This is a genomic window from Pseudomonas sp. PNPG3 (assembly GCF_023093815.1).
In the GTDB taxonomy this organism is placed as follows: Bacteria; Pseudomonadota; Gammaproteobacteria; order Pseudomonadales; family Pseudomonadaceae; genus Aquipseudomonas; species Aquipseudomonas asiatica.
Genome location: NZ_JALLKV010000023.1, coordinates 1 through 85,991, shown reverse-complemented (window position 1 = coordinate 85,991; position 85,991 = coordinate 1). Strand labels below are relative to the sequence as shown.

The window sequence follows — 85,991 nt, the reverse complement described above, 5'->3', positions numbered from 1 at the left end:
CTCCCACAGGGTCCCTGCTAATTCAATGAGTTATGTGCAGTTCTATGAGAGCGGGTTTACCCGCGAAGAAGCCACACTGGCCTGTCAGCCATGCACCCAGCGCCGATGCAGCCCACGCGCCAGGGCATCCAGCACAAACCCCAGCACCCCGATCAGCAGTACCATCGCCATCAGCTCGGAATACGCCAGCCGGTCGCGGGTATCGAGAATGAAGTACCCCAGCCCCGCACTGACCCCGAGCATTTCGCACGGCACCAGCACGATCCACAGGATGCCGATAGCCAGGCGCACGCCGGTCAGCACATGGCCGATCACCCCCGGCACGATCACCTTGCACAAGGTTTCCCGGCGCGTGGCACTCAAACTACGGCTCAACTGCAACCAGCGCGGGTCCAGCTGCCTTACCCCGGCCGACGTGTTCAACAAGATCGGCCACAACGCGGCAAACGCCAGCAGAAAGTAGACAGGCTGGTCCCCCACGCCCATCAGCATTACCACCACCGGCATCCACGACAGCGGCGAGATCATGCGCAGAAACTGGAACGCCGGCGTGGTCGCCGCCTCCAGGTGCCGGTAGCTGCCCACCAGCAAGCCCAGCGGCACGCCGATCAGCAGCGCCAGCAGCAGCCCGATCAGGATACGTTTGAGGCTGACCCAGATATGCCCGTACACCTCGCCCTGCCCCAGCAACTCGACCAGGCTGGCCAGGGTCGCTGCCGGCGAAAAGCGCGCCGACAGGCCATCGGCCTGGCCGAACAGCGCGACACCGGCCCACCACAACAGCAACAAACCCAGCAACCCGGCCAGCCCCAGGCCGGCATGAACGACATGCGTGCGCATCAGACCGCGAACTCCTCGCTACGCTCGAAGTTATCGGCGATGCCGAACACCGACGGCCCGCCAACGGTAGCAATGGCGTTGCGCACGAAGCGGTCGTCGACCAGGTCGCGGGCGGTCTGTGCCGGGTCAAGGCCGGCCAGGAACGCGCTGTCGCCCTCGATCAGGGTGGTTTTCAGGCGCTTGACCAGTTCTTCGGTGTAGCTGGGGAACGGGTAAGGCTGGAAATCGATGCGCTTTTCGTCCCACTGCTGGTGGCGAATGGCGCCACTGGCAATGTAACCGGCACGGTCCTCGGCGGCCGGGGCCAGCACTTTGCCGAGCACCGCAGGTTCATGCGGCGTGTACTTGTTGGGGCCGGCCTTGGACAACAGTGCGGCGGCCTCGGCGCGGTGGTCACGGGTCCAGTGCTGGGCCTTGACGATGGCGTTGACCACCTTCTGCGACCACTCCGGGCGGTTGTTCAGGTCGTGCTCGTGCATGAACACCACGCAGCAGGCGTGGTTGCGCCACACATCGCCGGTAAAGCGCTGCACGCGGCCAACCTTGAGGTTCTCGGCCAGGGCGTTGAAGGGCTCGGCGACGATATAGCCAGCGATGCGTTTGCTGGCCAGCGCCGGCGGCATGTCGGACGGCGGCAATACCAGCAGGTTGACTTCGTTGCCGGCCAGTGGCGCATTGGCCGGCTTCGACACCGGGGTCAGGCCGTTGTCGTCGAGCATCTGTTGCAGCACCACGTTGTGGATCGAGTACCAGAACGGGATGGCCACGGTCTTGCCGCCCAGCTGTTTCATGTCGCTGATGTCCGGGGCCACGGTCAGGCCTGAACCGCCCACGTGGTTCCAGGCCACCACCTTGGCCGGCACCTTGCTGGCGTAGCGGGCCCACACGGTCATCGGCGACAGCAGGTGGATGACGTTGACCTGGCCGGAGATGAACGCCTCGATCACCTGCGCCCAGCTGCGCAGCAGCACCGGGCGCTCGGCCTTGATGCCTTCGGCCTCGAACAGGCCGTTGTTGTGCGCCACCAGCAGTGGCGTGGCGTCGGTGATCGGCAGGTAGCCAATACGCACCGGCGCGTCCGGCTCGGCGGCGGCCCGGGCCTGCAGGCTCGACAGCAACGGCAGTGCTCCGGCGGCCGTGAGCATGGCGCCGAGCTTGAGGAAATCGCGACGCGAAGAAGAGGAACAGCAGTCATCCATGCACATGGACAGCCTCCGAGGGCAATGGGGTTGGGGTAGGTTCGACTGTGCGGCTTGCCCGCCGAAGGGTTTTGAGGATTTCGATGCGCAAGGCGCCCAGTTCCTCGACCCGCTGCGTCCGTGGTTGCGGCAGGTCGATGTGCCACTGGCCGAGGGTGTGCGCTGGGTGGTTGCCCAGTAGCAGGACCCGGTCGGACAGCAGCAGGGCTTCGTCGATATCGTGGGTGATCAGCACCGCCGCCGTATTGTGGGTGGCGATCAGTTGCAGCAGCAGTTGCTGCATGTCGGCCCGGGTCACTTCATCCAGCGCGCCGAACGGCTCGTCGAGCAACAGTACTTCGGGCTGGCGGGCCAGGCAGCGGGCCAGCGCGGTGCGCTGGGCCATGCCGCCGGACAACTGCGCCGGGTACTGGCCACGGGCATGGGCCAGGCCCACGGCGGCAATCGCATGGTCGATGCGTGCGCGCCGTTCGGCGGCGGCAAGTTTTGGCTGGCGGGCGAAGTCCAGGCCGAAGGCGACGTTCTTCTCCAGGTTCAACCAGGGCAACAGGCTCGGGTCCTGGAAGGCCACCGCCAGGCGTGGGTGCGGGCCCTGCAGCGGCTGGCCGTGCAGGGTCACGCTGCCACCGCGGGGCTGCTGCAGGCCGGCCAGTACCCGCAGCAAGCTGGACTTGCCGACCCCGCTGGGGCCGAGGATGGTCACCACTTCGCCGGGGGCCAGCTGCAGGTCGAACTGCGCCAGCACCGCTTGCCAGCCACCCTCGCGCGGGTAGCCCAGGCTGATGTCACGGGCTTCGAGCAACATTTGGCTCATGCCGCGCCCGCCTGGCGTTGCAGTTCGGCGCGCAGTTGCACCAGGCTGGGCGTGACGATCGGCACGAAGGCCGACTCGCGCCAGCGGCGGGCAAAGCCTTCACCGTACTCGCTGAGGTAGGCCTTGCCACCACTGGCCTGCAACTCCAGCTGTACGGCGTCGGCAGCGCTTTCGGCCAAGGTGATGCGCAGCTTGAACAAGGCCGCCGGCTGCTGCTGGAAGCGGCCATCGAGCAGGCCCTGCTTGAGCTCGTTCACGGTGTTTTCCAGGCGTTCGCTGAGCACCTGACGTGCTTCGTCGAGGAATGAGGCACGGCCATGCAGGTGTGCCTGCACTTCCGCCAGCGCCCGCCGCGCCAGGCCAATGGCCATGCCGCACTGCAGCGCCAGGAACGCCGGGCGTACCCGGGGCAGGAACTCACGGGCATTTTCGTGCAGCAACCAGCCACGCTGCAATTGCACCTGGTGGAAGGCCAGTGCTGCGGTGTTGCTTGACTGCAGGCCCATCAGTTGCAGGTCGTCGGAACGCTCCAGGCCCTGTGCGTCGGACGGGATGGCCAGCACGAACGGTGCACCACCGGCTTCGTCTTCGATAGCCGCAGCCACCACGAAGCCGCTTTTGCGCAAGTTGGTCACCCAGTGCAGGCACCCTTCCAGCAGCCAGCCATCGGCTTGCGGGCGGCCACGCACCTGCAGCGCTTCGATGCCGGACAAGAACTTCATGGCGTTGGACAGCCCGGTGGCACCGGCCAGTTCGCCAGTCAGCAGGCGCGGCAGCAGGCGCTCGCGCAGGGGCTGGTTGGGGCTGTTCAACAGGTATTCGATGAAGGCGCGCTGGCCCCAGCAAACGAACGCCGCTGCCAGCGAGCGGCTGGCGATCGCGGCGATGGCCTCGACCGCGTCGGTCACCTGCCCGCCCGTGCCGCCCTGGGCGGGGTCGACACCGACGCGCAGCAGCTGCGACTCGGCGATTTGCGCCAGCACCAGCTGCGGCTCGCACTGGCCCCGGTCAATGGCCTCGGCATTGGCATCCAGCCAGCGTCGAAATGCACAATCTTGCATGGTCTTGCTCCTTTGAAAACGCCGGGGCCGCCTGGCGGCCCATTCGCGGCACAAGGCCGCTCCTGCAACGATCGCGGTACGACCGGTGTCACGCGCGGATCATGCAGAAGGTTGCCAGCGGTACTTGCCGAGCTCGTCATTGAGCGGCGTCTGGGCGAACACATTAGCAAAGTTGCACAGGGTTGCGAGGCTCACGCCCAGAATCACCTCCAGGGCGTTGCCTTCGCTGAAACCGGCTGCGCGGAAGGCCTGGTAAGTGGCCTCGCTGACATTGCCGCGGGTGGCGATCACTTCGCGGGCGAACGCGGCCAGGGTTTCATACCGGGCATCGGGCAGCTCGCCACGGGCACGCAGGGCATCGACCACTTCCTGCGGCAGCTTGGCCTTGTTCAGGGCCACGGCCGTGTGGCCAGCCACGCAGAAGTCGCAGCCATGCTGGGTGGCGGCAATCAGCTGCACCACTTCACGCTCGGCCAGGCTCAGTTCGGCTTTGCCGTTGAGTGCCGAAACGGTCACGTAGGTTTCCAGCGCAGCCGGGGCATTGGCCAGTACGCCCAGCAGGTTGGGGATGAAGCCGGAATTCTTCTGGGCGTTCTCGAGGAACGGACGGGCCGCTTCCGGGGCGCTCTGCAGCGTGTGTAAAGTAATGCGCGAGGACATGGAGTGGTCTCCTTTGATGAGTGTCACTACAGTCTGTTGGTTATAAGAACTACCCTCCATATTCATCAGTCGCCTTTCCTTGCTCTTGAGTCTTTGCATTAGATGATTTCGTCCAGCCACCTTGTCGATTGGTTATTAGAGGGCCTGGAGCTCGATGCCAGCCTGTTCCATGTGGGCCGCTACTGCCGCGGCTGGCACGCCAGCACCGAAGGCATGGGCCGGGCCAGCTTCCACTTGGTGGTGCAAGGGCATTGCTGGCTGCACATCGATGGCCAGCCCGAGGCACTGCGCCTGGAGGCGGGCGATGCGGTGTTCCTGCTGCGCGACCTCGGCTATCGCCTGGCCAGCGACCAGGACCCTGCAAGTGCCTGCGCCCAGCCACGCCAGCAGATGCAGGCCATGGACGTTGATGCGGTCGATGGCGTGGGCCTGGTATGTGGTTTCTTCCACTTCAGGCCGGGGTTGTCGGCGCTGATCGTCGACAGCCTGGCCGACTGGATATTGCTGCGCGCCGATGAACCGGCCGGGCATGCGGCGCGGGCGTTGTTCGAGCTGATCATGGAGGAGTGCCGGCGCGCCGCCGGGCCTTCCCAGACGTTGCTGGAGCGGCTGACGCACTTGCTGTTCCTGTATGTGCTACGCCAGCAGGTGCATGCCGGGCAATCGCTGGGCGGGCTGGTCGCCCTCGCCCGGCAACCGGCGTTTGCCGGTTTGCTGGAGCAGTTGATCGAGCAACCGGGGCAAGCGTGGACGCTGGAAAGCATGGCCGCCTGTACCGGGTTGTCGCGGTCGGCGTTTTTCAAGCGTTTCAATGAACTGGCCGGACAGTCGCCGGGGCAAGTACTGCTGGCGCTGCGCATGCGCCTTGCAAGCCAGTTGCTGCGGGCGGGGCATACCGTGGAGCAGGTGGGGGCACAGGTGGGGTATCAGTCAGTGGCGGCGTTTACCCGGGCGTTTGCCAAGGCGGTGGGGCTGCAGCCGGGGGCGTATCGGCGGCAGCATGAGGGGCGTTAGCCTGCACTGGCCTCTTCGCGGGTGAACCCGCTCCCACAGGGATATCACAATCTCTGGAACCTGTGGGAGCGGGTTTACCCGCGAAGAGGCCGGTGCAGGCAGCAGATTCAGACCTGACTGACCGGAATATCCCCTGCCCCTTTGCCCTCCCGCCGCTCACCCATCCAGGCATTGACCTTCTGCCCGAACTCGGCCGGCGCCTTGCGCCCGAACCGCCGCGCCAGATCAAGGATGGTCTGCTGCGCCAGGGCCTCTTCCATGCGCTTCTGCGCACCCAGCATCACCGCGTGGATCGCGCAGGTGCCCTCGGTCGCCCAACCCGGCGGCGATCCCTCGAACAGGCTGCAACGCTCGCGAACTTCGCGGCAGTCGAAGATCTTCTTCGGCCCGTCGATGGCATTGACGATATCCAGCACGGTGATTTCATCCGACGGCCGCGCCAGCCGGAAGCCGCCACGCACGCCCTCGGTGGCGGCCACCAGACCGGCACGGGCCAGCTTGGTGAATACCTTGGCCAGGTACTCCTGGGGTACACCCTGCAACTCCGCCAGGTCGCGCACGCTGGACTCGCGCGAATCGCCCCGCTCGTCCACCAGGAACAGCAGGCAATGGATACCGTATTCGACGCCAGCACTGTAGAGCGACATATCTATCTCCGACCAATCTTGTCGCAAATAATACGCCTATAGCATCCGCACCGCAAAGCGCAAAGCTGCCGTCTGTCGGCCTTGTTTATCCCTTAAGCCCAGTAAATACAGCTATTCGAGCCGTGAAATGGTCATGCGGAGTGTCGGCCTGTGAGAAAAAAGACTTGCACGCACTAACTACGATCAATACAGTCGTAGTTATTCGAGAGGCACACAACCCGCCCTCGAAGCCCCTTTCGAACCTTGCGGAGCACCTTCATGAAATCGAACATCCTCATCATCGGTGCCGGCTTTGCCGGTGTATGGAGCGCCCTGAGCGCTGCGCGCCTGCTCGATCAGGCCCAGCGCGCCGACATCAACGTCAGCGTCCTCGCTCCACAGCCTGAACTGCGCATCCGCCCGCGCTTCTACGAGGCCGACGTGCACGGCATGAAGGCCCCGCTGGGCGAGCTGTTCCAAGCGGTGGGCATTCACTTCATCCCGGGCAATGCCGACAGCATCGATACCGAAGGGCGCAGCGTCAGCTACACCAACGCCCAGGGGCACCGGCAACAGATCGCCTACGACCGCCTGATCCTCGCCGCCGGCAGCCAGGTCGCACGCCCGCCAGTGCCTGGCCTGGCCGAACATGCATTCGATGTCGACCAGATGGAATCGGCCATGCGCCTGGAACAGCACCTGGTCGGTCTGGCCGCCCAGCCCGCTTCGCCTGCACGCAACACTGTGGTGGTCTGTGGCGGTGGCTTCACAGGTATTGAAACCGCCACGGAAATGCCTGCCCGCCTGCGTACCATCCTCGGTGCCAGTGCAGCGGTGCGGGTGGTGGTGGTCGACCGCGGTGCGCAAGTTGGTGCGGCGCTGGGCGCCGGTATCACGCCGTCGATCATCGCAGCCTGCGAACAGGCCGGGGTCGAGTGGAAGGCCGGGGCCTCGGTAGTGGCTGTCGATGCCGGTGGCGTTACCCTGGACAACGGCGACCATATCGCCAGCAACACCGTGATCTGGACCGTTGGCGTGAAGGCCAGCCCGTTGACCGCACAGGTTGCCGGCGAGCGTGACCACTTCGGCCGGCTGAAAGTGGACGGCCACCTGAAGGTGCTCGGCCAGGACCATGTGTACGCCACGGGCGACACCGCCTGGGCCGCTGTGGACGAGCTGGGCAACCACGCCCTGATGACCTGCCAGCACGCCATCCCCATGGGCCGCCACTCCGGCAACAACGCCGCGGCCGACCTGCTCGGCCTGCAGCCGGTGGTGTACCGCCAGCCCAAGTACGTCACCTGCCTGGACCTGGGCGAATGGGGCGCGACGTTCAGCGAGGGTTGGGAGCGCGAACTGAAGCTGCACGGCCAGGAAGGCAAAGACCTCAAGCGCCAGATCAACTCGGTGTGGATCTACCCGCCAGCGGCTGATCGCGCCCTGGCACTGGCCGCTGCCGACCCGCTGATCGCGATCGTCTGACCGCAGCGAGGTGCGAGCTGAAACAACCGGGGCCGCGTTGCGGCCCATTCGCAGCGCAAGGCTGCTCCTACATGCAACGCGATTCCTTTGTAGGAGCAGCCTTGTGCTGCGAATGGGCTGCAACGCAGCCCCTGTTACAGCAACGCCAATCTATCAGTCATTCACACTCACAACCCGCCCCGCCTTCTCGGCAGCCTTGCCCCGGGTCGCCAGGCAGTAATACAGCGGCACCGTCACCAGCAAGCCGAACAGCCACGACAGATCAGCCCCTTCGACGATATTGGAATACGGCCCCACATACAGCGACGTGTTGGCAAACGGCAACTGCACCAGGATGCCGCACGCATAGGCAATGATCGCGTGGTGGTTGAAGCGGCCATAGATGCCGCCGTCAGCACTGAAGATCGAGGCGATGTCGTACTGGCCCCTCTTGATCAGGTAGAAGTCGATCAGGTTGATCGACGCCCACGGCACCAGCACCAGCAGCAGTGCCAGGATCAGGCCGATGAACTGGCCGATGAAGTCCGCCGAGGCATTCAGCGCTACCAGGCCGCAAACCACCAGAATCACCGAAGCCAGCACCACCCGCACCTTGATGCTCGGCGTCCACTCGGCGACGAAGGTCTGGATCGCGGTGACGATCGACAGCACCGCGCCATACAGGTTGAGGGCGTTGTGGCTGATGATGTTGAGCAGGAACAGCACCATCAGGATCGGGCCCAGCCAGCCGGTGGCCTGCTTGACCGCATCCATTGCATCGGTGCCTTCCGGCACGCAAAGCACCGCCACCGCACCAAAGCTGAAGCACAGGATGGTGCCCAGGGTAGCGCCGAAGTAGGTGGCCCAGAACGGCTTGGCAATGCCCACTTCACGCGGCAGGTAGCGCGAATAGTCGGAGGTATACGGCGAGAAGCTGATCTGCCAGATGGTGCCCAGCGACACGGTGGCGATGAAGCCCGACAGGTTGAACGCGCCACGGCTGAAGAAGTCGGCCGGCAGTTCCTGGGCGAACATCATGATGAAGCCGGCCAGCAGCGCCGAACCCATCACCCAGGTACCGATGCGGTTGAGGATGTGAATGAAACGGTAGCCGATCACGCCAATGGCGGTGGCACTCAGCGCACCGATCACGATCGCGCCGGGCATCGGCACGCTCGGGGTGATGCCGTGGATGGTCTTGCCCGCCAGGACGATGTTGGAAATGAAGAAGCCGACATAGATCAGCGCGGTGAAGAACACGATCAGCAAGGCGCCGTAGCGGCCGAACTGGCCACGGCTCTGCACCATCTGCGGAATGCCCAGCTGCGGTCCCTGCGCAGAGGCAAGGGCAATGACCACGCCCCCGACCAGATGGCCCAGCACGATGGCGACCAGCCCCCATAACAGGTTCAGATGGAACACCTGGACCACCATGGCGCCGGTGACGATGGGCAGTGGCGCGATGTTGGTACTGAACCAGAGGGTGAACAGGTCGCGCGCCTTCCCGTGGCGCTCGGCAGGTGGAACGTAATCGACCGTGTGATTCTCGACAAACTGGTGTTGCGACGACGGTTGGGACATAGGATTCAGCTCGAAAGGTCGTTTTTATCTTTGTAAGGAAACCGCTTCTAGGCGGCCTCTCAGCTGCGGACCATATTATGGTATTCCAAACTTTTGACAACACTGATCCGTAGGAAAAAACGCCCACTGATCCGCTCGCGCAACCCCTGCGGCAAACCGCCTCACCGCTCAAGCCCACGGTATACGCGGGCTTGAGCCGTTCATCGCGCAACACCCTCGCTTGAAAATTCCGCTTGCAAAATAGGTATTACGGTATACCATCAGACACATCAACGATAAAAACCGCGGACCACCGCAGCCCTATAGAGGTACACCAGATGATCGACGCAACCGTCTACAAGCATGTCCTGGGCTCCTTCCCGTCCGGCGTTACCGTCATCACCACCCTGGACGACGATGGCTCGGTCGTCGGTCTGACCGCCAGCGCCTTTTCCTCCCTGTCGATGGACCCGCCGCTGGTGCTGTTCTGCCCCAACTACACCTCCGACTCCTACCCCGTGCTGATCAGGCAGAAGCGCTTCGCCATTCATCTGTTGTCCGGTGAACAGCAGGCCGAAGCCTATGCGTTCGCCAAGAAGGGCAAGGACAAGGCCAGTGGCATCGAGTGGTCCCTGAGCGAACTGGGCAACCCGATCCTGGCCGGTGCCACCGCAGTCATCGAATGCGAACTGTGGCGCGAATACGAAGGTGGCGACCACGCCATCATGGTCGGCAAGGTGCACAACCTGATCGTCCCTGAAGAGGCGCCACGGCCGATGGTGTACTGCCGCGGCAAGATGGCCAGCCTGCCGGCCTTTGCCTGAAGCCTATTCTGAATCGAGACCGCTGGTGCCAACCCTGCCAGGCGCCAGCCCCTTTCAAGCGTTGAGGAAAGCCCCATGAAATTTTCGTTGTTCGTGCACATGGAACGTTGGGATGAACAGGTCAGCCACCGCCAGCTGTTCGAAGACCTGACCGAACTGACCCTGATGGCCGAGAACGGCGGTTTCAGCACCGTGTGGATCGGCGAACACCACGCCATGGAATACACCATTTCGCCAAGCCCGATGCCGCTGCTGGCCTACCTGGCTGCGCGCACCGACAAGATCCGCCTGGGCGCCGGCACCATCATCGCGCCGTTCTGGAACCCGATCCGCGTGGCGGGCGAATGCGCCCTGCTCGACGTGATCAGCAAGGGCCGCATGGAAGTGGGCCTGGCCCGTGGCGCCTACCAGTTCGAATTCGACCGCATGGCAGGTGGCATGCCGGCCACCGACGGCGGCAAGGCCCTGCGTGAAATGGTGCCGGTGGTGCGCAAGCTGTGGGAAGGCGACTACGCCCATGACGGCGAAGTGTACAAGTTCCCCACCTCCACCAGCGTGCCGAAGCCCTACAACGCCGTACCGCCGATGTGGATCGCCGCCCGCGACCCGGACTCGCACAACTTCGCCGTGGCCAATGGTTGCAACGTCATGGTCACCCCACTGATGAAGGGTGACGAGGAAGTGCTGGACCTGAAGAACAAGTTCCAGGCCGCCCTGGACAACAACCCGGGCGTGCCACGCCCGCAACTGATGGTGCTGCGCCACACCCACGTGCACAGCCCGGCCGAGCCGGAAGGCTGGAAAGTCGGCGCCCAGGCCATCTCGCGCTTCTACCGCACCTTCGATGCCTGGTTCGGCAACAAGACCACCCCGGTCAACGGCTTCCTCGAGCCGAGCCCGGAATCGAAGTTCGCAGAAGTGCCGGCGTTCGAGCTGGAGAACATCCGCAAGAACACCATGATCGGCACGCCGGAAGAGATCATCGCGCGTATCAAGTACTACCAGGAACTCGGCGTCGACGAGTTCAGCTTCTGGTGCGACAACAGCCTGCCCCACGCCGAGAAGAAGAAATCGCTGGAGCTGTTCATCAAGGAAGTGGTGCCGGCGTTCGCCTGATTTCCCATTACCTGAAACATTGCGGGACGCGCCCGCTCCCGTGGGCCCTGTGGCCCGCGGGAGCGGGCTTTTTTTGGGGGATTGATCCGTTGCCTGTACCGGCCTCTTCGCGGGTAAACCCGCTCCCACAGGTATGGCGCAGACCATGAACCCTGTGGGGTACCTGTGGGAGCGGGTTCACCGCGAAGAGGCCGGTACAGAACGCCACAAAAACCCCGATACACAGCGCCTTTCGTCCCCTCGCAAGAGAAATTTCCAGCCACCTCTTGCACAACAAATATTATGGTATACCATCAGACAACAAGAGCTGATAACCCTCACCAGGAGCCACCCATGAGTTTCGAAATCCGCAAGATCGTCACCTACTCCGAAGAGACCCGCATCGAAGGCGGCAAGGCCACCGACAAGCCGGTGACCATGGTCGGCCTGGCCGTCGTGATCAAGAACCCATGGGCCGGTCGCGGTTTCGTTGAAGATCTGAAGCCGGAAATCCGTGCCAACTGCTCGGACTTGGGTGCCCTGATGGTCGAGCGCCTGACTGCAGCCATCGGCGGCGCCGACAAGATCGAAGCCTACGGCAAGGCCGCAGTCGTCGGTGCCGACGGCGAAATCGAACACGCCTCGGCGGTGATCCACACCCTGCGCTTCGGCAACCACTACCGTGAAGCGGTACAGGCCAAGAGCTACCTGAGCTTCACCAACAAGCGCGGCGGCCCGGGCACCTCGATCCAGATCCCGATGATGCAGAAGGACGACGAAGGCCTGCGTTCGCACTACATCACCCTGGAAATGCAGATCGAAGATGCCCCGCGTGCCGATGAGATCGTCGTGGTCCTGGGCGCCTCCGACGGTGGCCGCCTGCACCCGCGCATCGGCAACCGCTACATCGACCTGGAAGAACTGGCTGCCGAAAAAGCCAACGCTCAATAACAACAACCAAGACGGGCCGGGGCGTGGCGTGCTTACCCGCCGCGCCCGACCTTCAAGGAGCGCCCTCCATGATTCAGCCTGTCGCTGAACGCACACCCGCCGGCACCAGCTACCTGTCCGTCGGCCAGGGCCAACCTGTGGTACTGATCCACGGCGTGGGCCTGAACAAGGAAATGTGGGGCGGTCAGTTCGTTGGCCTGGCCAACGACTACCGCGTCATCGCCTACGACATGCTCGGCCACGGCCAGAGCGCGCTGCCAGCCGCCGACATCGGCCTGGAAGGTTATGCCGCGCAACTCGCCGAACTGCTCGACCACCTGCAGATCGCGCAAGCCACCGTGATCGGCTTTTCCATGGGCGGCCTGGTCGCCCGGGCGTTCGCCCTCGAATACCCACAGCGCCTGGCTGCACTGGTAGTGCTCAACAGCGTGTTCAACCGCACCCCCGAGCAGAGTGCCGGCGTTATCGCCCGCGCCGCCCAGGCTGCGCAGCTTGGCCCCGACGCCAACGTCGACGCCGCGCTCGACCGCTGGTTCAGCCGTGAATACAAGGCTGCCAACCCGGCGCAGGTCGCCGCCATTCGCCAGGTGCTGGCGAGCAACGACCCGCAGGGCTACCACACCACTTATTCGCTGTTCGCCACCCAGGACATGTACCGCGCCGCCGACCTGGCCAGCATCCAGGTGCCGACGCTGATCGCCACCGGCGAACTCGACTCGGGCTCCACCCCGGCCATGACCCGCCAGCTCGCCGCCAGCATTCCTGGCGCACACAGCGTGGTCCTCGCCGAGCAACGGCATATGATGCCGGTGGAAGCACCGCGTGAAGTCAACAAGATGCTGCTGGACTTCCTCGCGCAAGCCCGCACCCTCACCGAATCCGCCAAGGGGATTGTTGCATGACCCTCGTTCGTTTCCAGATGTGCATCGACGGCCAATGGCGCGATGCCCAGAGCGGCAAGACCTTCGACAGCCTCAACCCGGCCACCGCCCAGGCCTGGGCGCAACTGCCCGACGCCGACGAGGCCGATGTCGAGCTGGCCGTGCAGGCCGCCCAGCGCGCCTTCGACAGCAAGGAGTGGCGCAGCATCACCGCCACCGCGCGCGGCAAGCTGCTGCGTCGCCTGGGTGACCTGATTGCCGAAAACAAGGAACACCTGGCCCAGCTGGAAAGCCGTGACAACGGCAAGCTGATCCGCGAAACCCGCGGCCAGGTCGGCTACCTGCCAGAGTTCTTCCACTACACCGCAGGCCTAGCCGACAAGCTTGAAGGCGGCACCCTGCCGCTGGACAAGCCCGACCTGTTCGCCTACACCGTGCACGAGCCGATCGGCGTGGTGGCCGGGATCATCCCGTGGAACAGCCCGCTGTACCTCACCGCCATCAAGCTGGCCCCGGCCCTGGCCGCCGGCAACACCATCGTGCTCAAGCCGTCCGAACACGCCTCGGCGACCATCCTCGAGCTGGCCCGCCTGGCCCTCGAGGCCGGCTTCCCGGCTGGTGTGGTCAACGTGGTCACCGGCTACGGCCCCAGCACCGGCGCGGCGCTGACCCGCCACCCGCTGGTGCGCAAGATCGCCTTCACCGGCGGCGCCGCCACCGCCCGCCACGTGGTGCGCAGCAGCGCCGAGAACTTCGCCAAGCTGTCGCTGGAGCTGGGCGGCAAGTCGCCGAACATCATCTTCGCCGATGCCGACCTGGACAGCGCCATCAACGGCGCCGTGGCAGGCATTTATGCTGCCTCCGGGCAAAGCTGCGTGGCCGGCTCGCGCCTGCTGGTGCAGGACGAGATCTTCGACGAGTTCGTCGAACGCCTGATCGCCCGCGCCAGGCGCATCCGCATCGGCAACCCGCAGGACGATGCCAGCGAAATGGGCCCCATGGCCACCGCGCAACAGCTGGCCGTGGTCGAAGGCCTGGTGGCCGCTGCCAAGGCCGAAGGCGCCAAGCTGCACATGGGCGGCAAGCGTGCCGAGGTCGAGGGTGATGGCTGGTTCTACGAGCCGACCCTGTTCGAGTGCGACAGCAACTCGATGACCATCATGCAGGAAGAGGTGTTCGGCCCGGTTGCCGCGGTAATCCGCTTCAAGACCGAGGAAGAGGCCCTGGCCATCGCCAACGACTCGCAGTTCGGCCTGGCCGCCGGCATCTGGACCCGCGACCTGGGCCGTGCCCACCGCCTGGCCCGCGACGTGCGTTCGGGGATCATCTGGGTCAACACCTACCGTGCCGTGTCGGCCATGGCGCCGATCGGCGGGTTCAAGAACAGCGGCTACGGCCGTGAGAGCGGCATCGATTCGGTGCTGGCCTATACCGAGCTGAAGACGGTGTGGATCAACCTGTCCACGGCGCCGATGCCCGACCCGTTTGTGATGCGCTAAGAGGTAGCACGAGATGATCGAACCAGGCATCTACAAAGACGTGATGGGCTCGTTCCCGTCCGGCGTCACCGTGGTCACCACCCTGGACGCCGACGGTGGCATCGTCGGCATCACCGCCAGCGCGTTCAGCGCGCTGTCGATCGACCCGGCGCTGGTGCTGTTCTGCCCCAACTACGCCTCCGACACCTACCCCATCCTGCGTGACAGCAAGCAGTTCGCGATTCACCTGCTGTCCGCCGACCAGACCGCCGAGGCCTATGCCTTCGCCGGCAAGGGCAAGGACAAGGCCAAAGGCATCGACTGGCACCTGAGCGAGCTGGGCAACCCGCTGCTGGCCAAGACCACGGCGATCATCGAATGCGAGCTGTGGCGCGAGTACGACGGCGGTGACCACGCGATCATCGTCGGCGCGGTGAAGAACCTGGTGCTGCCGGCCGAGCCGGTGACCCCGATGGTGTACCACAAGGGCAAGCTGGGCGCCCTGCCGCCCCTGGGCTGATGGACCTTGAGCTCGGCGTTGGCTTCTTCGCGGGTAAACCCGCTCCCACAGGGATCGCACAGATGCTGAAACCTGTGCAGTACCTGTGGGAGCGGGTTCACCCGCGAAGAAGCCAACGCAAATGACCCTGTTTAAATCCGGAGTACTGCACATGAGCAATGAAAAGTACGAAAAAGGCCTGCAGATCCGCACCCAGGTACTGGGCGAGGACTACGTCAACCGCTCGATCCAGAACGCCGACGACTTCACCAAGCCGTTGCAGGAGCTGGTCACCGAATACTGCTGGGGCCACGTCTGGGGCCGCGAAGGCTTGTCGCTCAAAGAGCGCAGCATGATAAACTTGGCCATGATTTCCGCGCTCAACCGGCCCCACGAGCTCAAGCTGCACATTCGCGGCGCCTTGCGTAATGGCCTGAGCCGTGAACAGATTCGCGAGATCCTGCTCCAGGTCGGCATTTATTGCGGCGTGCCCGCGGCGGTGGACAGTTTCCGCCTGGCCCGCGAAGCGTTCGCTGAAGCCGATGCGGAGTCAACCCGTTAACACCGGGCTGTTCGAACCCACGCAAGGAGCACCCAAGGTTCGTGGTGCTGTTGCGGTTGCGGCCGGGCAGCCTCTTTAAGAGCGCACTTGATGAAACGCCAGCCACTCGACGACAGCTTCAAGGTCAATCGCAACCCCGTTACCCTGCGCGAAATCGTGCTCGACAAGCTGCGCGCCGCGATCATGAACTTCCACCTGCTGCCAGGCGATCGCCTGGTCGAGCGCGACCTCTGCGACCGCCTCGGCGTCAGCCGCACCTCGGTGCGTGAAGCCCTGCGCCACCTGGAATCCGAAGGCCTGGTGGAATTTGCCGACGCCAAGGGCCCGCGCGTGGCCATCATCACCCTGGAAGACGCCCGCGATATCTACGAGCTGCGCTGCGTGCTCGAAGGCCTGATCGTGCAGCTGTTCACCCTGAACGCAAAGGCCAAGGACATCCGCGCCCTGGAACGCGCGCTGGAGGTCAACCGCGAAGCCCTCGAGGAAGGCGAACTGCAACAGGTGCTGGACTCGGTACAAGGGTTCTACGATGTGCTGCTGGAAGGCTCCGGCAACCAGGTGGCCGCCCAGCAGCTGCGCCAGTTGCAGGCGCGCATCAGCTACCTGCGCGCCACCTCGGTGTCGCAGGAGAACCGCCGCGGCGCCAGCAACCGCGAAATGGAAAAGATCGTCGAGGCGATCAAGAGCGGCGACCCGCTGGTTGCCCACCAGGCCTCGGTCGACCACGTCCGCGCCGCCGCCAAGGTGGCCCTGGACTACCTGCGCCAGAAGCAGGATGACAACGTCAAGGTGCGCGAGATGGTCGAGCCCCTGGCCTTGAAGGATCCCCGCATATAAGCAACCCACAGGCCACCGATCATGCCCAACGCCCCGCGCTACTGCCCGCACTGCACCACGGAACTGGCCCGGGGCGTTCCCACAGGCGACACCCACGAACGCCTGCACTGCACCGGCTGCGGCTACATCCACTACATCAACCCGAAGATCATCGCCGGCTGCATCATCGAGCGTGATGGCAAGTACCTGCTGTGCCAGCGCGCCATCCCGCCGCGCCCCGGCACCTGGACCTTGCCGGCCGGGTTCATGGAGGCCGGCGAAACCACCGAGCAGGCAGCCCTGCGCGAGGTCTGGGAAGAAAGCGGCGTACGTGCCGAAATCGTCTCGCCGTACTCGATCTTCAGCGTCCCGAAGATAAGCGAGGTCTACATCATCTTCCGCGCCATCGCCACCGAGGAAACCGGGCAGTACGGGGCGGAAACGCTGGCCTACAGGTTCTTCGAGCCGGACGAGATCCCGTGGGATGAAATCTACTATCCGGCAATCCGGCAGATTCTCGAGCGCTATATCCTCGAGCGGCAGGCTGGGGTTTATGGCATCTACATGGGCAATGACGACACTGGCAAGGTGCACTTCATTCGCTAGCCTGGGCCGGCCTCTTCGCGGGCCTGCCCGCTCCCACCTGTAAGGCGCAAAGCTTGAGCAATGTGCTATCCCTGTGGGAGCGGGCAAGCCCGCGAAGAGGCCGGTACACGTAACACAAAACCCTCGCCAAGCGTCTATTCTCGGTGCACCCTTAAGGCCTTACGCAAAAGGACCAGCAGTGCACATGGCAAAATGGCTAGACGGCGGCGGTCTGATGGCCGAGCGCATCCGCAACCACGATTGGGCCGCCACCCCGCTGGGCCCGCTGGAGCACTGGCCCGACCCGCTGAAAACCAGCCTGGCCCTGTGCCTGGCCTCGCGCTTTCCGCAAGCCGTGCTCTGGGGCCCTGACCTGCTCACCCTGCACAACGACGCCTTCTCGCAGATACTCGGGCAAAAGCCCTCGGCATTGGGCATCCCCTTCCGCGCCGTGTGGCAGGAGGCCTGGGCCGACATCGGCCACATGGCCAACCGCGCCCTGGCCGGCGAGGCGGTGTACATCGAAGACTTCCCGCTCGTCATCGACCGCAACGGCGGCCCCGAACGGGCCTATTTCACCTTCTGCTACAGCCCCATACGCGACCACGACGGCAAGGTGCTGGGCATGCTCGATACAGTCACCGAAACCACCGCCAGCGTGCTCGCCAACCAGCGCCTGAACTTCCTCGACGACCTGGGCCGCGCCGTGGCAGACGCCACCGACCCGGACCAGATCCTTGCCACTACCACGCGCATGCTGGTCGAGCACCTGCAACTGTCGAGTTGCGCCTATGCGGTGATGGAGCCCGACGAAGACGGTTTCACCATCTGCGGTGACGCCGTGGCGCCCGGCTCGCCGCATCTGTTGGGCCGCTATCGGTTGCAGGATTTTGGCAAGCTGGCGCTCGGCCGCCTGCGCAATGGCCTGCCGTTGGTCATCCAGGACAACCTGAGCGAGCTGTCCCCGGAGGAAGCTGCCACCTTCCAGGCCATCGGCATTACCGCGACCATTTGCATGCCCCTGATCAAAGGCGGCCGACTGACCGCGCTGATGGCCATACACGACAAGGTGCCACGGGAGTGGACCCACTATGAACAGACGCTGATCAGTGAAGTCACCGAGCGCTGCTGGGCGCATATCCAGCGGGTACAGGCCCACGCCGAGGTCCGCGAAGCCATGGCGGCACTGGAGGCGCTGAATGCCACCCTCGAACAGCGCGTGGATGAACGCACCAGCCAGTTGCTGCACACAGAAGCCGTGCTGCGCCAGACCCAGAAGCTCGAAGCCATTGGCCAACTTACCGGTGGCGTGGCTCATGACTTCAACAACCTGCTGACCATCATTCGCTCGTCGCTGCATTTTCTGCAGCGCCCCAACCTCGATGCACAGCGTCGCGAACGCTATCTCAAGACCATGTCCGACACTGTCGACCGCGGTTCCAAGCTGACCGGCCAATTACTGGCCTTCGCCCGCCGCCAGGCCTTGAGCCCGCAAGTGTTCGAGGCAGGGCCACGGCTGGAGGCCATGGCCGACATGCTCGACACTGCCACCGGTGCGCGGATCCAGGTCGAGCTGCAGTTGCCACAGGCGCCTTGCCATATCCGCGCCGACCTCAATCAACTGGAAACCGCGGTAATCAACCTGATGCTCAACGGCCGCGACGCCATGGCCGGCGAAGGCACCTTGCAGCTGCGCCTGCAGGCTGACCAGTCACTGCCCGCCCTGCGCGGCCAGGCGCCACAGCCGGGCCCGTTCGCGGCGATTTCGGTGAGCGACAGCGGTGTCGGCATTGCCACCGAACTGCTGGAGCGTATCTTCGACCCGTTCTTCACTACCAAGGCACCGGGTGAAGGCACCGGGCTCGGGCTGTCGCAGGTGTTCGGTTTCGCCAGGCAGTCCGGGGGCGATGTGCAGGTGAAGAGTGTGCCGGGCCAGGGCACCACTTTTACCTTGTACCTGCCCCAGGAGCCGCCGCCTGAGGCCTAGCGGTCAACGCCGCCCTTCGGCCAGCATGCGCACGGCCAGGCCCGCCAGCACCGTACCCATCAGCCAGCGCTGAACCTGCTGCCATAGCGGGCGACCGGCGAGGAATACGGCGATCGACCCGGCCATGATCGCGATCAGTGCATTGACCGAAACGCTGATGGCGATCTGCGTCGACCCCAGCACCAGCGACTGCAGCAGCACGCTGCCATGCCCCGGCTCGATGAACTGCGGCATCAACGACAGGTACATGACGGCGATCTTGGGGTTTAGCAGGCTGGTGGCAAAGCCCATGGTGAACAGCCGCCGCGGGCTGTCGGCAGGCAGGTCGCGAACCTGGAACGGCGACCGGCCACCAGGGCGCAGCGCCTGCCAGGCCAGGTACAACAGGTACAGCGCGCCACCGATGCGCAGCGCGTCATAGGCAAAAGGCACGGCCATCACCAGGGCGGTGATGCCCAGCGCGGCGCAGAACATGTAGATGACGAAGCCAAGGGCCACACCACCCAACGAAATCAGGCCGGCCTTGCGGCCCTGGCAGATCGATCGGGAGATCAGGTAGATCATGTTCGGCCCTGGGGTCAGGACCATGCCGAGGCAGATCAGGGCGAAGGTGAGCAGTTGCGTGGTTTCGGGCATGGGGCACATCCTGGTTGTGCGTTGAAGTGCTGCGAGTTTATCCAAGGCCATGCATGTCGTCTTTACCCTTGGCTCTCGCCTGCCAGGTTAACGCGGCAACCTGTAGGAGCGGCCAACGCACGCCAGTGAGTCAGCTGATCTGGCCGGCTATCAAGCCCAGGGCCACCGTGATCATCGCCACCCCCGACACCCGCCCGACCAGCTTCGCCGCCCCCGGCCGGGTGCTCAACACGGCTTTGGCGCCATAACCGACCAGCGAGTAGATCACCAACGAGCTGCACAGGTGCACCAGGCCCAGCAGCAAGATCTGCAACGGCACCGGCCAGCTCGACTGCGGGTCGGTGAACTGCGGCAACAACGCCAGGAACAGCAAAAACACTTTCGGGTTCAGGCCACTGACGCAAAACCCTTTCAATGCCCAGCGAGACCCCGACTCCCCCGCACCATCCTGCCCGGCCGCCGGCAAGGCCGGGCTCAGCAGCAGGTTGCCACCCAGCCACAGCAGGTAGCTACACCCCGCCAGGGTCAGCAAGGTCAGCGCCAGCGGGTGGCCGGCCAGCAGGCTGCCGACCCCTGCCGCCACCACCAGGGTCGCAAGGAAATGCCCCGACAACATCCCCGCCACCGCGGGCATTACCCAGCGCCCCCGCATGCCGGCCGAAATGGCATAGGCCCAGTCCGCGCCCGGCGTAATCACGAACAGCATCGACACGGCCCAGAACGCCGTCAGAACACTGAGAGCCACTTGAATCTTCCTTTTTCCACTGCTTTGGGATGACGAAAGATTACGGATTCCGCCGAGGGATTTTCTTTCGTATATTCCCCAACAGCCCTCAATTACTGGAAGATCCTTCTCGATGGACAGGACAGATCGAAAAATCCTTGCCGAACTGCAAAAAGACGGTCGGCTATCGGTGACCGAGTTGGCTGACCGAGTGGGGCTCAGCCTGTCGCCCTGCCATCGGCGCTTGAAGGCGCTGGAGGAGTCCGGGGCGATTCTTGGCTATCACGCCCGCTTGGCGCCGAGCGCCCTGGGGTTAAACTTTGCCGCGCTGGTATTCGTGACCTTGCGCGAAGTCACTCGCCAGCCGGTAGCGGACTTTGAAGCGGCGCTGGCCGAAATCCCGCAGATCGTCGAGGCGCAGCGGCTGTTTGGCGACCCGGATTACCTGCTGCATGTGGTGGCCAAGGATTTGCCGGCGTTCCAGAAGCTGTATGACGAGCAGCTGACCAGCATTCCCAATGTGAAACGGTTGAGTTCGACGCTGGTGATGAAAGAGGTGATTCAGGATCGGTTGTTGCCGATGTAGCGTTGTTGCCTGAGCCGGCCCTTTCGCGGGTGAACCCGCTCCCACAGGTAATGCGCATGACTTGAAATCAATGCGGTCAAGGTGGGAGCGGGTTTACCCGCGAAAGGGCCGACACGGGCGACATTTTTATCTGCCCTGCAAACGCGCACGGCGCCCCAGAAAAGCACACCGCTTCTTACCTCCTTATTGCCCAAACCCCTCTAGCCCAAGCCCTCCCGCACCCTGGCACCCTCCTTGCTACCGTCCCCCGCTTAACCTTTTGTCAGCCTTAGGTTTTTTAAGGTTTATGGGCACATATTTACTAATTTCTCGTTATCCCCGCGCCCCGCATCATCGCTCCAACAAGAACGCGTCGCCCTTCGCCGGCACGCCCCCGGGCAGCTCCCGATGCCCTACCTTGCCTTGGAGTCAGTCATGACCAGTGCAGCCAATTCGGCACCCCTCATAGAAAAACACACGATCGGCTACGTGCCCCCGCAAGACCGCCATGGAAAGGTAAGGGATCTGTTCACACTGTGGTTCGGTGGCAACATAGCGCCGCTACCCATCGTCACAGGCGCGCTGGGTGTGCAACTGTTCCACCTGAACCTGGTGTGGGGCATCGTCGCGATCCTGGTCGGCCACCTGGTCGGTGGCGTACTGATGGCGCTGCACTCGGCCCAGGGCCCGCAGATGGGCATCCCGCAGATGATCCAGAGCCGCGCCCAGTTCGGCTCGCTCGGCGCGCTGCTGGTGGTGGTGATCGCCGGGGTCATGTACATCGGCTTCTTCGCCTCCAACATCGTCCTCGCCGGCAAGTCGCTGCACGGCGTGGTCGATGCCGTGCCGGTACCGGTGGGCATCGTCATCGGTGCGCTGGGCTCGGGCATCATCGGCATCATCGGCTACCGCTTCATCCACGTGCTCAACCGCATCGGCACCTGGGTGCTGGGTATCGGCATCGTGGTCGGCTTCGGCTACATCTTCAGCCACGTGCAAAGCGACGACTTCCTCACCCGCGGCGGCTTCAACCTGGCCGGCTGGCTGGCCACCGTGTCACTGGCGGCGCTGTGGCAGATCGCCTTTGCACCCTACGTGTCGGACTACTCGCGCTACCTGCCGGCGGACGTGAAGGTCAGCTCGACGTTCTGGACTACCTACCTGGGCTCGGCCCTGGGTTCGAGCCTGTCGTTCATCTTCGGCGCCGTGGCGGTGCTGGCGATCCCGGCCGGCATGGACACCATGGATGCAGTCAAGCTGGCCACCGGTACCCTCGGCCCGATCATGCTGGTGCTGTTCCTGCTCAGCGTGATCAGCCACAACGCACTCAACCTGTATGGCGCAGTGCTGTCGATCATCACCCTGGTGCAAACCTTCGCCCACCGCTGGATCCCCACCGCCAAGAGCCGCGCCGTGCTGTCGCTGGTAGTACTGACGGCCTGCTGCGTGGTGGCGGTGTTCGCCTCGGCGGACTTCATCGGCCACTTCGTCGACATGGTGCTGGTGCTGCTGGTGGTGCTGGTGCCGTGGACAGCAATCAACCTGATCGACTTCTATGCCATCCACAAGGGTGACTACGATATCCAGTCGATCTTCCAGGTCGATGGCGGTATCTACGGGCGCTACAACCCGCAGGCGCTGATCGCCTATGCCGTGGGCATCGTGGTGCAGATCCCGTTCATGAACACGCCGCTGTATGTCGGGCCGATTTCCGAGCATATCAACGGAGCGGACCTGTCGTGGCTGGTGGGGCTGGCGGTTACTTCGCCGCTTTACTGGTGGCTGGCCAGCCGTGATAGCGCCTACCGTCGCCGGCAGATGAGTGCCAAGGTGGCCATGGGGCACTGATTCAAACTGTCCCGGCCTCTTCGCGGGTGAACCCGCTCCTACAGGGATAGCGCACGTCTCAGGATCTGTGCTTTCCCTGTGGGAGCGGGTTTACCCGCGAATAGGCCGGTACAGGCAACACATCAATCAGAGGTTGTAGGCCCGCTCATTGTGCTCCGCCAGGTCCAGCCCCTGTTCTTCCTCTTCCCGGCTGGCCCGAAGGCCGATGGTCAGCTTGATCGCCCCCAGAATCGCCCAACTCACCACAAAGCAATACACGAAGGTGAACGCCACCCCCTTCAACTGCACCAATGCCTGCCCGACCGGTGATGCACCCTCCACATAGCCGCCCAACGCAGGCGCGGCAAAGACCCCGGTAAGGATCGCGCCGACCATTCCGCCCACGCCATGCAGGCCGAACACATCCAGGCTGTCGTCATAACCCAGCGCCTGTTTCAACCGGGTCACGGCAAAGAAGCAGATGGCCCCGGTCAACAACCCGATCACCAGCGCGCCCAACGGCCCGACGAATGCACAGGCCGGGGTAATGCCGACCAACCCTGCCAAAGCCCCTGAAGCCGCACCCAAGGCCGTCGGCCGACCATGCGCCACCTTCTCGGTCAGCAACCAGCCGACAATCCCCGCACAGGCCGCCACCATGGTCGCCAGCATCACCACCCCTGCCGCCTGGTTGGCCGCGAGCCCCGAGCCGACGTTGAAGCCGAACCAGCCCACCCACAGCAACCCGGCGCCCACCAGGGTGAAACCGAGGTTGTGCGGCGGCATGGCCACCTGCGGGTAGCCCTTGCGCTTGCCCAGCATCAACGCCGCAGCCAGCGCTGCCACGCCGGAGTTGATATGCACGGCGGTACCGCCGGCAAAGTCCAGCACACCCCAGTTGACCATCAACGCCCCCGGCCCGCCCCAGACCATGTGCGCGATCGGCGCGTACACCAGCACGAACCAGGCGGCCATGAACAGCAACGAAGCACTGAACTTCATGCGTTCGGCAAAACCACCGGCAATCAGCGCCGGGGTAATGATGGCGAAGGTCAGCTGGAACACTGCGAACACGCCTTCGGGGATGGTGCCGACCAGGCTGTCATGGCCGATGTCCAGCATCAGCGCCTTGCCCAGCCCGCCAATGAAGCTGTTGAGGGTCAGCTGGCCCTCGACCATGCCGGTGGTGTCTACCACCAGGCTGTAGCCGAACAGCACCCAGAGAATGCCGATCACCCCGGCCACCGCGAACAACTGGGTGAATACCGAGAGGAAGTTCTTGGCCCGCACCATGCCACCGTAGAACAGTGCCAGGCCCGGGATGCACATCATCAGCACGAACATCGCGGCGCAGATCATCCAGGCGGTGTTGCCGGTGTCCAGGGTGGGGTCGGCGGCGTGGGCCCGGGTGGTCAGGGCTAACAACATTACAGCGAGGGTGAGGTGCTTCATGGAGTCACTCCTGTGTGAATGGTGGAGGTGCTCTGGGGCTGCCTTGCAGCCCATCGCGACCCAAGGCCGCTCCTGCAGGGGGGCGATACGCGGTCCCCTGTAGGAGCGGCCTTGGGTCGCGAAAGGGCCGCAAAGCGGCCCCCGACGGTCAACTCAATACTGCGCCTGCCCCGGCACCCAGGCGGTCCCCGCCAACGGCACCCGTGCCATCGCCGCAGCCTCCACGGTCAACGCCACCAGGTCCTCCGGGTCGAGGTTGTGCAAGTGCGACTTGCCACACGCCCGCGCCATGGTCTGCGCCTCCAGCACAAGCACCCGCAAGTAGTTGGCCAGCCGGCGCCCGGCCTCCTCCGGGTTCAGGCGCCTGGCCAGCTCCGGGTCCTGGGTGGTAATGCCGGCCGGGTCGCGGCCGTTCTGCCAGTCGTCATAGAAACCGGCCGCAGAACCGATTTTCTTCAGTTCGGCATCCAGCCGAGGGTGGTTGTCACCCAGCGCGATCAACGCCGCAGTACCAATGGCCACCGCATCAGCCCCGAGGGCCATGGCCTTGGCCACGTCGGCGCCATTGCGAATACCCCCGGAAACGATCAGCTGCACCTTGCGGTGCATGCCCATTTCCTGCAGCGCCTGCACTGCCTGCGGAATGGCCGGCAGGATCGGGATGCCAACGTGTTCGATGAACACTTCCTGAGTCGCGGCGGTACCGCCCTGCATGCCGTCGAGCACGATCACATCGGCACCAGCCTTCACCGCCAGCTTCACGTCGTAGTACGGGCGGCTGGCGCCGATCTTCACGTAGATGGGTTTTTCCCAGTCGGTGATCTCGCGGATCTCGGCAATCTTGATCGCCAGGTCATCCGGCCCGGTCCAGTCCGGGTGGCGACAGGCGCTACGCTGGTCGACGCCGATCGGCAAGGTGCGCATGCCGGCCACGCGCTCGGTTACCTTCATGCCCAGCAGCATGCCGCCACCGCCCGGCTTGGCACCCTGCCCGAGGACGATCTCGATGGCATCGGCCTTGCGCAGGTCGTCGGGGTTCATGCCGTAGCGCGACGGCAGGTACTGGTACACCAGGTGCTGCGACTGGCCGCGTTCCTCCGGGGTCATGCCGCCGTCGCCAGTGGTGGTGCTGGTGCCGGCGATGGTCGCACCACGGCCCAAGGCCTCTTTGGCGTTGGCCGACAGCGCGCCAAAGCTCATGCCGGCGATGGTCACCGGAATTTTCAGGTGGATCGGCTTCTTGGCGAAGCGGGTGCCCAGCAGCACATCGGTGCCGCACTTCTCGCGGTAGCCTTCCAGCGGGTAGCGCGACACGCTGGCACCGAGCAGCAGCAGGTCGTCGAAGTGCGGCACGCGGCGCTTGGTGCCGCCGCCGCGGATGTCGTAGATGCCGGTTTCGGCGGCACGCTGGATTTCCTGGATGGTCAGGCGGTCGAAGGTGGCCGACTCACGCAGTACCGGGGGGAATTGCTCGCTCATGGGGAATGCTCCTGGATCAGTACGCGCTGGCGTTGTCGACTTTGAAGTTGTACAGCTGGCGAGCCGAGCCGTAGCGTTTGAAATCGGCAGCCTTGTGGTCCAGGCCGGCCTTGTTCAGCAGTTCCTGCAGCTCTTGCAGGTGCTCGGCGCGCATCTCTTTCTCGATGCAGTCCGAACCCAGTGACTGCACCGAGCCCTTGACGTAGATGCGCACCTCGTACAGCGAATCGCCCAGCGCATCGCCGGCATCGCCACACACCACCAAACGCCCGGCCTGGCCCATGAAGCAGCTCATGTGGCCGATGCTGCCGCCGACGACAATATCCACGCCCTTCATGGAAATACCGCAGCGCGCGCCGGCATCACCCTCGATCACCAGCAGCCCGCCATGGGCTGTGGCGCCGGCGGCCTGGGAGGCGCTGCCCTTGACCCGTACCGTGCCGGACATCATGTTCTCGGCCACGCCGACACCGACGTTGCCATGCACGGTGACGCTGGCCTGCTGGTTCATGCCGGCGCAGTAGTAGCCGGCGTGGCCTTCGATATCCACGGCCACGGCGGCGTTGATGCCCACGGCCAGGTTGTGCTTGCCGTCGGGGTGGGTCACCCGCCATTCGTGGTCCTGCACCTCACCGTGCAGGGACTGGTTGAGGACACGCACCGAGGTGCTGGAAAGGTCGATCGTATTCATGTGGTTCTCCAGTGGTTCGGTGGCAGGTCAGGCGCTTTCGCGTTCCCAGACGTACAGGGTGGCCGGGGCCGGTTCCCAGACCTTGGCGTGCTCGATGCCCGGCAGGCTGGCCAGTGCCTGGTACTCCGAGGCCATGGCCACGTAGTCGTCGGTCTCGGCCAGCACGGCGGGTTTGCAGGCGATCGGGTCGCGGATCACGGCAAAGCCATTGCGGGTGCCGATGGCAAAGGTGAAGAAGCCGTCCAGGTCTTCCAGGGCGCCATCCAGGGCCTGGGCCAGGCTGTCGCCCTGCTGCAGGCGCCAGGTCAGGTAGCCGGCGGCCACTTCGGTGTCGTTGTCGGTCTCGAAGCTGATGCCTTCGCGCTTGAGCTTCTGGCGCAGGCGGAAGTGGTTGGACAGCGAGCCGTTGTGCACCAGGCACAGGTCGGCGCCGGTGGAGAACGGGTGGCTGCCCTCCATGGTCACGGCGCTTTCGGTGGCCATGCGGGTATGGCCGATGATGTGGCTGCCTTTCATGCCGGCCAGGCCGAAGCGGCTGGAGATTTCCGCCGGCAGGCCCATGCCCTTGAGGATCTCGATGCTCTGCCCGGCGCTCATGATGCGCACGTCAGGGGCCAGTTCGCTCAGGGCCTGGCGGGCCGACGCCTCGCGGGTGTGTACCTTGAGCACTGCAGCGCTGGCGTTCTGGAACCAGTCCAGCGAGCAGCCCAGGCGCCCTTCCAGCTGGCCCATCAGGGCCGCCCAGGGGTAGTTGACGTCAGTGGCCTGCAGGGTCAGCTTGACCCAGCCATCGGCCACTTCGTCGCCGTAGATGGCAAAGCCGGCGCTGTCCGGGCCACGGTCGGTCATGGCTTCGAGCATGGGTTCGAAGAGCTTGCCGAGCTGGGCTTCCAGCTCGGGTTTTTTCAGGTACAGACCTACGATTCCACACATGATGATGCTCCTTACTAGGCAGTGGGCGACCGCTTTCGTGCTGGCTGCCCAAGGGATTGGGGGCGCTCAGAAGAATTCGGTGTAACGCTGGATTTCCCAGTCGGAGACGTGGCGGCAGTACTCCACCCACTCCATGCGCTTGAGCTTGATGAACTCATCGACGATCTCGGCGCCCAGCACTTCGCGGAACAGCGGGTCGGCCTCCAGGGCGTCGGCGGCTTCCTTCAACGACTGCGGCAAGGTCTTGATGCCACGTGCGGCAATCTCTTCCAGGCTCAGGTTGTAGAGGTTCTCGTTGCACATCTCGCCCGGCTCCAGTTGGCGGTCGATGCCATCGAGGCCGGCGGCAATGATCGCGGCGGTGACCAGGTAGGGGTTGCAGCCAGCGTCCGGCAGGCGGAACTCCAGGCGGCCATAAGGGATGCGCACCATCGCCGAGCGGTTGTTGGCGCCGTAGGCGACAAACGCCGGGGCCCAGGTGGCGCCGGAAAGCGAGCGGCCGACCACCAGGCGCTTGTACGAGTTGACCGTGGGTGCGGCGAAGGCGCACAACGCCGGGCCATGGGCCAGCAGGCCTGCGGCAAAGTGGTAGGCCAGCTTCGACAGGCCCATGCCGCTGCTGTCGGACGGGTCATGGAACAGGTTCTTGTTGGTGCTGCTGGCCAGCGACAGGTGGAAGTGCATGCCATTGCCGGCGCGCTTGGGGTCGGGCTTGGGCATGAACGAACAGATCATGCCCAGGTCGTTGGCGATCTCGCCGGCGGCCATGCGGAAGAAGGTGAAGCGATCGGCTGACTCCATGGCGTCGCTGTAGGTGTAGTTGATCTCGAACTGGCCGTTGGCGTCCTCGTGGTCGATCTGGTAGATGTCGAAGCCCACCGGCTGCAACGCCTCGGTCAGGCGCTCGAGGAACAGCCGCGAACGCGACAGGCCCTTGTAGTCGTAGCACGGCTTGTCGAGGTTGTCGGAGGCATCCACCAGTTGCAGCTTGCCATCCTCGTCGCGGCGGAACAGGCTGAATTCGGGTTCCAGGCCGGTGTTCAGGGTCCAGCCCTTGTCGGCCAGGCGCTGCACCTGCTGCTGCAACACATGACGGCTGTCGTAGGGCCAGGGTTGGCCGTTCACGTGGCCTACGCACACCACCCGGCCGTAGCCGGGCTGCCACGGTACCGGGATCAAGGTGGAAAGGTCGCCGCGGGCCATGAAGTCGGGGCCGTGCGGCTCCATGCCCATGCCGCAGATGGCGAACCCGGCAAAGCCGGCGCCCTCCTCGGCCACCATCTTCAGGCCCGAGACCGGCACCGATTTGGTCTTCGCCGAGCCATGGATATCGACGAACTGTGCCAGCACGTACTTGATGCCGTGCTGATCGAGGGTGCGCTGGGTTTCTGCTGGCAACATGGGTTGAACACTCCTGGGCAAGGGGCAATGATTCCGCATGAGAAACTTACTTTCCTAGCAGGAATGCAATGCGCTTGCCAACTTTGTTCAGGGTGCAACCTTGTGCCTGTTCGGGTCTCTTCGCGCGCCTGTGGGAGCGGGTTCACCCGCGAAGAGGTCCGCACCGGCAACCCAAAACCCAAGCAGATTTCCATGCTCCATTTATGGGAAACTTGTTTTCACCCGAGGAAAGATGCAGCCACCGTAGCTGCATTTCGCACTTTCCCAGTGCGAAAACTTTATTCTTGAACTGAAACCGTGCAGGACATTCGATGCCAACCGAAACCGAAACCGAACCGCGCCTTCGCCTGGAGCAGTACCTGGGCCTGCAGATCAAGCGCCAGCGCCAGGCCCAGTCCCTCAAGCTCGCCGACGTGGCGCGCATCGCCGGCATCAGCCAAGGCATGCTCAGCAAGATCGAGAACGCCCAGGTATCAACCAGCCTCGACACCCTCAGCCGCCTGTGCGATGTGCTGGGCATGCCGATGGCCAAGCTGTTCAGCCAATATGACCAGCCCGACGGCAATGCCTTGTTGGTGAAAGCCGGTGAAGGGCTGGAGGTGGTGCGCCGCGGTACCGAGAAAGGCCACACCTACCATTTGCTCAATCACGCCAGGGGGCCGAAGAAGAACTTCGAGGCGTACATGGTGAGCATGGACGACGCCAGCGAAGAGTTCCCGACCTTCGCCCACCCCGGCACCGAGTTCCTCCACTTGCTGGAGGGTGAACTGGTGTACCGGCACGGCAACCAGCTCTATCACATGCAGGCCGGTGACAGCCTGACCTTCGACGGCGAGACCCCGCACGGCCCCGAGCAGTTGGTGCAAGTACCCATCCGCCTGTTGTCGATCATGAACTACAGCGACGAGTGACGCGGCGCGCCAGGCACCCGCGGAGAACAGGATGCCAACCGCTGCGCACACTGATGCAAGCGACTAAGCGCCCTCAGGCAGCAGACTGCGATCGAACATGAACGCCCGCTCCCCCTGTGGCGTGTACTGATATAACTGCTGCGGCCGGCCCAGCCTGGGCTGGTTCTTCTCCCCGGTGTCCCTCACCCACCCCAGCTCGCGCAAGCGCTCCAGGCGTTTGCGCAGCGAGGTGTTGTTCACCGCCTGCCCCAGGCAAGCCTGCATCGCGCCTAGCGCATCCAGCACAGTGAACTTCTCCGCCAGCAGGTACAGCGGCAGGCTGCTGTACACCGTCTTCGCCGCCAGCCGCTCACGGGCGCGCTCCACCAACAGGTTGTGATCAAAGGGCAACAGCACCTTGCGCGCCAATACGCTGTCCAAGTCGAAAAACGCCAGTTGCTCGCCCTCGACGGCCTGCCCGGGCTCGAGCAAAGCCAGGTAGTAGGTGCTGAGTGACCATCCACGCGGGTCGCGAAAGGCATTGCCCTCGGTACCTACCTGTTCCATGTAGCACGGTACAACCTGGGTTTTCTCGCGCAGTGCACGCTCGGCCGCAGCTTCCAGGCTGGTGTCGGGGGTGCGGCCATTGACGATCACCCCGGGCAAGGCCCATTGGCCGGCATGCGGTTCACGCTCACGACGGTGCAACAGCACCTGCAGATGCTGAGCTTCGGGGGCCATGCGCAGGGCGACGATATCGACGCTGGCCAGGACTTCGACTGCATTCACCGGGGGACTCCTTGTTCAAGGCCTTCATAATCCACCAGGGTGTATAAGTAAGGCAACAACAAATCCCGAACAAGATGGCACTTGACATACTTAATACACCAGGTGAACTATATAGCCATGTCAGCAAGGAGAACCGCCATGAAGATCGCCAGTTTCGATGTCGACGCCCAGAACGGCTTCACCAACAACGTGCCACAAGAACTGCCGGTTCCTGAAGGCGATGAAATCGCGGTAGATCTTAATACCATGGCGTTACGCGCCGACCTGCGCCTGGGCAGCAAGGACGCCCACCCGGCCAACGCCGCCTGGGTAGTCGCCGACCCCGCGCACATGCTGCAGCCCCTGCAGCTGGCCAACGCCGACCTGACCTGGGTCAGCCACTGCGTGCCCGGCACACCCGGCTTCGAGTTGCTGCCCGGCCTGCCGGCCCCCATCGACTATGACTATTTCGTATGGAAAGGCGTCGAGCCCGACCTGCACCCCTACGGCGCCTGCTACCACGACCTGGCCGAACGCCGCTCCACCGGGGTGATCGAGTACCTCAAGGTGCAGCAGGTGGGCGCGGTGATCGTCGGTGGCCTGGCCCTGGACTATTGCGTCAGGACCACTGCGCGCCAATTGCGCCAGGCCGGCTTCCAGGTGCTGTTGTACCTGCCGGCCTGCCGCGCCCTCACCCAGGCAGGCGCCATCGAAGCATGTGGCGCCCTGGCCGCCGAGGGCGTGATCCTCTGCGGCGACGAAGCCGCGCTCGACTACCAGCTCTCTCTGATCAAGGAAGACCGCCCATGAGCGACAGCGTTTTCGGCCCACGCATCATCCAGAACCTGCTGGACACCGATTTCTACAAGATCACCATGATGCAGGCGGTGCTGCACAACTACCCCAATGCCGAGGTGGAATGGGAGTTTCGCTGCCGTAACGGCGAGAACCTCGCACCTTACCTGGCGGAAATCCGGTATCAGGTCGAGCAACTGGCCGATGTCAGCGTCACGCATGACCAGCTCGCCTACCTGGAGAAGATCCCGTTCATCAAACCGGATTTCATCCGTTTTCTCAGCCTGTTCCGCTTCAACCTGCGCTATGTGCAGGTGGGGCTGGATGATGCCGGGCAACTGGCGATTCGCGTGCGCGGGCCGTGGTTGCACGTGATTCTCTACGAGATCCCGCTGCTGGCGATCATCAGCGAGGTGCGCAACCGCTACCGTTATCGCGAGGTGGTGATCGAGCAGGTCCGCGAGCGCCTGTATCAGAACCTCGACTGGCTGAAGGCCGAGGCCAGCGCCGAAGAACTGGCCGGTTTCCAACTGGCCGACTTCGGCACCCGGCGGCGCTTCTCCTACCGGGTGCAAGAAGAGGTGGTGCACATTCTGAAGCGTGACTTCCCGGGCCGCTTTGTCGGTACCAGCAACGTGCACCTGGCCCGCGAATACCAGCTCAAGCCGATCGGCACCATGGCGCACGAGTGGTTCATGGCTCACCAGCAACTCGGCCCGCGCCTGGTCGACAGCCAGGCTGCCGCGCTGGAATGCTGGGTGCGGGAGTACCGGGGGCTGCTGGGCATCGCCCTGACCGACTGCATTACCATGGACGCGTTCCTGGGCGACTTCGACTTGTACTTCGCCAAGCTGTTCGATGGCCTGCGGCACGATTCGGGTGATCCGCTGGCCTGGGCGGAAAAGGCCATTGCCCACTATGAGCGGCTGGGGATCGACCCCAAGAGCAAGACCCTGATCTTTTCCGACGGGCTGGACCTTGCCAAGGCGCTGGGGTTGTACCGGGCGCTGCATGAGCGGATCAATGTGAGCTTTGGCATTGGTACCAGGCTGACCTGCGATATCCCGGGCGTGGAGCCGATGAATATCGTGATCAAGATGACGGCCTGCAATGGGGCACCAGTGGCCAAGATTTCCGACAGCCCGGGCAAGACACAGTGCCGGGATGAAAACTTCGTGGCGTACCTCAAACATGTTTTCAATTGCTGAAGGGTGGCACCCTTCTTCGAGTGGAAGCGCACACGCATGTTGTAATTAAACGTTTCCACTCCTCGCCCTTTGTACTGCGATAAATCAGAGCTGGTTGCACATCACAAAAGCTCAGGGCTTACTGTACTTGGCTCGATATCTACCGTATATGGCACTACTTCCATTTGGAATAACGCGGGCGACGGATTGCATTGCCCAATCGTCCTGTACGCGCCAAATTCACTGGTCATATGGCCGGTCAGCGATCCCCCCATTGGCGGGCCGAGCAAGGAGGCGGCTCTAAAGTACCGGGCGCTACTACCGGACATACCGTCCATTCATGACCTTGCCAGTCGTGGCGTGTTCAGCGCACTAGCGTTATGCCCGACCACGACGCGAGACAATGCTTGGCAGAGGCAGATTCGGCTCCCGAATCCGGTGAACCGAATGTAGTCGCGATAATCGACGCGTATGCCTATCGCAGGGACAACTAGAGAAGCGTCCGCGCCATCCCCAAAACGTACTCAATGTACAGGGAGGCGCCATGCATACCACCCGTAACGCCCTGGTGGTGTTGGCCCAACACCAGCACGATGACCTGGCCCTGACCATTTTGGCACTTGCTGCGCCGGTGCCCGAGCCCGGTGCTGATGGTCAAGCATGCCAATCCTTGGACAGAGCGCCCCATCCTTACAGCCATTGACGCCGGCAGCGACGACCTCAAGCATCGTGTGCTGCAGGTTGGCATCCTCAGCCACGGCCACGACATCGCCCACCTCAGTCATGCCAGCCTGCACATGATGAGCGCCTACCCTTACCCGATGCTGTCGGCAGCCGACCCCATATTCCAGCTCAAGGAAAGCATCCTGACCTTCTACCATGAGCAGTGCCAGGGCTATCAGGACGAGTTCGATATCGACGACCAACACCTGCACCTTGCGGAAGGCCCTGCCGACCAGCTGATTCCGCATGTCGCCCATCAGCTAGGCGCCGCCCTCACGGTTCTCGGCAGCGTGGCGCGCAGAGGCCTGAGTGGCGTACTGCTAGGTAACACCGCCGAATTAGTACTTGATGCCATGGAAAGTGATGTGCTGGTGCTCAAACCCTGGGATGTCATCCGTGAATTGGAAGCGCTGGCCGCTCACCACTGAGCAGACGCCTGATAGCCGCTCCCGGGCATGAGCCCGGGAGCAAACGGCAGAGTCAACTTGAATGACGAAAATGCAACTATGCTCGGTCTGAATACCGAAACTGATTGAAAGGCAGGTCTGCCGGAGGTCTAAAGTTGCGAATCGCTTTTCTGGTGAACCGGGACGTAGAGAGCAACCTCACTCTCAATTTACTGTTGCCCGAGATTCACGAGAGCACAGTGGGAATATTCCTCTCGGAGAGAGTGGGATCGGCCAGGAACGTGTCACGCATGCTCGGACAACTGGCATTGATCGAGCAGGACTTCTTCAATGCCTTGGCCCCTGGATTAATCGGATCGAGCGACCAGGTCAGCAGCGGGCATCGATTCGGTTTTGCAGAACTGCAGCAACGCTTTGGGGTTCCTGTACGGGTATTGCCCAGCTTGAGTGATCCTGCGGGCCTTCAAATGCTGCAGGACGCGGGAGCAGATCTGTTCATCTCAATCCGCTTTGGTCAGATCCTGAAGAATGAAGCGCTGGCAATTCCGTCACGTGGCGTCCTCAATCTTCACTCTGGCCTCTTGCCTCAGTATCGAGGTGTTCTGGCGACCTTCCGGGCGCTGCTGAACGGGGACCCGGAGATCGGCTGTACGCTCCATTGGATCGACAGTCCCGGCATTGACGTTGGTCGCATCATTGAGACTGCCAGGGTGGCAGTCGAAAAGGAGCGCTCCTTGCTGTGGCACATCCTTTCACTTTATCAACCAGGCGCGCGTCTCATCCTGAACGCAATCAGGCGACTGGAGCGCGATGAGCCTATGACGGGAACGTCTCAAGATCGATCTGCCGGGGCCTACTACTCCTTTCCCAGCGAGGATGACCTGACGCGGTTCACGACATTGGGGTGGCGGCTCTTCGATCGCGAGGACGTATGGGATCTTTTCGAATCGTACGGATTTCCGTTACGGATAAACACGCTTTGAGAGCTGAGCGGCGGGGTACCGCACCGCATTCAAGAACCGTGAGAAACCTGTGGGAGCGGGCAAGCCCGCGAAGAAGCCAGCACAGTCACCCCACCTCTTGCAGGCCAACACACAACTCCAGAAACCGCGCCGCAGCCCGCGACGGGGTGGCTGCATGCGGCACCAGAATGGAAAACCGGCGCACCAACGCCTGCGGCATAACCTGCAACCGCTGCAACGCCCCGTCCTCATGTCGGATCGACATCGCCGACACAAAGCCAATCCCCATCCCGGCTCGCACTGCCTCCTTCACCCCTTCCACGCCAGCAATTTCCAGCGCCACGCGCATCGCCACGCCGCTGCGGGCAAATGCCCGCTCGACGATCTGCCGCACACCCGAGCCGCTCTCGCGCAGCACCAACGGGTAAGCCCCCAGCGACGCCAGCGTGTGTCGGTCACTGCCAGCCAGAGGATGACCACGCGGCACGATGGCCACGATCTCGTCTTCCCGCCACGCCGTCACCGACGTCCCCAATGGCAGCTCCTGCCCAGGCGGCCCTTCGATCAGGGCGATATCGACGCTGTCCAGCGCAGCGACGATTTCTGCCGTATTGCCGTTGGAAGTGCTCACCAGCACCTCCGGGTAGCGGGCATGGAAATCGGCAATCAGGTAAGGCAGCAGATAGCTGGCCGGCGTGGTACTGGCGCCGATGCGCAAGGTACCGCGCTCCAGCCCGCGCATGGCCTCGCGCAATGCCTGGGCCTGACGGAAGGTTTCGCGCAGGCGCTCGGCATGGGCCAGCAATTGCTCGCCAGCTGCTGTAAGCCGCACACCACGGCCGGCGCGCTGATACAGCGGCTCGCCAAAGGCCTCCTGCAGCAGTTTGAGCTGGCCAGACACCGCCGGCTGCGACAAGTGCAGGGCTTGGGCCGCATGGCTGATGTTGCCGTGCTCGGCGACGGTGGCGAAAGTTATCAGTTGTTCTGGGGTCATGAATGAAAAATATCAGCTAAACGGATATTTGCCATCCCAAATTACGATTTTTTATAAGCTTATAACCAGATTAACGTAAGCCATGTCGAAACACCTTTCCGGAGGACTCACATGGCCACGGCTCCGTCCAACCCCGCCTTTGCACCTACCCTCTCTACCCGAGGGCGGCTCAATGGCATCCTGTTCGTCGCGCTGTTCGCGCTTGCGGTCACCCAATTGGCCGCCCTGCCCGCCATCGCCAACCTGGGTATCAGCCCGCTGATCGTCGGTATTGTCGCCGGTGCGCTTTACGGCAATGCACTGCGTGACGGCGTTCCCGCCAGCTGGGCGGCGGGTATCAACTTTTCCGCCCGCGGCCTGCTGCGCATTGCCGTGGCCTTCTTCGGCCTGCGGGTAAGCCTGCAGGAAATAGCCGAAGTCGGCTGGTCCGGGCTCATCGTGTCGTTGCTGGTGGTGTCCAGCACCCTGCTGATCGGCCTGTGGTGTGGCATGAAGCTGTTCAAGCTGGACCGCGATACCGCCTTGCTGACCGCCGCAGGCAGCGCCATCTGCGGCGCCGCTGCGGTTCTGGCCTTCGAGTCGGCCCTGCGCAGCGCACCGCATAAAAGCGCCATGGCGGTTGGTAGCGTGGTGCTGTTCGGCACCCTGTCGATGTTCCTCTACCCATTGGCGATCAATGCCGGCTGGCTGCACCTGGATACCATGGGCGCCGGGCTGTTCCTGGGTGGCACCATTCACGAGGTGGCCCAGGTGGTCGGTGCGGCCAGCAACGTCAGCCCCGAGGCCACGCATATCGCCACCATCGTCAAGATGACCCGGGTGATGCTGCTGGTACCGGTGCTGCTGGTGGTGGGCCTCTGGATCAGCCGCGCGCGCCAGCCGGGCCAGGCACAGGGCAACGGGCGCATCGCCATGCCCTGGTTCGCCTTCGGCTTCCTCGCGCTGGTAATGGTGAACTCGCTGCAGGTGTTGCCGGGCAGCGTGACGCAGGCGGTCAACAGCCTGGATACCTTTGCCCTGACCATGGCCATGACCGCGCTGGGGATGGAGACACGCTTCAGCCAGATTCGTCAGGCTGGGCCGCGGGCCCTGGCCACCGGGGCGATTCTCAACCTCTGGCTGGTGTTTGGTGGCGTGGCGATTACCCTGGCCGTGCAGAGGCTGTTGGGATGATTTGAGAGCGAGTCGCCTGCTTCGCGGGTAAACCCGCTCCCACAGGTACGGCGCAGGTTCTGAAAGCAACGCGATACCTGTAGGAGCGGGTTTACCCGCGAAGCAGGCGGCTCGGTCTGATGAGGTTTTTGTTGCTCCCCCTCGTTGCCGTCCAAATTTCTCGGTATGGTGTTGTCAAAGAAGGATGTTTTACCCGCACAGGAAAGACTTAGATGCCTCAACGCCATGTCATCAATGCATCCGTCAGCCCCAAAGGCAGCCTGGAGACGCTGTCACAACGTGAAGTGCAGCAACTGAGTGAAGTCGGTACCGGTAGCCTTTACACCCTGTTCCGCCAGTGCGCCCTGGCCATCCTCAACACCGGCGCCCATGTCGACAATGCCAAGACCATCCTCGAGGCCTATCAGGACTTCGAGGTGCGTATTCATCAACAGGACCGCGGCGTGCGCCTGGAGCTGCTGAATGCCCCGGCCGATGCTTTCGTTGATGGCGAAATGATAGCCAGCACCCGTGAAATGCTGTTCAGCGCCCTGCGCGACATCGTCTACACCGAAAGCGAGCTGGCCAGCCAGCGCATCGACCTGGAAAGCTCCCAGGGCATCACTGATTACGTGTTCCACCTGCTGCGCAACGCTCGCACCCTGCGGCCGGGCGTGGAGCCGAAGATGGTGGTGTGCTGGGGTGGCCATTCGATCAGCAGCGAGGAGTACCAGTACACCAAGAAGGTCGGCCACGAGCTGGGCCTGCGCAAGCTGGACGTGTGCACTGGCTGCGGCCCGGGTGTGATGAAGGGCCCGATGAAGGGCGCCACCATTGCCCACGCCAAGCAACGCATGCACGGCAGCCGCTACCTGGGCCTGACCGAGCCCGGCATCATCGCCGCCGAAGCGCCCAACCCGATCGTCAACGAACTGGTGATCCTGCCGGACATCGAGAAGCGCCTGGAAGCCTTCGTCCGTGTCGGCCACGGCATCATCATCTTCCCGGGCGGTGCCGGCACGGCCGAGGAGTTCCTCTACCTGCTGGGTATCCTCATGCACCCGGACAACCAGGAGCTGCCGTTCCCGGTGGTACTCACCGGGCCGCGCAGCGCCGAGCCGTATCTGCAACAGTTGCACGCGTTCGTCGGCGCCACCCTGGGTGAAGCGGCGCATCGCTTGTACAAGATCATCATCGATGACCCGGCGGAAGTTGCCCGACACATGGTCGAAGGGCTCAAGGCGGTGAAGCAGTTCCGCCGCGAGCGCAACGATGCCTTCCACTTCAACTGGCTGCTGAAGATCGAGGAGAGCTTCCAGCGGCCGTTCGACCCGACCCACCAGGCCATGGCCGACCTCGACCTGCGCCGCGAGCTGCCGGCCCACGAACTGGCTGCCAACTTGCGCCGGGCGTTTTCCGGCATCGTCGCCGGCAACGTGAAGGACAAGGGCATCCGCCTGATCGAGGAACACGGGCCGTATCAGATCCGTGGCGACAGCGCCGTGCTGGACCCACTGGGACGGCTGTTGCAGGCGTTCGTCGACCAGCACCGGATGAAGCTGCCGGGCGGCGCGGCGTATGTACCGTGCTACCAGGTGGTGACCTGATTCGCCATTCTTGCTTAGGCCCCATGGACGGGGCCTGCAGCTATTTGGCTTTTTGGATGTGGGCCTTTACATCTAGTAGACATTCATTCGCGATGGTGGCGCTTAATCACCTTTCCGCCCTTACGGCGGGTCCCTTTTTGTCGTGGCAAAAAGGAACCAAAAACCGTCGGCTCCCATCATCCGGCCCCTACGCTTCGCTCCGGGGTCCCCTCGCTACGGGCCTGCTCCCGGGAGTACGCGCTGCAGGCCCCATCCATGGGGCCTCAGCGCTTGACGGGCATCCATGCCCGTCACCTCCCTCCGCAGTCCCTTCGCTCGGCCTCCTGAAGTCGCAATCGGCGGCGCCTGAACTATCGCGCGCTTAGAAGCAAAAGCAAAAAGCAAAGGCAAAAGCAAAGGCAAAACTGCTACTGGCTGAGGTCGGCCATCGGCCGTTCGACGAAGCGGATGCTGTCGCGCCCACCGCGCTTGGACTGGTACAAGGCGACATCCCCTTGCTCGATCAAGGCTGCCAGGCTCGTCGGCGGTTGGTCGAACAGGTTGGCGCCGATGCTCAAGGTGACCGGCTGCGGCGTAGGCACCGTCTTGCTTGCATACTGCTGGAACTGCTCGCGCAGCAGTCCACCCAGCTCCATGACCCGTTCGCTGCTCGCACCACACAGCAGAATGACGAACTCATCACCGCCCAGCCGCGCCGCCAGCGAGCGCTCGGGCAGCACCGTGCGAATCATCTCGCTCAGGGCAATCAGCAAGCGGTCCCCTGCAACATGCCCGTGCAGGTCGTTCACCAGCTTGAAGTTGTCGATGTCGATCAGTAGCAAGGCCCCGGGCTGCGCCGAGTCCACTGCCTTGAAGAAAGGCCCCGCCCGAACCTCCAGTGCGCGCCGGTTGTACAGCGCCGTCAACGGATCCCGGGCCGCCAGACGGGCAATCCGCTCCTCTCGGCGGTAGCGCACGGTGCCGGTCATCGACAAGGCAATCAGCATGATCGCCATCGCACCTTCGACCAACGAAACCTGAATGATCAACCCACCGAAGGTGGCCAGGTCAATCAGCGTACCCGGTGTAATTGCAATGATCGCCTTGGCCACATAGAACAACCCATGAACCAGCAACACATAGCGCAACTGCACCGCGCCGACACTCAGCGACTTGCCATGCGGCCGCAACAGCCAGCTGGCCTTGAGCGTCAACAGCGCCACCAGCAACGAGTTGACCATCAGCATCACCTTCGACCACTGCGGCCCCACAGGCAACAGCAGCAAGGCGAACCACACCAGCACCACCAATAACCAGATACGCGACAGCCGCACCTGGGTGAAGCGCAACACGCCCATCAGGAAGAACCAGTGCGCCACCACCAGCAAGCCGTTGGCGAACCATATACCGATCAGCAACAAACCGATGCCGCGCAGCAAGGCCAGGGTGGAACCAATCGTGATGGTGGCAAAGCCTGCGCTCCAGAACAGCAGCGACGGCTCGCGAACGCTGCGCCACTCGATCGCCAGGTACAACGCAGCCGCGGCAGCCAGGGCGATCGAGATAGTCAGCATCGTGGGTGGATCAAGCGCCATAAACGGATTGGCCTATCTGGTTAACGAGGAAAAGGCCCGATTGTATGCGCTCGTGATGACTTTTCAGAGGAGCCTTGCACCACCAGCCTGCAAATGATAGCCCAGCCCTGGCCAATACCCATGCGGGTGAAATGTCATATTGACATCAGCGTGTCATTTGCACCACAAAAACCGCTGTCGTTATGACAACGAACCAGCGCAACACGCCCATCTGCAGGGGCTGCCCTGCTGGCACGAAAGCTGAACCATTCTCTTTCGCCACTACCTGCCTTGCGGAAATAACCATCATGAAAAATATCCTCCTCCCTCTGGCAATGTCCCTGTCCATCGCCCTGCCCGCCTGCGCCGACGAGGTGCTCTCGGAAAGCCCCGACAACACGGTGGGCTATGGCGCCGGGGGCGTCACCGGCCTGATGGTCGGCGCCGCGCTCGGTGGCCCGTTCGGCGCCATCGCCGGTGCAGCCCTGGGTGCATTTGGCGGCGCCGCCGTGCAACAAGGCAGCGGGCACAGCGATGCAGCCTACGTGGTACGCCATGACGACGGCAGTACCCAGCGCTATCGCTCGCCCAATGCCCGCTTCAAGCCCGGTGACCAGGTGCAGGTGAGTGGTATTCGCCTGGCCCCTGCGCAGTAAGCCGTTGCCCGGACAAAAAGCTTACCAGTTGCCGCCCATGTGAGCTCAGGCGCTCCCAGTCGCGGAAACACAAACGTAGCTCCAGGGTGGCCCAGCTTTCCAACAGGGCCACCCGACGCACCGGCAGCTCCTGCTCGGCGCGCACGGCGGCTGTTCGGGCAGCATGGCCAGGTTCATCGCCAATTCCTCGATAAAGCGCTGCTAGTAGGGCTGCCTTCAGTTCAGAATAACCCTGTCTTTCTTCTGCCGCGGGTACCCCATGAACGCGTTACGCAGCCTGATCCAGCGCCAACTGCAAAGCGGCGCGCTGTACGCCGTACTGGCGGCCCTGGGTTTCAGCTTCAAGGCCATCTTCGTCAAGCTCGCCTATGCCGCAGGGGCGGTGGACGCCATCAGCCTGCTGGCATTGCGCATGGGGCTGTCGCTGCCGATGTTCGCCTGGCTGGTATGGGCCAGCCGTGGTCAGGGCAGCGCACCGCTCAACCTGGGCGATGGGCTGCGTGTCGCGTTGCTCGGGCTGCTGGGCTACTACCTGGCCAGCCTGTTCGACTTCTATGGCCTGCAGTACATCAGCGCCGGGCTGGAGCGGCTGATCCTGTTCACCTACCCGACCCTGGTGCTGGTGTTCCAGGCCATCGCCCTGCGTGAGCGGCCAAGCCTGCGCACCTTGTCGGCCATGGGCCTGTGCTACCTGGGGCTGGGCATTGCCTTTGTCCACGACGTCAGTGTGGCCGGGGCTGGCCAGCAGGTAGTGCTGGGCTCGCTGTGGGTGTTCGCCAGTGCGGTGACCTACGCGCTGTATTACTCCGGCACCGGAATGATGCTCAAGCGCATGGGCTCGATGCGCCTGGCCGGGTTGTGCGGTACTGCGTCGTCGCTGATGGTGCTGGCGCATTACCTGGTGGTGGCGCCGATCGGGCAGTTGTGGCAGTTGCCAGGCGCAGTGTGGGCCAATGCCGGGTTGATGGCGGTGTTTTCCACGGTGTTGCCGATCTACTGGGTGGCGCTGGCGATACAGCGCCTGGGGCCGACCCATACTGCCGCGGTGGGCAACCTGGGGCCGGTGCTGACGGTGATGGCATCGTGGGCGATCCTGAGCGAGGAGATTTCGCTGTATCAGGTCGTCGGGTTGGCGGTAGTGCTGTTTGCGGTGTCGCGGCTCAAGCCGCGGGGCAAACAGGAAACAAAGGTGGCTGAGGCCAGAGGTGCAGCAGCCTGACTGCGGTCACTGTGGGAGATTGCCCAGCCCTTTGGGCTGCGCTGTCGCACAGATAACTGAATTCGCAAGCGATCCTCGTACCCTGTGGGAGCGGCTTTAGCCGCGAAGAATCCAACGCGGTGCATGGCACCGGCTGCGCCGGTGTTCGCGGCTAAAGCCGCTCCCACAGGGTCCCTGCTAATTCAATAAGTTATGTGCAGTTCTATGAGAGCGGCCTTGCGTCGCGAAAGGGCTGCAGAGCAGCCCCGGCAATTTTGGTAGTGACACCAACGTCTGGGGCCGCTTTGCGGCCCTTTCGCGACACAAGGCCGCTCCCACAAAAACGCTTGAACTCCCTCAGAGCACCCGCTTGATGAGCGGCTCCAGCCGGCTGTAGCGCAGCCGCCGCAGGAACCTGCGCACATCCTTGGGGTGCTCGGCCTTGGCCCCCAACTCCTCTGCCGAGCCGATCTTCGGCGCATGCCGGCGCAGCTCGGCCAGCTCTGCTTCCCGAGGCCCCAGCCATTGCCCTTGCGGGTCATCGATCAGCAGGCCGTTCTCCAGGTCCAGATTGAAGCCGCGCGGATTCAGGTTGTTACCGGTCAGCAACGAATAGCGTTGGTCGACCCACACGCCCTTGGCATGAAAGGTATGCCCGGGGTCGTTCCAGATCCGCACCTGCAGCTGGCCGCTGGCAATCGCAGCGTGGCGACGTCGAGTGAAGGCGCGCAGGTTGTCTTCGTACAGGTAGGGCAACGCGCCGCTGGCGCTGAACGGCTCGCCGGGGGCGATATAGAAGTCGTTGGCCGTGCGATCACCAACGATCAGTTCCACCCGCACGCCACGCGCCAGGGCATGGTCGAGTTCGCGCATCAGCACCCGGGGTGGGTTGAAATACGGCGTGCTGATGATGACCTGCGTGCGTGCCGCCGCCAGCAAGGCGCACACTGCACGGTTCAGCGGGTTGCCACGGCCCACGCCCAACAGCGGGATAACCCGCAGGCCCTGCCCCGCCCCGCTGGCCGGTGCCTCATAGGCCATGCGTCGCAGCCGCGCGCGCAAGCGCCGGATGTCGCCGCGCAGGCTGCGGGTGGAGGGTGGCGCCGGCAGGTCGAGGCGCGGTGTGGCGGTGTGGTGCAGCAGGCGACGCACCAACCCGACCATGGCGTCGGCCAGCGCTGGTGACTGGAACAGGTGGTAGCGGTCCAGGCGGTAACGGTCGAAACGGTGCAGGTACACGTTGTTAAGGCTGGCGCCGGTGTAGATCACGCAGTCGTCGATGATGCTGCCCTTCAGGTGCAACACGCCAAACAGCTCGCGGGTCTGCACAGGTACGCCATGGATGACGATATCCAGCCCATGGTGCTGGCGCTGGGCCTGGTACCAGGCGGCGTTACCCGGCTGGCGCCCGGCGCCCAATAGACCGCGGCGAGCACGGAACCAGTCGACCACGATGGTGATTTCCAGCCCGGGCCGCGCGGCCTTGGCCTGGTACAAGGCATCCAGCACTTCCTGGCCAGCCTCATCTTCCTGCAGGTACAGCGCAACGATGACGATACGCCGGGTTGCGGCGCGGATGCGCTCGAGCAGGCAGGCGCGGTAGGCCTTGGCATCGGGCAGCACCTGGATCGACTCGGCCGACATGGCGTAGCCTGGCAATGCCGCCAGCATGGATTCGGGGTTCAAGAACGATCACCTTCTGTGTGCAATCACTGTCGTCCATCAGCTTGCACAGGAAGTTTGAAATGGTCCAGCCCCCGGATAGCATGGGGCTGCTTTGCAGCCCTGTCGCGACACAAGGCCGCTCCTACAAGCCAGCGCCGAATCCACATGCGGCGCCGAACCTTTGGGAGCGGCCTTGTGTCGCGATAGGGGCGCAAAGCGCCCCCATTTCTGACGAAGCTATTTCAGGTCAAAACGATCCAGCTCCATCACCTTCTCCCAGGCGGCCACGAAATCCCGCACGAACTTGTCACCACCATCATCGCTGCCATACACCTCGCTCAACGCCCGCAACTGGGCATGGGAGCCGAACACCAGGTCAACCCGACTACCGGTCCACTTCACCTGGCCGGTCTTGCGATCACGCCCTTCGAAGGTTTCGTTATCCGCCGAGGTCGGCTTCCACTCAACGCCCATGTCCAGCAAGTTGCGGAAGAAGTCGTTGCTCAGGGTACCGACCTTGTCGGTGAACACGCCCTGTTGGCTGCCGCCATGGTTGGCGCCGAGCACGCGCAGGCCGCCGATCAGCACGGTCAGTTCCGGCGCTGTCAGGGTCAGCAATTGGGCCTTGTCCAGCAGCAGTTTCTCGGCCTTGACGCTGTAGCGGGCCTTGGTGAAGTTGCGGAAGCCATCAGCCAGCGGTTCCAGCACGGCGAACGACTCGACGTCGGTCTGCGCCTGGGAGGCATCGACACGCCCAGGGCGGAACGCCACGCTGACGTTGTGCCCGGCGTCCTTGACAGCCTTTTCCACTGCGGCGCCACCGGCCAGAACGATCAGGTCGGCCAGGGAGATTGTCTTGCCACCGGCATTGAACTCGGCCTGGATTTTCTCCAGCGCCGCCAGCACCTTGCCTGTGCCCTGGTTCGCCGCCCAATCCTTCTGCGGCGCCAGGCGCAGGCGGCCACCATTGGCCCCGCCACGCTTGTCCGAACCGCGGAAGGTCGACGCCGCTGCCCAGGCAGTGGCCACCAGCTCGCCAACGCTCAGGCCCGCCGCCAGCACCTTGGCCTTGAGCGCGGCAATGTCCTGCTCGCCTACCAGCGGGTGATCCACTTTTGGCAGCGGGTCTTGCCACAGCAGCTCTTCGTTGGGCATTTCCGGGCCCAGATAGCGCGCCAATGGGCCCATGTCGCGGTGGATCAGCTTGTACCAGGCGCGGGCGAAGGCGTCCGCCAGCTGGTCAGGGTTATCCTTGAAGCGGCGGGCGATCGGCTCGTAGATCGGGTCGAAACGCAACGCCAGGTCGGAGGTGAGCATGGAAGGCGCGTGGCGCTTGGCCGGGTCATGGGCATCCGGCACGGTGCCTGCCCCCTTGCCCTCCTTCGGCCGCCACTGGTGGGCACCAGCCGGGCTCTTGGTCAGTTCCCAGTCGAAGTTGAACAGGTTGTTGAGGTATTCGTTGCTCCATCGGGTGGGGGTGGAAGTCCAGGTCACTTCCAGGCCGCTGGTGATGGTATCGCCACCCTTGCCGCTGCCGAACTTGTTGGCCCAGCCCAACCCCTGCAGCTCCAGGCCTGCTGCTTCCGGCTCGGGGCCGACGTTGTCGGCAGGGCCGGCACCGTGGGTCTTGCCAAAGGCGTGGCCACCGGCGATCAGCGCAACGGTTTCTTCATCGTTCATGGCCATGCGGCCGAAGGTTTCACGGATGTCCTTGCCCGAGGCTACCGGGTCGGGGTTGCCCTCCGGGCCTTCCGGGTTCACGTAGATCAGGCCCATCTGCACGGCGGCCAGCGGGTTTTCCAGGTTGCGCTCGCCCTCCAGGGTACGGCCCTGCTCCTCGGGGCGCTTGGCCGGCTCTGCCACCAGGTCGCCCTTGCCGGGCGGCTGGGCCTTGCCGTAGCGGGTGTCACCGCCCAGCCAGACCTTTTCCGAGCCCCAGTACACATCTTCGTCCGGCTCCCACACATCGGCACGCCCGCCGGAGAAGCCGAAGGTCTTGAAACCCATGGATTCGAGGGCGACGTTGCCGGTGAGCACGATCAGGTCGGCCCAGGAAATCTTGTTGCCGTACTTCTGCTTGATCGGCCACAGTAGCCGCCGGGCCTTGTCCAGGCTGACGTTGTCCGGCCAACTGTTGAGCGGGGCGAAGCGCTGCTGGCCAGAGCCTGCACCACCCCGGCCATCGCCAATACGGTAGGTACCGGCGCTGTGCCAGGCCATGCGAATGAACAGCGGGCCGTAGTGGCCGAAGTCGGCGGGCCACCAGTCCTGGGAGTCGGTCATCAAGGCGGTCAGGTCTTTCTTCAGCGCCTGGAAGTCGAGGCTCTTGAACGCCTTGGCATAATCGAAATCCGGGTCCATCGGGTCGGATTTGGAGGAATGTTGATGAAGAATTCTCAGGTTGAGCTGGTCAGGCCACCAGTCACGGTTGGTGGTGCCGCCACCTGCGGTTTGATGGAACGGGCATTTCGATTCGTTCGACATCTGCGGGTACCTTTGGGTCGGTTATCCAGATTTCCGGTCTATGCCAGGTGTTCTTTCAGCCGAGCGCGTGGGCTCGTGCTACCCCTCATCAGGTCTACACGGGGCTTGCGAAGCTGTCATGACGGGGTTGGCGTGGTCTTGCACACAGGTGCTGACATGCCGCCCGCTGGCAGAATTCGCGGGGCCAGGGGAAAGACTAGCCGAGCTTGGGCAGAGTTCTAATAGAGTGCCTATTGAGGGGCGATAGCTTGGCTCTGTCAGGTTCGTGCCCGCGAACAGGCCGGCACATCCATACAAGGCAACCAAGCTGTCCGCATGCTCCAATACAACGCCAACCCTTCCAACCCGGAACCCGTACCCTCATGAATCGCAACGACCTGCGCCGCGTCGACATGAACCTGCTGGTACTGTTCGAAGCCCTGATGATCGAACGCAACCTGACCCGGGTCGGCGAAAAGCTGTTCATCACCCAGTCCACCGTCAGCGCCGCCCTCGCCCGCCTGCGTGAGCTGTTCGACGACCCGCTGCTGATCCGCAACGGCCGGGCCATGGAGCCCACGCCACGGGCCATGCAGATCTTCGCCGAGCTGGGGCCGGCCATGGATGTGATTTCCGCCGCCATCAGCCGCGCCCGCGAGTTCGACCCGGTCAACAGCTGCAACGTGTTCCGCCTGGGCCTGTCGGACGATGCCGAATTCGGCCTGTTCCCGGCCCTGCTGCAGGCGCTGCGCGAAGAGGCCCCGAATATCAGTGTGGTGGTGCGCCGGGCCAACTTCCTGCTGATGCCGGGGCTGCTGGCCAGCGGCGAAATTTCGGTGGGCGTGAGCTACACCACGGACCTGCCGGCCACCGCCAAGCGCCGCAAGCTGCGCAACATCGGCGTGCGGGTGCTGCGCGCCGATGACCGCCCGGGCCCGCTGACCCTCGACGAATACTGCGCCCGCCCGCATGTGATGGTGTCGTTCTCCGGTGACATGAGTGGCAATATCGACCTTGACCTGGCACGCATCGGCCGCTGCCGCAAGGTGGTGCTGGCGGTGCCGCAGTTCGGCAGCCTGCGCGCCCTGCTGCGCAACACCGAGCTGATCGCCACGGTGCCGGACTATGCCGCCTGCGCCCTGGCCGACGACGGCAGCCTGCGCGCCGACCCGGCGCCGTTCGACATCACCGAGGCCGAACTGTCGATGGTCTGGAGCGGTGCCCAGGACAATGACCCGGCCGAGCGCTGGCTGCGCGAGCGCATCCTGCAGTTCATGGCCACGCAGTGATGCATCGACCTCATCGATAGCCACCATGAATGCCATCAAGTTCCGCTGCGGCCAGCCCGGGCGGAAGATGGCAGCATTCACCGATTGATGAGGCCTCCCATGAAAACCGGCATGATCGCTGCCCTGCTCGCCTTGCTGGCCGCCCTTGGCGGTTGTGCCAGCCCGGCAGCTACCGACACGCAGCCTTACGGGCACTTCTATTCGGCCACGGCCATTTCCAGTGTCGCCCTGGCCCCTGGCCAACGGGTGGCGGTACTGCTGGGCCGCGATGCAGAAGCGACCCTCGAATACCTCGGCAGCCATCGCACCCAGGCAGCCGCACCGGCCCATGGCCAACGTGTCCCTGTTGCGACCCTGGGCAGCGAAAGCCAGGCGTATGACTGGCTGGCGCGGTCACTGGCGCAGCAGTTTGCCGAGGTGACTTTCTATGACGACCTGGACACACTGCTGGGCGACCACCCGGACGTGATCGTGCTGCTGGACACCGAGAGCCGTTTGGCCAGTGCGGAGATCGAAAGCCGGGTGGTAGCGCGCTTTTTCGATGACCAGTTGACCTATATCGGCCGCGCTGAGGGGCGGGCCAGCAAAAGCCTGGGCGATGTGGCGAGGGTGGTCGAGGATGAGCGGGCGGTGCAGGCGGATGCCTTGCGCGACTTTGACGATTCATTGCAGGCGTTGTTGAAGGGTCGCGTTTGAGGGCCCTTTCGCGGGTGAACCCGCTCCCACAGATACAGCGCCCTGTCCGCGGACTGCGCTGTACCTGTGGGAGCGGGTTTACCCGCGAAGAGGCCACTACAGGTTGTCACTTACCCCGCTGCATCCACGCCGCCCCCAGCCCGCTGAGGCAGATCACCGAGATGCCCACCAGGCTCAGGGTGTCCGGCACCTGGCTGTAGACAACCAACCCAAGCAACCCGGCGAACACGATCTGGCAATAGCTGAATGGCGCCAGCAACGCAGGTGCCGCATGGCGGAAGGCCTGGGTCAGCAGCAGGTGCGCCGTCATGCCAAAGCCCCCCAGCGCCAGCATCAGCAGCGCATGGTCCCAACGCGGCATCTCCCAGAAGAACGGCACCAGCGCACTCATCGCCAGCGTGTTGCACAACCCCGCATAGAAGTTGCTGGTGGTCGGGCTGTCATGCGCGGCCAGGATGCGCGTCAGCAACTGATAGAAGCAGAAGCCCAGCGCCGAACCAAACGGATACAGGATGGCCGGGGTGAACATCGCCCCGCCCGGGTGCACCACCACCAGCACTCCGATGAAGCCCATCACCACCGCCACCCACTGCCCCACCGTCACCCGCTCCTTCAGCAGTGGCGCCGACAGCGCAGTGACCAGCACCGGGGCAAGGAAGTTGACCGCCGTGGCCTCGGCCAGTGGCAGGTACTGCAGGCCTGTGGTGAACAGCAGGCTGGTACTCAGCAGGCTCAGGGCGCGTAACGTCTGCAACAGAGGGCGGCGAGTGCGCAGCACGTTGAGGCCGGCCTTGGGCAGGAAGATGCCGGCCATCAGCAGCGTGTGCACCACATACCGCGCCCACACCACCATGATGATCGGGTACAGGCCGCCCAGGAATTTGGACAGGGCATCGTGACTGGCGAACAGGAACGTCGCCACCACCACCAGGGCGATGCCGCGCAGGGGTTGGTTGACTCCGGACAGCGGTGTGCTGGAACTCATGGCACTCTCGATGACGGCGCGGCTGGATGCGGCGCCCAGGGAAGGCCGCGCAGGCATAGCCTGGCGGATGCAACAGCTCGAATTTTAGAAGAGATGCCGAAGAATAAGGAAGTTCAATCGCCGCCAGCCAAGGCCGACTGCAATTTCTGTTCGCTGATCGACCACTTTCCGCCCCACGCGCATGGCCCGTGCCGTGCTGATCGCCGACCATCGAATGCGAACCCTGCACACCCTACAAGGAATTTACATGCAAAGGCTCACCACCCGTAACGGCCTGGCCCTGCCCGCGATCGGCCTGGGCACCTGGCCAATGATCGGCAGCGAGTGCACCCAGGCCGTGCGCCAGGCGCTTGAATTGGGTTACCGGCACATAGACACTGCCACTGCCTATGACAACGAAGCCGCCGTCGGCCAGGCACTGCGCGAAAGCGATGTACCGCGCGAGCAGATTCACCTGACCACCAAGGTATGGTGGGATCGCCTGACGCCCAAGGCCATGCGCCAGTCGCTGGAGGACAGCCTTCGCGCCCTGGGTACCGAGCAGGTCGACCTGTTCCACATCCACTGGCCCAGCCAGGACTGGGACCTGGCCCGCAGCATCGAAACCCTGGTGGCCCTGCGTGACGAGGGCAAGGCGCGCAGCATCGGCGTGGCCAACTTCCCGCTGGGGCTGCTGCGCCAGGTGGTGGAAACCCTGGGCGCGCCGTTGTCGGCGATCCAGGTGGAATACCACGTGCTGCTCGGCCAGCAACCGCTGCTGGACTATGCCCGCCGCCACGACCTGCTGCTCACCGCCTACACCCCGCTGGCCCGTGGGCAGGCGGCGGCGCAGCCGGTGATCCAGGCGATCGCCCGCAAGCATGGCGTACTGCCCAGCCAGGTGGCGCTGAAGTGGTTGCTGGACCAGGACGGTGTGGCGGTGATCCCCAAGGCCGGCAGCCGCGAGAACCAGCTGGCCAACCTGGCGGCGTCGAACGTGCAACTGGATGACGAGGACCGCGCGGCGATCGCCGGGTTGCCGAAGGACCAGCGGGTGGTGAGCCCGGCGTTTGCGCCAGACTGGAACAGCTAAGCCTTGATCAAGCCTTGAAAGCTTGCACGGCCCATGTGGGAGCGGGTTCACCCGCGAACACCGGCGCAGCCGGTGCCAGCCACCGTGTCGCCTGCTTCGCGGGTGAACCCGCTCCCACAGGTACTGCGCCGGGCCGATCGGCTGCGGTGATTCTGCAGGCCCGCGCAAGGGCACTATGCCGGCGTCACGACTTGCTTCAACCGCTCGTTCGCCGGTGCCGGCCGCCCGTACAGGTAACCCTGGAAGTGCGAGCAACCCTCCGCCACCAACCGGCGCATCTGCTCCTCCGACTCCACCCCCTCGGCCGTGGTCTTGATCATCAGGCTGTTGGACAGGTCGGTAATGGCGCGAATGATCGACATCGCCTCGCGGCTGTCGCACATGTCATGCACGAACGACTTGTCGATCTTGATCCGGTCGAACGGGAACGAACGCAGGTAACCCAGCGAGGAGTATCCGGTGCCGAAATCGTCCAGCGAAATGGACACGCCCAGGTCCTTCAGTGCACGCAGGGTACGCACGTTTTCCTCGCTGTTGCCCAGCAGCACCGACTCGGTGACCTCCAGTTCCAACCGCTGTGGCGGCAGGCCGGAGTCGGCCAGCGCCAGGGCCACGGTGTGCACCAGGTTGGCATTCTTGAACTGCACTGCCGACAGGTTGACCGACACCGTCTGCTCGCTGTCCCAGCTGGCCGCCTCCTGGCAGGCCAGGTTCAGCGCCCGGGTGCCCAGTTCGTGGATCAGCCCGGTTTCCTCGGCGATGGGGATGAAGTCCATGGGCATGACCATGCCACGGGTCGGGTGCTCCCAGCGCAGCAACGCCTCGTAGCCGGTAACGCTGCTGGTCTGCTGGTCGACCACCGGCTGGTAGTGCAGCTGCAACTGGCCCAGGTGCAGCGCAGTGCGCAGGTCGGTTTCCACCAGGCGGCGCTGGCGGGCGGCGACGTCCAGTTCGACGCTGAAGCACTCGTAGCGGTTGCGACCATTGCGCTTGGCCTCGTACAGCGCCATGTCGGCGTAGCCCAGCAGTTGCTCGGCCTGGTCGCTGTCTTCCGGCGCAATGGCAATGCCGATGCTCACCCCAACAGTGAACTGGTGACCCTCGATCTGGAACGGTGGGCAGATCGCGTTGATCAGGCGCTGCGCAGTGTTGCATGCGGCCTCCCGGCCTTCCAGGCCGGTCAGCACCACGGCAAACTCGTCGCCGCCCAGGCGGGCCAGGGTGTCGTGCTCGCGCAGCTCGCGGCGCAGGCGCTTGCCCAGCGCGCGCAGCAGCTTGTCGCCAAAGGCGTGGCCCAGCGAATCGTTGATGTTCTTGAAGTTGTCCAGGTCCAGGCACAGTGCGGCGGTCAGCTTGGCGTGCTCGCTGTCACGCAACAGGGCCTGGCGCAGGCGTTCGTTGAACAGGGTGCGGTTGGGCAGCCCGGTCAACGCATCGTGGTGCGCCATGTGGTGGATCTGCGCGTGGGCGGCCAGCTCTTCGGTGGCATCTTCGGCAACGAACAACACATAGTCGGCCTGGCCTTCACGGTTCTGGCTAAGCAAGGTGCGGCTGCGCAGGGTGCGTGGGCCACAGGCCGTGTCGACCCGGGTTTCGGCAGCATGCCCCTTGGTGCTGCGGGCGCCACGGGCCAGTTGCTGTTCCAGGTAAACGGCAACGCCCGGTGCCAGGCACTCGCCGGGCAACTGCCCGATCATGCTGCGCTGCGGCCCGCCGAACAGGCGTTCGGCCTGCTGGTTGGCCAGCAGGATGCGCTGGCTCTCCAGGTCCTGGACAATGACGCTGGCGGGGATGTTGGCAATCACCGAATCAAGGAACTGCGACAGCTTGGCCATTTCCTGGCTGTACTGCTCGGCCAGCTCCTTGGCCTGCAGCAGTTCCAGCTCTTGCCGGTGACGCTCGGAAATGTCGCGGGTGACCTTGGCAAAACCCACCAGTTGCCCGGCATCGTCGTACACCGCGTCGATCACCACATGGGCATGGAAGACCGTGCCGTCCTTGCGCAGGCGCGAACCGATCTCTTCGAAGCGCCCGGTGCTGCGGGCCTGCTCAAGGTTCAGCGCCGGCAGCCCGGCGGCGCGCTCGGCATCGGTGTAGAACAACGAGTAGTGCTTGCCGACGATTTCCTCGGCCAGGTAGCCCTTGGCGCGCTGGGCGCCGGGGTTCCAGTTGGCGACGATACCTTCGGGGGTGAGCAGGTAGAAGGCATAGTCCACCACACTCTGGATCAACAGCCGGTACATGATGTCGGGGCTTGCGACTAGCGACATGACTTTTACCTGGGCCTTCGAAAGGCATGAAAAGGATTGGTGGCATTATGCCTTCGATGACGACTTTGTGAAGTAGCTCACAAAAAGCCACGATCCCTTCAATTAGCGAACGAAGGCTTGCAACCCCCTCAATGGCGGGCGCCCGCGACCAGGAAATTGAGCAAGCCCGGTTCGTCATCCAGGGCTATGGGCTGCGCCGGGCGCGACAGCTCGGCCAGCACGGCATTGCAGAAGGCCACGGCTGGCATGTCCTGTGCGTAACAGCGCATCAACCAGTCGCCCTCGCCGCCCAGTAGTTGCAATGCCACCGCCCGGCCGATGCCCTGTCGGCGGTACTTTTTCAGGATGAACAGGTCAGCCAGTTCGAACGCGTCGATGCCCGGCAGCTCGCTGCGTTCGACCAGCACGAAACCGGCGATGAAACCGTCTGCCAGCACCAGGTACGCGCCCCAGCCATCGGCCCCCCAGTAACGTTGCAGGTGCTCGTCATGGATATAGAAGCGGCCGTCCACTTCGACGTCTTCCTGCTCCCAGTCCGAGGACTCGTAGGCGTAGAACTGATAGAGGTTGCGAATCAGCGGGGCCTGGTCGGCAGTGGTTGCCAACAGTTCGATGGGCAGCATGGTGAGGGGCTCGGGTAAAAAGGCGGATTCTAGATCAACCGCCCCTGTCAGCAAAAAGCCCAGGCCCTCCCCGCACGGAAAGGCCCAGGCAAAACCAACACAAATACATCACTCATTGATTTAGCAGGCCCCTGTGGGAGCGGGTTCACCCGCGAACACCGGCACAGCCGGTGCCATACACCGAGTCGCATTCTTCGCGGGTAAACCCGCTCCCACAACGACCTCTACAACCGGAGCGATAACATCACTCAGGCCCCCTGCAACGCGCGCGGGCGGTGGCTGCGCGCCTCGGCGTCTGGCGCCTTGGCCGCCTGCAGATGGAAGTCGAACGCCAGCTCGGCAAAGCGCTCACCCTCTACGCCGCGAGCACGCGCTGCCGCAGCATCCTCGACAAAGCGCAGCTCGCCGACCAGCCCGTCACGGGTGGCATAGGCAAAGTCATCCCACAAGTACTTGTCGCCGGCCAGGTTTATCTGCGTGGTCAGGTGCCGGTGCCCGGGCGCAGAGATGAAGAAGTGCACATGCGCCGGGCGCTGGCCGTGACGGCCGAGCAGGTCCAGGCATTCCTGGGTTGGTCCCTGCGGGTCGCAACCGTACCCCGACGGTACGATGGAGCGCGCGCGGTAGCGCCCTTCGGCATCGGTGATGATGCGCCGGCGCAGGTTGTACTCGGACTGGGTAGTGTCGAAGTACGAATAGGTACCCTGGGTGTTGGCATGCCACAGGTCGACGGTGGCGCCGGCCAACGGCTTGCCTTCGGCATCGAACACCTGGCCCTGGAGGAACATCACCACGCCCGGGTCGCTGCCGTCATCCATGCGCGTTTCACCGTGCGCCAGCGGCGCGCCTGCCACATACAGCGGGCCTTCGATGGTGCGCGGGGTGCCGCCAGTCAGGCCGGCCTCGGCGTCCTTGGCGTCCTGCAACAGGTCGAGGAAGTGCTCGATGCCCAGGCCCGCCGCCAGCAGGCCGGCTTCGTTACGGCCACCCAGGCGGTTGAGGTAGTCGACGGCATGCCAGAACTCGTCTTCGGTGATTTCCAGGTCCTCGACCAGGCGTGCAGTGTCCTGCAGCACACGCAGGATGATCTGCTTGAAGCGTGGGTTGCCTTCAGCATGGCCCAGGCCGGCCACTTCCTTGAAGAACGCCTGAACATCGGCAGTGTGGGAAATTTTAACGGTCATCGTGCTTGCCTCATCTTGTTCTTGTCAGGTAGACAGGTGCGACTCAGCGGTCGTCGCTGTGAATCGACGAGGGGTGCCGGCACAGACCGTCTACCTCGATATCCATGTACGGGAACAGCGGCAGCTGCATCAGGGTGTCGTGCAGCGCCTCGACGCTGGGTACATCGAACACGCTGTAGTTGGCGTAGTGCCCGGCAATGCGCCACAGGTGGCGCCAGGTGCCTTCGCGCTGCAGGCGCTGGGCCAGTTCCTTTTCGTCGGCCTTGAGCCGGGCGGCCTTGGCCGGGTCCATGTCGACCGGCAGTTTCACGGTCATCTTCACGTGGAACAGCATGCTGGTATCTCCTTTCTCTGATTTGGCGCAAACACTGTGGGAGCGGGTTTACCCGCGAACACGGGCGAAGCCCGTGCCATCCACCGCGTCGCCTGCTTCGCGGCTAAAGCCGCTCCCACAGGGTTCTGTGTGTGTTCGTTCAGCGGCGGGCGAAGCGCGCCAGGCGCTGTTCGTCCAGGGTCAGGCCCAGGCCTGGGGTACGTGGAATGTGCAGCTGGAAGTCGCGGTATTGCGGCGGCTCGTTGACGATTTCTTCGGTCAGCAGCAGCGGCCCGAACAGCTCGGTGCCCCAGGTGAGCTGGCGCAGAGTCAGGAAGGCATGAGCCGAAGCCAGGGTGCCGATCGAGCCTTCGAGCATGGTCCCGCCATACAAGGCGATGCCGGCAGCCTCGGCGATTTGCGCGGTACGCAGTACGGCCCGCGGGCCGCCGTTCTTGGCTATTTTCAGGGCGAAGATGCTGGCCGCGCCGTCGGCAGCCAGGCTGAAGGCGTCCTCGACGCTTTCGATCGACTCGTCGGCCATGATCGGTGCCGGGCTGCGCTGGTTCAGGCGTACCTGGCCGCTGCGGTTGATACGCGAAATCGGTTGCTCGATCAGGTCGATGCCGTTGTCGCCAAGCACCTGGCAGGCACGGATGGCCTGGGATTCGTCCCAGTACTGGTTGACGTCGACCCGCACGCTGGCGCTGTCGCCCAGCTCGCGCTTGATCGCCACCACGTGCTTTAGGTCCTGGGCCAACGGGTTGGCGCCAATCTTCAGCTTGAACACCCGATGCCGACGAATCTCCAGCATGTGCTGGGCTTCGGCGATGTCCCGGGCGGTATCGCCGCTGGCCAAGGTCCAGGCCACTTCCAGGCTGTCGCGCACGCGGCCACCCAGCAGTTCGCTGACCGGCAGGCCCAGGCGTTTGCCCTGGGCATCGAGCAAGGCGCTTTCGATACCCGACTTGGCAAAGGTATTGCCCTTGGCCAGCTTGTCCAGCTTGAGCATGGCGGCGTTGATGTTGTCAGCCGGCAAGCCAACCAGCGCCGGCGCCAGGTGCGCATCGATGTTGGCCTTGATGCCCTCCGGGCTTTCGTAGCCATAGGCCAGGCCGCCGATGGTGGTGGCCTCGCCGATGCCTTCCACGCCATCACTGCAGCGAACACGCAATACCACAAGGGTCTGCTGCTGCATGGTGTGCATCGCCAGCTTGTGCGGGCGAATGGTCGGCAGGTCTACGATAATTGCCTCGATACGTTCAATCAGCACACTTGTCATTGTTGCCAGGTCCCGTTGTTTCGGGCTGCCAGCCGCGGGCCCGAGTGGTGCATTTACTTGCTTGTTCAAGGATTGCGCGAGACCCTGATAGCCGTCCAATATCGAATGAATCTCCCACCATACCCTGGAGGTCTGATGGAGCTGCGCCACTTGCGTTACTTCAAGGTCCTGGCCGAAACCCTGAACTTCACTCGCGCCGCCGAGCTGCTGCACATTGCCCAGCCGCCGCTGAGCCGGCAGATCAGCCAACTCGAGGACCAGCTCGGTACCTTGCTGGTAGTGCGCGAGCGCCCGCTGCGGCTGACAGAGGCGGGTCGCTTCTTCTACGAACAGAGCTGCACCGTGCTGCAGCAGCTGCAGAACATCAGCGACAACACCCGTCGCATTGGCCAGGGCCAGCGCCAGTGGCTGGGGATCGGCTTCGCCCCGTCGACCCTGTACAAGGTGCTGCCGGAGCTGATCCGCGAGCTGCGCCAGGACAGCGAGCTGGAACTGGGCCTCAACGAGATGACCACGCTGCAGCAGGTGGAGGCGCTGAAAAGCGGGCGCATCGACATCGCCTTCGGGCGCATTCGCATCGATGACCCGGCGATTCACCAACAAGTGCTGTGCGAGGACCCGCTGGTGGCGGTATTGCCCAAGGATCACCCGCTGGCGAGCAGCCCGCTTACACTTGCCCAGCTGGCTGGCGAGGCGTTCATCCTCTACCCGGCCAACCCGCGGCCCAGCTATGCCGACCATGTGCTGGCACTGTTCGCCCACCACGGCATGAGCATCCACGTCAGCCAATGGGCCAACGAACTGCAGACCGCCATCGGCCTGGTGGCCGTCGGCGTGGGCGTGACCCTGGTGCCGGCGTCGGTGCAACAGCAGCACCGCACCGATATCGAATATGTAAGCCTGCTCGACAGCGGCGCCGTCAGCCCGATCATCCTCAGCCGGCGCAAGGGCGATGTGAGCCCGATCGTGCAGCGCTGCCTGACATTGATTGCACAACAGGCCGAATGAGGGCGCGCTCCTGGAATCAACGGTCTGGCTAAACACCTGCCCCCTGTGGGAGCGGGTTCACCCGCGAACACGGGCGAAGCCCGTGCCATGCACCGAGTTGAATTCTTCGCGGGTAAACCCGCTCCCACAGGGTCCGCGTCTGTCTGTAGGCGCACTTTTGTGTCACACCCCGGCCATCATCAACCAACAGGAATACCCAGCATGATTCACGGCAAGACACTGCAAGCATGGTGCAGCTCCCACCCCCTGATCGACGACCTGGTGGCCCTGCGCGAAACCCGTTGGTTCAACCCGCACATTGCCCCGGCCGCCCAAGCCCTGGCCGACGTCGGTTTAAGCGCCGCCGATGTCAGTGCTGCCAGTGCCCGCCTGGCACGCTTTGCCCCCTACCTGGCCAGCGTGTTCCCGGATACCGCCGCCACCGGCGGCATCATCGAGTCACCACTGCGCCCGCTGCCCAAACTGCATGCCACCTTGCTGCAGGCAGCGGGCCTGCCTGCCAGCGGTTCACTTTGGCTCAAGGCCGACAGCGAGCTGCCGATCTCTGGCTCGATCAAGGCCCGCGGCGGTATTCATGAAGTGCTCAAGCATGCCGAAGACCTTGCCCTGGCAGCCGGCCTGATCAGCCTCGACAGCGATTACCGGGAACTGGCCAGCGACCAGGCCCGGCAATTCTTCAGCCAGTACAAGGTTGCGGTCGGCTCGACCGGCAACCTCGGCCTGTCGATCGGCATCATGAGCGCCAGACTGGGCTTTCAGGCGACCGTGCACATGTCGGCCGATGCCCGCCAGTGGAAGAAGGACAAACTGCGCGCCCATGGCGTGAACGTGGTCGAGTACGAAAGCGACTACAGCGTGGCGGTGGAGCAAGGGCGCCAGCAGGCGGCGGCGGACCCGGGCTGCTACTTCGTCGACGACGAGAACTCGCCACACCTGTTCCTCGGCTATGCCGTGGCGGCCGAGCGGCTGGCCGCCCAGTTCGAAGCCGCGGGCATCAAGGTAGATGCCGAGCACCCCTTGTTCGTCTACCTGCCCTGTGGGGTCGGCGGTGGCCCCGGTGGCGTGGCGTTCGGCCTGAAGCTGATCTGGGGCGACCATGTGCACTGCATCTTCGCCGAGCCCACCCACTCACCGTGCATGTTCCTGGGGGTGTATAGCGGTTTGCATGACGCCACCAGCGTGCAGGATTTCGGCATCGACAACCTGACCGCCGCCGACGGCCTGGCGGTGGGCCGCCCTTCCGGCTTTGTCGGCAAGGCGATGCAGCGTTTGCTCGATGGCTATTACACAGTCAGCGACGAGGCGCTGTACCGGCTGTTGGTATTGGCCCATGACCAGGAGAATGCGCGGCTGGAGCCTTCGGCGCTGGCGGGGATGCCGGGCATGGTCAGGGTGCTTGAAGCGCCTGAGTACCTGGCGCGCATGGGCCTGTCGGCCGGGCGCATGGGCCGGGCTACGCATCTGGTGTGGGGGACCGGTGGCAGCATGGTGCCGGACGCGGAGTTTGCGGCCTATCTGGCTAAAGGCAGGGGCTGAGAGTTATTGGGGGGCAGCGCTATACCTGTGGGAGCGGGTTCACCCGCGAACACGGGCGAAGCCCGTGCCATCCACCGCGGTGTCTGCTTCGCGGGTGAACCCGCTCCCACAGGGATCGCGCCAGCTTTCAGATTTGAGTAAGGCAGTTGCTCCTTTGCTGCTAGACCGCCAGGCGATCACCGCGCAGCCAGTCGATAAACCGCGCAAACAACTCCGACTGCGAGTTGATCTCCAGCTTCAGGTACAGGTTCTTGCGGTGCATGCGTACGGTTTCCGGCGAGATGCCCAGCTCCAGCGCGGTGGACTTCACCGAATGCCCACGCAAGATCATGTGCGCCACCTCCCGCTCACGGTCGGTCAGCACCTGGCAGCCGAAACTGTCGAACGCCGCCTGCAGGCTGCCACGCTCCGCCGAAGCGGGGCCGGGCTCCAGATGGTGCCGGGCGTAGCGCCCCAGCAGCTCGCGTACCATCGGCTCCAGCGCACGCAGCAGGTCGATCTGCCCCGTACTCAGGCGCGTGCCGCTGCAGCCCTGGAACAGGCTCAGCGACAACTTGCGGCCAGCGCTGAGATCGACGATGTAGTAGCTGTCTTCACTGCAACCGGTACCCAGGTAGTAGGCCTTGTAGTAGTCGCTGTCGAAGAAGTTGTCCGGGGCGATTTCCTGCAGGTGGTAGAAGCCCTCGGCCAGGCCGCTCTGCACGGCCAGGCAGAACGGGTCGAGCAGGTAGCCGGCAGTGAAGTAGCGCTCCAGCACGGCGGCGCGGTGCAGGTCGGGGATGCCTTGCTGGTACAACAGTTGCGGTGCCCGCCCCTGGCACTCGAGGCTGATCATCATCGATTCCACCCGCACCAGCTGGCCGATGGCGGCTGCCACATGCGCCAGCGCCTCGGGCGTTTCGCTGTGGGCCAGTGCGCGCTGCAGCGCCGCATGCCATTGCTGCAGCGCGCCCAGTGAAAGGGTAAGCGGGGTGTCGGGAGAGGCCTGGGTCATGCCCGGCAGTCTAGCCTGCCAGGCACGCCCGCGCACAGCCCTTTGCGCCAGGTTCATCGGCCCTGGTACAGGCCAAGCGCCGTGAGTTCGCGCGCGGTTTCGATGATGCACTGGCGCAGGGTTTCGACAATCTCGTCCACTTGCGCATGGGTGACGATCAACGGCGGCGACATCACGTTCAGGTGCATGATCGGCCGCACCAGCAGCCCTTTGGCCTGGGCCTTGCTGTGGATGCGTTCGCCGATGTTCACCTCGTCGGCGAACAGCGTCTTGCTGGCCTTGTCGGCAACGAACTCGACACAGGCCATCAGCTTCATGCAGCGCACATCCCCCACCAACGGCAGCTCGCGCAGGCTTTGCAGGCGCTGCTCCAGGTAGCCGCCAACATCCTTGACGTGCTCCAGCAAATGCTCGCGTTCGATGATCTCGATGTTCTTCAGCGCCGCGGTGCAGCACACCGGGTGGCCACTGTAGGTGAAGCCGTGGGTGAAGCAGCGGCCCTTGCCCGGCTCGGCGATCACCTGCCAGATGCGCTCGGAGAAGATGCACGCCCCCAGCGGCAGGTAGGCCGAGGTCAGGCCCTTGGCGGTAGTGATGATGTCGGGGGTTACGCCGAACAGTTCCTCGCTGGCGAAGAAGGTGCCCAGGCGCCCGAACGAGGTCACCACTTCGTCGGCGACGAACAGGATGTCGTAGGTCTGGCACAGCTGCCACATGCGCTGGAAGTAGCCCGTGGGCGGAATGATCACCCCGCCCGAGCCCATGATCGGCTCGGCGAAGAACGCCGCCACGTTGTCGGCCCCCAGCGAGAGAATCTTGTCCTCGAACTCGGCCACCAGGAAGTCGAGGAACTCGGCCTCGTCCATGTCGTGCGGGGCGCGGTACGGGTTGGGGTTGGACACGTGGTGGATCAGGTCGTGCTGATAATCGAACTCCGGCACCCGGTCAGCGGCCTTGTTGCCGAGCGACATGGTCAGCGTGGTGGAGCCGTGGTAGGCGTTGTAGCGGGCGATGATGTGCTTCTTGTGCGGCTTGCCACGGCAGTTCTGGTAGTACTGGATCAGCCGGTAGGCAGTGTCGACCGCGGTCGAGCCGCCGGTGGTGAGGAACACATGGTTCAGGTCACCCGGCGCCAGCTGCGCAAGCTTCTGGCACAGCTCGATGGCCACGTCGTTGGCCATGTCGGAGAACGGGTTGGAATAGGCCAGCTGGCGTACCTGGTCGGCGATGGCCAGGGCCATTTCCTCGCGGCCCAGGCCAATGTTGGTGCACCACATGCCGCCGACGGCATCGAGGAAGCGGTTGCCGTGGGTATCGCGGATGTAGGCGCCCTCACCGGCAACGATGTTCAGCGCGCCTTGCTCGCGGTGCTCGTCGAACACGTGGTAACCGTGCATGTAGTGGGCCTTGTCGGCTTCCACCAGCGGGTCGTGGGCAATGGCGAATGCTTTGCTTGGGGTGGCCATGGGCAGCTCCTTGGCAGTGATCGTTGGGCAGTGTTCAGAAACCGGTCTTGACCGTGCTCCAGACCCGGGTGATGGCGCGCATGTCCTTCGGGCTCTGGGTTTTCTGCGCGAACAGGCGCTCGCGGGTTTGCGCGTCGGGGTAGATGGCCGGGTCCTGGCGGATCTCGTCGCGCACCAGCGCCGTGGCGGCGGCGTTGCTGTTGGCGTAGTGGATGTAGTCGGTGACCTTGGCCATGGTCTGCGGCTGCAGCAGGAACTCGATGAAGCGGTGGGCGTTGGCCGCGTGCGGCGCATCCTTGGGGATGTACAGGTTGTCGAACCAGATCAGCGAGCCTTCCTGGGGGATGAAGAACGACAGCTTGATGTCCTTCTTCGCTTCCACCGCGCGGGCCTGGGCGGTGGCGTAGTCGCCGGACCAGGTCAGGGCCAGGCAGACATCGCCGTTGGGCAGGCTGGTGAGGTAGTTGACCGAATCGAACTTGCGAATGTACGGGCGAATGCCCAACAGCAGTTGTTCGGCCGCCTTGAGGTCGGCCGGTGATGCGCTGCGTGGGTCCTTGCCCAGGTACTGCAGGGCCAGCGGGATGACTTCGGTCGGCGCGTCCATCAGGGTGACGCCACAGTCGGCGAAGCGCGAGACGATCCTGGGGTCGAACAGCATGGCCAGCGAGCCGATGGGGGCATCGGGCATGCGCGCGGTGATCTTGTCGACGTTGTAGGTTACCCCCGAGCTGCCCCAGGTATAGGGCGCCGAATATTTCAGGCCGGGGTCGTAGCCTTGCAGGTTGTTCACCACCTGCTGGTCGAGGTTGTGCCAGCTTGGCAGTTGCTGCTTGTCCAGCGCCTGGAATACCCCGGCGCTGATCAGCGGGGGGACCAGAGAAGCGTTGAGCATGACCAGGTCGTAGCCGGAGCGGCCGGTGAGCAGTTTGGTCTGCACCGTTTCGTAGCCGTCGAAGGTGTCGTAGATGACCTTGATGCCGGTGGCCTTCTCGAAGTCGGCCAGGGTGGTTTCGCCGATATAGTCGGTCCAGTTGTACAACCGCAACGTGTTACCGCTGTCCACCTCTGCCGCCTGGGCCAGGCTGGCGCCAGACGCCAGCAGCAGACCGCCAATCACCTTCAGTACCTTGCGCATGGCAACTCCATCGTGTGAATGCTCGGGATCGAGCCGATGGGGGCACTATCGAGGGATTTGCCGAAGGGGGACATACCCCGAATGTGTGGGTGGTCGCTTTTTGGCGGAATGTCGTACGCCGACAGAATTCTGGGGCTGCTTTGCAGCCCTTTCGCGACACAAGGCCGCTCCCACAGGTTCACTGCCGGCTTCGAAGGCTGCGCAGTCCTTGTGGGAGCGGCCTTGTGTCGCGAAAGGGCCGCAACGCGGCCCCAGTGGCTGGTACAGGAGAAAAGTCAGGTTAGTGGGTAAAGCGCCTCATCAAACTGCTCCAGGCGCGGGAACACCAGTGGCTGGTCGTCCGGGAGCTGCTCCAGGCGCTGCCGGTACTGCTGCAAGAACACCTGCCGCGCCTCGTCACTGATGTACGGCACATGCCAGGCCACGAACGGCGGCAGCACCTCGAACCCCACATAGGCCAGCGTGCCGCGCAAGATCGGCCGCAGCATGTCCTCCAGCGGCCCATGAATCGCCCCGTCGCCAAACATGTGCTCGCGCCCGCCCAGGGTCACGGTCACCAGCGCTTTCTTGCCCGCCAAACCGCCCTGGTCGTAGAAGCGCTTGCCGCCATAGCACACCCCCGACACCAGCACGCGGTCGATCCAGCCCTTGAGCATGGCCGGCGCCGAGAACCAGAAGATCGGGAAGTTCAGCACCAGCAAGTCGGCCCACAGCAGCTTGTCCAGCTCCTGCCGGATATCCGCGGCAATGGCGCCACGCTTGACCCCTTGGCGCTGCTCCAGGGCATACACCAGGTACTCGGAGTTCTCGCGCTGGCTGAAGTCATCGGCGCTGGCCACCGGGTTCCAGCCCATGGCGTACAGGTCGCTGACCTGCACCTGGTGGCCCTGGGCGCGGAAGGTTTCCACGGCCTGGTCACGCAGGGCAGCAGTGAACGATTGCGGCTCGGGGTGAGCGTGGACGATCAGTACATTCACAAACATTCTCCTCACACAAAACAGGTTGTCTTCCAGCTGTGCTCAGCACTGCACCGCTTTCACCTCGACGAACTCGGCCAGGCCCTCCTCGCCCCACTCGCGCCCGTTGCCCGACTGCTTGTAGCCACCAAACGGTGCCTGGTAGTTGAACCCGCCACCGTTGATGAAGCACTGCCCGGCGCGTATCTGCCGCGCCAGGGCCAGGCCGTGCTCACGGCTACCGGCCCACACCGCACTGGACAGGCCGAACGGCGAATCGTTGGCCTGGGCCAGCGCCTGGGCCTCGTCGGCATAGGGGATCAGGCACAGCACCGGGCCGAAGATTTCCTCCTGGGCGATGCGCATGCGGTTGTCGACATCGGCGAACAAGGTCGGCGCCACGTAGAAGCCGCGCTCGAAGCCGGCTGGCGTATCACCGCCGCACAGCAGGCGCGCGCCCTCTTCCTGGCCCAGGCGAATGTAGTCGAGCACGGTGCGCCGCTGGCCTGCCGAACACATCGGCCCGAGGAAGCTGGCCGGGTCACGCGGGTCGCCCATGACCAGCGCACGGGTCTCGGCCTCGGCAATCTCCAGCGCCTCGGCGTAGCGGCTGGCCGGCAGCAACATGCGGGTCAGGGCCGTGCAGGTCTGCCCCGAGTTGATCATCACGTCCTGCACGCCATGGCGCACCGCCGCGTGCAGGTCGGCGTCGGCGGTGATCAGCAGCGGCGACTTGCCGCCCAGCTCCAGGCACACCCGCTTCACCGTCGGCGCGGCCGCCTGTGCCACGCGCACCCCGGCGCCGGTGGAGCCGGTGAACGACACCATGTCCACCTGCGGGTGCCGGGCCAGGGCCTCGCCAACCTTGGCCCCCGGCCCGCTGACCAGGTTGAACACCCCGGCCGGCAGGCCGATGGCCTCGATCATCTCGGCCAGCAGGAACGCATGCAGCGGTGTTTCCTGGCTGGGCTTGACCACCACCGTGCAGCCGGCGGCCAGAGCCGGCGCCAGCTTGCCGACCATCTGGTGCAGCGGGTAGTTCCACGGGTTGATGAACGCGCACACGCCAACGGCTTCGCGGTACACCAGCGAGTTGCCGACTTCGCGCACCTCATCCATCAGCCCGGCCAGTTCGGCGTACTGCTCCAGCCCGGCAATCGGGCCCTCCACCTGTACCGCCTGGCACCACTGCACCGGCATGCCCAACTCGTCGGTGATGACCGAGGCCATTTCCGCCGCGCGGCTTTTCAGCTGTGCAGCCAGCGCCGTTATATAGCCGGCACGTACGCTGGACGGCGTGCGCGACCAGCCATCGAAGGCCCGCCGCGCGGCCATGACCGCCCGTTCGACATCGGCCTCGGCGCCCAGCGGCACCCGGCCGATGGCCTGTTCGGTGGCCGGGTCGATCACCTCGGCCATGCCCTGCCCGCTCGGTACCTGCCAGGCGCCGTCGATGTACAGCCGCGCATACTCACGCATGGCCGTAGTCCCGTTTCAGTTCGTCGGCACAGTAGGCGATGCGTCGGCAGGCATCGATCAGCGCCGCATTGCCCAGCACCAGGCCCAGGCGGATATGCCCGGCAGCGCTGGGACCGAACGCTTCGCCGGCAAGCACCGACACGCCCTGGCTGTCCAACAGGTAGTCGGCAAAGGTCTGGGCAGATACGCCGGTCTCGCGGATATCGACCATCACGAACATGCCGCCATCGGGCTTGAGCACCTTGATGCCCGGGCAGTCGGCCAACTGCTCGCACACCAGGTCGCGACGCTGGCGATAGGCTTCGCGCATAACATCCAGTTCCGGCAGCTGCTGCTCCAGTGCCACCACGGCGGCGTCCTGGATGAAGTCCGGCGAACCGTACAGCATGCACAGGGCGAGGTTTTCCAGATGGGTGGCAAGTTCGGTCGAACCGACCACCCAGCCCACCCGCCAACCGGTCATGGCATGCGACTTCGACAGGCTGTTGAGGGTGGCGGTGCGCTCGGCCATGCCCGGCAGGCTGCCAGGGCTGACATGCTCGCCGTCGTACAATAGCTCGCTATACACCTCGTCAGAGATCAACCACAGATCGTGGGCGATGCACAGCTCGGCCAGCGCCTCCCAGGTGGCGCGCGGCAGGCTCGCCCCCGAGGGGTTGTGCGGGCTGTTCAGGGCCAGGGCGCGGGTGCGCGGGGTGATGCGCGCGGCCACGTCACGCGGGCACACGCGAAAGCCGTTCTCCGGCTTGACCGGCACCGGTACCACCTTGGCGCCACAAGCCCCGAACACCGCCTCGTAGGTAACGTACATGGGCTCGGCGACAATTACCTCGTCACCCGGGTCGAGCACGCACTGGGCCACGCAGTACAGCGCGCACTGGGCCCCCGCCAGCACCGTCACCTGGTCGGCATCGACGGCCTGGCCGCTGCGCTGGCGGTGGCGGTTGGCGATGGCCTGGCGCAGCGCCAGCTTGCCGCGCACATCGGCGTAATGGGTGTGGCCCGAACGCAGGCTGTCGATGGCCGCCTCGACGATCGGCGCGGGGGTGTCGAAGTCCGGGTCACCCACCGAAAGCAGCAGGATATCCCTACCCTCGGCCTGCAGCGCCAGGGCGCGATAGTGGATGTCCCAGGCCGCAGCCCCGTCGCCGGCGATGTGTTGAGTGAGCTTGGCGTAGCGCATGGCAATCTCCCTTCATTGGCAGTTCAGTCGACGAGAATCTTCGGGTTGGAACTGCCCCATACGGTGTAGAGGTCGGCGAGCAACGCGCCGTTGATTTCTTCTATCTCGGCCTGGGTGATCTCCCCCCCGGCCTGTTTGCCGAACAGCACCACTTCGTTGCCCCCTTTCACATCGGGGAAGTCGGTGACATCGACCATCAAGGTATTCATCGACACCTTGCCCACCACTGGCACTCGGTGGCCGTTGATCAGCACATGGCCCTTGTTGGTGAACACCCGGCGGTAGCCATCGGAGTAACCCACGGTGATGTTGGCCAGGCGCGAATCACGCGCCAGGGTGAAGGTGCGGTCGTAGCCGACGGTGTTGCCTGCCGGGTAGCTGTGCACCGCCGCCACGTGCGACTTGAACTGCATGACACGTTGGTATTCGGTGCGCGTCGGCACGGTGTCGCCGAACAGCGCGCCACCGGTACGCACCATGTCCAGGTGCGCTTCCGGCACTTCCAGCGTAGCGAAGGAGTTGGCGGCATGCAGGGTGAGCTTGCTGCGATCAAGCTTCGCGTGCTTGATCAGCCAGTCGGTCTGTTCGTTGAACGCTGCCAGGCCTTTGCGCACATCGTCCTTGTCTTCCACGGCGAAGTGAGTCATCAGCGCGACCAGCTGGAGGTGCTTCTGGTCAGTGATCTGCAGCGCTTCACCCCGGCCGGACCAGGTGGTCATTTCCACGCCGTTGCGGCTCATGCCGCTGGAATTGAGCGCCATGTGAATGCGCAGGGTCTTGCCGTGGCGTTCGGCGATGGCATCGAGCTGGCGGGCGAACTCGGCGCTGCCAACCAGCTCTTCCATGTCGTACTGCAAGGCATCTTCCACTTCGCCGAGGCTGGCCAGGCGTACCCGCACCAGTTGCCCGGTGAAGCCGCTGGCGCGGACCACGCGTGCCTCCTCGTTGCTGGCCACCGCCACGCAGGGCACGCCCTGGGCGATGATCGACGGCATGACCAGGCCGATACCGTGGCCATAGGCGTCGGCCTTGAGCACGGCGCACAGCTTGGACTTGCCGCCCAGCTCGGCCTGCAAGGTACGGATGTTGTGTTGCAGTGCGCCGGCACTGATTTCGACCCAGGCGTTGCTGTTCTGCGCGGTCAGGGCGGTGGTGCCGTTGTCCATCGACAGGGGCGGTGCGGCGTACAGCGGGGCCTGGCCAGTGATCAGCAGAGCGAGGGATGCAGCCAGGAGGGTACGGCTAAATTGCATGGTGATTTCTCTTGTTGTTCGTGGTGTCTGCCGCTTAGCAGACGCAGGTGTGTTTGAGTTCGATGAAGGTGACGCCGGGGGTGGCGAAACCGCTGGCCAGATCGGCCTGCAGCGCGTCCAGGTCACGCGGCTGGCGCACCGTGCAACCAAAGGCGCGGGCCAGGCCGATGAAGTCCGGGTTGCGTGGCAGTACGCCGACCGGCTCGATGTCCAGCCCGAGCATGTCGTCGCGGATCTGGCCAAGGGCGTCATTGTTCCATAACAGCACGACCAGTGGCCGGTCCAGTTCTTCGACTGCCGTGGCCAGCTCCTGGGCGGTGTAGAGGAAGCCGCCGTCGCCCACCAGCACCAGGCCTGGGCGATGGTCGCTGGCGAACATGCCGCCGATGCCGGCCGGCAGGCCATAGCCAAGGGTGCCGTAGCCGGTGGGGTGCAGCCAGCTGCGCGGCGCCCGGCTGGCGAAGGCGTAGTTGCCGGTGTAGGCCAACTGGGTCATGTCGCTGCTGACGAAGGCATCGTCGGGCAGCACGGCGGCAATGCGGTCGAGAATCGCCTGGTGCACGGCCTGCAGTGGCGCATGCCCGCCGCGAATGGCCTGGCGCAGGTTGGCCACGGCTTCGCTGGCCTGGGCCGGGTCACGATCCAGCGCTGGCAGGTGCTCGAGCAGGCCGGCCAGGGTTTGCCGGGCATCCCCGTGCAGCGCTATGGCACAGGGGTAGAAGTCGTTGAACTTGCGCGGGTCGATGTCCACGCGTAGCAGCTCGCCGCTGATCGGCAGGCGCTCGCGCCAGAAGTCGGTGTCGGCCATTTCGGTACCTACTGCCAGCACCACGTCGGCCTGGCTGATCAGCTGCCAGCCGGGCTCGACGCACAGGCTGGCGCCGGCATTCAGTGGCGCGTCCGCTGGCAGCAGGCCCTTGCCGGCCACGCTGGTGAACAATGGCGCTGCCAGCCGAGTGCTCAGCTGCTGCAGCTGCTCGGCCGCGTGCAATGCCCCTCCGCCGGCAATGATCATCGGGCGCTTGGCGGCGGCCAGTTTCATGGCGGCCTGGTCGAGGATGTCGCGGCAAGGCTGGCCGCGCCCGGGACGGCGCACTACCTCATTGCTCCAGTCACGGCTGACCGGTGCGGCCAGTACGTCCAGCGGCACCGAGATGTGCACCGGGCGCGGCCGTTCGCTGTCGAACACAGCCCATGCGCGGGCGATCAGTTCGGGCAGGTCGTCGCCGCGCAGGGCCACGGCGGAGAACGCGGTAATCGGCGCGGTCATGGCGCGCTGGTCCTGGGTTTCGTGCAGGCAGCCCCAGCCCTTGCCCAGGCTGGCAGTGTGGTTGACGCTGGAAATCACCAGCATCGGGATGGAGTCGGCGTAGGCCTGGCCGATGGCGGTGGCGGCATTGGTCACGCCCGGGCCGGTGATGACGAAGCACACCCCCGGTTTGCCGCTTACCCGTGCATAGCCGTCGGCCATGAAGCCGGCGCCCTGCTCGTGGCGGGTCAGCACATGGCGGATGCCGCTGCCCGGCAGGCCGCGGTACAGCTCCAGGGTGTGCACGCCGGGGATGCCGAAAACCGTCTCCACGCCGTAGTTGGCCAGCAGGCGCACCAACGCCTGGCCGGCGGTCGGGGTGTGCTTATTCATTTCGTTCTCCTTGCGCCTGGCCGAGGCGGATCAGCGCGTCGACCGCGGTGGTGCCGTGGGCACCGACCATCAATGGGTTCACATCCAGCTCCAGCAGTTGCCCGGCGTTCTCGCAGGCGTAGTCGGCCACCGCGCGGATAGCCGCAACCAGTGCGTCGAGGTCGGCGGCCGGGCGGCCACGGAAGCCTTGCAGCAGGCTGGCACTGCGTAGGCCGAGCAGCGCGCTGCGGATGGCATCGTCGGTGGTCGGCAGCAACAGGCTGACGCTGTCCTTGAGCAGCTCGACCAGCACGCCACCGGCACCGATCACCAGGGCCAGGGCGAAGTCGTGCTCGCGCTTGATGCCGACGATCAGTTCGGCCAGCGGCGGCTCGGCCATCGGTTCGAGCAGCACCTGGTCGAACGCTACCTGCGGGGCGTAGGCGGCGATGCGCTGGCGCATCTGCACCAGCGCACCCTCGAGGGCGGCGGCATCGCGCAGGTTCAGCGCCACCGCACCGGCTTCGGTCTTGTGCGGCAGTTGCGCGCTGACCGCCTTCAGTACCAGCGGGTAGCCGACGCGGGCGGCATCTGCCACGGCGCGCTCGGGTGTGCTCAGCACCCCTGCCGGTACCGGCAGGCCGAAGGCACGCAGGGCTTGCTTGGATTGCCATTCGTCCAGCAGCTGGCCCTCGCCCGCGATGGCCTTCGGGCACAGCGGCACCCGCGCGGCCTCACCCTGTTCCAGTAGCCGCTGGCGGTTGCGCTGGTAGGTGACGATGCGGCCCCAGGCTGCCAGGCCATCCTCCACGCCCTGCAGGGCGGCGATGCCACGCGCGTGCAAACGCTCGCGCGCGCAGGCGGGCAACAGCTCCGGGAATGCCGAGGTGACGAAGCCGATCTTGCCGTGGCGCTCCAGTGCATCGCAGTACAGCGCCAGCAGCAGGTCGCATTCCTTGCGTTCGCCGGTGAACGCCGCCGGGTAGTCCAGCACCAGCATGGCCGCGTCGGCTGCGCCGCTCAGGGTGCTGTCGAGCATGCGTTGCAGAGCCGCTGCATCACCCCAGATGGCCGTGGTGAAGTCCAGCGGGTTGACCAGGTTGGCATAGGCCGGCAGCACCTCGGCCAACTGCGCCACCTGCCCTTGTTCGAGCTTCGGCAGGACCAGCTGGTTGCGCTCGGCATAGTCGGCGATCAAGCCGGCATCGCCACCCGAGCAGGCCAGGGCGATCAGCTCGCCATTCACCGGAAGGCGCCCACAGGCGGCGGCCTTGAGGGTTTCAACGAAGCTCACCGGGCCACTGACGCGGATCACGCCCAGGCGCTGGAACAGGCTGTCGTACAAGGCATCGGAGCCGGACAGCGAGCTGGTGTGGCTGAGCGCCAGTTCGGCGCCAATCTGCGAAACGCCGGTCTTCAGCGCAATGATCGGCGTGCCCTGCTGCAATGCCTTGCAGGCAGCACGGGCGAAGCCCGGCACGTTCTTCAGGCCTTCCAGGTGCAGGCCGATGGCGGTTACCCGTGGGTCGTCGAGCAGCACGTCCATCAGCTCGGCCACGCCCAGTTGTGCCTGGTTGCCGACCGAGGCCATGTAGGCCACCGGCAGCGATCGGTCGCTCATCGACAGGTTGTAGGCGAAGTTGCCGCTCTGGGTGAGGATCGCCACGCCCTTCTCCACCTGCTGGCCACCATGGGCCACCGGCCACAGGGCAGCGCCGTGCAGGTAGTCGAGCAGGCCGTAGCAGTTGGGGCCGAGCAAGGCCATGTTGCCGGCGGCGGTGAGCAGGCGCTGCTGCAGCTGGCGGCCCTCTTCGCCGCTTTCGGCAAAGCCCGAGGCATAGCAGATGGCGCCACCGGCGCCGCGTGCGGCCAGCTCGGCAACACACTGCAGGGTCAGTTCGCGGTTGGTGGCGATGAACACCGCGTCCGGGGCATGGGGCAAGTCGGCCACACGTGCTACACAGGGAATGCCTTCGAGGCTGTCATGCTGCGGGTTGACCAGCCACAGCTCGCCACCAAAGCCACCTTCGGCGCAGCGCTTCAGCGCCCGCGCCATGCTGCGCCCGCCGACGAAGGCCAGGTGCCGGGGGGCCAGCAGGCGCTTGAGGTTGTCACGAATCGAATGCGACATGGGTGTTCTCCTGGCGTTCAGCGCAGCAGCGGGCGCAGCAGTTCGCGGGCGATGATGTGCCGCTGGATTTCCGAGGTGCCTTCCCAGATGCGCTCGATGCGTGCGTTGCGCCAGATGCGCTCGACCGGCCCTTCATCCATCAGGCCCATGCCGCCAAAGATCTGCACGGCTTCGTCGGCAACCTTGCCCAGCACCTCGCTGGCGAACAGCTTGGCCATGCCGGCCTCACCGTCGGTCATGCTGCCCTGGTCCATCTTCCAGGCGGTGTGCAGGGTGAGCATTTCCGCAGCGCGAATCTGCGTGGCCATGTCGGCCAGCTTGAACGACACGCCCTGGTAGCTGCCGATGGCCTGGCCGAACTGCTTGCGGTCGGCGGCCCATTGCAGCGACAGGTCGAGGGCACGCTGGGCCTGGCCCACGCAGTTGGCGGCGACCATCACCCGGCCGGCGGTGAGCCAGGCGTTGGCCACCTCCCAGCCCTTGCCGACCTCGCCCAGCACCTTGCTGGCCGGCACCTGGCAGTCGTCGAAGAACAGCTCGTAGGTGTGGTAGCCACGGTTGCTCACGCACTTGGGGCCACGGCGGATGGTCATGCCCGGCGTGCCACGGTCGACCAGGAAGGCCGTTACCGCGTTGCGCTTGCGCCCGTTGTGCTCGTAGGTGTCGGTGACGGCGAAGACGATGGCGAAATCGGCGTGGCCGGCATGGCTGATGAAGTGCTTGCTGCCGTTGATGACGAAGTCGTCACCCTGGCGCACGGCACGGGTCTTGATGGCGTTGGCATCGGAGCCGGCGCCCGGCTCGGTGAGGGCGAAGCAGTCGATCTTCTCGCCCTGCACGCAGGGCAACAGGTAGTCGTTGATCTGCTCGTCCTTGCAGGCCATGAGGATTTTCGATGGCCGCGCGACGAACACGTGCAAGGCCCAGGACACCTTGGACAGTTCGCGCTCGATAAGCGCCTGGGACAGATAGTCCAGGCCACCGCCGCCGACCTCCTCGGGCATGTTGAAGGCATAGAACCCGGCGGCGATGGCCTTGCCACGGATCTGCGCAGCCAGCTCGGGCGATACGGCATCGGCGCGGTCCACCGCCTCCTCATGGGGCAGCAGCTCCTTGGCGACAAAACTGCGTACCGCTTCCACCAACATTTCTTGTTCTTGGGTCAGTTGGAAATTCATCTGCGAAGGTCCTGGTGAGGGTCGGTTATCGGGTTACTGGCCGGTAAAACGGGGTGCGCGTCGCTCCACCGAGGCTTGCAGTGCCTCGGCACCGTCCTGGCTGCGGCCGCACAGCAGGCCGGCCTGGCGCTCGGCCTCCAGCTGCTCGGCCAGGGTGCGCCGCGCGCCATCGCGGATCAGCCGCTTGGTCTGCGCGTAGGCGAAGGTGGGGCCGTTGGCCAGGCGCCCGGCCAGCTCGGCGGCCACGGCGGGCAGTTGCTCGTCGGCACAGACTTCGCTGACCAGCCCGGCCGCCAGGGCACGTTCGGCACCCCACAGTTCATCGAGGAACAACAGGCGCTTGGCCTGCTCGCTGCCGATCAGCCGTGGCAGGTGCCAGCTGGCACCGGCATCGGGGCTGTAGCCCATGCTGGTGTAGCCGGCCTTGAAGCGCGCCGAGGCCGCGGCGATGCGCAGGTCGCAGCACAGGCTGAGGTCCATGCCACCGCCCACGGCGGTGCCGTTGATGGCAGCGATGGTGGGCTTGTCGAGGCTGTGCAGGCGCAACATCAGGGCGTGGGCGGTTTCGGTCCAGCCGTAGCTTTCCAGGGTGCCCTGGGCCTCGGCCGCGGCCCATTCGGCCAGGTCGGCACCGGCGCAGAAGCTGCGGCCGCTGCCGGTCAGCACCACCACGCGCACGGTCGGGTCGCTGTTGCAGGTTTCCAGCAGGGCGTGCAGTTGCTTGAGGGTGGGGATGTCCAGCGCATTGCGCTGCTCGGGGCGGTTGAGGGTGATCCAGGCAACGCCGGCTTCGACCTTGCTCAACAGTGACGACGACGGGGTGGTCATGGGGGGCCTCGGTGTTGTTGTGATGGTTTGAGAGGGCTTGATGAGGGAGATACTAAACGAGTGTTCAACAAGGCGGCAATTGGGCGGGGATGGGGCTGTAACAACGCTTGAAAACGATATATATCGTTGTTTTTATTAGCTTTATTTGTTGTATCAAGGTTGAGATAGGAGGTGGTTGTTACAACTTTGTACAACTGACGGATTGCTGGGGGCGCTTTGCGCCCCTTTCGCGACACAAGGCCGCTCCCACAAGTCATTCGCAGACTTCAGGTCTGCGCGGTACCTGTGGGAGCGGCCTTGCGTCGCGATGGGCTGCGTAGCAGCCCCCGAGATTGAAACCTCAGACCCCTGGCACGCTCGGCTCGAAGGCCCCCTGCCGACGGCGGTTGACGAAGAAGTACGCCGCGTAGCACAGGGCAATGAAGCCAAAGCCCCAGTACAACGACGGCCGCTGGGTTTCATCCAGCGCCAGGAACACGAACAGCGAGCTGCACAGGGTGATGCACAGCAGCGGCACCAGCGGGTACAGCGGCGCCTTGTACTTCAGGTCCTGCAGTTGCCCACCATCTCGCAGGTAGGCCTTGCGGAAGCGGTATTGCGCCAGGGCGATGACGATCCAGGTCACGGTGCCGGACATGCCACTCACCGCCATCAACACCATGAACAGAGTGTCGGCGGCAATGAAACTGGTCATCAGCGAGATCAGCGCGAAGCACAGGGTGATGCTCAGCGCACGCAACGGCACGCCACGCTTGCTCAGCGGCGACAGGCTTTTCGGCGCCATGCCGCTCTTCGACATGGCCCAGAGGATGCGCGTGGAGGCATACAGCCCGGAGTTGCCCACCGAAAGGATGGCGGTGAGGATGACGAAGTTCATCAGGTCGGCGGCAAAGGGAATACCCACCATGTCGAACACCTGCACGAACGGGCTTTCCATCAGCCCGGCCTGCTCGAACGGCACGATGGCCGAGAGCACGGCAATCGCCAGTACGTAGAAGATCAGCACGCGGAACACCACGTTGCGCACGGCCCGCGGGATGCTCTTTTCCGGGTGCTCGGTCTCGCCGGCCGCCACCCCCATGATTTCACAGCCCTGGAAGGCATAGACCACGGTCATCATCACCGCGAACACCGCCGACAGGCCATGGGGGAACAGCGACTCGCCCACCAGGTTGTCCAGCATCGGTGCTGGCGCCCCGCTGCTCAGCGGGATGGCGCCGAAGATCACCAACAGGCCGATGATGATGAAGCCGAGGATGGTCGCCACCTTGATCCCCGAGAACCAGTACTCCGCCTCGCCGAAGGCACGGGTGGCCAGGGCGTTGAGGCCGAACAGCACGACCACGAACAGCGCCGACCAATACCAGATCGGCACCTCCGGGAACCAGCGGGTCATCAGCATGCCGGCGGCGGTGAACTCCAGGCCCACGGTGGTGGCCCAGCTCATCCAGTACACCCAGCCGATCATGAAGCCGGTGGCCGGGCCGATGAACTTGGTGGCGTGGGCCTGGAACGAACCGGACACCGGCATCTGCACCGACAGCTCGCCCAGGCAGACCATCACTAGGTACATCAGCAAACCCGCGACCAGGTAGGCCAGGATCGCGCCTATCGGGCCACCCTGGTTGATGGTCACACCCGAGCCCATGAACAGCCCGGTGCCGATCACCCCGCCCAGCGACAGCATGAAGATGTGCCGGCTTTTCAGCGCGCGGGTGAGCTGGATCTTTTCGCGGTTGTCAGTCATGGCGCACCTCGCCTTTGCGGCCGGTGCCATACCACGCGGGGGTGCCGCACGGTGTGTTGGGAAGGAGGGGCTGAGCGCTACGGCATGTCATTATTCTTGTCTCCAATAAGCCTCATGGACCGCGTGCAACACGGTTGCCTTGGATTATTGGAAACGGATGTAAGGTGCCGTTGAACGAACGGATCGAAGATGTAAAAAGTCGTAAGGTTTTTGTACGTCAGCTCTGGATCAACTGTTCCAGGGTGGCGCGGGCCTGGGCAAGCTCGGTGGCCAGCGGCGCGGCGAGCGCTTTCAATGCCTGTTCGTCATGCTGCCGGGCAGCGTCCTCAAGGCGACGCAACAACGCAGCCAGCCCACAAAAGCCCAGGGAATCGCAACTGCCGGCCAGGCGGTGGGCCAGGTGCAGCACTTCGGTAAAGTCCTGGGCCGGCAGCGCCTCGGCCAACGCCGTGGCGTGATGTTCCAGCGACTGGCGCAGCACCTTCAACAGGCCTTGCAGCTTCTGTTCACCCAGCAGCGAGCGATGGGTGTCCAGCAACGACCAGTCCATTGTCGCGTCGACGCCAACCACTTCAGCAGGCGCCGCTTCGGCCAGCGCCTGGCGCAGGTTGTCCAGCCGCAGGGGCTTGGCCAGCACTCCCTGCATGCCGGCATCCAGGTAGCCTGGGACTTGCCCCGGCTGCACGCCAGCCGTCAGTGCCAGGACCCGGCTATGGCGGTTCGGCCCGGGCGTGGCACGCAGTTGCCGGCACAGCTCCACCCCGCTCATGCCGGGCAGATGCACGTCGAGCAGGATCAGGTCGAAGCGCCGCTGTGCGCAGGCCTGCAAGGCTTGCACGGCGTCTTCTGCAAAGCTCACCCGGTGGCCATCGCGCAGCAGCAAACCGCCGGCCACCTCGCGGTTCAGTGCCACGTCTTCGACCACCAAGATGTCCAGGCTGGCCATGGGCGACGGGGCTGGTGAACTGGCCAGCACTGGCTGCCCGCGGGCCAAGTCGAGCTCGAACCAGAAGCGACTGCCCTGCCCTTGCACGCTGTCCAGGCCAATGCAGCCCCCCAGTTTTTCCACCAGGTGCTTGCAGATCGCCAGGCCCAGGCCGGTGCCGCCGTAGCGCCGGGCCACCGCCTCGCTGGCCTGGACGAAGCGGTCGAAGACCCTGGCCTGCACAGCCGGCTCGATGCCGATGCCATTGTCGCTGACCGACACCCGCACGCGCTGCGAGCCCTGGTCACTGGCCAGTACCTGCACCGCAAGCCGCACTTGCCCCTGTTCGGTGAACTTGATGGCATTGGCCAGCAGGTTGCTGAGCACCTGGCGCAGGTACTGTTCGGCACCGTGCTGGTAATCGGCCAATTGCTCGTCGATATCCAGCTGCAGGGTGTCGCCATTGTCCCGGGCCATGGGTTCAAGCAGCGCCAGCACTTCCTGGCACAACTGGCGTAGCGAAAAACCGACCAGCTCCGCGCGGCTCTCGCCCTCCTCGAGCCGGGCGAAATACAGCACCTCGTTGAGAATCGCCAGCAACCCCTCGCCGGCCTTGTACAAGGCCTCGACGCGCTGGCGGTCGGCCGCCTCCAGCCGGCCGCCGCGCAGCAGCTCGGCCATGCCGAGAATGCCGTTGAGCGGGGTACGCAGCTCATGGTTCATGGTCGCCAGGAAGCGTGACTTGGCCAGGTTGGCGGCTTCGGCCTCGTCCTTGGCCCGGGCCAGGCTGGCGGTACGCCGCTCGACCATGGCCTGCAGTTCGTCGCGCTTGTCCTGCAGCGCCAGGCGGTCGCGCTCGCGGCGTTCGATGTCACTGAGGATGGCGCGGCGCATGTCATCCAGGGCATTGGCCACGGTGTCGATCTCGTCCGGGCGCGTTGACGGGCGGCGCCCCAGGCGCAACGGTTCCTGCCATTGGCCGGCGCCAATACGCCGGGCGAACTCGGCCATCACTTGCAGGTGGCGGGTGACCAGGCGGTAGAACAGCCCCGACAGCGCCACCGCCAGGCCACACAGGAACACGCCCATCCAAAGCAGGCTGGCAAGGCCAGTGGCATACAGCCGCCGGTGCACCGCGCCCAGGTCGATGCTCACTTCCAGCTCGCCCAGGTGCCTGGCCGGCCCCGAGGGCGGCTGGTAATCAAGGGGGAAACGTTCGATACGCAGCGGCCCCTTGGGCTCGGCGAGGCCGCGCAGCATCTGGAAATCGTCACTGACCAGACGCACCCGGGCGACATCGGAAAAGTCCACCAGGCCGCGCAATTGTGTATCCAGCTGTGCCTCATCCAGGTCCCACAGGCTGCGCTCCAGGCTGGCCAGGTAACCGGCGCGGATCAGCGCCATACGCGCCTCGATATCGCGCATCTCGCGGCGGTATTCGAAGTACAGCTGCACCGAGCTGGCCAGCACGGTAAAGCACAGGCTGAACAGCAGGATGAACAGCAGCAGGCGGCGCAGCAAGCCATCGGTGCGCAGGCGGATCATCGGGAGTCCGCCGGCAGGTTGACCATGTCGCGGTAGGTCACTTCGCTCTGCTCCAGCCAGCGCTCGATCTCGCCGGCCTGGTTCATGCGCAGCAACTGCGCGTCTATTTCGTCCATATGCTGGCTCAAGGGCGATTGCCGTGATATCGCGACGCGCAGGTAGTCCACGCTCAGGGCCGTGGGCAATACGCGGATGTCCTGCGCCCCGGGCAGCTTTTCGATGAACAGCTGGCCGGTGCGCCGCTCCTGGATCACGTAGTCGATGCGCCCACGGATCAGCTTGCCGAAGTTCTGCTGGCTGGACGAAACCCGTTCGATGTTCTGGTGGCGGGCGACGAAGCGGTCGAAGTCGGCGCCGTAGCTTTCGCCGTACAGCAGGCCGCCGCGGTAACTGGCCAGGTCTTCCAGGCGCTGGAACTGCACCGGCCGCAGGCGGTTGTAGAACACCGCCACTTCCTCGCGCACCACCGGCACCGTGGAAAAGCGCATGCGTTGGTCACGCTGGTCGCTGTTGTAGGCCAGCACCACGTCCACCCGCCCGGCGGCGGCGTCCATCAGGCAGCGCTTCCAGTTGCCCAGCACCACGGTCTGCACTTCGTAGCCCATGCGCGCGAACAGCTCTCGCACCACGGTGGGGGCCAGGCCGCGCACCTGGTGGCCGTCACTCCAGGAAATCGGCGGGTACACCGGGTAATCGCAATAGCGCACCGGCTGCTTTGCACTGGCTTGCACGGCGAACAATGCCAAGGCCAGCACCCAGGCGCTGCGGGTCATGCCGCCACGCTGGCGGTGAACAGGTAGCCGGTGCCGTGGATGGTGATGATCAGTTGGGGCTCGGCCGGGTCGTCGTGCAGCTTGCGCCGCAGGCGGCCGACCAGCACGTCGATGGAGCGGTCGTTGGGCACCCATTCGCGGTTGCGGATCTGGTCCATCAACTGGTCGCGGCTGAGGGTGTGGCCGCTGTTGCGCAGGAACACGCTGAGCAACTGGAACTCGCCATGGGTCAGCAGGGTTTGCCCGCCACGGGCGTCGATCAGGCGCCGGCGGTCGGTGTCCAGCGCCCAGTCGGCGAACTGCTTCAGCGATTGCGCGCAGGCCGGCGTCGGGTGCACCTCGCGGGCATGGCGCACACGGCGGACCAGGTTCTTGGCGCGGGATACCAGTTCGCGGGGGTTGAGCGGTTTGATCACGTAGTCGTCGGCGCCGCATTCCAGGCCGACGATACGGTCGATGTCGTCGTTGCGGCCGGTGATGAGGATGATGCCGACCTCCGAACGTACCCGCAGCTCACGGGTCAGGGTGAGGCCGTCCTTGCCGGGCAGGCGGATGTCCAGCAGCACCAGGTCGACATCCTGGCTGCCGAGCAGTGCTTCGGCCTTTTCCGCGGTGTCGGCGCAGTGCACGTCATAGCCTTCCTGGGACAGATAGGCCTGCAGCAAGTCACGAATAAGCGGATCGTCATCGACGATCAATACCCGAGGCGTCATTGCGTGTCGTCTCTTTTTTTTATTGGTTTGTTCTACACACTCGCGACAGCAGCCTACTCGTTACTGAACAGGCGATCAACAGCCCTCCGGCAGGCTGAAGCGACGCCGGCCACCGGCCTGCAGGCCATCGACCCAGGCCTCGCAGATCAGCACGCCCTGGTCGGGGGTGAAGGTACCGGGGTTGAGCCCCGACTCCAGCCACAGGCCATCGAGCAAGGCGCTCAGGCTGATGGCCGCGAGGTCGGCATCGAAGCCCTGCCAGCCCTCCTCCCCGGCCAGCGTGGCCAGCAGCCCGCTCAGCTCATTGCGGTACTCACCATAGGAATGGTCATGCACCTGATTGATCGCATCGGCGGTCTTCACCGCGCCCCAGAACGCCAGCCAGGCGTCGAGCAACTGCGGGTCGAGCAGCTCGGCGCAGAACGAGGCACGGAAGAACGCCGACAGCCGCTCGCGGGCATTGGGCGCGGCCTGGGCCATGGCCTCGCGCAGCAGGCCCATCACCCGACCGGTGACCGCCATGTAGGCTTCGGCCACCAGCTCATCCTTGCCGGCGTAGTGATGGCTGATCAACCCGACCGAAACCCCGGCTTCTGCCGAAATCTTGCGGATCGACGCACCCTGAAAGCCATGGCGCTTGAGGCAAACCAGGGTCGCCTCGACCAGGTTGGCTTTGCGCAATTCCGGCAGCATGCGGTGGTAGCGGGCTTCCTGGTTCATCGGCGGCTCTCGGGCTAGGGGCTGGACTGAACGACTGTACAACAAGCCGGACTGCGTGATAAACCCTTGCCAACCTTGCCCACAACAACAAAAACGGCTGCCATGAACGACCTGATCACACGTGACCTGGACCAGGGCCTGCTGACCCTGTCCTTCAACCGCCCCGACAAGCTCAATGCCGTGAACACCGCCATGTACCAACAGCTGGGCGACCTGCTGCTGGCAGCAGGTGAAGACCCTGATGTCGAAGCCATCATCATCACCGGTGGGCCGCAGTGCTTTACCGCCGGCAATGACTTGCGCGACTTCCTCGACAACCCGCCTGCCGACCTGGACAGCCCGGTGTTCCGCCTGATGCGGGTGGTGATGGGCCTGGACAAACCGCTGATTGCCGCGGTCAGTGGCGCGGCGATCGGCATCGGTGCCACCTTGCTGTTGCATTGCGACCAGGTGCTGGTCAGCCGAACGACCAAGCTGCGCATCCCTTTCGCGCCGTTGGGCGTGTGCCCAGAGTTTGGTTCCAGCCTGCTGCTGCCGCGTTTGCTTGGCCCTGCCCGGGCGGCTCGCCTGCTGCTGGCAAACGAGTTGCTCGACGGTGAACGGATGGTGGCCTGGGGGCTGGCCAATGAACTGCATGACGACGGTGAACAGTGCCTGGCAGCTGCCCGGCGCCTGGCGCGGCAGCTGCAAGGCTACCCGCAGGCGGCGCTGCGCATCAGCAAGCGGCTGCTCAAGGACGGCCAGCGGGCCGAGCTCGAGGCGACAGTGGCGCGGGAGGCCCGGTTGTTCATCGAGTGCTTGCGCACTGAAGAAGCGCGAGCGGTATTGCGAGGGTTGATCAAAGATTGAAAACCTGGGGCCGCGTTGCGGCCCATTCGCGACACAAGGCCGCTCCCACAGGTACAGCGACAACCTCGAGATCAACGCTGCACCCGCGGGCTTGCCGGCGATGGGCTGCAACACAGCCCCAGGAAAGCTCAGCCCCCCAGGATTGCTAATAGCCGGTCATCTCCAGATACCCACGGCCACCCGCACTCCCGGTCAAGCGCACTGGCCCCTCCCAATACGGGAACCGTGTATCCATCCAGGCCTGCGATTCCACAGCCTCGACCTGCACATCCACGCCATGCCCCGGCACCTGCACCCGCCATCGCGTCGGCACCTGCTTGCCGTTCTTCTGCCGAGCCCAGGCCAGCGCCTGTAGCTGGATCTGCGCCCCCTGCAGCACCACCACTTCACCCTGCGGGCCAACCCAGGTCCCGGCGCGATACGCCTCCCCCTGCACTTCGCGCACCTGGAACAGCATCAGCCTGGCGCCACTGTCCAGGTGCAGGGAAAACCAGTCCCAACCCGTCTGCCCGGCAGCCAGCGGCTGGCTGCTCCATTCCCGATCCAGCCAGGCCCGGCCGGTGACGGCAATGCACTGGCCGCCACGCTGCACTTCCCCACTCACCCGATAGAACGGCTGACTGTAATAGTACGAAGCCTGCCCCTTGCCGGACTTCTCGCTGTAGCCCTGGTCCCCGTGCAGCACCAAGGGCCGATCGCTGTGCAGTTGCAGGTCATAGCGAAAGCCGTCACCACCGGCGACCATTTGCAGATGCTCGATGCCACTGCTGCCCTGCAACGACCAGTCATTGATCCACGCCCGAAACGGCTGGGCTTGCACGCCAGCCTGGCCGATACCCCCGCGCGCCAAGGTCTCGCCAGACCGATGCCCCCCGGGGCCGGTCAGCGCCGCATGCCCCATCCACAGGTTCGGGCTGTTCCAGCCGGCAGTCTCGGGGCCTGGGCGCAGGGCCGAGCGAAACAGCGTCCACTGCACGCCCCAGTCCTGCCCCTGGAAGTCCTGGAGGTTGGCGGTGACATACCACCATTCGATGCGAAAGCCATCGTGGGCCCCATGGTCACGCGGAAATTCCAGGCGATGGCCGCGCCGTACCTGGCTGAATTCACCCGCCTGCTGCCCGAGCCCGGCATAGCTTTGCTCGGCGGGCTGATCACAGCCGCCCAGCAACCCACACAGCAACAGCCAGGCGCTACGCTTCATCGGCAAACGGCCTCAACAGTTCGCGCGGCTGGCGACGCGCCAGCTGCCACAAGGGCCACGCGCTGGCCAACAGGCTGGTAAGCATGCCCAGCACCGCCAGGTGCAGCAGTTGCGCAGGGAACACGTAGAGCGGCAAACGCCAGCCGAATGCCTGCACGTTCACCACCGCGACCAGGCACCAGGCCAGCAGGATGCCCAGCGGTATCGCCAGCAGCACGGTAAGGCTGCTCAGCAGCAGTGTCTGCCCGAGGCTCAGCCACACCAGGTGCGTGCGCCACACACCCAGTGCCCACAGCGGCGCCAGCTGGCCCAGGCGGGTCTGGCCCAGGGTCAGCAGGTTGATGAACAGCGCCACGCCTGCCACGCCAAGGGTAAGGCTGTTGAGCGCGGCGGTGGCGGCGAAGGTGCGGTTGAACACGTCGGTCGACCAGCGTTTGAGACGCGCCTGCTCGACCACACGGCTGTCGTCCAGGGCGAAGCGCTGTTGCAATGCAGCCTCGAGCGCCGACGCCTGATCGCCCACCAGATCGACACTCAACCCGGTCAGGGTTGCCTGTGGCCAATGCCCGCGCAGCCAGCCGGCATTGACCAGCATGTGCCCTTTGGGGTTGCCGTAATCGGCATAGATGCCCACAACACTCAGGGCTGGCGAAGTGTCTGCGGGCAGCCTCAGGCGATCGCCCAGCTGCAGCTTCAGTCGCCTGGCCAACTGTTCACTGAGCATCACGGCCTGCCCGGCGGCCAGTTGTTGCCAGGCCTGCTTTTGCTGCGCCAGCAATGGCCAGCGAGTGCGATAGACGGGATGATCGACGATGCCCTGGAGCTGCACCGGCCAGCCCTGCAGCTGTGTTTCCACACGCCAGCCGGGCAACACCACACTCACCGAAGGTTGCTGCCCAAGCCACTCGGCTATCTGCAAGCCCTGGGCGGAGTCCCTTGGGGTGACATACAGGTCGGCGGACAGGCGCAGGTCAAGCCAGCCGACAAAGGTCTTGCGAAAGCCCTCGGTCATGCTGCCCACGCCGACGCTGGCCGCCAGCGCCAGCAACAGTGCCATCAACGCCAGGCTCAGGGCCGGCAGTTGCTGGCGGCTGTCGGCGACGAACCATTGCGACAAAGGCCGCCGGCAATGGCGCGCCAGCCAGGCCAGCACCCGGTCGAGCAAGGCCGGCAGCAGCAGCGCCGCCGCCAGCAGCAAGCCTGCCAGCAGGCCGAACGCGCTGGGCAGGCTGTCGCCCAGCACGCCACAGCCCAGGGCCAGCAAAAGCAACAGGCCGGCCACCAGGGCCTGGCGCCGCAGCCAGGGCCCCTGGGCCAACCGCCATGCCTGAGGTTGTGCCAGCGCCAGCAACGGCAACCGCGCCGCACGCAGTACACTACCCAAACCCGCCAGCAGCGCCCCCAGCACGCTCACCAGCACGCCCATCAGCCACCACCCTGCGGGCAGGCTCAGCGCCCCGGCGACCTGGGCGCCATACAGGCCGCGCAAGCTGGCGGCCACATCGGGCAGCAACCACGCGGCCAGCCCGTAACCACTGGCCACGCCGGCCAGGCCGCCCAGCACCGCGAACAGCCCCAGCTCCAGCACCAAGGCGCACAGCAGGGTTTGCAGGCTGATGCCACAGGCGCGCAGGTTGCGAATCAGGCCGCGCCGCTGTTCCAGTGCCAAACCGATTGCGGCATGAGCAATGAACAGGCCGACGACAAACGCCAGCAGGCCAAGGGCGGTCAGGTTTAGGTGGAAACTGTCGGTCAGCCGCTGCAAGCCGCCATCGTCCTGCCGGGGTTGCAGCTCAAGGTAAGGCGCGATATCCGCCGGCAACGGCCTCGGCGTGCCGGCCACCAGCAGGCGCGACAACTGCCCGGGTGCATGCAGCAACGCCTGGGCATGGCCGATATCCACCACGATCAACCCCGGGGCCAGCGCTGGCTGCAGAACCAACGGCGGCAGCAGTTGCCCTTCGCTGTCGCGTACTGACGCCCCGGGGCCTGCATTCAGCTGGCGCAAGGTGTCTGACCCGACCCAGGCTTGCCCGGGCATGCCGACAAAGGCCTGCAGATCGAACGTTCCGGGCTGCACACCGGCGATGCTGCTGGCCGGCGGCAGGCTCAACGGCTCGATGCCGATCAACCGCACGCTGCGCGCCGGCTCACCAGCAAAGCGCAAGCGCCCTTCCAGTACCGGCGTCACCGCCCAGCCCAGCCTGCGCAACTGCACGTACAGTGCCTGGTCGAAGCGCTCGCCACGGCGCGGCACCAGTTGCGCCTGCAACGGCCCGGCCAGCACCGCACTGGCCCGGGCATAGTCGCTGCGTGCCTGGCTGTTCAGCGCCTGCACGCCGGTCCACAGCGCCGTGGCCAGCCACAGGCCGGTGAAGATGCTGAAAAACTGCACGCGATGGCGCCGCCAGTGGCTGAGCAGCGCGAGCAGGGCCAGCGATAGCAGCCTCATCCGCCCTGCTCGGGCCGCACGCGGCCGGCCTGCAGGTAACAACGCTGCTGAAGGCGCGCTGCCAGCCGCGGGCTGTGGGTCACCATCAGCACCCCACTGCCAGCCTCGGCGACCAGCTGCAACAGCAGGCTCAACACCTCATCGCTGCTGGTTTCATCGAGGCTGCCGGTGGGTTCGTCGGCCAGCAACCAGGCCGGGCGCCCGGCCAGGGCGCGGCCGATGGCGACCCGCTGTTGCTGGCCGCCAGACAATTGCTCCGGGTAACGCGCCAGCAAATCCGCCAAACCCAGGCGCTGCGCCAGGTAGGCCAGCCAATCGGGATCATGCCGACCGGCCAGCCGGGCCTGGAACGCAAGATTGGCCCCCACGTCCAGGCTGCTGATCAGGTTGTATTGCTGGAACACCAGGCCGATGCCCTCCCGCCGCCACAACGCCAGCGACGCCTCGGAACGGCTGTCGAGCGGGGTGTCGTCGATCAGGATGCGGCCACTGTCGGCACGGTCCAGGCCGGCCACCAGGTGCAGCAAGGTACTCTTTCCGCTACCCGACTCGCCCATCAGCGCCAGGCTGCTGCCGCGCGCCAGGCGCAGGTCGACGCCCTGCAGTACCGGAAGCGGGCCTTGGGGGGTGGGGAATGATTTGTGGAGGTTTTCGATGACCAGCATCGACGGGCCTTGGTGGGTTCAGGGGTCTTCTTAGGAATAGCAGGTTCATGGCGGTGTGAACGAACACTCGTCGTTTTCCTCGATAAAGCAATTTCCGACTCTATTCGAAAAGCGGTATCCAGCTTCAACTCTCGATGAACTTATTAATTCCACGACCCTGAAAGCCTTACCGAAAAGTCAATATAAACAGCCCCGCGCCAATAAAAAAAGACACTTCCTACAGAAAGTTCTTTTTATTGGTCGATATCCACTTTCAAACGAAAAAACAATGACCTGAATCAGAAACTATCGACTACGATCAGCATTCACTTCGCACCCGTTAGTTACGGCAAGAGACTCAACCATGGAAAAACCAGTAGTTCCGCACGCCGCTGGCCAGGTCGATATCGCTTTGGAAAGCGCCCACCAGTACGCCTATTTCCAGCTACTGGAATTGCTGTATCACGTACACGACGACGATCTGGAACAACGCCCACTTGCTCGAGAGACGAGACGCCGATTACGGCTGGAAGTGTCCCCCAGTCTGTCTTTCCCTGTTGCCGATGTGTTGCGCGCCAATCGCTTGAAGGACGACCGCTACCGCATCCAGGCAAGTTTTCTGGGCCTGCATGGCACAGACTCGCCATTGCCCACTTACTACCTTGACGAGATCGCCTACGAAAACGCACACGGCATCGGTTTACGCCCGGCTTTCCTCAATTTCTTCAACCATCGCCTTCATACCCTGCTCCATCAAGGATGGCGCAAATACCGCTACTACGTGCGCTTCCAACCGGGCGCGAAGGACGGTTTCTCCCGCTATGTCTTCGCCCTGATCGGCCTGGACGACTCAGCACTACGCGGCGCTACGCCGCTACCCTGGAGCCGCTTGCTCAGTTTCGTGGGAATGATCGCCAGCCGCAGCCGCTCGCCCGGCATGGTAGCCGGCATGATCGCGCATTGTTTCGACCTCCAGCAGGTTGCCATCCGCGAATTCGAAAAGCGCACCGTGTCCATTCCCACTTCCCAACGCAACTGCCTGGGAGCCAGAAACTACCAACTCGGCAACAACTTCCTGGTTGGCGACAGCATCGAGTCACGCAGCAGCAAGTTCACCATTGTGATTGCAGGCCTGGATCAGCAGCAGTTCCGCGAATTCCTGCCCAGCGGTGACAACTACCAGAGGCTGGCGCGGCTGGTGGAGTTCCTGCTCCGTGATGTCGGGGCCTATGACCTGGAGTTACGCATGTGCGCCGAGCAAGCCCCACCCTTCAGCCTACGGGCCGCGCATGGCACCCACCTCGGTTGGACAAGCTTCATCGCCAACCGCAATGACCCCACGCCTCCCCCTGTTCGCATCACGGTACGCACATGAGTACAAATGTTCTCCCCTCCAGCATCACGCTCACCGTCCTCAACCCGGAAAAACTCTTGCAAGGCAGCGAACCGCGGCATCGCTTCGATCGGGCTGGCGGCTCCATCGGCAGTCAAGGTGCTTGGCGCCTGCATGATCGGGGCGTTCGCATCCTGCCGGTGCACTGCGAAATCGGCTGGCATGAAGGCCATTTCTGCATCATTGACCACAGCGGCAAAAGTTTCATGAATGGCAGTGACTCCCAGTTGCTTTCGGGTACGCCTATCCGCCTCAGGCACAACGACAGACTGCAGATGGGTGACTATCAGATTGCCATACACCTGGGCGAGGACGAGGTAGAGCCGGAGCCGCATACCGGCAGAGACCCACTCTGCGAGCTGGGGGTTATGACATCGACAAGGATCCGGTGTGGCTGCATAAGCCGATGCCGAAAGCGTTTGATGCGATGGCTTGGTACCAGTGCGATCAGCTGGGGACACCGATGGAGTTGACCGGTGAAGATGGGGAGATTGCCTGGAGCGGGAGGTACAAGGCCTGGGGTTTGGCGGAGGAGCAGCGGAGTGACGAGGCGAAGTGGGCGGAGATTCGTAATCCGCTACGCTTTCAGGGGCAGTATTGGGATGTTGAGACGGGGCTGCATTATAACCGTTACAGGTACTATGATCCGCAAGTCGGGCGATTTGTCGGGATGGATCCGATCGGCGCGGCTGGAGGAATAAATTTCTATAGCTATGTAACTAATCCCACAGGTTGGATTGACCCTTATGGTTTAACCAAAAAATCATTGCCAACCAAAACACCCGTCCATCGCATCGGGGGAAATTCAATAGATAATCTTCGACTGAAAGAAGCCGAGAAAAATTTATTGAATCGCCCCTGGTTTTCTAGACACTCTCCAAGCTCAGGAAATAGCGTTTCTCA

General features: G+C 64.4%; 75 protein-coding genes and 1 pseudogene. 31 read left to right on the top strand and 45 right to left on the bottom strand.

From position 1 onward, the window contains the following. Positions 1 to 84 precede the first annotated feature (84 nt). The 5 genes from MJ643_RS16775 to MJ643_RS16755 form a co-directional block, all read right to left on the bottom strand. Positions 85 to 840 carry an ABC transporter permease gene (locus tag MJ643_RS16775; RefSeq protein ID WP_013973020.1) on the bottom strand — a complete coding sequence of 252 codons (756 nt, stop codon included), beginning with the start codon at positions 838 to 840 and terminating at the stop codon, positions 85 to 87. Next, positions 840 to 2,045 carry an ABC transporter substrate-binding protein gene (locus MJ643_RS16770; RefSeq protein ID WP_003259241.1) on the bottom strand — a complete coding sequence of 402 codons (1,206 nt, stop codon included), beginning with the start codon at positions 2,043 to 2,045 and terminating at the stop codon, positions 840 to 842. The genes MJ643_RS16775 and MJ643_RS16770 overlap by 1 nt, the downstream gene beginning before the upstream one ends. Further along, a complete protein-coding gene (locus MJ643_RS16765) occupies positions 2,032 to 2,853 on the bottom strand; it encodes an ABC transporter ATP-binding protein (RefSeq protein WP_038409780.1) in 822 nt (273 codons plus the stop codon). Before MJ643_RS16765 ends, MJ643_RS16770 begins: the two co-directional genes overlap by 14 nt. Further along, positions 2,850 to 3,914, bottom strand: a complete 1,065-nt coding sequence (locus MJ643_RS16760; protein ID WP_208209393.1) for an acyl-CoA dehydrogenase family protein — start codon at positions 3,912 to 3,914, stop codon at positions 2,850 to 2,852. The genes MJ643_RS16765 and MJ643_RS16760 overlap by 4 nt, the downstream gene beginning before the upstream one ends. Positions 3,915 to 4,013: 99 nt before the next feature. Then, positions 4,014 to 4,574 carry a carboxymuconolactone decarboxylase family protein gene (locus tag MJ643_RS16755; RefSeq protein ID WP_003259243.1) on the bottom strand — a complete coding sequence of 187 codons (561 nt, stop codon included), beginning with the start codon at positions 4,572 to 4,574 and terminating at the stop codon, positions 4,014 to 4,016. Between the two features lie 102 nt (positions 4,575 to 4,676). Between MJ643_RS16755 and MJ643_RS16750 the strand changes: the two genes are divergently transcribed. Continuing rightward, a complete protein-coding gene (locus tag MJ643_RS16750) occupies positions 4,677 to 5,588 on the top strand; it encodes an AraC family transcriptional regulator (protein WP_208209394.1) in 912 nt (303 codons plus the stop codon). Positions 5,589 to 5,695: 107 nt separating this feature from the next. Here the strand turns inward: MJ643_RS16750 and MJ643_RS16745 are convergent, their stop codons facing one another. Further along, positions 5,696 to 6,235, bottom strand: a complete 540-nt coding sequence (locus tag MJ643_RS16745; RefSeq protein ID WP_003259245.1) for an Rrf2 family transcriptional regulator — start codon at positions 6,233 to 6,235, stop codon at positions 5,696 to 5,698. A 258-nt stretch (positions 6,236 to 6,493) separates the two neighbouring features. On the opposite strand from MJ643_RS16745, the gene MJ643_RS16740 reads away from it, so the two are divergent. Beyond that, positions 6,494 to 7,696 (top strand): FAD-dependent oxidoreductase, encoded by a 1,203-nt coding sequence (locus tag MJ643_RS16740; protein WP_013973025.1) that lies wholly within the window; start codon positions 6,494 to 6,496, stop codon positions 7,694 to 7,696. A 153-nt stretch (positions 7,697 to 7,849) separates the two neighbouring features. On the opposite strand, the gene MJ643_RS16735 is transcribed toward MJ643_RS16740, so the two are convergent. Then, entirely contained in the window at positions 7,850 to 9,256 is a 1,407-nt protein-coding gene (locus MJ643_RS16735; RefSeq protein ID WP_013973026.1) for a cytosine permease, read from the bottom strand. Positions 9,257 to 9,573: 317 nt separating this feature from the next. Here MJ643_RS16735 and MJ643_RS16730 point away from each other — a divergent pair, with 317 nt between their 5' ends. The 10 genes from MJ643_RS16730 to MJ643_RS16685 all read left to right on the top strand — a co-directional run bounded on the left by MJ643_RS16730 (position 9,574) and on the right by MJ643_RS16685 (position 18,913). Further along, on the top strand, positions 9,574 to 10,059 hold the full coding sequence (locus tag MJ643_RS16730; protein ID WP_003259250.1) for a flavin reductase family protein: 486 nt from the start codon (positions 9,574 to 9,576) through the stop codon (positions 10,057 to 10,059). Positions 10,060 to 10,134: 75 nt separating this feature from the next. Then, positions 10,135 to 11,175 (top strand): LLM class flavin-dependent oxidoreductase, encoded by a 1,041-nt coding sequence (locus tag MJ643_RS16725; protein WP_013973027.1) that lies wholly within the window; start codon positions 10,135 to 10,137, stop codon positions 11,173 to 11,175. 333 nt (positions 11,176 to 11,508) lie between these two features. Next, entirely contained in the window at positions 11,509 to 12,105 is a 597-nt protein-coding gene (locus tag MJ643_RS16720) for an amino acid synthesis family protein (RefSeq protein WP_003258678.1), read from the top strand. Between the two features lie 68 nt (positions 12,106 to 12,173). Further along, positions 12,174 to 13,007, top strand: a complete 834-nt coding sequence (locus tag MJ643_RS16715) for an alpha/beta fold hydrolase (protein WP_013973028.1) — start codon at positions 12,174 to 12,176, stop codon at positions 13,005 to 13,007. Next, positions 13,004 to 14,485: an aldehyde dehydrogenase gene (locus MJ643_RS16710; RefSeq protein WP_024087305.1), complete on the top strand. Its 1,482-nt coding sequence runs from the start codon at positions 13,004 to 13,006 to the stop codon at positions 14,483 to 14,485. The genes MJ643_RS16715 and MJ643_RS16710 overlap by 4 nt, the downstream gene beginning before the upstream one ends. 13 nt (positions 14,486 to 14,498) lie before the next feature. Next, complete coding sequence (locus MJ643_RS16705; RefSeq protein ID WP_247726965.1) at positions 14,499 to 14,984, top strand: flavin reductase family protein; 486 nt, start codon at positions 14,499 to 14,501, stop codon at positions 14,982 to 14,984. Between the two features lie 151 nt (positions 14,985 to 15,135). Beyond that, positions 15,136 to 15,525, top strand: a complete 390-nt coding sequence (locus MJ643_RS16700; protein ID WP_008100863.1) for a carboxymuconolactone decarboxylase family protein — start codon at positions 15,136 to 15,138, stop codon at positions 15,523 to 15,525. Positions 15,526 to 15,615: 90 nt separating this feature from the next. Next, positions 15,616 to 16,362, top strand: coding sequence for a GntR family transcriptional regulator (locus MJ643_RS16695; RefSeq protein ID WP_013973031.1), 747 nt, complete (start codon positions 15,616 to 15,618; stop codon positions 16,360 to 16,362). 21 nt (positions 16,363 to 16,383) lie between these two features. Next, positions 16,384 to 16,947 carry an NUDIX hydrolase gene (locus tag MJ643_RS16690; RefSeq protein WP_013973032.1) on the top strand — a complete coding sequence of 188 codons (564 nt, stop codon included), beginning with the start codon at positions 16,384 to 16,386 and terminating at the stop codon, positions 16,945 to 16,947. Between the two features lie 184 nt (positions 16,948 to 17,131). Then, complete coding sequence (locus MJ643_RS16685) at positions 17,132 to 18,913, top strand: ATP-binding protein (protein ID WP_044047081.1); 1,782 nt, start codon at positions 17,132 to 17,134, stop codon at positions 18,911 to 18,913. Positions 18,914 to 18,916: 3 nt separating this feature from the next. Here MJ643_RS16685 and MJ643_RS16680 read toward each other — a convergent pair whose 3' ends face one another. After that, positions 18,917 to 19,549: a LysE family translocator gene (locus MJ643_RS16680; RefSeq protein ID WP_023660833.1), complete on the bottom strand. Its 633-nt coding sequence runs from the start codon at positions 19,547 to 19,549 to the stop codon at positions 18,917 to 18,919. Between the two features lie 130 nt (positions 19,550 to 19,679). Further along, positions 19,680 to 20,294: a LysE family translocator gene (locus tag MJ643_RS16675; RefSeq protein WP_015270734.1), complete on the bottom strand. Its 615-nt coding sequence runs from the start codon at positions 20,292 to 20,294 to the stop codon at positions 19,680 to 19,682. A 112-nt stretch (positions 20,295 to 20,406) separates the two neighbouring features. Between MJ643_RS16675 and MJ643_RS16670 the strand changes: the two genes are divergently transcribed. Then, complete coding sequence (locus tag MJ643_RS16670; protein WP_015270735.1) at positions 20,407 to 20,859, top strand: Lrp/AsnC family transcriptional regulator; 453 nt, start codon at positions 20,407 to 20,409, stop codon at positions 20,857 to 20,859. 414 nt (positions 20,860 to 21,273) lie between these two features. Continuing rightward, the gene (locus tag MJ643_RS16665) at positions 21,274 to 22,686 is read left to right on the top strand and encodes a cytosine permease (protein WP_025338785.1); all 1,413 of its coding nucleotides are present in this window, start codon (positions 21,274 to 21,276) and stop codon (positions 22,684 to 22,686) included. Between the two features lie 126 nt (positions 22,687 to 22,812). Here MJ643_RS16665 and MJ643_RS16660 read toward each other — a convergent pair whose 3' ends face one another. The 5 genes from MJ643_RS16660 to glnT all read right to left on the bottom strand — a co-directional run bounded on the left by MJ643_RS16660 (position 22,813) and on the right by glnT (position 28,621). Continuing rightward, complete coding sequence (locus MJ643_RS16660; RefSeq protein ID WP_013973038.1) at positions 22,813 to 24,117, bottom strand: ammonium transporter; 1,305 nt, start codon at positions 24,115 to 24,117, stop codon at positions 22,813 to 22,815. Between the two features lie 153 nt (positions 24,118 to 24,270). Beyond that, complete coding sequence (locus MJ643_RS16655; protein ID WP_013973039.1) at positions 24,271 to 25,596, bottom strand: FMN-binding glutamate synthase family protein; 1,326 nt, start codon at positions 25,594 to 25,596, stop codon at positions 24,271 to 24,273. Between the two features lie 16 nt (positions 25,597 to 25,612). Further along, positions 25,613 to 26,287, bottom strand: coding sequence for a protein glxC (locus MJ643_RS16650; protein ID WP_013973040.1), 675 nt, complete (start codon positions 26,285 to 26,287; stop codon positions 25,613 to 25,615). Between the two features lie 27 nt (positions 26,288 to 26,314). After that, positions 26,315 to 27,220 (bottom strand): glutamine amidotransferase family protein, encoded by a 906-nt coding sequence (locus MJ643_RS16645; RefSeq protein WP_013973041.1) that lies wholly within the window; start codon positions 27,218 to 27,220, stop codon positions 26,315 to 26,317. 66 nt (positions 27,221 to 27,286) lie between these two features. Beyond that, on the bottom strand, positions 27,287 to 28,621 hold the full coding sequence (gene glnT, locus MJ643_RS16640; protein WP_013973042.1) for a type III glutamate--ammonia ligase: 1,335 nt from the start codon (positions 28,619 to 28,621) through the stop codon (positions 27,287 to 27,289). Between the two features lie 311 nt (positions 28,622 to 28,932). On the opposite strand from glnT, the gene MJ643_RS16635 reads away from it, so the two are divergent. Further along, positions 28,933 to 29,532 (top strand): helix-turn-helix domain-containing protein, encoded by a 600-nt coding sequence (locus MJ643_RS16635; RefSeq protein ID WP_023661047.1) that lies wholly within the window; start codon positions 28,933 to 28,935, stop codon positions 29,530 to 29,532. Positions 29,533 to 29,595: 63 nt separating this feature from the next. Here the strand turns inward: MJ643_RS16635 and MJ643_RS16630 are convergent, their stop codons facing one another. Then, positions 29,596 to 30,300 (bottom strand): NUDIX domain-containing protein, encoded by a 705-nt coding sequence (locus tag MJ643_RS16630; RefSeq protein WP_013973044.1) that lies wholly within the window; start codon positions 30,298 to 30,300, stop codon positions 29,596 to 29,598. A 138-nt stretch (positions 30,301 to 30,438) separates the two neighbouring features. Here MJ643_RS16630 and MJ643_RS16625 point away from each other — a divergent pair, with 138 nt between their 5' ends. From MJ643_RS16625 to MJ643_RS16610, 4 genes and pseudogenes are all read left to right on the top strand, one after another. Beyond that, complete coding sequence (locus tag MJ643_RS16625) at positions 30,439 to 31,089, top strand: isochorismatase family protein (RefSeq protein ID WP_013973045.1); 651 nt, start codon at positions 30,439 to 30,441, stop codon at positions 31,087 to 31,089. Further along, positions 31,086 to 32,282 (top strand): nicotinate phosphoribosyltransferase, encoded by a 1,197-nt coding sequence (gene pncB / locus MJ643_RS16620; protein WP_013973046.1) that lies wholly within the window; start codon positions 31,086 to 31,088, stop codon positions 32,280 to 32,282. The genes MJ643_RS16625 and pncB overlap by 4 nt, the downstream gene beginning before the upstream one ends. Before the next feature lie 593 nt (positions 32,283 to 32,875). Then, positions 32,876 to 33,412 (top strand): annotated as a pseudogene (locus MJ643_RS16615) (universal stress protein); the annotation flags it as partial. A gap of 269 nt (positions 33,413 to 33,681) precedes the next feature. Further along, positions 33,682 to 34,374, top strand: coding sequence for a formyl transferase (locus tag MJ643_RS16610; RefSeq protein ID WP_243899853.1), 693 nt, complete (start codon positions 33,682 to 33,684; stop codon positions 34,372 to 34,374). Positions 34,375 to 34,459: 85 nt separating this feature from the next. Here MJ643_RS16610 and MJ643_RS16605 read toward each other — a convergent pair whose 3' ends face one another. Then, positions 34,460 to 35,347 (bottom strand): LysR family transcriptional regulator, encoded by an 888-nt coding sequence (locus tag MJ643_RS16605; RefSeq protein WP_023661049.1) that lies wholly within the window; start codon positions 35,345 to 35,347, stop codon positions 34,460 to 34,462. Between the two features lie 111 nt (positions 35,348 to 35,458). On the opposite strand from MJ643_RS16605, the gene MJ643_RS16600 reads away from it, so the two are divergent. Together MJ643_RS16600 and ppnN are read left to right on the top strand one after the other, a co-directional pair. Next, on the top strand, positions 35,459 to 36,520 hold the full coding sequence (locus MJ643_RS16600) for a YeiH family protein (protein ID WP_208209396.1): 1,062 nt from the start codon (positions 35,459 to 35,461) through the stop codon (positions 36,518 to 36,520). Between the two features lie 212 nt (positions 36,521 to 36,732). Then, positions 36,733 to 38,106, top strand: a complete 1,374-nt coding sequence (gene ppnN / locus MJ643_RS16595) for a nucleotide 5'-monophosphate nucleosidase PpnN (protein WP_003258655.1) — start codon at positions 36,733 to 36,735, stop codon at positions 38,104 to 38,106. 407 nt (positions 38,107 to 38,513) lie between these two features. On the opposite strand, the gene MJ643_RS16590 is transcribed toward ppnN, so the two are convergent. Beyond that, the gene (locus MJ643_RS16590) at positions 38,514 to 39,659 is read right to left on the bottom strand and encodes a GGDEF domain-containing protein (protein ID WP_208209397.1); all 1,146 of its coding nucleotides are present in this window, start codon (positions 39,657 to 39,659) and stop codon (positions 38,514 to 38,516) included. A 166-nt stretch (positions 39,660 to 39,825) separates the two neighbouring features. Continuing rightward, the gene (locus MJ643_RS16585) at positions 39,826 to 39,969 is read right to left on the bottom strand and encodes a hypothetical protein (RefSeq protein WP_024087313.1); all 144 of its coding nucleotides are present in this window, start codon (positions 39,967 to 39,969) and stop codon (positions 39,826 to 39,828) included. On the opposite strand from MJ643_RS16585, the gene MJ643_RS16580 reads away from it, so the two are divergent. After that, a complete protein-coding gene (locus MJ643_RS16580) occupies positions 39,968 to 40,315 on the top strand; it encodes a hypothetical protein (protein ID WP_024087314.1) in 348 nt (115 codons plus the stop codon). The two genes, MJ643_RS16585 and MJ643_RS16580, sit on opposite strands and share 2 nt — an antisense overlap. Before the next feature lie 259 nt (positions 40,316 to 40,574). Then, positions 40,575 to 41,534: a DMT family transporter gene (locus MJ643_RS16575; RefSeq protein ID WP_013973054.1), complete on the top strand. Its 960-nt coding sequence runs from the start codon at positions 40,575 to 40,577 to the stop codon at positions 41,532 to 41,534. Between the two features lie 336 nt (positions 41,535 to 41,870). Here the strand turns inward: MJ643_RS16575 and pssA are convergent, their stop codons facing one another. Continuing rightward, positions 41,871 to 43,199, bottom strand: a complete 1,329-nt coding sequence (gene pssA, locus MJ643_RS16570) for a CDP-diacylglycerol--serine O-phosphatidyltransferase (protein WP_024087315.1) — start codon at positions 43,197 to 43,199, stop codon at positions 41,871 to 41,873. Positions 43,200 to 43,415: 216 nt separating this feature from the next. Beyond that, a complete protein-coding gene (gene katG / locus MJ643_RS16565; RefSeq protein WP_208209398.1) occupies positions 43,416 to 45,662 on the bottom strand; it encodes a catalase/peroxidase HPI in 2,247 nt (748 codons plus the stop codon). Between the two features lie 362 nt (positions 45,663 to 46,024). On the opposite strand from katG, the gene MJ643_RS16560 reads away from it, so the two are divergent. Both MJ643_RS16560 and MJ643_RS16555 read left to right on the top strand, forming a co-directional pair. Continuing rightward, complete coding sequence (locus MJ643_RS16560) at positions 46,025 to 46,930, top strand: LysR family transcriptional regulator (RefSeq protein WP_013973059.1); 906 nt, start codon at positions 46,025 to 46,027, stop codon at positions 46,928 to 46,930. Positions 46,931 to 47,029: 99 nt separating this feature from the next. Further along, a complete protein-coding gene (locus MJ643_RS16555) occupies positions 47,030 to 47,626 on the top strand; it encodes a hypothetical protein (protein WP_013973060.1) in 597 nt (198 codons plus the stop codon). Between the two features lie 106 nt (positions 47,627 to 47,732). Here the strand turns inward: MJ643_RS16555 and MJ643_RS16550 are convergent, their stop codons facing one another. Beyond that, on the bottom strand, positions 47,733 to 48,611 hold the full coding sequence (locus MJ643_RS16550) for a DMT family transporter (RefSeq protein WP_015270753.1): 879 nt from the start codon (positions 48,609 to 48,611) through the stop codon (positions 47,733 to 47,735). 247 nt (positions 48,612 to 48,858) lie between these two features. Between MJ643_RS16550 and MJ643_RS16545 the strand changes: the two genes are divergently transcribed. Continuing rightward, on the top strand, positions 48,859 to 49,683 hold the full coding sequence (locus tag MJ643_RS16545) for an aldo/keto reductase (protein ID WP_044047083.1): 825 nt from the start codon (positions 48,859 to 48,861) through the stop codon (positions 49,681 to 49,683). 173 nt (positions 49,684 to 49,856) lie between these two features. On the opposite strand, the gene MJ643_RS16540 is transcribed toward MJ643_RS16545, so the two are convergent. The 5 genes from MJ643_RS16540 to MJ643_RS16520 all read right to left on the bottom strand — a co-directional run bounded on the left by MJ643_RS16540 (position 49,857) and on the right by MJ643_RS16520 (position 55,355). Beyond that, on the bottom strand, positions 49,857 to 51,953 hold the full coding sequence (locus tag MJ643_RS16540; protein ID WP_024087319.1) for an EAL domain-containing protein: 2,097 nt from the start codon (positions 51,951 to 51,953) through the stop codon (positions 49,857 to 49,859). A 128-nt stretch (positions 51,954 to 52,081) separates the two neighbouring features. Beyond that, positions 52,082 to 52,576, bottom strand: a complete 495-nt coding sequence (locus MJ643_RS16535; protein ID WP_013973064.1) for a GNAT family N-acetyltransferase — start codon at positions 52,574 to 52,576, stop codon at positions 52,082 to 52,084. Positions 52,577 to 52,824: 248 nt separating this feature from the next. Beyond that, complete coding sequence (catA, locus tag MJ643_RS16530; protein WP_013973065.1) at positions 52,825 to 53,760, bottom strand: catechol 1,2-dioxygenase; 936 nt, start codon at positions 53,758 to 53,760, stop codon at positions 52,825 to 52,827. Positions 53,761 to 53,803: 43 nt separating this feature from the next. After that, positions 53,804 to 54,094 carry a muconolactone Delta-isomerase gene (catC, locus tag MJ643_RS16525; protein WP_013973066.1) on the bottom strand — a complete coding sequence of 97 codons (291 nt, stop codon included), beginning with the start codon at positions 54,092 to 54,094 and terminating at the stop codon, positions 53,804 to 53,806. A 139-nt stretch (positions 54,095 to 54,233) separates the two neighbouring features. Next, on the bottom strand, positions 54,234 to 55,355 hold the full coding sequence (locus MJ643_RS16520; RefSeq protein WP_039613887.1) for a muconate cycloisomerase family protein: 1,122 nt from the start codon (positions 55,353 to 55,355) through the stop codon (positions 54,234 to 54,236). Between the two features lie 135 nt (positions 55,356 to 55,490). On the opposite strand from MJ643_RS16520, the gene catR reads away from it, so the two are divergent. Together catR and MJ643_RS16510 are read left to right on the top strand one after the other, a co-directional pair. Next, positions 55,491 to 56,363 carry an HTH-type transcriptional regulator CatR gene (catR, locus tag MJ643_RS16515; protein WP_013973068.1) on the top strand — a complete coding sequence of 291 codons (873 nt, stop codon included), beginning with the start codon at positions 55,491 to 55,493 and terminating at the stop codon, positions 56,361 to 56,363. A gap of 201 nt (positions 56,364 to 56,564) precedes the next feature. After that, the gene (locus tag MJ643_RS16510) at positions 56,565 to 57,899 is read left to right on the top strand and encodes a D-serine ammonia-lyase (RefSeq protein ID WP_013973069.1); all 1,335 of its coding nucleotides are present in this window, start codon (positions 56,565 to 56,567) and stop codon (positions 57,897 to 57,899) included. A gap of 160 nt (positions 57,900 to 58,059) precedes the next feature. Here MJ643_RS16510 and MJ643_RS16505 read toward each other — a convergent pair whose 3' ends face one another. The 16 genes from MJ643_RS16505 to MJ643_RS16430 all read right to left on the bottom strand — a co-directional run bounded on the left by MJ643_RS16505 (position 58,060) and on the right by MJ643_RS16430 (position 78,549). Then, entirely contained in the window at positions 58,060 to 58,950 is an 891-nt protein-coding gene (locus MJ643_RS16505) for a helix-turn-helix transcriptional regulator (RefSeq protein ID WP_024087321.1), read from the bottom strand. Further along, on the bottom strand, positions 58,947 to 60,359 hold the full coding sequence (locus tag MJ643_RS16500; protein ID WP_013973071.1) for an aminotransferase: 1,413 nt from the start codon (positions 60,357 to 60,359) through the stop codon (positions 58,947 to 58,949). The genes MJ643_RS16505 and MJ643_RS16500 overlap by 4 nt, the downstream gene beginning before the upstream one ends. A gap of 34 nt (positions 60,360 to 60,393) precedes the next feature. Continuing rightward, the gene (locus MJ643_RS16495) at positions 60,394 to 61,497 is read right to left on the bottom strand and encodes a polyamine ABC transporter substrate-binding protein (RefSeq protein ID WP_013973072.1); all 1,104 of its coding nucleotides are present in this window, start codon (positions 61,495 to 61,497) and stop codon (positions 60,394 to 60,396) included. A gap of 275 nt (positions 61,498 to 61,772) precedes the next feature. Then, complete coding sequence (locus MJ643_RS16490; RefSeq protein WP_024087323.1) at positions 61,773 to 62,474, bottom strand: NAD(P)H-dependent oxidoreductase; 702 nt, start codon at positions 62,472 to 62,474, stop codon at positions 61,773 to 61,775. A 42-nt stretch (positions 62,475 to 62,516) separates the two neighbouring features. Further along, positions 62,517 to 63,932 carry an aldehyde dehydrogenase family protein gene (locus MJ643_RS16485; RefSeq protein WP_013973074.1) on the bottom strand — a complete coding sequence of 472 codons (1,416 nt, stop codon included), beginning with the start codon at positions 63,930 to 63,932 and terminating at the stop codon, positions 62,517 to 62,519. Then, positions 63,925 to 65,115 carry a pyridoxal phosphate-dependent aminotransferase gene (locus tag MJ643_RS16480; RefSeq protein ID WP_013973075.1) on the bottom strand — a complete coding sequence of 397 codons (1,191 nt, stop codon included), beginning with the start codon at positions 65,113 to 65,115 and terminating at the stop codon, positions 63,925 to 63,927. Before MJ643_RS16480 ends, MJ643_RS16485 begins: the two co-directional genes overlap by 8 nt. A 23-nt stretch (positions 65,116 to 65,138) precedes the next feature. Next, positions 65,139 to 66,368 (bottom strand): alanine racemase, encoded by a 1,230-nt coding sequence (gene alr, locus MJ643_RS16475; RefSeq protein WP_013973076.1) that lies wholly within the window; start codon positions 66,366 to 66,368, stop codon positions 65,139 to 65,141. 34 nt (positions 66,369 to 66,402) lie between these two features. Continuing rightward, a complete protein-coding gene (locus tag MJ643_RS16470; RefSeq protein ID WP_013973077.1) occupies positions 66,403 to 68,010 on the bottom strand; it encodes a 5-guanidino-2-oxopentanoate decarboxylase in 1,608 nt (535 codons plus the stop codon). Then, complete coding sequence (locus MJ643_RS16465; protein WP_013973078.1) at positions 68,003 to 70,120, bottom strand: acetate--CoA ligase family protein; 2,118 nt, start codon at positions 70,118 to 70,120, stop codon at positions 68,003 to 68,005. The genes MJ643_RS16470 and MJ643_RS16465 overlap by 8 nt, the downstream gene beginning before the upstream one ends. 17 nt (positions 70,121 to 70,137) lie before the next feature. After that, a complete protein-coding gene (locus tag MJ643_RS16460) occupies positions 70,138 to 71,298 on the bottom strand; it encodes an acyl-CoA dehydrogenase family protein (RefSeq protein WP_013973079.1) in 1,161 nt (386 codons plus the stop codon). A 33-nt stretch (positions 71,299 to 71,331) separates the two neighbouring features. Beyond that, positions 71,332 to 72,126: an enoyl-CoA hydratase-related protein gene (locus MJ643_RS16455; RefSeq protein WP_013973080.1), complete on the bottom strand. Its 795-nt coding sequence runs from the start codon at positions 72,124 to 72,126 to the stop codon at positions 71,332 to 71,334. Between the two features lie 340 nt (positions 72,127 to 72,466). Then, on the bottom strand, positions 72,467 to 73,873 hold the full coding sequence (locus MJ643_RS16450) for an amino acid permease (RefSeq protein WP_013973081.1): 1,407 nt from the start codon (positions 73,871 to 73,873) through the stop codon (positions 72,467 to 72,469). Positions 73,874 to 74,090: 217 nt separating this feature from the next. Beyond that, positions 74,091 to 76,343 carry an ATP-binding protein gene (locus MJ643_RS16445; protein WP_208209399.1) on the bottom strand — a complete coding sequence of 751 codons (2,253 nt, stop codon included), beginning with the start codon at positions 76,341 to 76,343 and terminating at the stop codon, positions 74,091 to 74,093. Next, positions 76,340 to 77,116: a transporter substrate-binding domain-containing protein gene (locus tag MJ643_RS16440; RefSeq protein WP_013973083.1), complete on the bottom strand. Its 777-nt coding sequence runs from the start codon at positions 77,114 to 77,116 to the stop codon at positions 76,340 to 76,342. The genes MJ643_RS16445 and MJ643_RS16440 overlap by 4 nt, the downstream gene beginning before the upstream one ends. Next, entirely contained in the window at positions 77,113 to 77,829 is a 717-nt protein-coding gene (locus MJ643_RS16435) for a response regulator (RefSeq protein WP_013973084.1), read from the bottom strand. Before MJ643_RS16435 ends, MJ643_RS16440 begins: the two co-directional genes overlap by 4 nt. 75 nt (positions 77,830 to 77,904) lie before the next feature. Then, positions 77,905 to 78,549, bottom strand: coding sequence for a TetR family transcriptional regulator C-terminal domain-containing protein (locus MJ643_RS16430; RefSeq protein WP_013973085.1), 645 nt, complete (start codon positions 78,547 to 78,549; stop codon positions 77,905 to 77,907). A 102-nt stretch (positions 78,550 to 78,651) separates the two neighbouring features. Between MJ643_RS16430 and MJ643_RS16425 the strand changes: the two genes are divergently transcribed. Next, complete coding sequence (locus MJ643_RS16425) at positions 78,652 to 79,398, top strand: enoyl-CoA hydratase (RefSeq protein WP_013973086.1); 747 nt, start codon at positions 78,652 to 78,654, stop codon at positions 79,396 to 79,398. A gap of 145 nt (positions 79,399 to 79,543) precedes the next feature. Here the strand turns inward: MJ643_RS16425 and MJ643_RS16420 are convergent, their stop codons facing one another. From MJ643_RS16420 to MJ643_RS16410, 3 genes are read right to left on the bottom strand one after another with little or no spacing between them, the layout of a single operon-like run. Then, a complete protein-coding gene (locus MJ643_RS16420) occupies positions 79,544 to 80,599 on the bottom strand; it encodes a lipocalin-like domain-containing protein (RefSeq protein ID WP_013973087.1) in 1,056 nt (351 codons plus the stop codon). Continuing rightward, on the bottom strand, positions 80,589 to 83,051 hold the full coding sequence (locus tag MJ643_RS16415; RefSeq protein ID WP_013973088.1) for an ABC transporter permease: 2,463 nt from the start codon (positions 83,049 to 83,051) through the stop codon (positions 80,589 to 80,591). The genes MJ643_RS16420 and MJ643_RS16415 overlap by 11 nt, the downstream gene beginning before the upstream one ends. Next, the gene (locus tag MJ643_RS16410) at positions 83,048 to 83,716 is read right to left on the bottom strand and encodes an ABC transporter ATP-binding protein (RefSeq protein ID WP_013973089.1); all 669 of its coding nucleotides are present in this window, start codon (positions 83,714 to 83,716) and stop codon (positions 83,048 to 83,050) included. The genes MJ643_RS16415 and MJ643_RS16410 overlap by 4 nt, the downstream gene beginning before the upstream one ends. A gap of 343 nt (positions 83,717 to 84,059) precedes the next feature. Between MJ643_RS16410 and tssG the strand changes: the two genes are divergently transcribed. Next, positions 84,060 to 85,070 carry a type VI secretion system baseplate subunit TssG gene (tssG, locus tag MJ643_RS16405; protein ID WP_023663128.1) on the top strand — a complete coding sequence of 337 codons (1,011 nt, stop codon included), beginning with the start codon at positions 84,060 to 84,062 and terminating at the stop codon, positions 85,068 to 85,070. Between the two features lie 406 nt (positions 85,071 to 85,476). After that, positions 85,477 to 85,991 (top strand): RHS repeat-associated core domain-containing protein (locus tag MJ643_RS16400; protein WP_348773345.1); only part of this gene is annotated, 515 nt, incomplete at its 3' end.

Bases quoted from the DNA above. Each gene is read 5' to 3' on its own strand.
- MJ643_RS16775 (WP_013973020.1), bottom strand. From the start codon at position 840: ATGCGCACGCATGTCGTTCATGCCGGCCTGGGGCTGGCCGGGTTGCTG.
- MJ643_RS16770 (WP_003259241.1), bottom strand. From the start codon at position 2,045: ATGTGCATGGATGACTGCTGTTCCTCTTCTTCGCGTCGCGATTTCCTC.
- MJ643_RS16765 (WP_038409780.1), bottom strand. From the start codon at position 2,853: ATGAGCCAAATGTTGCTCGAAGCCCGTGACATCAGCCTGGGCTACCCG.
- MJ643_RS16760 (WP_208209393.1), bottom strand. From the start codon at position 3,914: ATGCAAGATTGTGCATTTCGACGCTGGCTGGATGCCAATGCCGAGGCC.
- MJ643_RS16755 (WP_003259243.1), bottom strand. From the start codon at position 4,574: ATGTCCTCGCGCATTACTTTACACACGCTGCAGAGCGCCCCGGAAGCG.
- MJ643_RS16750 (WP_208209394.1), top strand. From the start codon at position 4,677: ATGATTTCGTCCAGCCACCTTGTCGATTGGTTATTAGAGGGCCTGGAG.
- MJ643_RS16745 (WP_003259245.1), bottom strand. From the start codon at position 6,235: ATGTCGCTCTACAGTGCTGGCGTCGAATACGGTATCCATTGCCTGCTG.
- MJ643_RS16740 (WP_013973025.1), top strand. From the start codon at position 6,494: ATGAAATCGAACATCCTCATCATCGGTGCCGGCTTTGCCGGTGTATGG.
- MJ643_RS16735 (WP_013973026.1), bottom strand. From the start codon at position 9,256: ATGTCCCAACCGTCGTCGCAACACCAGTTTGTCGAGAATCACACGGTC.
- MJ643_RS16730 (WP_003259250.1), top strand. From the start codon at position 9,574: ATGATCGACGCAACCGTCTACAAGCATGTCCTGGGCTCCTTCCCGTCC.
- MJ643_RS16725 (WP_013973027.1), top strand. From the start codon at position 10,135: ATGAAATTTTCGTTGTTCGTGCACATGGAACGTTGGGATGAACAGGTC.
- MJ643_RS16720 (WP_003258678.1), top strand. From the start codon at position 11,509: ATGAGTTTCGAAATCCGCAAGATCGTCACCTACTCCGAAGAGACCCGC.
- MJ643_RS16715 (WP_013973028.1), top strand. From the start codon at position 12,174: ATGATTCAGCCTGTCGCTGAACGCACACCCGCCGGCACCAGCTACCTG.
- MJ643_RS16710 (WP_024087305.1), top strand. From the start codon at position 13,004: ATGACCCTCGTTCGTTTCCAGATGTGCATCGACGGCCAATGGCGCGAT.
- MJ643_RS16705 (WP_247726965.1), top strand. From the start codon at position 14,499: ATGATCGAACCAGGCATCTACAAAGACGTGATGGGCTCGTTCCCGTCC.
- MJ643_RS16700 (WP_008100863.1), top strand. From the start codon at position 15,136: ATGAGCAATGAAAAGTACGAAAAAGGCCTGCAGATCCGCACCCAGGTA.
- MJ643_RS16695 (WP_013973031.1), top strand. From the start codon at position 15,616: ATGAAACGCCAGCCACTCGACGACAGCTTCAAGGTCAATCGCAACCCC.
- MJ643_RS16690 (WP_013973032.1), top strand. From the start codon at position 16,384: ATGCCCAACGCCCCGCGCTACTGCCCGCACTGCACCACGGAACTGGCC.
- MJ643_RS16685 (WP_044047081.1), top strand. From the start codon at position 17,132: ATGGCAAAATGGCTAGACGGCGGCGGTCTGATGGCCGAGCGCATCCGC.
- MJ643_RS16680 (WP_023660833.1), bottom strand. From the start codon at position 19,549: ATGCCCGAAACCACGCAACTGCTCACCTTCGCCCTGATCTGCCTCGGC.
- MJ643_RS16670 (WP_015270735.1), top strand. From the start codon at position 20,407: ATGGACAGGACAGATCGAAAAATCCTTGCCGAACTGCAAAAAGACGGT.
- MJ643_RS16665 (WP_025338785.1), top strand. From the start codon at position 21,274: ATGACCAGTGCAGCCAATTCGGCACCCCTCATAGAAAAACACACGATC.
- MJ643_RS16660 (WP_013973038.1), bottom strand. From the start codon at position 24,117: ATGAAGCACCTCACCCTCGCTGTAATGTTGTTAGCCCTGACCACCCGG.
- MJ643_RS16655 (WP_013973039.1), bottom strand. From the start codon at position 25,596: ATGAGCGAGCAATTCCCCCCGGTACTGCGTGAGTCGGCCACCTTCGAC.
- MJ643_RS16650 (WP_013973040.1), bottom strand. From the start codon at position 26,287: ATGAATACGATCGACCTTTCCAGCACCTCGGTGCGTGTCCTCAACCAG.
- MJ643_RS16645 (WP_013973041.1), bottom strand. From the start codon at position 27,220: ATGTGTGGAATCGTAGGTCTGTACCTGAAAAAACCCGAGCTGGAAGCC.
- glnT (WP_013973042.1), bottom strand. From the start codon at position 28,621: ATGTTGCCAGCAGAAACCCAGCGCACCCTCGATCAGCACGGCATCAAG.
- MJ643_RS16635 (WP_023661047.1), top strand. From the start codon at position 28,933: ATGCCAACCGAAACCGAAACCGAACCGCGCCTTCGCCTGGAGCAGTAC.
- MJ643_RS16625 (WP_013973045.1), top strand. From the start codon at position 30,439: ATGAAGATCGCCAGTTTCGATGTCGACGCCCAGAACGGCTTCACCAAC.
- pncB (WP_013973046.1), top strand. From the start codon at position 31,086: ATGAGCGACAGCGTTTTCGGCCCACGCATCATCCAGAACCTGCTGGAC.
- MJ643_RS16610 (WP_243899853.1), top strand. From the start codon at position 33,682: ATGCTCGGACAACTGGCATTGATCGAGCAGGACTTCTTCAATGCCTTG.
- MJ643_RS16605 (WP_023661049.1), bottom strand. From the start codon at position 35,347: ATGACCCCAGAACAACTGATAACTTTCGCCACCGTCGCCGAGCACGGC.
- MJ643_RS16600 (WP_208209396.1), top strand. From the start codon at position 35,459: ATGGCCACGGCTCCGTCCAACCCCGCCTTTGCACCTACCCTCTCTACC.
- ppnN (WP_003258655.1), top strand. From the start codon at position 36,733: ATGCCTCAACGCCATGTCATCAATGCATCCGTCAGCCCCAAAGGCAGC.
- MJ643_RS16590 (WP_208209397.1), bottom strand. From the start codon at position 39,659: ATGCTGACTATCTCGATCGCCCTGGCTGCCGCGGCTGCGTTGTACCTG.
- MJ643_RS16580 (WP_024087314.1), top strand. From the start codon at position 39,968: ATGAAAAATATCCTCCTCCCTCTGGCAATGTCCCTGTCCATCGCCCTG.
- MJ643_RS16585 (WP_024087313.1), bottom strand. From the start codon at position 39,969: ATGATGGTTATTTCCGCAAGGCAGGTAGTGGCGAAAGAGAATGGTTCA.
- MJ643_RS16575 (WP_013973054.1), top strand. From the start codon at position 40,575: ATGAACGCGTTACGCAGCCTGATCCAGCGCCAACTGCAAAGCGGCGCG.
- katG (WP_208209398.1), bottom strand. From the start codon at position 45,662: ATGTCGAACGAATCGAAATGCCCGTTCCATCAAACCGCAGGTGGCGGC.
- MJ643_RS16560 (WP_013973059.1), top strand. From the start codon at position 46,025: ATGAATCGCAACGACCTGCGCCGCGTCGACATGAACCTGCTGGTACTG.
- MJ643_RS16555 (WP_013973060.1), top strand. From the start codon at position 47,030: ATGAAAACCGGCATGATCGCTGCCCTGCTCGCCTTGCTGGCCGCCCTT.
- MJ643_RS16550 (WP_015270753.1), bottom strand. From the start codon at position 48,611: ATGAGTTCCAGCACACCGCTGTCCGGAGTCAACCAACCCCTGCGCGGC.
- MJ643_RS16545 (WP_044047083.1), top strand. From the start codon at position 48,859: ATGCAAAGGCTCACCACCCGTAACGGCCTGGCCCTGCCCGCGATCGGC.
- MJ643_RS16540 (WP_024087319.1), bottom strand. From the start codon at position 51,953: ATGTCGCTAGTCGCAAGCCCCGACATCATGTACCGGCTGTTGATCCAG.
- MJ643_RS16535 (WP_013973064.1), bottom strand. From the start codon at position 52,576: ATGCTGCCCATCGAACTGTTGGCAACCACTGCCGACCAGGCCCCGCTG.
- catA (WP_013973065.1), bottom strand. From the start codon at position 53,760: ATGACCGTTAAAATTTCCCACACTGCCGATGTTCAGGCGTTCTTCAAG.
- catC (WP_013973066.1), bottom strand. From the start codon at position 54,094: ATGCTGTTCCACGTGAAGATGACCGTGAAACTGCCGGTCGACATGGAC.
- MJ643_RS16520 (WP_039613887.1), bottom strand. From the start codon at position 55,355: ATGACAAGTGTGCTGATTGAACGTATCGAGGCAATTATCGTAGACCTG.
- catR (WP_013973068.1), top strand. From the start codon at position 55,491: ATGGAGCTGCGCCACTTGCGTTACTTCAAGGTCCTGGCCGAAACCCTG.
- MJ643_RS16510 (WP_013973069.1), top strand. From the start codon at position 56,565: ATGATTCACGGCAAGACACTGCAAGCATGGTGCAGCTCCCACCCCCTG.
- MJ643_RS16505 (WP_024087321.1), bottom strand. From the start codon at position 58,950: ATGAACCTGGCGCAAAGGGCTGTGCGCGGGCGTGCCTGGCAGGCTAGA.
- MJ643_RS16500 (WP_013973071.1), bottom strand. From the start codon at position 60,359: ATGGCCACCCCAAGCAAAGCATTCGCCATTGCCCACGACCCGCTGGTG.
- MJ643_RS16495 (WP_013973072.1), bottom strand. From the start codon at position 61,497: ATGCGCAAGGTACTGAAGGTGATTGGCGGTCTGCTGCTGGCGTCTGGC.
- MJ643_RS16485 (WP_013973074.1), bottom strand. From the start codon at position 63,932: ATGCGTGAGTATGCGCGGCTGTACATCGACGGCGCCTGGCAGGTACCG.
- MJ643_RS16480 (WP_013973075.1), bottom strand. From the start codon at position 65,115: ATGCGCTACGCCAAGCTCACTCAACACATCGCCGGCGACGGGGCTGCG.
- alr (WP_013973076.1), bottom strand. From the start codon at position 66,368: ATGCAATTTAGCCGTACCCTCCTGGCTGCATCCCTCGCTCTGCTGATC.
- MJ643_RS16470 (WP_013973077.1), bottom strand. From the start codon at position 68,010: ATGAATAAGCACACCCCGACCGCCGGCCAGGCGTTGGTGCGCCTGCTG.
- MJ643_RS16465 (WP_013973078.1), bottom strand. From the start codon at position 70,120: ATGTCGCATTCGATTCGTGACAACCTCAAGCGCCTGCTGGCCCCCCGG.
- MJ643_RS16460 (WP_013973079.1), bottom strand. From the start codon at position 71,298: ATGAATTTCCAACTGACCCAAGAACAAGAAATGTTGGTGGAAGCGGTA.
- MJ643_RS16455 (WP_013973080.1), bottom strand. From the start codon at position 72,126: ATGACCACCCCGTCGTCGTCACTGTTGAGCAAGGTCGAAGCCGGCGTT.
- MJ643_RS16450 (WP_013973081.1), bottom strand. From the start codon at position 73,873: ATGACTGACAACCGCGAAAAGATCCAGCTCACCCGCGCGCTGAAAAGC.
- MJ643_RS16445 (WP_208209399.1), bottom strand. From the start codon at position 76,343: ATGATCCGCCTGCGCACCGATGGCTTGCTGCGCCGCCTGCTGCTGTTC.
- MJ643_RS16440 (WP_013973083.1), bottom strand. From the start codon at position 77,116: ATGACCCGCAGCGCCTGGGTGCTGGCCTTGGCATTGTTCGCCGTGCAA.
- MJ643_RS16435 (WP_013973084.1), bottom strand. From the start codon at position 77,829: ATGACGCCTCGGGTATTGATCGTCGATGACGATCCGCTTATTCGTGAC.
- MJ643_RS16430 (WP_013973085.1), bottom strand. From the start codon at position 78,549: ATGAACCAGGAAGCCCGCTACCACCGCATGCTGCCGGAATTGCGCAAA.
- MJ643_RS16425 (WP_013973086.1), top strand. From the start codon at position 78,652: ATGAACGACCTGATCACACGTGACCTGGACCAGGGCCTGCTGACCCTG.
- MJ643_RS16420 (WP_013973087.1), bottom strand. From the start codon at position 80,599: ATGAAGCGTAGCGCCTGGCTGTTGCTGTGTGGGTTGCTGGGCGGCTGT.
- MJ643_RS16415 (WP_013973088.1), bottom strand. From the start codon at position 83,051: ATGAGGCTGCTATCGCTGGCCCTGCTCGCGCTGCTCAGCCACTGGCGG.
- MJ643_RS16410 (WP_013973089.1), bottom strand. From the start codon at position 83,716: ATGCTGGTCATCGAAAACCTCCACAAATCATTCCCCACCCCCCAAGGC.
- tssG (WP_023663128.1), top strand. From the start codon at position 84,060: ATGGAAAAACCAGTAGTTCCGCACGCCGCTGGCCAGGTCGATATCGCT.